Origin of the sequence: Glaciecola punicea ACAM 611 (genome assembly GCF_000252165.1) — a bacterium.
Classification (GTDB): Bacteria; Pseudomonadota; Gammaproteobacteria; order Enterobacterales; family Alteromonadaceae; genus Glaciecola; species Glaciecola punicea.
Genome location: NZ_BAET01000013.1, coordinates 1 through 115,343, shown reverse-complemented (window position 1 = coordinate 115,343; position 115,343 = coordinate 1). Strand labels below are relative to the sequence as shown.

General features: G+C 44.3%; 100 protein-coding genes and 1 pseudogene (1 of these 101 running past the window's edge). 37 read left to right on the top strand and 64 right to left on the bottom strand.

Features of this window, described 5'->3' with window-relative positions:
• The 15 genes from dnaE to rpsB all read right to left on the bottom strand — a co-directional run.
• Positions 1 to 1,419, bottom strand: the 5' portion of a protein-coding gene (dnaE, locus tag GPUN_RS06650) for a DNA polymerase III subunit alpha (RefSeq protein ID WP_006004759.1). It extends 2,082 nt beyond the left edge of the window; only the first 1,419 of its 3,501 coding nucleotides appear in the window; its start codon is at positions 1,417 to 1,419; its stop codon lies beyond the left edge, outside the window.
• Between the two features lie 54 nt (positions 1,420 to 1,473).
• The gene (gene rnhB / locus GPUN_RS06645) at positions 1,474 to 2,064 is read right to left on the bottom strand and encodes a ribonuclease HII (protein ID WP_006004757.1); all 591 of its coding nucleotides are present in this window, start codon (positions 2,062 to 2,064) and stop codon (positions 1,474 to 1,476) included.
• Between the two features lies 1 nt (position 2,065).
• Positions 2,066 to 3,280, bottom strand: coding sequence for a lipid-A-disaccharide synthase (gene lpxB, locus GPUN_RS06640; RefSeq protein ID WP_040520540.1), 1,215 nt, complete (start codon positions 3,278 to 3,280; stop codon positions 2,066 to 2,068).
• Between the two features lie 4 nt (positions 3,281 to 3,284).
• On the bottom strand, positions 3,285 to 4,058 hold the full coding sequence (lpxA, locus tag GPUN_RS06635; protein WP_006004753.1) for an acyl-ACP--UDP-N-acetylglucosamine O-acyltransferase: 774 nt from the start codon (positions 4,056 to 4,058) through the stop codon (positions 3,285 to 3,287).
• Positions 4,055 to 4,504: a 3-hydroxyacyl-ACP dehydratase FabZ gene (fabZ, locus tag GPUN_RS06630; RefSeq protein ID WP_006004752.1), complete on the bottom strand. Its 450-nt coding sequence runs from the start codon at positions 4,502 to 4,504 to the stop codon at positions 4,055 to 4,057. The genes lpxA and fabZ overlap by 4 nt, the downstream gene beginning before the upstream one ends.
• A 228-nt stretch (positions 4,505 to 4,732) precedes the next feature.
• On the bottom strand, positions 4,733 to 5,245 hold the full coding sequence (locus GPUN_RS06625; protein WP_006004750.1) for an OmpH/Skp family outer membrane protein: 513 nt from the start codon (positions 5,243 to 5,245) through the stop codon (positions 4,733 to 4,735).
• Positions 5,246 to 5,309: 64 nt separating this feature from the next.
• On the bottom strand, positions 5,310 to 7,802 hold the full coding sequence (gene bamA / locus GPUN_RS06620; RefSeq protein ID WP_006004748.1) for an outer membrane protein assembly factor BamA: 2,493 nt from the start codon (positions 7,800 to 7,802) through the stop codon (positions 5,310 to 5,312).
• Positions 7,803 to 7,880: 78 nt separating this feature from the next.
• Positions 7,881 to 9,230: an RIP metalloprotease RseP gene (gene rseP, locus GPUN_RS06615; protein ID WP_006004746.1), complete on the bottom strand. Its 1,350-nt coding sequence runs from the start codon at positions 9,228 to 9,230 to the stop codon at positions 7,881 to 7,883.
• A complete protein-coding gene (gene ispC, locus GPUN_RS06610; RefSeq protein WP_006004744.1) occupies positions 9,230 to 10,420 on the bottom strand; it encodes a 1-deoxy-D-xylulose-5-phosphate reductoisomerase in 1,191 nt (396 codons plus the stop codon). Before ispC ends, rseP begins: the two co-directional genes overlap by 1 nt.
• A 6-nt stretch (positions 10,421 to 10,426) precedes the next feature.
• Positions 10,427 to 11,290 (bottom strand): phosphatidate cytidylyltransferase, encoded by an 864-nt coding sequence (locus tag GPUN_RS06605; RefSeq protein ID WP_006004742.1) that lies wholly within the window; start codon positions 11,288 to 11,290, stop codon positions 10,427 to 10,429.
• On the bottom strand, positions 11,284 to 12,009 hold the full coding sequence (gene uppS / locus GPUN_RS06600) for a polyprenyl diphosphate synthase (RefSeq protein ID WP_051987311.1): 726 nt from the start codon (positions 12,007 to 12,009) through the stop codon (positions 11,284 to 11,286). Before uppS ends, GPUN_RS06605 begins: the two co-directional genes overlap by 7 nt.
• 79 nt (positions 12,010 to 12,088) lie before the next feature.
• A complete protein-coding gene (frr, locus tag GPUN_RS06595; RefSeq protein ID WP_006004738.1) occupies positions 12,089 to 12,646 on the bottom strand; it encodes a ribosome recycling factor in 558 nt (185 codons plus the stop codon).
• A 79-nt stretch (positions 12,647 to 12,725) separates the two neighbouring features.
• Positions 12,726 to 13,475, bottom strand: a complete 750-nt coding sequence (pyrH, locus tag GPUN_RS06590; RefSeq protein WP_006004735.1) for a UMP kinase — start codon at positions 13,473 to 13,475, stop codon at positions 12,726 to 12,728.
• A gap of 109 nt (positions 13,476 to 13,584) precedes the next feature.
• A complete protein-coding gene (gene tsf, locus GPUN_RS06585) occupies positions 13,585 to 14,460 on the bottom strand; it encodes a translation elongation factor Ts (protein ID WP_006004733.1) in 876 nt (291 codons plus the stop codon).
• 100 nt (positions 14,461 to 14,560) lie between these two features.
• Positions 14,561 to 15,286, bottom strand: a complete 726-nt coding sequence (rpsB, locus tag GPUN_RS06580) for a 30S ribosomal protein S2 (RefSeq protein ID WP_006004731.1) — start codon at positions 15,284 to 15,286, stop codon at positions 14,561 to 14,563.
• Between the two features lie 292 nt (positions 15,287 to 15,578).
• Here rpsB and map point away from each other — a divergent pair, with 292 nt between their 5' ends.
• Together map and glnD are read left to right on the top strand one after the other, a co-directional pair.
• Positions 15,579 to 16,373: a type I methionyl aminopeptidase gene (map, locus tag GPUN_RS06575; RefSeq protein ID WP_040520534.1), complete on the top strand. Its 795-nt coding sequence runs from the start codon at positions 15,579 to 15,581 to the stop codon at positions 16,371 to 16,373.
• A 53-nt stretch (positions 16,374 to 16,426) separates the two neighbouring features.
• A complete protein-coding gene (gene glnD / locus GPUN_RS06570; RefSeq protein ID WP_006004727.1) occupies positions 16,427 to 19,063 on the top strand; it encodes a [protein-PII] uridylyltransferase in 2,637 nt (878 codons plus the stop codon).
• Between the two features lie 204 nt (positions 19,064 to 19,267).
• Here glnD and GPUN_RS06565 read toward each other — a convergent pair whose 3' ends face one another.
• Complete coding sequence (locus GPUN_RS06565) at positions 19,268 to 19,717, bottom strand: flavodoxin (RefSeq protein ID WP_006004723.1); 450 nt, start codon at positions 19,715 to 19,717, stop codon at positions 19,268 to 19,270.
• Between the two features lie 375 nt (positions 19,718 to 20,092).
• Between GPUN_RS06565 and GPUN_RS06560 the strand changes: the two genes are divergently transcribed.
• Both GPUN_RS06560 and GPUN_RS06555 read left to right on the top strand, forming a co-directional pair.
• Positions 20,093 to 21,241 carry a DUF3549 family protein gene (locus tag GPUN_RS06560; protein ID WP_006004721.1) on the top strand — a complete coding sequence of 383 codons (1,149 nt, stop codon included), beginning with the start codon at positions 20,093 to 20,095 and terminating at the stop codon, positions 21,239 to 21,241.
• 28 nt (positions 21,242 to 21,269) lie between these two features.
• Positions 21,270 to 21,593 (top strand): DUF3301 domain-containing protein, encoded by a 324-nt coding sequence (locus tag GPUN_RS06555; RefSeq protein ID WP_006004719.1) that lies wholly within the window; start codon positions 21,270 to 21,272, stop codon positions 21,591 to 21,593.
• A 543-nt stretch (positions 21,594 to 22,136) separates the two neighbouring features.
• Here GPUN_RS06555 and GPUN_RS06550 read toward each other — a convergent pair.
• A complete protein-coding gene (locus GPUN_RS06550; protein ID WP_006004717.1) occupies positions 22,137 to 22,778 on the bottom strand; it encodes a GNAT family N-acetyltransferase in 642 nt (213 codons plus the stop codon).
• A 96-nt stretch (positions 22,779 to 22,874) separates the two neighbouring features.
• Complete coding sequence (locus GPUN_RS06545; protein ID WP_006004715.1) at positions 22,875 to 23,240, bottom strand: DUF3192 domain-containing protein; 366 nt, start codon at positions 23,238 to 23,240, stop codon at positions 22,875 to 22,877.
• A 235-nt stretch (positions 23,241 to 23,475) separates the two neighbouring features.
• On the opposite strand from GPUN_RS06545, the gene GPUN_RS06540 reads away from it, so the two are divergent.
• A complete protein-coding gene (locus GPUN_RS06540; RefSeq protein WP_070111980.1) occupies positions 23,476 to 23,823 on the top strand; it encodes a DNA-binding protein in 348 nt (115 codons plus the stop codon).
• Here the strand turns inward: GPUN_RS06540 and syd are convergent.
• On the bottom strand, positions 23,780 to 24,373 hold the full coding sequence (gene syd, locus GPUN_RS06535; RefSeq protein WP_006004711.1) for a SecY-interacting protein: 594 nt from the start codon (positions 24,371 to 24,373) through the stop codon (positions 23,780 to 23,782). The genes GPUN_RS06540 and syd overlap by 44 nt on opposite strands.
• 221 nt (positions 24,374 to 24,594) lie before the next feature.
• Between syd and queF the strand changes: the two genes are divergently transcribed.
• Entirely contained in the window at positions 24,595 to 25,470 is an 876-nt protein-coding gene (gene queF, locus GPUN_RS06530; RefSeq protein ID WP_051987310.1) for an NADPH-dependent 7-cyano-7-deazaguanine reductase QueF, read from the top strand.
• Positions 25,471 to 25,541: 71 nt separating this feature from the next.
• Positions 25,542 to 26,936, top strand: a complete 1,395-nt coding sequence (ppnN, locus tag GPUN_RS06525; RefSeq protein ID WP_006004707.1) for a nucleotide 5'-monophosphate nucleosidase PpnN — start codon at positions 25,542 to 25,544, stop codon at positions 26,934 to 26,936.
• A 5-nt stretch (positions 26,937 to 26,941) separates the two neighbouring features.
• On the opposite strand, the gene GPUN_RS06520 is transcribed toward ppnN, so the two are convergent.
• The gene (locus tag GPUN_RS06520; RefSeq protein ID WP_006004705.1) at positions 26,942 to 27,157 is read right to left on the bottom strand and encodes a hypothetical protein; all 216 of its coding nucleotides are present in this window, start codon (positions 27,155 to 27,157) and stop codon (positions 26,942 to 26,944) included.
• A gap of 173 nt (positions 27,158 to 27,330) precedes the next feature.
• On the opposite strand from GPUN_RS06520, the gene GPUN_RS06515 reads away from it, so the two are divergent.
• Entirely contained in the window at positions 27,331 to 27,729 is a 399-nt protein-coding gene (locus tag GPUN_RS06515) for a ComEA family DNA-binding protein (RefSeq protein WP_006004703.1), read from the top strand.
• A 78-nt stretch (positions 27,730 to 27,807) separates the two neighbouring features.
• On the opposite strand, the gene galU is transcribed toward GPUN_RS06515, so the two are convergent.
• The 6 genes from galU to GPUN_RS06495 form a co-directional block, all read right to left on the bottom strand.
• The gene (galU, locus tag GPUN_RS06510) at positions 27,808 to 28,707 is read right to left on the bottom strand and encodes a UTP--glucose-1-phosphate uridylyltransferase GalU (RefSeq protein WP_006004701.1); all 900 of its coding nucleotides are present in this window, start codon (positions 28,705 to 28,707) and stop codon (positions 27,808 to 27,810) included.
• Between the two features lie 70 nt (positions 28,708 to 28,777).
• Positions 28,778 to 30,121 (bottom strand): UDP-glucose dehydrogenase family protein, encoded by a 1,344-nt coding sequence (locus GPUN_RS06505; RefSeq protein WP_006004699.1) that lies wholly within the window; start codon positions 30,119 to 30,121, stop codon positions 28,778 to 28,780.
• 182 nt (positions 30,122 to 30,303) lie between these two features.
• Entirely contained in the window at positions 30,304 to 32,307 is a 2,004-nt protein-coding gene (locus GPUN_RS06500; protein WP_006004697.1) for a polysaccharide biosynthesis protein, read from the bottom strand.
• A 295-nt stretch (positions 32,308 to 32,602) separates the two neighbouring features.
• Positions 32,603 to 32,842 carry a hypothetical protein gene (locus GPUN_RS14180; protein ID WP_141567239.1) on the bottom strand — a complete coding sequence of 80 codons (240 nt, stop codon included), beginning with the start codon at positions 32,840 to 32,842 and terminating at the stop codon, positions 32,603 to 32,605.
• A gap of 202 nt (positions 32,843 to 33,044) precedes the next feature.
• The gene (locus tag GPUN_RS14335) at positions 33,045 to 33,203 is read right to left on the bottom strand and encodes a hypothetical protein (protein WP_006004693.1); all 159 of its coding nucleotides are present in this window, start codon (positions 33,201 to 33,203) and stop codon (positions 33,045 to 33,047) included.
• 195 nt (positions 33,204 to 33,398) lie between these two features.
• Positions 33,399 to 36,149: an SLBB domain-containing protein gene (locus tag GPUN_RS06495; protein WP_006004691.1), complete on the bottom strand. Its 2,751-nt coding sequence runs from the start codon at positions 36,147 to 36,149 to the stop codon at positions 33,399 to 33,401.
• 562 nt (positions 36,150 to 36,711) lie between these two features.
• Here GPUN_RS06495 and GPUN_RS06490 point away from each other — a divergent pair.
• Entirely contained in the window at positions 36,712 to 37,014 is a 303-nt protein-coding gene (locus tag GPUN_RS06490) for a DUF6170 family protein (RefSeq protein WP_006004689.1), read from the top strand.
• Positions 37,011 to 38,033, top strand: coding sequence for a UDP-glucose 4-epimerase GalE (galE, locus tag GPUN_RS06485; RefSeq protein ID WP_006004687.1), 1,023 nt, complete (start codon positions 37,011 to 37,013; stop codon positions 38,031 to 38,033). The genes GPUN_RS06490 and galE overlap by 4 nt, the downstream gene beginning before the upstream one ends.
• A gap of 29 nt (positions 38,034 to 38,062) precedes the next feature.
• Here galE and GPUN_RS06480 read toward each other — a convergent pair whose 3' ends face one another.
• From GPUN_RS06480 to ccmA, 10 genes and pseudogenes are all read right to left on the bottom strand, one after another.
• Positions 38,063 to 39,046 (bottom strand): MlaA family lipoprotein, encoded by a 984-nt coding sequence (locus GPUN_RS06480; RefSeq protein ID WP_006004685.1) that lies wholly within the window; start codon positions 39,044 to 39,046, stop codon positions 38,063 to 38,065.
• 61 nt (positions 39,047 to 39,107) lie between these two features.
• Positions 39,108 to 40,463 carry a c-type cytochrome biogenesis protein CcmI gene (gene ccmI / locus GPUN_RS06475; protein ID WP_006004683.1) on the bottom strand — a complete coding sequence of 452 codons (1,356 nt, stop codon included), beginning with the start codon at positions 40,461 to 40,463 and terminating at the stop codon, positions 39,108 to 39,110.
• Complete coding sequence (locus tag GPUN_RS06470; protein WP_006004681.1) at positions 40,464 to 41,078, bottom strand: cytochrome c-type biogenesis protein; 615 nt, start codon at positions 41,076 to 41,078, stop codon at positions 40,464 to 40,466.
• Entirely contained in the window at positions 41,071 to 41,721 is a 651-nt protein-coding gene (locus GPUN_RS06465) for a redoxin family protein (protein WP_006004679.1), read from the bottom strand. The genes GPUN_RS06470 and GPUN_RS06465 overlap by 8 nt, the downstream gene beginning before the upstream one ends.
• Positions 41,718 to 43,772, bottom strand: coding sequence for a heme lyase CcmF/NrfE family subunit (locus GPUN_RS06460; RefSeq protein ID WP_006004677.1), 2,055 nt, complete (start codon positions 43,770 to 43,772; stop codon positions 41,718 to 41,720). The genes GPUN_RS06465 and GPUN_RS06460 overlap by 4 nt, the downstream gene beginning before the upstream one ends.
• Positions 43,772 to 44,242: a cytochrome c maturation protein CcmE gene (ccmE, locus tag GPUN_RS06455; RefSeq protein WP_006004675.1), complete on the bottom strand. Its 471-nt coding sequence runs from the start codon at positions 44,240 to 44,242 to the stop codon at positions 43,772 to 43,774. Before ccmE ends, GPUN_RS06460 begins: the two co-directional genes overlap by 1 nt.
• Positions 44,243 to 44,278: 36 nt before the next feature.
• Positions 44,279 to 44,476 (bottom strand): heme exporter protein CcmD, encoded by a 198-nt coding sequence (gene ccmD / locus GPUN_RS14605; RefSeq protein ID WP_238528945.1) that lies wholly within the window; start codon positions 44,474 to 44,476, stop codon positions 44,279 to 44,281.
• A gap of 129 nt (positions 44,477 to 44,605) precedes the next feature.
• A pseudogene (ccmC, locus tag GPUN_RS06450) lies at positions 44,606 to 45,337 on the bottom strand (heme ABC transporter permease CcmC); the annotation flags it as partial.
• A complete protein-coding gene (gene ccmB, locus GPUN_RS06445; RefSeq protein WP_006004670.1) occupies positions 45,337 to 46,098 on the bottom strand; it encodes a heme exporter protein CcmB in 762 nt (253 codons plus the stop codon). The pseudogene ccmC and the gene ccmB, both read right to left, overlap by 1 nt.
• Complete coding sequence (ccmA, locus tag GPUN_RS06440) at positions 46,092 to 46,859, bottom strand: cytochrome c biogenesis heme-transporting ATPase CcmA (protein WP_006004669.1); 768 nt, start codon at positions 46,857 to 46,859, stop codon at positions 46,092 to 46,094. Before ccmA ends, ccmB begins: the two co-directional genes overlap by 7 nt.
• A 229-nt stretch (positions 46,860 to 47,088) precedes the next feature.
• Here ccmA and GPUN_RS13680 point away from each other — a divergent pair, with 229 nt between their 5' ends.
• Positions 47,089 to 47,724, top strand: coding sequence for a rhomboid family intramembrane serine protease (locus GPUN_RS13680; RefSeq protein ID WP_006004667.1), 636 nt, complete (start codon positions 47,089 to 47,091; stop codon positions 47,722 to 47,724).
• Positions 47,725 to 47,931: 207 nt separating this feature from the next.
• Here the strand turns inward: GPUN_RS13680 and recA are convergent, their stop codons facing one another.
• Positions 47,932 to 49,002: a recombinase RecA gene (recA, locus tag GPUN_RS06430; RefSeq protein WP_040520510.1), complete on the bottom strand. Its 1,071-nt coding sequence runs from the start codon at positions 49,000 to 49,002 to the stop codon at positions 47,932 to 47,934.
• A gap of 314 nt (positions 49,003 to 49,316) precedes the next feature.
• A complete protein-coding gene (locus tag GPUN_RS06425; protein WP_006004663.1) occupies positions 49,317 to 49,820 on the bottom strand; it encodes a CinA family protein in 504 nt (167 codons plus the stop codon).
• Positions 49,821 to 50,085: 265 nt separating this feature from the next.
• Here GPUN_RS06425 and mutS point away from each other — a divergent pair, with 265 nt between their 5' ends.
• Positions 50,086 to 52,794 carry a DNA mismatch repair protein MutS gene (mutS, locus tag GPUN_RS06420; RefSeq protein ID WP_006004659.1) on the top strand — a complete coding sequence of 903 codons (2,709 nt, stop codon included), beginning with the start codon at positions 50,086 to 50,088 and terminating at the stop codon, positions 52,792 to 52,794.
• Positions 52,795 to 52,966: 172 nt separating this feature from the next.
• Here the strand turns inward: mutS and GPUN_RS06415 are convergent, their stop codons facing one another.
• Entirely contained in the window at positions 52,967 to 53,257 is a 291-nt protein-coding gene (locus GPUN_RS06415) for a GIY-YIG nuclease family protein (RefSeq protein ID WP_006004657.1), read from the bottom strand.
• A gap of 480 nt (positions 53,258 to 53,737) precedes the next feature.
• Here GPUN_RS06415 and pyrG point away from each other — a divergent pair, with 480 nt between their 5' ends.
• The 4 genes from pyrG to GPUN_RS14600 are packed head-to-tail and all read left to right on the top strand — an operon-like array spanning position 53,738 to position 59,420.
• A complete protein-coding gene (gene pyrG, locus GPUN_RS06410; protein ID WP_006004655.1) occupies positions 53,738 to 55,369 on the top strand; it encodes a CTP synthase in 1,632 nt (543 codons plus the stop codon).
• A 26-nt stretch (positions 55,370 to 55,395) separates the two neighbouring features.
• Positions 55,396 to 56,691, top strand: a complete 1,296-nt coding sequence (gene eno / locus GPUN_RS06405) for a phosphopyruvate hydratase (RefSeq protein ID WP_006004653.1) — start codon at positions 55,396 to 55,398, stop codon at positions 56,689 to 56,691.
• Positions 56,692 to 56,697: 6 nt separating this feature from the next.
• Positions 56,698 to 57,330 (top strand): hypothetical protein, encoded by a 633-nt coding sequence (locus GPUN_RS06400; RefSeq protein ID WP_006004651.1) that lies wholly within the window; start codon positions 56,698 to 56,700, stop codon positions 57,328 to 57,330.
• A gap of 38 nt (positions 57,331 to 57,368) precedes the next feature.
• A complete protein-coding gene (locus tag GPUN_RS14600; RefSeq protein WP_006004649.1) occupies positions 57,369 to 59,420 on the top strand; it encodes an ABC transporter transmembrane domain-containing protein in 2,052 nt (683 codons plus the stop codon).
• 31 nt (positions 59,421 to 59,451) lie between these two features.
• Here GPUN_RS14600 and GPUN_RS06390 read toward each other — a convergent pair whose 3' ends face one another.
• Both GPUN_RS06390 and GPUN_RS06385 read right to left on the bottom strand, forming a co-directional pair.
• Entirely contained in the window at positions 59,452 to 60,468 is a 1,017-nt protein-coding gene (locus tag GPUN_RS06390; RefSeq protein WP_006004647.1) for an NAD-dependent epimerase, read from the bottom strand.
• Between the two features lie 386 nt (positions 60,469 to 60,854).
• Positions 60,855 to 61,481 carry a cation diffusion facilitator family transporter gene (locus GPUN_RS06385; protein ID WP_006004644.1) on the bottom strand — a complete coding sequence of 209 codons (627 nt, stop codon included), beginning with the start codon at positions 61,479 to 61,481 and terminating at the stop codon, positions 60,855 to 60,857.
• A 70-nt stretch (positions 61,482 to 61,551) separates the two neighbouring features.
• Between GPUN_RS06385 and GPUN_RS06380 the strand changes: the two genes are divergently transcribed.
• The gene (locus tag GPUN_RS06380) at positions 61,552 to 61,941 is read left to right on the top strand and encodes a MerR family transcriptional regulator (RefSeq protein ID WP_006004642.1); all 390 of its coding nucleotides are present in this window, start codon (positions 61,552 to 61,554) and stop codon (positions 61,939 to 61,941) included.
• Between the two features lie 79 nt (positions 61,942 to 62,020).
• On the opposite strand, the gene GPUN_RS06375 is transcribed toward GPUN_RS06380, so the two are convergent.
• Complete coding sequence (locus GPUN_RS06375) at positions 62,021 to 62,662, bottom strand: deoxynucleoside kinase (protein ID WP_006004639.1); 642 nt, start codon at positions 62,660 to 62,662, stop codon at positions 62,021 to 62,023.
• A gap of 174 nt (positions 62,663 to 62,836) precedes the next feature.
• Positions 62,837 to 65,227, bottom strand: coding sequence for a heavy metal translocating P-type ATPase (locus GPUN_RS06370; RefSeq protein ID WP_006004637.1), 2,391 nt, complete (start codon positions 65,225 to 65,227; stop codon positions 62,837 to 62,839).
• A gap of 178 nt (positions 65,228 to 65,405) precedes the next feature.
• On the opposite strand from GPUN_RS06370, the gene GPUN_RS06365 reads away from it, so the two are divergent.
• The gene (locus tag GPUN_RS06365) at positions 65,406 to 65,720 is read left to right on the top strand and encodes a GIY-YIG nuclease family protein (RefSeq protein ID WP_040520505.1); all 315 of its coding nucleotides are present in this window, start codon (positions 65,406 to 65,408) and stop codon (positions 65,718 to 65,720) included.
• Positions 65,721 to 65,751: 31 nt separating this feature from the next.
• On the opposite strand, the gene GPUN_RS06360 is transcribed toward GPUN_RS06365, so the two are convergent.
• Complete coding sequence (locus GPUN_RS06360) at positions 65,752 to 66,666, bottom strand: DUF350 domain-containing protein (RefSeq protein ID WP_006004632.1); 915 nt, start codon at positions 66,664 to 66,666, stop codon at positions 65,752 to 65,754.
• 97 nt (positions 66,667 to 66,763) lie between these two features.
• On the opposite strand from GPUN_RS06360, the gene glnE reads away from it, so the two are divergent.
• Positions 66,764 to 69,835, top strand: coding sequence for a bifunctional [glutamate--ammonia ligase]-adenylyl-L-tyrosine phosphorylase/[glutamate--ammonia-ligase] adenylyltransferase (gene glnE, locus GPUN_RS06355; RefSeq protein WP_006004630.1), 3,072 nt, complete (start codon positions 66,764 to 66,766; stop codon positions 69,833 to 69,835).
• A 202-nt stretch (positions 69,836 to 70,037) separates the two neighbouring features.
• On the opposite strand, the gene lpxL is transcribed toward glnE, so the two are convergent.
• Positions 70,038 to 71,024: an LpxL/LpxP family Kdo(2)-lipid IV(A) lauroyl/palmitoleoyl acyltransferase gene (gene lpxL / locus GPUN_RS06350; protein WP_006004628.1), complete on the bottom strand. Its 987-nt coding sequence runs from the start codon at positions 71,022 to 71,024 to the stop codon at positions 70,038 to 70,040.
• 127 nt (positions 71,025 to 71,151) lie between these two features.
• Positions 71,152 to 71,409, bottom strand: coding sequence for a DUF3081 family protein (locus tag GPUN_RS06345; RefSeq protein WP_040520499.1), 258 nt, complete (start codon positions 71,407 to 71,409; stop codon positions 71,152 to 71,154).
• 445 nt (positions 71,410 to 71,854) lie between these two features.
• Here GPUN_RS06345 and GPUN_RS06340 point away from each other — a divergent pair, with 445 nt between their 5' ends.
• On the top strand, positions 71,855 to 74,128 hold the full coding sequence (locus GPUN_RS06340; RefSeq protein ID WP_006004621.1) for an acyl-CoA dehydrogenase: 2,274 nt from the start codon (positions 71,855 to 71,857) through the stop codon (positions 74,126 to 74,128).
• Between the two features lie 100 nt (positions 74,129 to 74,228).
• On the opposite strand, the gene GPUN_RS06335 is transcribed toward GPUN_RS06340, so the two are convergent.
• Together GPUN_RS06335 and GPUN_RS06330 are read right to left on the bottom strand one after the other, a co-directional pair.
• The gene (locus GPUN_RS06335) at positions 74,229 to 74,408 is read right to left on the bottom strand and encodes a hypothetical protein (RefSeq protein WP_006004619.1); all 180 of its coding nucleotides are present in this window, start codon (positions 74,406 to 74,408) and stop codon (positions 74,229 to 74,231) included.
• Positions 74,409 to 74,540: 132 nt separating this feature from the next.
• Positions 74,541 to 76,997, bottom strand: a complete 2,457-nt coding sequence (locus GPUN_RS06330) for a penicillin acylase family protein (RefSeq protein ID WP_006004617.1) — start codon at positions 76,995 to 76,997, stop codon at positions 74,541 to 74,543.
• A gap of 242 nt (positions 76,998 to 77,239) precedes the next feature.
• Between GPUN_RS06330 and GPUN_RS06325 the strand changes: the two genes are divergently transcribed.
• Positions 77,240 to 78,046, top strand: coding sequence for a PPK2 family polyphosphate kinase (locus GPUN_RS06325; RefSeq protein WP_006004612.1), 807 nt, complete (start codon positions 77,240 to 77,242; stop codon positions 78,044 to 78,046).
• A 217-nt stretch (positions 78,047 to 78,263) separates the two neighbouring features.
• A complete protein-coding gene (locus tag GPUN_RS06320) occupies positions 78,264 to 78,851 on the top strand; it encodes a thymidine kinase (protein WP_006004610.1) in 588 nt (195 codons plus the stop codon).
• 19 nt (positions 78,852 to 78,870) lie between these two features.
• Here the strand turns inward: GPUN_RS06320 and GPUN_RS06315 are convergent, their stop codons facing one another.
• Complete coding sequence (locus tag GPUN_RS06315) at positions 78,871 to 79,440, bottom strand: nucleoside deaminase (RefSeq protein ID WP_006004608.1); 570 nt, start codon at positions 79,438 to 79,440, stop codon at positions 78,871 to 78,873.
• A 474-nt stretch (positions 79,441 to 79,914) separates the two neighbouring features.
• Here GPUN_RS06315 and GPUN_RS06310 point away from each other — a divergent pair, with 474 nt between their 5' ends.
• From GPUN_RS06310 to GPUN_RS06290, 5 genes are all read left to right on the top strand, one after another.
• Positions 79,915 to 81,135 carry an acyl-CoA dehydrogenase family protein gene (locus GPUN_RS06310; protein WP_006004606.1) on the top strand — a complete coding sequence of 407 codons (1,221 nt, stop codon included), beginning with the start codon at positions 79,915 to 79,917 and terminating at the stop codon, positions 81,133 to 81,135.
• A gap of 6 nt (positions 81,136 to 81,141) precedes the next feature.
• Positions 81,142 to 82,242 carry a phosphotransferase family protein gene (locus GPUN_RS06305; protein WP_006004605.1) on the top strand — a complete coding sequence of 367 codons (1,101 nt, stop codon included), beginning with the start codon at positions 81,142 to 81,144 and terminating at the stop codon, positions 82,240 to 82,242.
• Positions 82,243 to 82,365: 123 nt separating this feature from the next.
• Positions 82,366 to 83,112 (top strand): SDR family oxidoreductase, encoded by a 747-nt coding sequence (locus GPUN_RS06300; protein WP_006004603.1) that lies wholly within the window; start codon positions 82,366 to 82,368, stop codon positions 83,110 to 83,112.
• 24 nt (positions 83,113 to 83,136) lie between these two features.
• Complete coding sequence (locus GPUN_RS06295) at positions 83,137 to 84,000, top strand: bile acid:sodium symporter family protein (protein ID WP_006004601.1); 864 nt, start codon at positions 83,137 to 83,139, stop codon at positions 83,998 to 84,000.
• A gap of 169 nt (positions 84,001 to 84,169) precedes the next feature.
• Positions 84,170 to 85,819: a serine hydrolase gene (locus tag GPUN_RS06290; RefSeq protein WP_006004599.1), complete on the top strand. Its 1,650-nt coding sequence runs from the start codon at positions 84,170 to 84,172 to the stop codon at positions 85,817 to 85,819.
• Here GPUN_RS06290 and GPUN_RS06285 read toward each other — a convergent pair.
• The 5 genes from GPUN_RS06285 to GPUN_RS14775 all read right to left on the bottom strand — a co-directional run bounded on the left by GPUN_RS06285 (position 85,797) and on the right by GPUN_RS14775 (position 89,696).
• Positions 85,797 to 86,708, bottom strand: coding sequence for an HvfC/BufC N-terminal domain-containing protein (locus tag GPUN_RS06285; protein WP_006004597.1), 912 nt, complete (start codon positions 86,706 to 86,708; stop codon positions 85,797 to 85,799). The two genes, GPUN_RS06290 and GPUN_RS06285, sit on opposite strands and share 23 nt — an antisense overlap.
• 1 nt (position 86,709) lies before the next feature.
• Positions 86,710 to 87,588, bottom strand: a complete 879-nt coding sequence (locus GPUN_RS06280) for an MbnB/TglH/ChrH family RiPP precursor modification enzyme (protein WP_006004596.1) — start codon at positions 87,586 to 87,588, stop codon at positions 86,710 to 86,712.
• Positions 87,589 to 87,648: 60 nt separating this feature from the next.
• Positions 87,649 to 87,963 carry a BufA1 family periplasmic bufferin-type metallophore gene (locus tag GPUN_RS06275; protein WP_006004594.1) on the bottom strand — a complete coding sequence of 105 codons (315 nt, stop codon included), beginning with the start codon at positions 87,961 to 87,963 and terminating at the stop codon, positions 87,649 to 87,651.
• 171 nt (positions 87,964 to 88,134) lie between these two features.
• Positions 88,135 to 89,457: a kynureninase gene (gene kynU, locus GPUN_RS06270; protein ID WP_006004592.1), complete on the bottom strand. Its 1,323-nt coding sequence runs from the start codon at positions 89,455 to 89,457 to the stop codon at positions 88,135 to 88,137.
• Between the two features lie 146 nt (positions 89,458 to 89,603).
• Positions 89,604 to 89,696, bottom strand: coding sequence for an SEC-C metal-binding domain-containing protein (locus GPUN_RS14775; protein ID WP_369403273.1), 93 nt, complete (start codon positions 89,694 to 89,696; stop codon positions 89,604 to 89,606).
• A gap of 369 nt (positions 89,697 to 90,065) precedes the next feature.
• Between GPUN_RS14775 and ggt the strand changes: the two genes are divergently transcribed.
• On the top strand, positions 90,066 to 91,649 hold the full coding sequence (gene ggt, locus GPUN_RS06260; protein WP_006004588.1) for a gamma-glutamyltransferase: 1,584 nt from the start codon (positions 90,066 to 90,068) through the stop codon (positions 91,647 to 91,649).
• Between the two features lie 8 nt (positions 91,650 to 91,657).
• On the opposite strand, the gene GPUN_RS06255 is transcribed toward ggt, so the two are convergent.
• Entirely contained in the window at positions 91,658 to 91,909 is a 252-nt protein-coding gene (locus GPUN_RS06255) for a hypothetical protein (protein ID WP_006004586.1), read from the bottom strand.
• 286 nt (positions 91,910 to 92,195) lie between these two features.
• On the opposite strand from GPUN_RS06255, the gene GPUN_RS06250 reads away from it, so the two are divergent.
• The 4 genes from GPUN_RS06250 to GPUN_RS06235 all read left to right on the top strand — a co-directional run bounded on the left by GPUN_RS06250 (position 92,196) and on the right by GPUN_RS06235 (position 97,067).
• A complete protein-coding gene (locus GPUN_RS06250; protein ID WP_006004584.1) occupies positions 92,196 to 94,433 on the top strand; it encodes a S9 family peptidase in 2,238 nt (745 codons plus the stop codon).
• A 2-nt stretch (positions 94,434 to 94,435) separates the two neighbouring features.
• The gene (locus GPUN_RS06245) at positions 94,436 to 94,927 is read left to right on the top strand and encodes a DUF4920 domain-containing protein (protein WP_006004582.1); all 492 of its coding nucleotides are present in this window, start codon (positions 94,436 to 94,438) and stop codon (positions 94,925 to 94,927) included.
• A 157-nt stretch (positions 94,928 to 95,084) separates the two neighbouring features.
• Positions 95,085 to 95,642: a sugar O-acetyltransferase gene (locus tag GPUN_RS06240; protein WP_006004580.1), complete on the top strand. Its 558-nt coding sequence runs from the start codon at positions 95,085 to 95,087 to the stop codon at positions 95,640 to 95,642.
• A 165-nt stretch (positions 95,643 to 95,807) separates the two neighbouring features.
• Positions 95,808 to 97,067, top strand: a complete 1,260-nt coding sequence (locus GPUN_RS06235) for an MFS transporter (protein ID WP_006004577.1) — start codon at positions 95,808 to 95,810, stop codon at positions 97,065 to 97,067.
• Positions 97,068 to 97,070: 3 nt separating this feature from the next.
• Here GPUN_RS06235 and GPUN_RS06230 read toward each other — a convergent pair whose 3' ends face one another.
• Positions 97,071 to 97,676, bottom strand: a complete 606-nt coding sequence (locus tag GPUN_RS06230) for a DedA family protein (protein ID WP_006004576.1) — start codon at positions 97,674 to 97,676, stop codon at positions 97,071 to 97,073.
• A gap of 18 nt (positions 97,677 to 97,694) precedes the next feature.
• Entirely contained in the window at positions 97,695 to 99,374 is a 1,680-nt protein-coding gene (ilvD, locus tag GPUN_RS06225; RefSeq protein ID WP_006004572.1) for a dihydroxy-acid dehydratase, read from the bottom strand.
• Positions 99,375 to 99,657: 283 nt separating this feature from the next.
• Here ilvD and GPUN_RS06220 point away from each other — a divergent pair, with 283 nt between their 5' ends.
• From GPUN_RS06220 to GPUN_RS06200, 5 genes are all read left to right on the top strand, one after another.
• A complete protein-coding gene (locus GPUN_RS06220; RefSeq protein WP_006004570.1) occupies positions 99,658 to 101,457 on the top strand; it encodes a putative bifunctional diguanylate cyclase/phosphodiesterase in 1,800 nt (599 codons plus the stop codon).
• Positions 101,458 to 101,673: 216 nt separating this feature from the next.
• Positions 101,674 to 102,786: an endonuclease/exonuclease/phosphatase family protein gene (locus GPUN_RS06215; protein WP_006004568.1), complete on the top strand. Its 1,113-nt coding sequence runs from the start codon at positions 101,674 to 101,676 to the stop codon at positions 102,784 to 102,786.
• 516 nt (positions 102,787 to 103,302) lie between these two features.
• Positions 103,303 to 104,334: a hypothetical protein gene (locus tag GPUN_RS06210; protein ID WP_006004564.1), complete on the top strand. Its 1,032-nt coding sequence runs from the start codon at positions 103,303 to 103,305 to the stop codon at positions 104,332 to 104,334.
• Positions 104,335 to 104,740: 406 nt separating this feature from the next.
• Positions 104,741 to 105,886 (top strand): efflux RND transporter periplasmic adaptor subunit, encoded by a 1,146-nt coding sequence (locus tag GPUN_RS06205; RefSeq protein WP_006004561.1) that lies wholly within the window; start codon positions 104,741 to 104,743, stop codon positions 105,884 to 105,886.
• Positions 105,886 to 109,017, top strand: coding sequence for an efflux RND transporter permease subunit (locus GPUN_RS06200; RefSeq protein WP_006004559.1), 3,132 nt, complete (start codon positions 105,886 to 105,888; stop codon positions 109,015 to 109,017). The genes GPUN_RS06205 and GPUN_RS06200 overlap by 1 nt, the downstream gene beginning before the upstream one ends.
• 25 nt (positions 109,018 to 109,042) lie before the next feature.
• Here GPUN_RS06200 and GPUN_RS06195 read toward each other — a convergent pair whose 3' ends face one another.
• The 7 genes from GPUN_RS06195 to GPUN_RS06165 all read right to left on the bottom strand — a co-directional run.
• Positions 109,043 to 109,432 (bottom strand): Na+/H+ antiporter subunit G, encoded by a 390-nt coding sequence (locus tag GPUN_RS06195; protein ID WP_006004557.1) that lies wholly within the window; start codon positions 109,430 to 109,432, stop codon positions 109,043 to 109,045.
• An 8-nt stretch (positions 109,433 to 109,440) separates the two neighbouring features.
• Complete coding sequence (locus tag GPUN_RS06190; RefSeq protein WP_006004554.1) at positions 109,441 to 109,710, bottom strand: K+/H+ antiporter subunit F; 270 nt, start codon at positions 109,708 to 109,710, stop codon at positions 109,441 to 109,443.
• A complete protein-coding gene (locus GPUN_RS06185) occupies positions 109,704 to 110,216 on the bottom strand; it encodes a Na+/H+ antiporter subunit E (protein WP_006004553.1) in 513 nt (170 codons plus the stop codon). The genes GPUN_RS06190 and GPUN_RS06185 overlap by 7 nt, the downstream gene beginning before the upstream one ends.
• A complete protein-coding gene (locus GPUN_RS06180; protein ID WP_006004551.1) occupies positions 110,213 to 111,739 on the bottom strand; it encodes a monovalent cation/H+ antiporter subunit D in 1,527 nt (508 codons plus the stop codon). Before GPUN_RS06180 ends, GPUN_RS06185 begins: the two co-directional genes overlap by 4 nt.
• Positions 111,736 to 112,101 carry a Na+/H+ antiporter subunit C gene (locus GPUN_RS06175; protein ID WP_040520480.1) on the bottom strand — a complete coding sequence of 122 codons (366 nt, stop codon included), beginning with the start codon at positions 112,099 to 112,101 and terminating at the stop codon, positions 111,736 to 111,738. Before GPUN_RS06175 ends, GPUN_RS06180 begins: the two co-directional genes overlap by 4 nt.
• Positions 112,101 to 114,890 (bottom strand): monovalent cation/H+ antiporter subunit A, encoded by a 2,790-nt coding sequence (locus GPUN_RS06170; protein ID WP_006004545.1) that lies wholly within the window; start codon positions 114,888 to 114,890, stop codon positions 112,101 to 112,103. Before GPUN_RS06170 ends, GPUN_RS06175 begins: the two co-directional genes overlap by 1 nt.
• 221 nt (positions 114,891 to 115,111) lie before the next feature.
• A partial coding sequence (locus tag GPUN_RS06165) for a GGDEF domain-containing protein (RefSeq protein ID WP_040520479.1) occupies positions 115,112 to 115,343 on the bottom strand: 232 nt, incomplete at its 5' end.

Here is a 115,343-nt window from a genome sequence, read left to right as displayed (position 1 = left end):
CATTTTTGAAATGCGGTCCACAAAACCATAGGGATGGCTCATTACGCGCCCTACGTCGCGAATAACGGCTTTTGCGGCGAGCGTGCCAAAGGTGATGATCTGCGACACCGCATCTCGACCGTAAATCTCGGCCACGTGATCTATAACTTCATCGCGACGGTCCATGCAAAAATCAATATCAAAATCGGGCATGGAAACACGCTCAGGGTTCAAAAAGCGCTCAAACAGTAAATCAAATTCTAAAGGGTCTAAGTCGGTAATATCTAGCGCGTAAGCCACCAGCGAGCCTGCACCCGAACCGCGCCCGGGACCCACAGGTATATTGTTGTCTTTACTCCACTGAATAAATTCCATCACAATTAAGAAGTAGCCGGGAAATCCCATCTGATTGATAACTTTAAGCTCGATCTTTAGTCTGTCGTCGTACTCAGGTCGTTTTTCAAGTCGTACTGCTTCGTCGGGAAACAAAAATGCCAGGCGTCGTTCAAGCCCAAGCTCTGATTCTTTTACTAAGAATTCTCCCACGGTCATATCACCGGTAGGGAAATTGGGTAAAAAATATTCTCCAAGGGTGAGTTTTACGTTGCATCGTTTAGCGATTTCAACGCTGTTTTCGATGGCTTCTGGAATATCTGAAAATAGCGAAATCATCTCTTGTGGCGTGCGCAAATACTGCTGGTTGGTGTAGCGTTTTACGCGGCGGGTGTCATCTAAGGTAAAACCTTCACTGATACACACACGCACTTCGTGGGCCTCAAAGTCGTCGCTGTTTAAAAACCGCACGTTGTTGGTGGCTACTACCGGCAAATCGTTTTTAGCGGCTAGCGCTACCGCCTCTTGAATATACGAATTTTGGCCTATGTGACCGGTTCGCTGAAGCTCAATGTAAAAACGATCGGCAAAGTGTTTTTGATAGAAACTTAACACGTCTTGCATTATCTTTTCTTTGCCGCTGGCAATAGCGATGCCCACGTCACCGTCCATTGCCCCCGACAAGACGATTACACCCTCACTATACTTGGCGAGTATGTCTTGCGTGACGACTACTTTATGTTGAATATGCCCCTGTAGGTAGGCGTCTGATATACAGTTAGTGATATTTCGGTAGCCTTTTTCATTCATGGCTAACAAACAAACTTGCACAATTTGACTGTCTTTACTGTCTGCCCGAGAGGCCGACTTATTTGTGCTTAGCGACTCATTTAATAGATAGATATCGCAGCCTACAAGAGGCTTAATGCCTTTTTCCTTGGCGGCAGAATAAAATTTCACCAAACCACACATGTTCATCAAATCGGTCAAAGCTAGCGTTTTACTGCCTGCGTTCTGGCTAGCCTCTAGAATGGGCTTCACTTTATTTAGACCATCTTGCATAGAAAAGTCGCTATGCAGGCGCAAATGTACAAAATTTGACGTCACGTGTGAGGGTGCTCCCTTTGTAAAAATTCAGCTAAGCAAATTTAGTCGTACATTCTACCTTGTTGCAGCCGCAAGCTGAACAGGTTTAAAACTAAATCGGTGTTGTTTTATAGGACCGTGTTGTTCAAGCGCTAAAATATGCTGCTTGGTGGGATAGCCCTTATGGCGTGCAAAACCATACTCTGGATAAGACTGGTCAAGTGTTACCATTTCTAAATCACGGGTAACTTTGGCTAAAATAGACGCGGCTGAAATTTCCGCATGCAACAAGTCGCCTTTCACAATCGCTTCACTTTCATAGCGCCAGTTAGGGCATCTATTGCCATCTACGCGCACAAAATCAGGTTGAATATGCAAAGCACCCACTGCTCGCTGCATGGCCAGCATAGTGGCGTGTAGTATATTAAGCTCGTCTATTTCTAAAGGGCTGGCCCTGCCAATTGACCAGCTCAGCGCGCGCTCTTTAATAATAGAAAATAGCTGTTCACGCTTTTTTTCACTTAGCTTTTTAGAATCGGTAAGACCTTCAATAGCATTTAAGGGATCTAAGATAACCGCCGCGGTCACAACATCGCCCACTAAAGGGCCCCGTCCTACTTCGTCAACTCCGGCAATTAGGCGAAACGTTAAAGGTTTATTGCCCATATTAGCTGTGTTCTTGTAAACTAGATCCAGCGTTCACAGCATACGATGTTAGCCCTAAAACAGCCTTAGCAGACTCGACGTCTGCGTTACATTTTAAGCTTTTATGTATTGACATAAATTTGTCTATCATGGCACACGTAATTGCGGGGTCTTGACGCCACACTCGGTTAAGCTCACTGGCCAAATTACTGGCATTAACATCTTCCTGTAGATACTCAGGCACCAATTGCTCATTGGCCAAAATATTCGGCAGTGCAAAATAATCTGGCTTATACATTCGTTTCATCACCATGTACGTTATGCTGGGCATTATATAAGCAACCACCATTGGACGTTTGCACAACATGGCCTCTAATGCAGCAGTACCTGAGGCTAGCAACACAACATTGGCCGCTATCATCACGTCTCGCGCGGGCTTCTTGCTAACGTAAATATGATGTTTATGTATGTTTTCACTCAGCGTTTGTTTTATTTGCTGCATGCGCGCCTCGTTAACAGCAGGGATAACAGCGCGTAGGTCCGGCTCTTTCTCCTTTAGCTTTGCAAATGTTTCCAAGAATATTGCCAACAGTGAATCTATTTCTCTGGCTCTAGATCCGGGCAACAGCGCTAAAATTGGCGTGTTATCCGTAATTTCTTGACCCAAGTCAAGTAACTTTCGCGCTTTTTTTTGATCGACAATCAAGGGCACATCGTCGGCCATTGTGTGGCCTACGAACTTAAAGGGTATATCGTGTTTATCATAAATTTGCTGCTCAAAGGGGAGAATACCCATTACTAAATTAGTCGCTTTGGCTATTTTATGAATACGCTTTTCTCGCCATGCCCATACCGTGGGACTGACATAGTGCACCGTGGGAATACCTGCTGCTTTGAGCGCTATTTCTACCCGCAAATTAAAATCGGGGGCGTCTACGCCGATAAATACATCGGGTGGGTTGTCTAAAAAATGCTTGACTATGCTTTTACGAATATGTAACAAGCGCGGCAAATGCTTAATAACTTCAACTAAACCCATGACCGAAAGCTCACTCATATCAAAGAGTGAACGCATGCCAAGCTCGTTTAATGCTGCAGATCCTATACCCTCTATTTCACAATTAGGCTGTAGCGCAAGAATTTGTTTAACCATGCCTAAAGCCAAAATGGCGCCTGAGGTTTCGCCAACAATTAAGCCTATTCTAAGGGGTCGAGTGAGCGCAGTAGAGCTTGCCATTTGATTAGCGAATAATGCCACGTACAGATTCGTTTAAAAAATCTATCAAGACCTTAAGGCTAGGCTCAGATTCGCCAAGCTTAGTAATAAGCGCAATAGCATCACTAAAGCTGTGACCTTGACGATACAATATTTTATAAGCTTTTTTAATTGTGCTAATAGCATCAGGTGAAAAGCCTCTTCGCTTTAAACCTTCACTGTTTATGCCCTGAGGAATATGTTTTGTCCCGCTTACCATGACATAAGGAGGAAGGTCGCGCAGTATAATAGCACCGCCGCCGGCAAAAGAATGCGAGCCAATGTGGCAAAACTGATGCACCGCGCAAGTACCGCCTAAAATAACAAAGTCACCAATACTGACATGTCCGGCAATAGTAACGCCGTTGGCCAACACGTTGTCGTTGCCCATAATACAATCATGCGCAAAGTGAGCGCCCGCCATGAGTAAGTTACGGTCACCAATTTTGGTCAGTAGTTTGTCTTGCACCGTGCCTCTGTGAACAGAACAATACTCACGAAATACGTTATTATCGCCAATCTCTAGATAGGTTTCTTCGCCAGCGTACTTTTTATCTTGGCAGTCTTCGCCTATAGAGCTGAATTGGAAAAATTGATTATTTTTACCAATCTTAGAATGCCCTTTCAGCACTACGTGGCTTTTAAGCACGCAGCCTTCGCCTATTTCCACATTGTCACCAATGTAGCAAAAGGGGCCTATTTCGACTCCTTGCGCAATTTTTGCGTTTGGGGAAATAACCGATGATGGGTGTATTATCATTGAAAATCCCTCATTGCACACATAAATTCGGCCACACAGGCGCTGTGACCATCGACGCTGGCAACACCTTCAAATTTCCAGATACCACGACGTTCTTTAATTAAACGCACTGAAATGTCAAGCCTATCGCCAGGCACTACGGGTGATCTAAAACGTGCTTTATCAATACCAGCATATAAATATAGCTTATCGCTATTGCCCATGGTTTTAAAGCCTAACAAACCTGCCGCCTGCGCCATAGCTTCTAAAATCAACATCCCGGGGAAAATAGGCTCACCGGGAAAGTGCCCTAAAAAGCACTCTTCATTTATAGTAATGTTCTTATATGCCTCAATTGATTTACCAAGTTGATAATCGGTCACCCTATCAATCAATAAAAACGGATAACGGTGAGGCAGCAAAGCCATAATTTCTTTTATTTCAATTGTATTTAGCGCGTGTGCCAAGGAAGTCTCCTAATTTATTATTTTGGCATATCATTGCCTATTTGGCGCTCAACTCTTTTTGTCTATGGTTGAGTAAAACTTTTATTGATTATACTTAAGCTACAAGCAGGTCAATTACGCTATAAGATAAGCCTTTATAGGCCAAAAACAAATCAGACCAACATAAGTTGGCCTGATTATTTTCATTTAACGTCTATTTTGCTTGTTAAACGTTCAACACTGACGATATTAGTTTGCTCTGCTAACTTGCTGCTGTACTTTTTCTGAGATATCAAACTTTTTATCACTAAAAGGTACTGCATTAGAATTTAGCACCATATCGTAACTTTCTTTTTCAGCAATACTGTCTATTGCTTGTTGAATAAGGGCGAATAATTTTCTACGCTCTTCTTCTGTACGACGCTCAACGTTTTGCTGAAGCGGCTGGCCTTTTTGCTGAAGCTGTTGACCAAGCGCATTTATTTGCCCTTCAAGGTCGGTAATAGCCACTTCGCTCATGGTCGCTCTTTCGCGCTGTAATTTTTCTACTAAAAAGTTACCGTCACTGCGCAGACGCTGCACTTCTTGCATTTGACTAGCAAATTCAGCCTGTATGTTCTGTTCAATAACCGCTACCTGTGGCAAAGACTGCAGTACTTGCTGTACGTCTACTACCGCCAGTTTTTGTGCGTTTGCTGCACCAGACATGCTTGATACCGTTACGAAAGCTGCAAAAGACAAGCTTTTTATAAAATTGTTCACTGTAAAACTCCTATACGCTTATGATTTATGCGCGTTTTGATTTAGTCTGTAGATTATACCCTGCTTAGAAGGTTGATCCAATATTGAAAGTGAAGAATTTTGCATCGTCACCTTCACGCTCTTTCAATGCTCTTGAGAAACTAAATACCATCGGACCCATAGGCGATATCCACTGCAGCGAGACGCCCGCTGAGCTTCTGTACTGTTTCCAATCACCAAAGTCTGGCAGTGTCTCAATAACATTGCCACGATTACTTACCTGCACTACCTCTAAATCTTTGTACTGATCATACTGGAACTCTGTGTCCCATACATTACCCACATCATAAAACAGACTAGTACGAACAGAATTATCAAACTCTGAATCTACGAAAGGGGTGGGTACAATGAGTTCTAAGCCACCAAGCGCCATGGCATTGCCGCCTAGGCTTCGGTTTGAAAGGGCAATGCTATTGGTCTCGCGGTTGCCCAAAATAGGCACTCCGCTTGGGCTGGTAATCAAGTTACTGCGAATAAGCTGGATGCCGCGCGGACCCACGGTGTTGTTTTCAAATCCGCGTAGGGTATCAGCGCCACCGGCGGTAAAATTTTCATTAAACGGCAGTATTTGTTCTAAGCCGTTTTCATCACCGTAGCCGTTTCCATAGCCTAAACGTAATCTTGCTAACACTGTCCAGCGCTGGTTGCGCGTTAATGGGAAATACCATTTAGCATCAGAGGTAAGCTTAAAAAAGTTCACTTCTGAATTTGGTGTAGTGGTACTAAAAGAGGCACGCTGCGAAGAGCCGTCACTTGGGAACAAACCTCGGTTCAAAGTGTTGCGAGTCCAAGATACTGAACCCGTTATACTGTCGTAATTAATCGGCGCATCAGGGTCGCCCGAATCGGCAAATTGTTCATAAAAACGCGTAGTTTGTACAAAAGGCTGCGTATTCGCCCCAAGCTCTACGCTTGAGTAGGTTACGCCAAAACTAATACGGTTAACTTCGTTAATAGGATAACCCAAGTTTGCGCCTATCGACCAGCGTTTACTGCTGTACTGAATAAGACCAAAATCGCCGCCATCAAACTCACTATAACCGATGTTGCCGCCTAAGCTAATGCCGTCAATAGTGAAATAAGGGTCCAAATAAGTAAGCTGCGCACTTTTTTGATATGAAACCGTGTTAAGACTTATGCCGACGCGTTTACCACTGCCTAAGAAGTTGTCTTGCTGCACCCCCGCCTGCAGGCTAAGCCCGGTGGCGTCGCCGTAGCCAATACCCGCATTAAACGACCCAGAGGCCTGCTCTTTTACCGTAAACTCTACGTCAACTTTGTCGTCTTGTCCAGGTAAGCGAATCGTCGCAAATTCAACGCTCTCCATGTAGGTAAGTCGTGAAAGCTGGGCTTTTGATGTTTCTAGCGATCGGTTAGCTAACCAACTGCCTTCCATTTGCACAACGCTTTGGCGCAGTACATCATCGGCGGTAACTTGGTTGCCCTTAAAGCTAATACGGCGCACATAAATACGTTTGCCTGGGTCAACACGCAGCGTTAATTTAACTGTTTTGTCTTCGTCGTTTATTTCAGGAATAGTGGTAACAGTTGGATAAGCATACCCAAATCGACCCAAATAATTAGCAATAAATTCTTCGGTAAAGGTGACTTCTGCTTGATTGTATAAATCACCTTCTTTCAAAGGCAACACTTTAGATATAAAGTCTTCAAAGCCTAATAAATCGCCCGACAGCTCTATTTCAGATACATTATATTGCTCGCCCTCGGTCACGTTTAGGGTCACGTAAATGCCGTCTTTTTCGGGTGTCATAGAGACTTGGGTAGACGTTATTGCAAACTGCAGATAACCACGGTCTTTATAATAGCTCTCAATGATCTCCATATCGCCGGCTAGGGTTTGCTGCTGATAGCGCGTTTCAGACAAAAAGTTCCACCATGGAGCATCAAACTTAAGCTCCATTTGCTTAAACAGTTCGTCATCTTCAAATACTTTGTTACCCACGATATTGATTTGTCGAATTTCTGCCGCGTCACCCTCTTCAAATAGTAGCTTTACATCAACACGGTTTCGAGGAAGCGGGGTAACAATCGCGGTTACTTCTGCATTGTACTTACCAATGCTGTAAAAGAAATCTTTTAAGCCAGTTTCAATAGATGAAATAACAGTGCGATCAAGTGGTTCACCTATGCGGATATTCGATGAGTCTAAGCTTTCTTGAAGCTGCTCATCTTTAATATCGTCATTACCTTCAAACACTATGTTACTGATTGTTGGGCGTTCAGCAACGCTCACAATCAGCACGTTGCCGTCGCGGTATAATTCAACTTTCTCAAAGTGAGTGGATGAATACAAGGATCGTATTAACTGAGTTGTACGAAAACGGTTTAAGGTATCGCCTCGCTGCACGGGCAAATAGGTAAGTGCAGCGCCCAGTGCAACTCGTTGCAAACCTTCAACACGGATATCTTCTACGACAAACTCATTTGATGTTTGTGACATCGAATAAGAGGAGGTGGCTACTAAAGCCGCTGCTAGCACTAGTTTATTACACTTCATCAACTATTATTTTTCCAATATATTGCTTGTCAGACGTTATTGTTTGTTTAGCATTAAATGTTTCGGTTAGAATATTCGTTATATATTGCGCAGTATATCGTTGAAAATAGCGGTAGCCATAACAGCAAACAAAATCACCGCGCCAATTCTCAACCCTACTTCTTGGATAGCCTGAGACACCGGCTTACCCGTCACCCACTCTACGGTGAAGTACAATAAATGTCCGCCATCTAGTACAGGCAGCGGCAAAAGATTGATGATACCAAGATTCACGCTAATAATCGCTAAAAATCCTAGAAATGCCACTAATCCATAGCTTGCATGAGCACCTGCACCTTGCGCAATTGAAATAGGCCCGCTTAAATTCTTCACCGAGAGGTCACCGGTAAAAAGCTTGCCTAGCATTTCAAGTGTGACTGTCATTAAACGCCATGTACTTTGCGTGCCACTCACTAAAGCATCAATTGGGCCCTGTTTCACTTCAACAATGTATTGAGGCGGCCATGGCTCTTGAAATGGACTCACGCCCAAATAACCTTGATCAGCTTTGTCAGGCTTTTGCCCTAGCATGGCCGTTATGGTCACCAGACTAGCATTGCGAAGCACTTCAAGCTCAATCGTTTGATTAGGACGCGTTTCAATATACTGGACTATTTGTCCCCAATTTGTCATTGGAGTTCCATCTAATTTCAGTATTTCATCATTTACGGCAAGACCGGCATTGCCCGCGGGCGTATTTGGGCCTATTGCCGCCAGTCTTGTGGTCAGCGCTGGCGTAAACGGGGCAAAGCCTAAGGCGCCAAATAAATCTCTAGCGTCGGGGTCAAGCTTCCACCCTTCTATGGGTAATATTCTTGTACGCTCTAAGCCATTGGCGTCTTTTACCGTAATGGGCATACTGGCATCGCCGCTGAAACGCACCATTTCAATGCTGACCTCTTGCCAATCTTTTACGTCTCTTTCACCTACTCTAATAATTTCATCGTTGCTCATTAGACCTGCTTGGGCAGCGTAAGAGTTTGGCATTATTTCGCCCACGACGGTGCGCGATGTTTGCGAACCCAACATACCAACCAGCATAAGCGCAAAAATAGCGAATAAGAAATTGACGATAGGCCCAGCGGCCACAATCGCCATGCGCTGGCCGACTGGTTTTAGGTCAAAGCATACGTTCAGATCTTGCGTACTGACTTGGTCTACTCGGCCGTCAAGCATTCGCACATAGCCACCAAGAGGAATAGCCGCTATTATAAATTCCATACCGCTTGAGGTAACGCGTTTATAAAGAGGCTTACCAAAACCAATAGAGAACTTTAATATTTTCACCTTGCACAGTTTAGCGACGTAGTAATGGCCCCATTCGTGCACCGCCACTAAAATACTCAGTGCAATGACAAACGATGCAATATTCCAAATAATGGATAGCATTAGACAAGTTCCTTAATAATTTGATGCGCAAGAATACGGCTTGAAGCATCATGTTCTATAATACTGTCAATGCAGGTTAGACTGCTGGTATTTTGTTTTTGCAAAGTCATATCGTTGACCGTGTTTATTTGCGAGAAGTTCACTTTGCCTTGTAAAAAAGCGTCAACCGCCACTTCGTTTGCTGCGTTTAGGGTAGTGGTTGCTGCTTGTCCGCTCTTACTTGCCTGTATCGCCAAAAAAAGATTCGGGAAACGCTTTTTGCAAGGAGTGGAGAAACTAAGGTTAGACAGTTGAGCAAAGTTTAATGGGCCCACGCCCGACTCAATTCTATTAGGGTAGGCTAAACCGTGCGCAATGGGCGTGCGCATGTCAGGATTACCCATTTGCGCAATTACCGAACCATCCACATATTGCACCATAGAGTGAATAGTACTTTGCGGGTGAATTACCACCTCAATATCGTCTTCGTTAAAACCAAATAGCCACTTCGCTTCTATAAACTCTAAGCCTTTATTCATCATTGAGGCTGAGTCTATGGAAATTTTCTGACCCATTGACCAATTAGGATGAGCGCAGGCTTGCGCCGGCGTGACATGACTGAATTGGGCTAAAGGAAGCTCTCTAAATGGACCACCGCTGCCCGTTAGTAGCAGGTGAGAAATACCACTTGCTTGTTTATCACCGTAAATAAAATCACTCGGCAAGCACTGAAAAATAGCGTTGTGCTCACTGTCTATAGGTATTAACTGTGCTTTGTGTTTATTCACCGCATTAATAAACAGTTCGCCCGACATGACTAAGGCTTCTTTATTTGCTAATAAAATACGCTTACCGGAGGTGACCGCGGCCAAAGTAGGCAATAGACCCGCCGCGCCCACAATAGCCGACATAACGCAGTCTACTTCTGACGCACTGGCAATATCAATAAGACCTTGTTTGGAATGCAACAGTGTTGTTTTGCCGATACTGGCACCAAGAATCTGCTTGAGTTCCTTAACCGCCGCAGCGTCCTTTACTACGGCATAGTTAGGCACGAAGGTACGGATTTGCTCAGCCAATTTAGTTAACTGATTCATACCCGATAAAGCAAACACTTTGAATTTATCAGGATGTCTTGAGATAACGTCTAAAGTAGACGTACCGATGGAGCCTGTGGCCCCTAAAATACAGATTTGTTGAGGGTATTGCATAAAAACCTAGACCATCCACACAACATAGCAAAAGGCAAATACGGGGAATGCGGCGGTTAAACTGTCAATTCTGTCCATAATACCGCCGTGTCCTGGTAATAGCCTGCCGCTGTCTTTAATGCCAGCACAGCGCTTAAACATACTCTCGTTTAAATCACCTAGCGCAGACACGCCAACGGTTAAGCCGCCAATTACCACATGTAGTAAAATACGCGCAGGCTCTACTTGGTAGTGTAAAGCGGCAAACGCAATAATGGCTAATGAGGCCGTAACACCGCCTAATAAACCTTCGAGGGTTTTCCCCGGCGACACATTCGGGCGTAGTTTGTGCTTGCCAAATTTAACCCCTACAAAAAAGGCGCCAATATCGGCGGCCCATACAATACCTAGTACATAAAAAAGTAATGAAGCGCCGTAAAATGGGTCGATATCGTATAAGCTAGTACGTAAACTTACAATGGCCACCCACGTGGGGATAAGCGTGAGTATGCCGAAGGCGCCTCTGATACTGCGGCTGTTTTTCCAAAAACTGCTGTAGCGCGGATAGGCAAGGATCATGAACAGCGAGACTAACCACCAAACAGCAGATATTTGCAATATTGCCTTATAAATCGGATTTAATTCGCCTTGTACCCAAATTTGACTAGCGTCAACGCTTACAATTAGCACCGCAAAAATGCCTGCAATGAAAATAGCAAACCAGCACTTAATTATACGCGTAGTAATCCCCGACATATTAGCCCATTCATAGGCACCCAGTAAAATAATGCCTGCGACAGCATACTTGAAGCCTTCTATTGGCAAAAACAAAATACCTGCTAAAGCCAGCGGTGCAAGCACTAAAGCGGTTAAGATCCGTTGTTTTAACATATGACGCTCTCATTATTATTATCGTTGTCGTCTTGCGTCATGATTTGTGCGCCAGTTAAGCCAAAACGGCGTTGACGACTAGCAAAATCTGCAATAGCTAGGTTGAAAACATCTTCGTTAAAATCAGGCCACAGCACGTCACTGAAATAAAATTCAGCATAAGCGCACTGCCATAATAAAAAATTACTCACGCGGTGGTCGCCACCGGTACGAATTAACAGATCGAGCTCAGGTAAGCCAGCAGTGCTAACATGGCGATTGAAAAGATCTTCGGTAATATCGCTAATACTTAAATCGTTTTGTTTTACCTGCTGCGCAATGCGGCGTGTGGCGTCAATAATATCCCAGCGACCACCAAAGTTCGCCGCAATATTTAAGCTTAACGACCTATTGCTGGCGGTAAGCGCTTCTGCTTTCTTAATTTTCTCCTGTAACTTTTGGTCGAAGGCCGAAATATCACCAATTACTTTTAGACGAATATCGTTCTTATTAAGCTTTTTAACTTCAGAGCGCAATACCAACGAAAAAAGATGCATGAGCACCCCTACCTCGTCTTTGGGTCGCTGCCAATTTTCACTGCTAAACGCAAACAGTGTGAGTGATTTAATACCGACTTTACGGGCTAAGGTGACCGCAGAGCGAACAGCGTCAACGCCTGCCTTATGCCCAAAAGTGCGTAATTTACCCTGTTGCTGGGCCCAGCGGCCATTACCATCCATAATAATAGCCACGTGACGCGGGATTTTATCAAGCGCTTGACCAGCGTCAATTGATTGACCTTCAGGCTTAGCCAACTGACTAGACTTCCATCAATTCTTTTTCTTTGTCGGCTAGTGTACCGTCAATATGTTTAATATGATCGTTGGTAAGTACCTGTATGTTTTCCTCGCACGCTCTGGCTTCATCTTCACTAATGTCTTTATCTTTTAGTAAATCTTTAATATCGCTGTTAGCGTCACGTCTTATATTACGCACGGCTACGCGGCCTTGCTCTACTTCGTTGCGCACCACTTTTATTAAGCTTTTACGGCGTTCTTCTGTTAACGGCGGCAAAGGAACACGAATTGAGGCCCCTGCGCTCATTGGGTTTAACCCCAAATCAGATTGCATAATGGCTTTTTCAACGGCTTGAATAGCGCTTTTGTCAAATACCGACAGCGCTAGGGTACGGCTGTCTTCGGCGACTATGTTGGCTAATTGCTTAAGCGGGGTGTCAGCGCCATAGTAAGAAACCATGATGCTGTCGAGTAGGCTCGGGTGGGCTCTACCGGTGCGGATTTTAGCTAGCTGTGTTTTTAGTGCCGCAACACTTTTCTCCATGCGGTCTTGCGCATCAAGTTCTATTTCATCAATCATAATTAACAACCTTTACTGACAATTTCATTTTATATTAACACTATTTTTACGTAGTTGTACGAGCGCAATGCGTCGAACTTCAGCTTAATGCCTCAGATGAATTGGTATGACAAATAAGTGTACCTTGCGATTGGCCCAACACCACCTGTTTTAAGCAACCTGGTTTGGTCATATTAAACACGCGAATTGGAATGCTATGGTCTCGCGCAAGGGTAAATGCAGCTAAATCCATTACTTTAAGTTCTTTTTCTAACACTTCGCTGTAGCTCAAATGACTATACAATACAGCCTCAGGATTTTTAGCCGGATCGCTATCGTAAACACCGTCTACTTTAGTCGCTTTTAAGACCACGTCTGCTTCAATTTCAATCCCGCGTAAACATGCAGCAGAGTCAGTGGTAAAGAAAGGGTTGCCGGTACCTGCCGCGAATATAACCACTCTGCCCGATTTAAGCATTTTGATGGCGTTGGTCCAGTTGTACGAATCGCATACGCCGTTAAGAGGAATAGCTGACATTAGCTTTGCATTTACGAACGCGCGATGCAAAGCGTCGCGCATGGCGAGACCGTTCATCACCGTGGCTAACATACCCATATGATCGCCTACCACGCGGTTCATGCCAGCTTTTGCTAGGCCTTCACCTCTAAATAAATTACCACCACCAATCACAAGGCCAACTTCAATACCTAGTTCTACTAGTTCTTTAATCTCTTCAGCCATACGATCAAGGACTTTGGGATCTATGCCAAAGCTTTCATTGCCCATAAGCGCTTCACCGCTTAATTTTAATAGGATCCGACGATAGGCGAGTTTAGGGCTTACACTCATGCGCAGTTTTTTCCTTTAGTTATAAAAAAAGCACCTCATTTGAGATGCTTAATAGTGTATATGAACAGGCTGTTTTACAAAAGAATGTTTTTTGCAAAACCACGTCATTTTAGACTTTTTTAGCCGCTGCCATTTGTGCAGCAACTTCTGCAGCAAAATCTTCGGTTTTCTTCTCAATGCCTTCGCCCACTTCAAAGCGGACAAAGTTGACCACATCTGCATTTTTGCTTTTTAAGTAGTCACCCACGCTCATTGAAGGGTCTTTCACGAAAGGCTGGCCTGTTAAGCTAACTTCACCGGTAAATTTCTGCATGCGGCCAGATACCATCTTTTCTGCAATGTCAGCAGGCTTGCCTGACTGGATAGCAATTTCAAGCTGTATTTCTTTTTCTTTAGCTACCACTTGTGCAGGCACATCACTCGGTTTAACGTACACAGGGCTAGACGCTGCAACGTGCATTGCAATGTCTTTTGCTAGGTCTTCGTCACCGCCTGTTAAGATAGCGATTACACCAATGCGACCGCTATGTACGTAGGCACCAAGGTTTTCACCTTCGATGTTAATAACACGACGTGGGGAAATGTTTTCGCCAATTTTTGCCACCAGTGTATCGCGTGCTGTTGCGATTGTTACGCCGTCTAAGTCAGCCGCATTGAGGCTGTCAATGTCATTAATGTTTTGCGCAGCGGCTACTGCTAATATTTTGTTGCCAAACGCTAGAAAGCCTTCGTCACGTGCCACAAAATCAGTTTCAGAGTTAAGTTCTAGCATCGTTGCTTTGTTGCCGACTACGTGCGTTAAAATTACGCCTTCAGCGGCAATACGGCCAGCTTTTTTAGCGGCTTTTGCTTGACCTGACTTACGCATGTTCTCAATTGCTAACTCAACGTCGCCGTCGGTCTCTACCAGTGCGTTTTTACAATCTAGCATACCTGCGCCTGTACGCTCGCGTAGTTCTTTTACCAGTGCTGCTGTCACTGCCATTGTCTTATTCCTCAAAATTTATGTTTTTCACTGCTTATGAAGGAAGGGTTTAAAAAAGGAGACTCACGTCTCCTTTCAAAATGTAAAATAAAGCCTTAACTTAACCTTCGTCAGCTACGAATTCATCGCTTGGTGCCAGTATGTCTTTGTTACGATCTTCCAACACGGCGTCTGCCACTGCGTTCGTATATAACTGCACGGCTCTTATTGCGTCGTCGTTACCCGGAATGATGTAATCAACACCGTCTGGATTTGAGTTGGTATCAACGATTGATACAACCGGAATACCTAAGTTACGCGCTTCGGTAATAGCAATATGTTCGTGGTCTGCATCGATAACAAAAATCACGTCAGGCAAGCCGCCCATGTTTTTGATGCCGCCTAAGCTGCTTTCTAGCTTAGTCATTTCACGATTAAGCAATAACACTTCTTTTTTCGTTAACTTGTCAAAAGTACCGTCAGCGCTTTGTGCTTCAAGCTCTTTTAAACGGTTGATTGACTGACGCACTGTTTTCCAGTTTGTCAACATGCCGCCCAACCAACGCTTGTTCACGTAGTATTGACCGCATCTTAATGCTGATTCTTTTACTGCATCGCTCGCCGCACGCTTGGTGCCTACGAACAAAATTTTACCTTTACGATGGGCAACACTTTGTAAAAAGCTAAGCGCATCATTGAATAAAGGAACAGTTTTTTCTAAGTTGATGATATGTACTTTGTTACGTGCGCCGAAAATGAACTGCGCCATTTTGGGATTCCAGTAACGAGTTTGGTGACCAAAGTGGACACCAGCGTTGAGCATGTCACGCATTGAAACGTTTGCCATTATAGTATTTCCTAATTGTAGGGGTTATGCCTCCACATTCCCCTATCCCCGATCGCTGTTTAAAGCGACACCCCGGACATAGTGTCGAAATGTGTGTGAATTTTTAGTTATTCACTGCCCGATTGTCAGCGTTTTTTCTTCTTTTGAAGATGTGAAACGCATAGTATTCGAAAACAGCGCGCGTTTTATATCATTTATAAGGGCTTATTACAAACTTTTTTCCCCTAACCTTGTATGCTTAGTCCTACTGTATGATAATACGCTTATACAATTAATAGAAGGCAGCAAAGCTTTGGCAGCAACCATAAAAACAGCATCCGAAATAGAGAAAATGCGCTTCGCAGGCAAACTCGCCAGTGAAGTGTTAAACATGATAGGCGAACATGTGGTGAAAGGGGCAACAACTGAGCACCTTGACAGGCTTTGCCATAACTACATTGTTGATGTGCAGGGCTGCATTCCTGCGCCGCTACATTATGGCAATCCGCCTTTTCCAAAATCGGTTTGTACGTCAGTGAATCATGTTATTTGCCATGGTATACCTAGCGATAAAAAACTCAAAGACGGCGATATTGTCAATATAGATGTTACGGTAATAAAGGATGGTTACCACGGTGACACTTCAAAAATGTTTGTGGTAGGAAAGCCCAGCATTATGGCTGAGCGTCTTATTAAAGTGACCCAAGAATGCCTCTATAAAGGCATTGCGTTAGTCAGACCCGGCGCTCGCTTAGGCGATATAGGACATGTTATTCAAACTCACGCCCAACATCATAATTACTCTGTGGTACAAGAGTACTGTGGTCATGGTATTGGCGCTACTTTCCATGAAGATCCTCAGGTGGTCCATTATGGCCAGCCTAACACCGGCGAAGAAATAGTGGCAGGCATGTGCTTTACCATTGAACCGATGATAAATGCCGGCAAGCGCCATTCTAAGATGCTGCCTGACAAATGGACTGTGGTCACAAAAGATAGAAGCTTGAGCGCGCAGTGGGAACATACCTTATTGGTGACTGAAACGGGCGTTGAAATTTTAACCCATCGTGACGACGAAACTATCCCTAGAATTATAAATCATAGTTAGCAATCGCCAGGACCAAAATAGCTGCCTCATCGACAATTAATTTAAGGAAATCCGTGTTAAATTTAAATAATATTATTGATAGGCTGCAAGACATTACGTCAGTGAGTGAAATAGCAGCCTTTAAAGGCTGCGTTACTGACAGTTTCAAATGGCTTGAACAAAACTTCTCAAACATACACGTAGACGAGCTTGTAGTAGAGCGCGCAAGGTTCACCGACGCACTGCTGTGCAAAGCGTGGCAGCTGCAAGAACTTGACCTTGTTAGCTCCTTAAGCTTGTGTGCGGTAGGCGGATACGGCCGCGGCCAAATGCAGCCCTACTCCGATATTGACCTTCTCATATTAACCGACAGAGCCCTTAGCCAAGAAGCACAAGAAAAAATATCTGTGCTTATTACGTTTTTATGGGATATAAAGTTAGAAGTTGGTCAGTCTGTTCGTACCATTAAAGAAACGCTTAAACTAGCAAAAAGCGATATTACAATTGCCACCAATCTTGTTGAAGCACGTCTTTTATGCGGCTGTAAAGACACCTTCAACGTACTAATCAAAAAAGTGAATAGTGAAAAAGTTTGGTCGAGTAAAAGCTTTTTCTTGGCTAAATTAGAAGAACAAAGTCTGCGCCATTCAAAATTTAACGGCACATCTTATAACCTTGAGCCTAACATCAAAGAAAACCCCGGGTGCTTGCGCGATATTCAAACCATTGGCTGGGTGGCTAAAAAACATTTTAAAGAATACGATGGTTTAACCCTTATCGGGCATGGATATTTTAATGAGCTTGAGCATGCCGAACTCATTGAATGCAGAAGTAACCTATGGCAAATACGCTTTGCACTTCACCTTGTAGCCAAGCGCAGCGAAAACAGACTTTTATTCGATTACCAGCCCGATGTAGCGCGCCTAATTGGCTTTGGAGACGGTAAGCCAGGCGTGGAAAAAATGATGAAGCATTTGTTTAGGATTGTGCGCCGAGTGAGTGAGCTAAACAGCATGCTGATGCTGCGTTTCAAACAAGACATTCTAAACCTAAAAGTGAAAAAGCGTGTTGTTATAAACGATGATTTTTGCGTTAACGACGGCTTTATTTCGCCTCTTAATGCCCACGTTTTCGCATCACCCCTTAAAATCTTAAGATTTTTGGATGTCATTAGTGAACATCCTACCATTGTTGGCCTAGATGCGGATTGTCTACAGCAGCTTCGTAATGCACGCAGAATGTTTCAGTCGGCGTATTATCATCAAATACCCGAATGTAGGGCGTATTTTATAAAGCTGGTGTCTAAGCCTGAATTTTTTGATTTAGCCTGGGATGTTATGTATCAGCACGGTGTACTGCAGTCTTACTTGCCTGAATGGGATAAAATTGTAGGCATGATGCAGTTTGATTTATTTCATGCCTACACGGTTGACGAACATACTCACCGACTGGTGAAACATATACGCCAATACTACACTCAGCAAGAACAGTTTCCTCGCTGCAGTCGCATTATTAACAACTTGGAAAGCCCGCAGCTTATTTTTATCGCCGCTATTTTTCATGACATCGCAAAAGGAAGAGGCGGTAATCACTCTTTGTTGGGCGAAAAAGACGTGTATGTTTTTTGCGACCAGCATGGTATTAGTAAAGAAAACACCGCAATTATTGCATGGTTAGTCAAGCACCATTTACTAATGTCGACCGTGGCGCAAAGACGGGACATTTATGATCCCGAGGTTATTCGTGATTTTGCTGGCTTAGTGAAAAGCCAAGAGCAGCTTGATTTATTGTATGTATTAACACTGGCCGACATTCGCGCCACCAACCACAGCCTTTGGAACGACTGGAAAGCGTCTTTACTGCGAGAGCTATACTTGCTCACGCAAAAAGCATTAGACAATGGTCTGCAGTGTCAAATGACCCTAAACGATAGAATTCAGGACTATAAATCAAAGGCCATAGATTTGTTAACGCAAAGCAACGCTGATCTAGACGCTTGTCACGCACTTTGGCAGCATTATAATCATGATTATTTCGCCCGCTTTAGCCCGATACAAATAGCTTGGCATACGCAACAAATAGTCGAAGCAGGCGCCTTAGGCGACGACGAATTCATGGTGGCCGCGTCTAATAAAACATCAAAAGGCGGCACAGAGCTACTCATATACTGCAAAGATCGCCCCGCCCTATTTGCCCAAATTGCATCGGTTATCGACAGCAGAAACTGTTCAATACACGCCGCTCAAATATCGGTCACATCCACCGGCTATGTGTTTGACAGCATGATAGTGCTAGATAAGGATAACAAGCGCATAAGCAGTGAGTATCAGGTTAATAATTTTGTTAAGGCTATTCAAAAACAGCTGAAACAGCCCGGGCACTCGCATTTTAACTCGCGCAAAATGTCGCGCCGCATGAAACACTTAAACGTGCAAACTAAAGTGAGATTTTATTCCAGCCAAGACGACAGCACCCTCATAGAGCTAGAAGCCTTAGATGCACCGGGCTTACTAGCACGTATTGGACACTTGTTCGTTGATGTAAACATTACTTTAAAAATGGCCAAAATTGCGACCATTGGCGAGCGTGCTGAAGATGTGTTTATTGTCTGTAACAGTGAAGGCAAAGCGCTAACGCAAGAGCAGCAGGTTTTAGTCAAAAGGCTCATTAAGAACAAGCTGGACAAGCCAGAGACGCTAACACAAGTATGAATGTCAATATGAGCGGTAATATGAAAAGTAACGGCCCCGGTACCCTCAAGCCAACGAATCGAGTCAATCTTCTCATTCGCTACAGCGAGTGTGACGTACAGCAACTTGTTTTTAACGCCCGTTACGCCGAATACGCCAATCAATCGGGCTAATCACCCTAGCATTAAGCAGACTTTGCTAGGGTTTTATCCGTAAACCAACAATTTACCTTATTAAGTGTTCAGCAATCGCTTTTACCCACGGCACGACTTCTTCTTCTGGTGCGAGCGTTTCTAAGGCGTCTACTCGAAACAATTCAGCCACTGGCTTGCCCTGCAGCTCAGTTAGCAGCTCAAAAAACTGCTTGCCCCCGCCGCAATAGCTTTCACCATAGCTGCTGTCACCAAGGGCGGCAACGGCAAAAGGTTTGTTGTTCATAAGCGGGAAACTGTCGCGCAAATCACTATAAAAAAGCTCTAAATTAGGCGGCACGTCACCTTGCCCTGTGGTGGAGGTAATAATTAGGACAGATTCAGCGTCGGTAAAATCGCTCGTTTCAGGATCGGTAAATACTTCTGAATCAATCCCTTGAGCATTCAACATATCGTTAACTTCTTCAGCTACATGCTGGGCGTTGCCATATACTGAACCGGCAAAAATACTAATACTACTCATTGTCTTGGTCATTCCTTATGTTGGGTAATCGATAATTAGTGCGCTATTGCGATAAACACTCAAGCGCCCAAAAATGTGGGTATTCACACTAAATTAAAGGTTAGGTATGTTTTATTTTTCATTTGCGATCACGTTTTGGTCAAAAATAGAGAAAGCATGTGTCAAGTCTGCATTAACACCGCTTGTAAAGGTCATTGCGTGATGAGTAATAGGATGTTCAATTACCAGTTTAAAGCGACTAGCGCTTATGCTTCTTTGTTATTGCACGCGCCAGCATTTGTTTTACGATTAAGGGGCGCGCTGCCTGTACACTAAATAGTTATTTAACATATACTACCAGCATTGTTTTTTATCCCTTAAAGGTTTCTTATTTACATGTCTGTTTCTGCTTCAATTTCGACCTTGAGTGAATTTTTATTGCAAGCACACACCCAGTTTCAGGTGTTTGATATGGGTCGTGGTATCCGAAAGGTTTCTAACAATACTTTTTTTGAGTGGGAAAACCAGCAGGCACCGTGCGCCTTTCCACGCCAAAATCAGGCTTGGTTTTGCATTGTGTTTTGGAACAAAAGCCTTAGCGCGCAGCACTATATGTGGTTTATAAAGCTGCCCCTTGATGAAAGTGGCTTAATGATAGGCGCCTCTTTGCAGCAGTTTTTAGATATTATTACACAGGCTTTAGGCAAGCACTTAGAGCATACCGGCAATAGCCAAGCACAGCTGCCAGAGAATCCTTACGTGTTTGTCCCAAGCCAGCAGCAGCTTGCAGACTGCAACGCTCATATCAGAAAAGAGCTCAAGATTGAACGCGTGGCCAATGAAAAAGCGATGGCTTACTTACAGGCGCCAAATGCTATTCACGACTCAAAAGCATGGGAGGCCTTGTCGCTGCAGGATGTCGCCGATTTTGTGATTAGCCCTGTGTTGCCCGCTATGTTGCCCGCTATGCAGCAAGACACGCAGCAAGACACGCAACAAAATATGCGTCAAGATCTGCATCAAGATACGCTTGAAACCCTGATCGCTAACAACCTGAATGCCTACCCAACGCCAGTACTTACGTGTTTGCTGGGGAGTTTAGAGTCTGTTGAAGTAGGCCCCACACTAACGCAAGCTTTGATACGCTTGCATAGCGCAAGCACTGATGCAAATTTAGCGGCCCTGTGCTTAAGAGCGATGAGCGTAAAACCACAGCCTGAGTGTTTAAGGTATGTAGAACAGCTTATTGGTTTACACAACAGCGCCAGTGACGCTATAAGCACTACTCAAAGTAACAGCTCGCCAAGTCTCGAAACCTGCGTTGTTATTGCCGGTAGATACTGGCAGATGCTTAATAACGAAAATACCTTAGGGCATTTCATGCACAAGCTTGCGCTTATCGATGACAGCCACCAGCTTTTCAAAGGTTTGTATGCAGACCTTGTAAAAATACCCGAAACACGAAACAGCATGCTGCGCTTCATGCGCCAGCCGCAGCGTACAAAAGAAGTTTCATTGGCCATAAGTGCGCTGTTTGCGCCCTAAATAAACAAGCGCTATAAAAGGATACACAGTGGATTTAGCTAATATAATAATACTATTAGTATTAGTGGTGGTAGTGGTACAGTTTTGGCGCTTGCGCTCAATTGCCGAATTTATGGTGCAATATTCAAATCAATATTGTAACAAGCATAGGCTTCAGTACATTAGCCTAGCGCGCACCAACACCAGCTTCAGGTTTTATAAAGGGCGATTAGACTGGCAGCTAAGCTATCAACTGGAGTTTAGCAGCGACGGTCAGCTAGAGTATGCGGGCACCATTGTAAGTCATGGCAAGCATGTTATTAGCGTTGAATTGCCGCCTTATAGAATTGTGTCAGACGAGGCGGGTTATTAGGGCTGAATTGCACATATAACGAAGAAAGGCAGACGCGAGCGCCTGCCTTAAAAATTTTGAGCATCCCTCTCAGCTATCCATTGCTTAAATTTCATCCCGAAAAAACCGTTACACCCCTTTCCATTTTTATCCCGCTAATCCTAAGCAGGCAACACGCCGTGTGCAGATCCCTTGTTCCCTTGTCCTTTTGCATTTTACTGCCTGAGCTTGTCCGTATTCACTCAGATTCACACTTAATGTGTTGTCCATTACCATCCGCTGGCTGTCTGTTCCATCAACTTAACGTCCTGTCTTGGTCTTTACCTTTTTTTATGAAGTATCCCCAGGACGTGCTCAGAATACCTTTTGGCCAATATTAATGGTTAACTTTTTTTAATCTACGCGTGTAAATAAATCAGCAGTTTATGGTTTAGCTGTTGATAAGTGCATGTTTATTATTGATTTTACTTATATTAGTGAACCTAGGCAGGGGCATAATAGTCAAATTGCCCACACTTACGTAAGAGATGACTTACAAACGTGTAGGCAAATATTGAAATGCCACTATGGCTTGCGGGGCCTAAACATCACCTTGCCTTTAATGTCTCCTGCAGTAATATCTTCAACAAGTTTGAATCCGCCTGCTTCAAAAAACGAAAGACACTTAGGCAAAGTGACTAGCACCCCAATGCCTTGTGACGTTTCATCATCAATCAGCAAGCCTAAAATGGCACTCATAAGCGCATGACCTAAACCCATATCTTGATAGTCAGGGTGCACGCCTATAAGCGAGAGCATGTGATAGTTTTGTGCGGGTATTTTTTCGCGCACTGTTTCTTCTTTAGCGATCATTTGCTTAGTGCCAAAATACCCAGCAGTAAGCAGCATTTTTAAACGCCAGTGCCAAAACTTACCGGCACCAAAAGTGGTGTCGGGCAGTGTTAAGCAACTTACCGCCAGTAAGCGATCGTCTTCATATATCCCAATAAGCGACTGTGAAGCATCCCAATAGGTATTAATCTCTTCTTTTATAGCGCTGCGTAAACGTGCTTCATAACCCTCTTTGTTGATCTGAAAAATTTCCATAAACAAAGGATCATCTAAATACGCCTTGTATAATAAAGAGGCTGCCACTTTAAGATCGTCAGCGCCTAAATACGCCGCTTTAATTTTCTCTAAATTGGGCATTACGTTAGCGGTTTTCATTTACCTAACCTTTTGAACAATATGAGTAGTAACTTAAGTGTAAACGATATACTGGCGCACTAACAATTGATTTACATCAAGCTTGTGAAGATAAGCTTAAATAGCATCTAAAGCCGTGCTGCCAAAACCTATCAGTTCGCCGTTAGCAAATAACACAGGCGTGCATTCATCTTTGCTAGTGATACCGTCTGCGTCGATGCGCTGAGTTCGATAAAACAGCACTCTATACTCTTTAGAGTCTTTGACAATAAGCTCATCAAAAGCAGGCACGCCCATGCTCAGTCTTACCATTGAGATAGCTGAACCGGGGCTAAGCTCGCTAATTTTTTGGCGATTTTCTTTTTCAATTTTGCTCCACGATGAATGGCTGTCGCTATCGTCTTCATAATCGTCGCCAATTTTAATGACGCAGCCCGACAGTAGTAAGCCCGTTAGTGCGATTGCAATTATAGTCTTTTTCATAATACGCCTCTTTTTTTTACTTGATATTGTGTTGTGTGAAATTGATGATATGCACACGTAAATACATGTGCTTCAAGCTTGCTGTTAACAACAATTAGACCACAATTAAAAACCCGTTTACTTTCATAGATTTAGCGATTTTAGAGCGAAATTGTGAAAATATACTTATGTAAAGTAGACTATTTAATTAACAATATGACTAATTATTCGTTTAAAAGTAACAATGACTATTAGTATGCATAACCAAGATGTAATTAAGGCCTGCGCTGAGTTAGTTAAGGCGGGCAAAAAACCGACGGTAGGACTTGTGCGGGCAACGCTGTTAAATAAGGTACCCCTAGCAGCGGTTGTAAAAGGCATTCAACAGTATCAGGTGAATCGAAAATTAGGCATAGTGATGCGTGATGACACTTCAAATGAGAACAGCAAAAAGAGTAAAGACACGCCTGCTGCACAAGCCACTCAGCACTTAAGCACCTGCGCGTGTGAAAGCAGAGTTGCGCTGCTTGAACAGCAGCTTGAAAAACTAACTCAGCAGCTTATAGCGTTACAAGCTCAGGTGCAGGACTTATCTGGGCCATAAACGCGCTTAACGACGGTGCAATTTCACGCTGGGGCTCTTTGCCAACCTGCTCTAGCACAACCGCGCCGGTGCTTAGCATTACCGATAAAATAAAGTCTTCTTCGTCGGTTAATGCAAAAAACAGCGTTTCAGCCTGTTTTAAACGTCGCTTCATTAGCACGTGAGAAATCAGATTCTTTTGCAAACGATCAAAATCTTCTTCGTTCCACACCTGCAAGATAGTGAGCTTACCGTTTGCAGCGCTAGCGTTGAGATCGTGCGAATAATAGCGGCAAAATAGCGCCTGAAGCTCACTCGGTATGCGCAAGTCAAGCGCCTCTTCTAAGTTAACTAATGAGGCTTGCTGATCACGTAAAGACGGTTTCCAAGGCACTTCGTCGCCATCGTCAGCCGCTTCAATGTTAAACGATTGAAGACAGGGGCTTAGCCACTGCTTGTCAAAATACGTAATAAGCCCCATGTTATCGTTTGTAGAATGGTCGATATATGAGTGTATGAAGGCATCGAATACTTGTGTAAATGGGGTTTTTGAGTCAATGGGTAATGACATATAGTGCTTCCTGAGAGGCTAATAAAGTGAAAGGTGCAGCTATGTATAATAAAGCCACTTTGGCGCTATTCGCGTTTTATACAGCAGTGTATAAGACATAAGCTACTTTAATAGTGCATTACACAGTGCAAAAAAGTTATTTAACTTTGCGCTAACTATGGGGCATGCATGAGTATTTTGTTATTATACCCAATTGCGACGCATTTTCTAATACCCGCGATATGTTAGTTAACGACATACGCTATTTATACACGGAGAAAAGATTGGATCATTTAGTACTTGGCAAAACCACGGCTTATGCACAGCATTACGACGCCAGCTTGCTACAGCAAGTGCCGCGTAGTTTAAGCAGAGACACCATCAACTTGCCGCTTGAGCTGCCATTTACCGGCGTAGACACGTGGAATGCCTACGAAGTGTCTTGGCTTAACACCAAAGGTAAGCCTGTGGTGGCTATTATGCAGTGCGATGTGCCCATAGATTCAGCCAACTTGATTGAATCTAAATCGTTTAAACTATACTTAAACAGCTTTAACCAAACGCGCTTTGCCAGTGAAGAAGAAGTGCTAGGGCTGATGCAAAAAGATTTGTCTGCCTGCGCGGGGCGGCCAGTTGAGCTAAGCTTAGTACCTTGTGCAGCATTTGCTAATATTCGCATTGGCGACTTGCCCAGCCATGCTAATGCAGACTTCCCCGCCTGCGTCATTGACGATTTAGACATCGCTATTGACGATTATAATTTGTCGGCGTCGTCACTTACCACGCATAATGAGGTGGTCAGCGAAACCCTTATTAGCCATTTATTAAAATCAAACTGCTTAATAACGAACCAACCGGACTGGGGCAGTGTACAAATTAGATACTCAGGCAAACAAATAGACAAAGAAAGTGTACTGCGTTATTTAATATCGTTTCGCCAGCACAATGAATTTCACGAACAGTGCGTAGAGCGAATATTTTACGACATACTCACCCACTGTAAACCAAAAAAACTCAGTGTTTATGCCCGATATACCCGCCGAGGTGGCCTAGACATAAATCCATTTCGTTCAAACTTTGAAGCGCCTTACAACAATGTTCGATTAGCCAGGCAGTAGCCTAAGGTAAATAGTGCTTTGCATCGGAATATATCGCTTATGCGATAAGATACACTAAAAAAGGATCGTAAATGACCAACACCGTAAGACTTAATCCCGTAGGGTCAATGTCGCAGCTCTCGCAGCTTGAAATGAATTTACTGGAACAATCTACCACCGACGACATGTACCAAATTTTCAGAAACTGCTGTTTAGCGGTATTAAACTCAGGCGTAGAACAAGACGATGCTGAAGCCCTGTTTGAAACCTACAAAAATTTCAACGTTAAGCTGGCACGCAAAGAGCGTGGCGTCAAAATAGAGCTGATTAATCCACCACAAAACGCGTTTGTAGACGGCAAGTTAATCGCCGGGGTGCATGAGCACCTTTTCGCGGTATTGCGCGACATGCTCTACATGAGCAGCAAACACAACGCTCAGTTCGATTCAGCCAAACACAGAATTCGCACGCCTACCCCCGCGAATATTGCCACCCACGTGGTATTTGACATGCTGCGCCATTCAGACGCCTTAGGCAGCACCGAGCCCGCCAACATGATTGTATGCTGGGGCGGTCACTCAATTCCGGTTGAAGAGTATAAATACACCAAAGCAGTAGGCTACCAAATAGGCCTGCGCGGCATGAATATTTGCACAGGCTGCGGCCCAGGCGCCATGAAAGGCCCCATGAAAGGCGCGGCCATTGGGCATGCCAAACAAAGAGTGAAAACAGGACGCTACTTAGGGATTACCGAGCCCAGCATTATTGCCGCTGAGCCGCCCAATGCCATTGTGAACGAACTCATTATAATGCCCGACATTGAGAAACGCTTAGAAGCATTCGTGCGCATTTCACACGGCATTGTGGTGTTCCCTGGCGGCGTGGGGACCGCAGAAGAGCTTTTATATTTGCTGGGTTTATTGCTAGATGAGAAAAATAAAGACCAGAAAATACCGCTCATCCTAACCGGGCCGGCAAGTCGTAAAGACTATTTTGAAGCGATTGACGACTTTGTAGGTGCAACGCTAGGTAAAGAAGCGCAAAGCATGTATCAAATTATTACGGGGGATGCCAGTAAAGTAGGCAGCGCCTTAAATATCGCCCAAGAAGAGGTGTTGGAATACCGACGCAAAGTGGGTGATTCTTATAGCTTTAATTGGACTTTGCATATACCAGAAGATTTTCAGCAAACGTTTATTCCAACGCATGAATCGATGAAAGCTTTAGATTTGAGTTTGGAGCAGCCTATTTCGTCACTTGCGGCTAATTTAAGAAAATGCTTCTCAGGTATTGTGGCAGGCAATGTAAAAGCTGAGGGAATTGAAGAGATAAAACGGCATGGGCCTTTTGAGCTGCACGGTGATGCCAGCTTGATGCGTAAAATGGATGTTCTACTGGCTTCTTTTGTGAAGCAGGGACGAATGAAGCTAAATGGGGCGCCTTACGAGCCTTGTTACGTGATTAATGTGCCTGATGCTGAGAGCTGATAAGCTCAGTATTCTGCGCCCTTGTGCGCGCTGGCTAAGTCATCTAAATCTGAACAGGTATAATCAAAGCCTTTGCCGTCAAACTCGTAGCTAACTTTTACCATGCTTGATTTTGCGAAGAGCTTTGCCTTTACGCTTTGTTTATCCCAGTGCTGTAACTCGTTTATGAAACGGCTGGCCTGGGTGTGGGATTCAAATTGATAGGTAATATCTGTGATCATGGCTACACTTTAATGGTTTGGAATAGTTTGAAATAGTTTGCTTATGAATATTTAGCAATGCTTGCGTAATTCTGTACCAAAAGCCAAGTATTAGAAAGGTATTTTCTTATGTAGTCTTTGTGATAGTGCAAATAAGCACTTAAAAACCAAATCACTATATAAGGATATACAAAATGAAATTACCAAATTGGATGATGCTGTGTGTTTTACTGCTTAACGGAGCAAGCCAGTATTCAGTGAATGCTGCCGCCAGCATGCCTGCTTTTTCAGACGATTTTGAGAAATTTGCTAGTGTGGGTCAAATGTTGGCTACCAGCAGCGCAAATAACGCTAATGCCAAAAGTACCACTAATGTTGCAAGTACCTTAGGCACTGCAATGGCGCCAATTGATATTAACAAAGCGAATGTGCAAGAGCTTTCAATCTTGCCCGGCATAGGCGCTAAAAAAGCACAGGCCATCATTGACTACCGCAAACTAAACGGCAAGTTTTTAAGCGTAGAAGAGTTAGTTAACGTACGCGGCATAGGCCCAAAAATGCTGGCAAAATTAGGCGCCTTCGTGTTTGTTTAGCATTATTACATCAGTAAAAAGCACGTCTGTATGGACGAGCTTTTTTAGTTCGCTGGTGTGGGAACTACGATATGCAGACTACTTGTTGGCAAACATGCTAGTTAAGTATTTAGTAAACTCATCACCTAATTCAGGATGGCGCATGGCATACTCAACGTTAGCCTTCATATAGCCAAGTTTACTGCCGCAGTCGTGGCTTTTGCCTTTCATGTAATACGCGTCTACTTGCTCATGTTCCATTAATGCATCTATTGCATCGGTGAGTTGAATTTCGCCGCCGGCACCGGGTAGGGTTTTACCCAACAAATCCCATATTTTTTCAGACAACACGTAACGTCCTACTACCGCTAGATCAGACGGCGCATCTTCTAACGCGGGCTTCTCAACCATTTTGTGGATCTTTGCAGACTCGCCCGGTGCTAATGACTTACCTTCCAGATCAACAATACCAAACTTCGACACGTCTTGCTGAGCAACCTGCTCAACCATAACCTGACTTACACGGCTAGTATTGAACTTGGCAACCATGTCAGCCAAGTTGTCCTTTTTAGGATTACTGGTAGAGTCATCAATAATAACGTCGGGCAATACCACCGCAAAGGGACTGTCACCCACTAATGGCAAGGCACACATAATAGCGTGGCCTAAACCATTAGCTACGCCTTGGCGCACATGCATAATAGTGACGTCTTTAGGGCAAATTTGCTTCACTGCTTCAAGGAGCTGGCGCTTAACACGCTTTTCAAGCGTCGCTTCGAGTTCAAACGAGGTATCGAAATGATTTTCTATGCTGTTTTTACTGGCATGAGTTACCAAAATAATTTCTTTTAAACCCGCCTTCACACACTCATTTACTACATACTGAATAAGGGGCTTATCGACCACGGGCAGCATTTCTTTGGGGATAGCTTTGGTTGCAGGCAACATTCTGGTACCCAGACCGGCTACGGGGATAACTGCTTTTCTTACCTGGCTCATTTTACGCTTCCTACTTATTAAATTATTACGTCCATGAAACTTTGAATACTAGGCCGTGTTCATGAGCATTTTATATGACAGGTACCACCGACATACCACGTCCAATTGCGTAGTACTGCAATCCGTGTTCCGATACTATTGAAGGTTCGTATAAATTACGACCGTCGAAAATAACGTCATCGCTAATTGCCCTTTTAATCAGGTCAAAATCTGGCGCTCTGAAGGCCTGCCACTCGGTGCAAATAGCCAAACAGCTCGCGTTATTTAAACTCGCTTCTTTGGTGCCCATTAGGGACAGGTCGGGTCGCGAACCATATATGCGTTGGGTCTCTTGCATGGCTTCAGGGTCATAAGCTTGTACCTTTGCGCCCTGTTCCCATAATTTTTCCATGAGTACGCGAGAAGAGGCTTCGCGCATGTCGTCGGTATTAGGTTTGAACGATAGACCCCACAGTGCGATTGTTTTGCCTTTTACGTCGTTATTGTAATGACGCATTATATAGTCGAATAGTTTTTCTTTTTGGCGATAGTTTACTGCCTCTACTGCTTGCAATACTTTGGCGTCGTAGCCAACGGCTGTTGCACTGCGAATAAGCGCCTGCACATCTTTGGGAAAGCATGAGCCGCCGTAACCGCAGCCTGGGTAAATGAATTGATAACCTATTCTTGGATCGCTGCCAATGCCTTTACGCACATTTTCAATGTCGGCACCAAATTTTTCGGCAAGGTTTGCCATTTCGTTCATGAAACTAATTTTGGTGGCCAGCATGCAGTTTGCGGCGTATTTAGTCAGCTCAGCGCTGCGTACGTCCATTATAATTATTTTGTCGTGATTTCTGTTGAAGGGTGCGTAAAGCTCGCGAAGCTTCTTTTCGGAGCGCTCGCTTGTGGTGCCTAGTATAATTCGATCAGGACGCATACAGTCGTTAACAGCAGCGCCTTCTTTGAGGAATTCGGGGTTTGAGACCACGTCAAATGACACATCTTTGCCATTTTTTTTCAATACTTCAGTAATTTTAGCCGTAACCTTGTCGGCGGTGCCTACGGGAACAGTGGACTTATTTATAATAATTTTATGAGACTGCATGTTAGCAGCAACAGAACTGGCCACGGCTAATACATATTTTAAATCAGCTGAACCGTCTTCATCAGATGGCGTGCCTACGGCTATGAAAATGATACCACCATGTTTTACACCTTTTGCAGCGTCTGTGGTGAAAATAATTCTTCCGGCTTCAAAATTACTGTTTACTAGTAGCGTTAAGCCCGGCTCATAAATAGGAATAATACCGTTTTTCAAGTTGTCGACTTTGTTTTGGTCTACGTCTACGCAGACAACATCGTGACCTACTTCGGCTAAAACGGCTGCTTGTACTAGGCCGACATAGCCTATGCCGAAAACGGTTACTTGCATTTATGGATCCTTTATAAAACGACTTGTTACTGCTAATTTAGCTTGAGTAGCAGTTAAATTTACTTAACGGTTTTGCAAAATAATAGCATAAAAAATTTACTAGCTCTATTAGAGAAACGTGGCTGTTTCATGCCCTTAGGTGTTTATCTATATTTATGCAACACTTTGATTATTCAATGCTATTATTTGATTATATTTAGTTTTGGCTTGTTCGCCAATTGCGCGTCTTTTTCTGGCTTTCGCTGTGACCAAACTAGGTCACAGATGCCATCTGTTGGATTAAACCCGGTAGGAGCGTCTAACAGAATTTGACGAATAACCTCGTGATCGAAGTTATGACAGGCTTTATCTAGATTGTCTAAAATGACAGATAAATCTTCCCACGTTAGCATAGCCTCATTAGCCATTAGGATCCGTTCGTGGAATGTTTCTAACACGTTGTCACCAATTAAAAGTTCTTCATAAAGTTTTTCGCCTGGGCGTAAACCGGTACATTTTATCTCTATGTCGCCGTCTGGATTATTCTCATCTTTAATATCTAAACCGGATAGCCTGACCATTTTCTCGGCTAAGTCTTTAATGCGAACAGAATCTCCCATATTTAGCACAAAAACATCTCCGCCTTTTCCCATTGCGCCTGCCTGAATAACGAGTTGAGCGGCTTCAGGAATGGTCATAAAATAGCGAGTAATATTTTCATGGGTTAGCGTTATTGGACCGCCCTCCCTAATTTGCCGTCTGAATAAAGGGACAACTGATCCCGAAGAACCTAATACATTCCCAAAGCGAACCATACAAAAACGGGTGCAGGTGTTTATCTTGGACTTGTCTAAGGCTTGAAGAACAAGTTCTGCCATACGCTTGCTTGCACCCATAGTGTTAGTTGGGCGAACCGCTTTGTCAGTTGATATAAGAACAAAAGTTTCAACATTGGCGTTGATTGCCGCACGGGCGGTATAGTAGGTTCCAAACACATTATTTCGCACGCCTTCAACCACATTTTGCTCAACCAAAGGCACGTGCTTATAAGCAGCGGCATGATAAATAGTGTGAACGTTGAATGATTTCATTACATTTTCAACGCGATTGATGCGTTGAACGGAGCCCATAATGGGGGATAGCTTGGTTTGTAAGCCATTCTTAAGAATGTATTCTGAGAGCTCTTTTTCTATTTCATAAAGGCCGAATTCAGATTGTTCAAATAGGACTAGTTTTACCGGTTTATATTTGAGGATTTGTCGACACAATTCAGAACCTATTGAGCCACCTGCGCCAGACACCATTACACTTTTACCTGTTATATGTTGTGCCATTAACTGAGGGATCGGATTTACGGGCTCTCTGCCTAATAAATCTTCAATTTCTACGTCAACAATTTCATCGCCGTTTGCTGTGCCTTCTACTACGTCTTTTATACCTGGTATCGTTTGAACTTTTACCGACATGTGTTCAAGCTGAGATATAATTTGATTGCGTCTTGAGCGGGAAGCGCTTGGGAGGGCTAACAGTATTTTATGTACTTTACCGTCTGCGATTAGACTTCTTAAGCTAGAAATATCTACAACAGGTATTCCTTGTATAATTGATTTTTGCTTAGTTATATCGTCATCAATGAATGCACTTACGAAGTACTCAGGGCCTGCTGTTAGACCATTGGCCAACTGCCGCCCAGCCGAGCCTGCGCCATAAACTACAACTGGCTTCTTATTCGTTCCTGCGAATTGGGCGATTAGTGCTCTTACTACTAGTCTTGCACCACCAACGCTTAGTAAGATAAGTGCAGCGTAAATGAGTGGCATTGTCCGAGGAATGGCTATTGTCGAGAAAAAAGCGACGAGTACTAGGGCTGAGGTAGACAATAAAGTGCCTGCAACGATTGCCCAGACTGCCTTAGAACTCATGTATCTCAAAACAGCCCGATACAAACCAAAACGAATAAAAATCAAAATGCTAATAGGCAGAACGACTAGCAATATGAGCCAATATTGGACATTGACTAGCGGTAGGGTAGAGTCTAAACGTATAAACAAAGCTGTCCAAAAAGACAAAAAGACAAAAACAGCATCAACCGACAATGCAATTAGACGTTTAGCGTTTCTAGATGAGTTTAATATCTTAATAAAGACCTTTGTAGACAAATTACTCTCGCTATTATTTGCTCTTTTATTTTTAAATTTCTTAATCATAACAAATCCTTGTCATTCGGAACTTAAGTATAGTTATTTAGTTAGCGAAAACAAGTGATAATATTCTGGCCACAATTTTATCAGGTTTACTAGGATAGAAGTTCAGATTTGCCATCTCGAAAGCTCCATCAAGGTGAACATTTAGATGCAAAAACTTGCTCACTACATATAACCTATTACCTTTTTAACATAACATCATAGTTGGAATCTTGGGAAACACAAGTTATTCGGGACGTGTGTTTAATTATTACGCCGCAGTGGTATTTGCTTAAAAGTCAGCTTCGTGCAAATATAATTATGTTAAACACGACTTTTTAATCCTATCACTCCGTCCTCTGCCGGTAATAGTCATCAAAATAAATTTAAAGTAATAAGATATTGTGAGCCTTTTCAGCACTGCTGCATCGGTTTCGGCTAATAGTTCTGGCGTAGACATGTCTCTTTCACTTACTTGCGCTAGCTCGGTTATACCGAGGCGTGCATTGAAGACACCTAACTTCTCTCTAGCATCGGGTAGCTCTTGTTGACTAATCAAGCCAAGTCTAGAGCTAACTTAACTCGTATCACCAGTTAATAAATGCACTTGCAAATTGACGATATTTTAAAATTTCAATGGCTTATTGGGTATTGTTGCTTGCTCCACCACCTAAATTTATGTCAGCTAAACTACCTAACTGCCCTGTCAGCAATCCTAATGATTGTTCTTGTTCTACAGTAGCGAGTAAAGGTTCCGAGGTCTACATATTCGGGGTACTTAACGCATAAATTATTGCTAAAACGCTGAGCAAGAATGTTACGCCTACACCAGACCACTTACCCGTCCATATACTGGCCGTTAATTCTCGTGAATCAATTTCATCGTCTAATAACTTTTGCTGTGTTAGGTGTTTAGTCATACTATCCCTTTGTGTTACTACTTCTTAGTTCATGTCTGCGCTTAATATCCATGTCTGAAAACAATATACCCATGAATAACGAGTGAATTATTATAGATTTGAAATGTTTACGTTACTTAATTTCACTTTTTAACGCATTTGACCAAAACGATTTTTGGTAAGAAAATTATTGCTCCGAACAATATAGTCCATAGGTTACAAGCGACTTATCGCACTAACAGCAATGGCACTTTGATAAATTATCTGCGTAACACCTTGCCACAAAGAAATGTTCTCATAATTAGTCACATCACGTGGAACAACGATCGTATCACCTGGATTTAAATTGTCTTTGATTTGTCCTCCAAACCAAAAATCATTCCCCGGCACAATAATCGAACCATTCGATTTAACAATATAAATATTCGATGCATCGCCGAACTCACGCACACCACCCGCCAGTTCGAGATAGTCATCAAGCGACAAATCGGGATCGTATAAATAAGTGGTAGGCACAAACACCTCACCCACTATAGAAATTGCTGGAGTAATATAAGGAATAACTAACACGTCACCATTTCTGACCGCAAAATCTGATCGCTCATTACCGGCAATTAAGGCTTCTATGTCAATAACCATTCTGCCTAGGGGCTCTACGTCAATTAAATCATCAAGCACTTGTCGCGCACTGCCATAATCTACCGCGGTTGTAAACTGATTACTGCTAAGACTCTTCGTGGCTAGCTCTTGTCTTATATCTTCAATCGCTTTTTTAATATTCACCATTTCTTTTTCTTTAAGCTCTTCGCGCGTAAATATCGCAGCGTTCGCACTGGCCATGTTGGTTAATCCACCGGCGCGTTTTATAACGTTCGATAGCTTCTCACCGTCTTTAATTTGGTAAATACCCGGAAACACAACTTCACCGCGAAGCTCTATATTATTACTTTCAAACCACTGCGGAATGCGCACTACATTCAAGATATCTTTAGAGCGTAACTTAACTTGTTGCGGTTCTGGTAACAGTAGTTGCGAAATAAGGCTAATATTTTTATGAGCAACCGTTAATGTACCGTCAGTAACGGTAAATCCTGTAATTTCTGCATTGTCTAAATGCGCCGACTCGGTTAGGCCGCCGCTGGCATTAAGCACTTTGCTAATTGAAATACCCGTTGGCATCGGATACACACCTGGATATTTAACCTCGCCACTAACTTCTATAAGTTGTAAGGCTTGTGTAGCAGACGCTTCGCTTTTAAGCCTTTCGATAATAGGGGTCAGCAACTCTTTACGTGAAAAGCTACGATTACTTTCGCGTTCAAATGCTTTTGCCGTAAAACGGTTTTTTTCTAAGTCCTGTAAGTGTTCAGCTTCTTTCTCTTTCATATCCTCTAGCAGTTTTTGAAATTCAAACTCGCTTTGCTCATTTGCAAACTCGTTATTTTGATTTTGACCTCTACCGTCAAATCTATTGTTCGATTCACCTTGCAAGCGGCTCTGTTCTCTGTTTTGTTCTCGATTCTGATTTTGCGGCTGGTTTCTTAAGAGACTGCGTTCATTACCTTTTTCAGTTTCCTCTTCTTTTTCTTGTGCAACCCTACTAAACAGCACTAGCTCATCGAATGCTTGAAGTCTTTCGTCAAACCTTCCGCGTATAACGTCTTCAGGTTTAAACTGTATAATTGTTGTATTCAACGCGAACCGCTGCTTCCTGAGTATAAGTGCATAATGCAAATCAGTGTTTGAATATAAGGTTTGTTTGCTCACTACATCAGACAAAAACACGCCTGTATCGGCAATAATGCGCGGCACATTAATAGCACCATTAACAATAATGGCGTTGCTAAACTCTAGGTTTGCCTCGGGTACTCGTAAAAAATCACCGTTTTTTAGTACCTGATTGAGCGTTGCGCTGTCTCTCATACTAACGTTGGTGATAGATAAGCCACTGCTGGGATTTTTTCTCACTAGCTGCAGTAAGTTTGCATCCGCTTTGGGCAACAAACCTCCAGCTAAGCTGAGTAGTTCTTTCACTGTGTCGGTTGTTTTGACTTCATAAATAGCGGGTCTTCTGACGGGTCCGTCAACAGACACTATATTTTGTGCAGTAGGCACAAACAAAACGTCGCCCTGCTGCAGGCGCAGATCGTTACTGGTGTCACCTTTTACAATTAGGTCGTATAAATCAAAGTTCGAAACGGTTTCACCATTTCGTTTTAACTCTATGTTGCGCAGTGAACCAATTTCGTTAACGCCACCGCTATTAATAAGCGCAGTAGTAATGGTTGCCATGCCACTAACGACCAATGGACCGGGGCGATAAACTTCACCTACTAGGAATATTTGAATTGAACGGATTTTGCCCATTGAGACAAACACCGTCACGCCAATTTTTTGCTGTTGATATTTTTCGGCTACTAAGCGCTTTAACTCTTGAAAATTGGTGCCCGCTACTTGCAGCGGGCCAAGGTCGGGTAATTCTATACTGCCTTCGTTATTCACTGAAAGCTCGTAGTTGCCGCTTTCCTTGCCAAATAGTTGAAGCTTTACCGAGTCACCCGGACCCATAATATAGTTTGAAGGCACAGGCATGTTAGCAAGGGGCTTGATAGCCTCTTCTCGATCCCCAAAAATATCGTAGCCAAATGGTTTTAGTTCCAGAGAATCGTTTTCAAGCGCACTTTGTTGTGCTCGTTTTTTTGATATGCTTCTTTTGTCCAAATCACGTTCAATAAAGTCTACGTCATCGAAAATCTCTTCATCACTTCCAAAGCTTTTGTTTGCTTGGTCTAAGATTGACATGTCAAACCCCATTTGCTGTGCTAGCTGCTCTTGCTGAGCCCTGGGTAACTGCTTAAATTGCGCGAGTTGCTGCTCTGAAGGGGCGAAAGACTGCGCGTTAGCCGGCATTGCTGCAAGGAACGGCAAAAGAAGAACTAACTGGAAATAAGGTTTAAATGTTTTCATAGATCCCGACATCGATAAGGTAATGTTGTATTGTGGCGTTAGTAAACGGGTCTCATTAAATTCCTTTTTAAAACCGAAGAAGAAGTCTACCTAAAAGCCTTTTGAAAGTCACATGTTTTACTTTTTTTTCTAAACAAGATATGCGACTCAGTCACAGAGCCTCCAATCTTATTGACCCTTGCCGTAGCTACCCCTACCCTGTGTTTGTCATGCTACTTGGTAGTTAATTTCTTTCATTATAAACAATTTTTATCAATCGATTTAGAGGGAAAATGCACAGAAAATAGAAGTGAGCGTTGATAACGCCATAGTTGGTAATTTTCCCTCCTTATTACTCGCTTTACCCAGTCATTACGTACCTGACAACACTAAGCTCGACAAACGGATGAGTGAGAACATAGGTTGCATGCCCGAACCTGCCATTTTCATATAATTGACTCAAGATGTACGAGGGAGGCATTATTTAGTGTGCTACTTAAAAAAAACCCAAAGCCTTCCTCAGAATACTATCATCCATTTTCACGCCCATAGTGTACAATACCCTAACAAACAGGAGCTAAATTTGAAAATATACACATCAACCAAAAACATTCCCCAACTCAAAGGCCTCTCGGTCACCGAGCGCATGGCTGTGTTAGAAAGCGCTGCAAAAAAAATGACTATTCCTGAGAAAACTTTGCTCAACATCATCAAGTTACTCGTCATTGTGCCGACATTTACCTTAGTACTAAGAGCGGTTGAAAGCTGGTGGTCACTGGCGTGGGCAGGCCTAATTTTGCTGCTTTATCCGCTATTTGTAAAACCACTACAATACTCGCTTAGCGCCAAATATATTAAAGTAAAAAACCCTGAGGAAGACAAATGAAAACTATCTTAGTCACAGGCGGCAGTGGTTATATTGGCAGCCACACTGTGCTGCAGTTGCTAGAACAAAACTGCAATGTAATAGTGCTTGATAACTTTTCTAATTCTTCGATTGTGAGTCTTGAACGCGTAGCGCAAATTACAGGCAAATCGGCTACCGTTATCAAAGGTGATATTCGCGACTCTGCGTGCTTAGATAACATTTTCACCGATTATAATATCGACTCTGTCATTCACTTTGCCGGCTTAAAAGCCGTGGGCGAATCGCTTGAAAAGCCCATGATGTATTACGAAAACAACGTATACGGTTCGCTTAATTTATGTCAGGCCATGGCTAAGCATAATGTAAAGAACATAGTATTTAGCTCATCTGCCACCGTTTATGGCGATCCTGTCGAACTGCCCCTACATGAAGGTTTACCTACGGGTACACCAACTAATCCTTATGGCATGTCTAAACTGATGGTTGAGCTTATGCTGGCCGACGTATTTAAATCTGATAATAGTTGGAATATCGTGTTACTAAGATACTTCAACCCAGCAGGCGCGCACCCTTCTGGCAAAATTGGGGAGGATCCAAACGGCATTCCTAATAACTTAATGCCATTTATTACCCAAGTTGCCACAGGCAAGCGTAAAGTGCTAAAGGTGTTTGGCAACGACTACGACACCCACGACGGTACCAGTGTGCGCGATTATATCCACGTTGAAGACTTGGCCAATGGCCATTTAAAAGCACTTGATAAAATTGATACTGCCTGTGGTTTATTTACCTGCAATCTTGGCACTGGGCAAGGCTATAGTGTGCTTGATATAGTAAGTGCGTTTGAAAAAGAAAGCGGGCGAACAATAAGCTATGAAATTGCGCAAAGACGCGGCGGTGATGTAGCCGCCTACTATGCAGATCCCAAACTTGCTGCACAAGAGCTTAATTGGAAAGCTGAAAAAGGCTTGGCACAAATGTGCGCAGATTCTTGGCGCTGGCAAAGCAATAATCCAGAGGGTTATCCTACTACCTGAACAACCTTAGAAAGCGGGCTTGCGTTAAGTTAAGACCCGTTTAGCAGATCTTCAAAGTCGGAAAAATCATCTTGCTCTTTTTCAATCTCCTCTTCTGTTTTCTGTTTAATCGCCCCGTCGCTTACCTTAAACGCTAAGCGCTGAAAGTATGCATCGCGAACAAACAGATACTGATCTAAGGATCTTTCCAAGATTTCTTCCTGCTCTAGCAAGGAAGCGCGGGTTTCAATAACCGAAACCGCTAATGCCGCTATTAAGTACGGATCGGCAAGAACTGTGTTCGGCCAAATGTAACCGTCTACCACACGACCGGTAAAGCTGCGTATATCACTAGGGCCTAAGGCGGGCAGCATTAGGTAGGGCCCGGTTCCTGCGCCCCAAACGCCTAGTACTTCTCCAAAATCTTCTTCTTTGCGCTCTATCCCCATAAATGAGGCAACGTCAAAAATGCCGAGAATACCAACGGTAGAATTTATCGCAAATCGCGCCGCACTGCTAGCCGAATCCTGCGCTTTACCTTGCAGTAGGTTATTAATAAAGTTGACGGGTTCTTCAATATTGTCAGACGCGTTCAGTAAGCCGTTTCGGATCGGCTGTGGGGTGATCGCGACATACGTTTTAGTTAATGGCTTAACCAAAAACCTGTCTAGTATTTCGTAGTTGAAATCCCACACTACACGGTTAATCGGCTCTAGCGGGTCCCATATTTTATTTGTTGGCGCTGTTGAACCAGTTGATGCGGTTTGAGAAGTATCGTTAATGGCGCTATCTCGCGTGCTCTCATAAGAAATATCTGATGCATCATTAGCTATAGCAGTATCGGCTTGCCCACTCGCTGCCGGGGCTGAATTGCTTAGCTTAGCGTCTGCAGGATCATTGAACGCAGCTGCCACCTCTATATTTTTATTCGACGCACACCCTGTGATAACAAATACGGCTAACATAGCCAATGTTAATACTGCTTTTTGATGTAAACCGCTTAGGTCACGATGGGTCGAAATACTAAGACTCAAACCAAATTCTCCTTGGATACTGTGTTGCTTATTATTTCATGGGTGTATATAAGCGTTTAAATTAAAGTAGTTTATCAATCACTACATTGATGCCTAAGGGATCTGTGTTGTTAACTGCGGCTAAATCAATCGACAAGGCTGAACCTTCTAACTCACCTGCACTTGGCATTACATCTTCATCAAGCGAAATTCTAGCCGTAATGTTAACCATGCTAGCCGAGCTTAAGTTCATCGCAGGGATCATAGCGTCGCTGTCTGACAAACTAAGCTGCACAGGTAACGTTGGCAATGCGAAGCGTTTTACCGCTAATGGCGCCCTACTGCGACCATCGCTGTGCTGCGCGAATACTATTAAGTACGCTGCATTGGGTAGACTAGATTGTAACTCATCGCTAATATTAACGTTAATTAATAATTCATTAGCAGACGAATCCGGCGACACGGGTATTGCTAACGCGCCTGCTGATATATCTTCCATATTAGACAGCATTGGCGGTATAAGCGCCGCCGTTGAAGGCTCACCCACAATCGCAACATCTGTTACGCCAAGTTTTCTAAGCTCTGTTACCAGTGTCTGATAAAACTGGCTAGTAGGGTTCATGTCGTCTTTTATCATCTGAAACTGACTCACCGCTAGTTCAGGGTCTTGTAGTTGAATTGCCACCGACGTTAGCAATAGTCTGTTATTGCCGTTCTCAGGCTGCTTTTGTAGCAAAAATTGGAGCTGGCGAGCAGAATTTTGCAGACTGCCCTCGGTCCCCTGCAGCATGAGAGCTTCTGCAAATCTGAAGCGCAAAGCGTCGTCTTGCGGGGTCAAATCAAGCGCCTTTTCGTATGCCGCTATGCCTTCGTCAACACGGCCAATAGACGTACTAACCATGGCCAAGTAACTCCATCCGCGGGCATCATCTGGGTTGTCGCGTAAATTACTGCGTATAGATAAAGCAAATTTAGCAAAGTCGTTGGGAGTTAAACTTTGTGGACCTTGCGCGTCTAGTTTTGCTCGTAGGTCATCTATTTGTAAGGTCGATTCTTTGTAGGCAAGCAAACCCGTAAGCTGATTTGAATGCAGATATACCCACACACCAACAGCAATGGCGGGCAGCGCCAAACCAATTAGTAAAAGAGGGTTCAATGGGCCCTGTACTCGTTTGTCTACCACTAGTGTTTCGGCCACCAGCGCAAGTTTTAAATCTCGTATTGCGTTTTCTTTTTCATCGGCGTCAATAAGGCCTTCATTGACTTCACGTTCCAACTCGGTAATGCGCTGCTTAATAACGTTAGCATTTGACAGCTCGTACGATTTACCAGCGGCTTTTGCCCCAGGTGATATCAGTTTGAGCCTAATCATGGGATAGCATACAAAAACAATCGCCACTAGCACAATGCCAACAGCGTATACGTAAAAATAAGTCACTTAGTCGTCCTTTAACATCTGGTCGGCGCGAGCAAGTTTAGATTCTATATCTTGCTCTATATCAGGCTTACGCCTAAGAATGAAAAATACTAACATTAAGACTGCAAACAGTACGGGCAGCACCCATAGCCAAATAGTCACTGCATTCACAGGCGGTTGGTAATGCACAAAGTCGCCATAGCGCACTTTCATCCATTCTATTACTTGTGACTTGTCCTTGCCTTCTTGCATCAGTTCATAGGTTTTACGGCGCATGTCGTGGGCAATAGGCGCATCTGAATCGGCTATATTTTGATTTTGGCACTTGGGGCAGCGTAGTTCAGCGGTGAGTTCTAAAAACTCTCTGCGTTTACCCGCATCAACAAAAACATAATTTTCAGCGTATTCTTGCTTAGGCCTTTCCTGCAGGCCTGCTGGCGTTTGACCTGGCTGCGGCTGCGACTGTGGGTTCAATTCAGTCTGCTGAATCAGCGCTGCTTGCCCAACATCGTCACTATTTTGCGCAAATGCTGGCGTGCAAAGCGTAAAAGCCGCTACACCGATACATACACTCATACACACACCAACACTGCGTACAAACTTACTTAAGCCTTTTAAAACAGGTTTTTTACTCACCGCTTACTCCTTCGCCGATACCTGCCTGTGCCCCTGTAATGGCATCATTCATCAGGGCAATACTCGCCTCAATACTGGGGGCAATTTCATTTAGTACAGGCGAAAACTTTTGGCGCCATACTCTAGGATTAATATCGCCTAAATGATGCACGCGAATAACTCCGTTCTCGTCCACTAAAAACGATTCGGGCGCACCCGTCACGCCTAAATCTAAAGCGGTATCGCGAAACACATCAAATATGTTAAATGCAAACGGATTACCATAGCGCGAAACCGTTTCGGCCACCTCTTGTCTGACACGCGTTAAGGTTTTGGTCCCAAAATTAGGATCAATATCTTGATCATAATACAAACCTACTACCGTTAAGCCATTTTCAGACAGCGCAGTTAAGTACGGCAGCTCTATAGCACAGGTAATACACCACACGCCCCACACGTTAACTAAGGTAACTTTTCCGTCAAATATTTCATTTGTATGCAGTATCTGAACGTCTTCTAAGTCGGGAAGTTCAAACACCGGAAATGGCTTTGACAACACTTCCGACTTTCGAATAGTGGGGTCAGCATATAAGCCTTTATACAAAAATACACACATCCCCAAAAAAACGAATAGGGGAATAAGGTATCTGGCTAAGCGGATCATGCACTGCCCTTAGTTTGCGCTGCGCTATTAAGCTGCACACGAGACTGCGCGGCAAGTTCACCCTCGTTTGCGCTTTCACTACTGCCACTACTCGTATTTTTTACTTTTGCAATCTTCTTAATGCGGTAGCGTTTGTCTGATATAGAGAATATACCGCCAATACACATAATAAAGGTACCGCCCCAAATCCACACCACAAATGGCTTGTAGTACATACGCACCGACCACGAGTCACCATCAAGAGGCTCACCCATTGCCACAAACAAATCGCGCGTAAGTGTGGTATGAATGCCGGCTTCGGTCATGCTCATTTGCTGGACAGAATAAAAGCGTTTTTCTGGCTCTAAATGACTCACCAGCTTGCCGTTTTTAAACACATCGAACACGCCCATATCTGAAATATAGTTGGGCCCTTGTATCTCTTTCATGCCCGTAAACAATACTTCATAGTCGGCAATTTGGATACGCTGCCCAGGCACCATCTTAACGTCGCGCTCCATTTCGTAGTTACTAACCAAAGTAATACCAATAAGCGTTACCGCAAAGCCAAGGTGCCCTAATACCATGCCCCAATGACTGCGGGAAAGGCGCTTTAATGAGGGCCATAATGGCTCGTCTCTAGTGTTTGACGTTACCCGCTGACGTACTTCAAGAATAGACGATATAATGATCCAGAAGCTCATGGTGAGCCCCAGCCACGCCATATAGGTGCGCTCATCGTAAGACATGTTAATTAAAAACCCTGCCGACACCGCCAAAATAAAGGCAAAGATAAGCTGATTGCGCAGCATCTCTGGCTTTTGTGATTTCCAGCGAGTAAGCGGGCCAATGCCTAAAAACAGCACAAAAGGCACAATTAGCAAGGTAAACATTTGATTAAAGAAAGGCGCGCCTATAGAAATAGTGCCTAAGCCAATCTCTTTATGTACTAGCGGGAATAAGGTGCCTAGCAACACTACAATGGTAGCGGCAATAAGTAACACGTTGTTACCCATAAGCATCATTTCACGCGAAAACATATCGTAGCGACCAGTGCTCTTTAGCTGCGATGCACGCACCGCATATAGTAATAAAGATCCACCAATGACGACCACCAACAAGCCTAGTATAAATAAGCCACGGTCAGGATCGTTGGCAAAGGAATGCACCGACACCAATACGCCCGAGCGCACTAAAAAAGTCCCTAATAAGCTTAAAGAGAAAGCTGCAATGGCAAGTAATACTGTCCACGATTGAAATATTTTACGCTTTTCGGTAACTGCTAAGCTGTGCATGAGTGCAGTACCCACTAGCCATGGCATAAACGACGCGTTTTCGACCGGATCCCAAAACCACCATCCGCCCCAGCCAAGTTCATAATAAGCCCACCAGCTGCCCAGTGAAATTCCCACAGTTAAGAAGCTCCACGCGGCAATTGTCCACGGGCGTGACCATCTTGCCCAAGTTGAGTCAAGCTTACCGCCAATGAGTGCAGCAATTGCAAAAGCAAAGGCGACTGAAAATCCTACATAGCCCATGTACAGCAAAGGCGGATGAATAATCATGCCAAAATCTTGTAGCAAGGGGTTTAAATCACGTCCGTCTACAGGGAAAAACGGCAGCATACTGTCAAAGGGGTTTGACGTAATGAGCATGAATAAGTAAAACGAAAAGCTGACCATACCCAGCACCGACAGCACGCGCGCTACCATGGCTTGGGGTATGCCTTTTGAAAACAGTGCAACTGCCAAGGTCCAGATGGAAAATATGAGTACCCACAGCAAGAATGAGCCTTCATGACTGCCCCACACCGCGGTCATTTTGTAGTACCAAGGCAGTTGGCTATTTGAATTTTGGGCCACGTTTATCACGCTGAAATTGTCAGTCATGAATGAATGCGTCAAGCAGATATACGCAATTAGGGTAAATACGAATAGGCCAACGCTTAATGGCCGCGCCATTTTCATCATGGTCATGTTGTTAGTTTGTGCGCCCCACAGCGGGTATACCGCCAATAGCATAGAGACAACTAAGGCAACAACGAGTGTGAAATTACCTATTTCGGGTATCATTAATAAGTCCCCTGTGCTGGTGGTATGTGCGTAACGCCTTTCATTTTTTCGGCCAATTCAGGCGGCATGTACTCTTCATCGTGCTTAGCTAACACTTCGTGTGCCAATATAAGCGTGGCGTTTTTCAATGTGCCATTTGCCACTATGCCCTGACCTTCTCTGAACAAGTCAGGCAATATACCTTGAAACTGCACCGTCACTGCGGGGCCAATATCGACTAAATCAAAACTAACCGCGAGTGAATGAATATCGCGCGAAACACTTCCCGGCACGACCATACCGCCAATTCGAAGACGCTGGCCGATGGTCGGTTTTTCACCGTTTCTATCTTTACCTTCAACGATTTCGCTGGGCGTATAAAACGCATCGACGTTGTCGCTTAGACTCACCAGCATGATCGTGATGGCCGCACCGACAAGGATAATAATACTGCTAACGGCGAATAGTCTTTGTTTTCTTCGTTGGTTCATGTGTTGTCTCAATCGATAAATAAGTAAATAAACGGCTTATGAACTATTTGCAACGGCCTCTTTTTTCGCGGCTTTTGCGGCACGGGCTCTCATGATACGTTCCACGCGCGTTTTTTGTTTTCTTGTTTCGCTAATAATGGTTTTTCTGTCAAGCACGCTTAACACCAGTAAAATAAACAAGGCTACAAAACTGACTACAAAGCTTAGCCATACAAAAAAGCCCCTGCCGCCCATGTCTATAAATGCGGCCAGACTGTCAAACTTCACGCCTTGCTGCACCATGAAAAATGCGCCAATGGTAAATAATACTGCGGCAACCGCCCACCACACAGGGCGAATAAATGGCTTGCCGCTTGCTTGTTCAGCGTCTAATACTTGCAAAACCCAAGGCCGGTGTGAATCACGTTTTATTAACTCGTTTTTCATGCGAATAAGCGTCACTGTGCCGATATAACCCGCCATGCCTATCATAGCAATTACCAAAGGTATTGCCATGTCGGCTGGCATAGACGGCTTGGCTAACTTACTAATTGTTGCAGGCTGATGCAGCGTGTTCCACCACTCCACCGAGTACTTAATAATAGGAATGTTAATGACCCCAACCATGGCCATTATCGCAGAGGCTTTAGCGCCTTGTTGCTTGTCATCAAATGACACATACAGCGCAATAACACCCAAATATAAAAATAGCAAAATAAGCTGAGACGTTAGCCTAGCGTCCCAAATCCAATAAGTGCCCCAGGTAGGCTTACCCCAAACGGCGCCGGTAAACAGTGAAATAAAACATACCACCGCGCCAATGGGCGCTAGGGCAAGCATGGTCGTAAAAGCACTTCGCCACTGCCATACAACGCCTACAAACGCGGCGGTTGCCATGGCCATGTACGCCGTTAAGGACAGCGATGAACTTGGCACATGAATGTAAATAATACGGTAAACGTCAAACTGTTGGTAATCGGTGGGCGCGAACACCAGACCCCACACAGTGCCTAATGGCAAGCATACCAGCAATACCACAACAAAAAACGGCATGAAAAAATTACACGCGCCGTAGGCTTTTTCAGGTTGTGCGAATGAGTTAATCCACTTCCACATTAGTTTTGGCTGACCTTTAATGAATATGCGATAACCGCTGGCGCTGTTGCCAACGTAAATAATAACATGGCCCCTATAATACCAAGGAGCGCACCAATAGGTAAGTTCATTGATGCGTATTCTATTGCCGATGTGGCAAAAATTAGTAACGGTATAAACAGCGGTATTAGCAGCAGTGCAACCAGCACGCCAGAGCGCTGTAAGCCAACGGTTAAGGCCACCCCAATAGCGCCTACTAAACTAATTATCGGCGTACCTAACAAAAGCGTAAATATGAGCGTTAGGTACATGGTATTGGTCATGTTTAAAAACAGTGCCAGCAGTGGCGATATAAGCAACAAAGGCACGATATTGACTAACCAATGCGTAATAACCTTTACCAACACCACCATGTAAAGCGGGGTTGGCGACATTATCATTTGCTCTAAACTGCCGTTTGCATAGTCGTCCCGAAAGAGACGGTCAAGCCCCATTAGCAATGACAATATAGCTGCTACCCATACCACCGCGCCGCTCACTAACTGCAGCGTTTGCGGATTAGGGCCCATCGCCAGCGGAAACAAGGTAATCACCATTATAAAGAACATTAATGGCTGCATTAGTTCCGCACGTTGACGGTAAGCAAGCGCAAAATCTCTTTTCGCTACCGCCTTTAAGGCGGATAAAACGCTCGGATTAGCTGCCGCGCGACTTTGCGTGTCTGCCGTTTTAATCTTTGCTGTAAGGTGCGAATTACTTGATGAATCTAATGCCATTACCAAGCAAACTCTAAGTCAAACAAGGTTTTGTGGTGATCTATGCTTGTGGCTTGATGTGAAGTCATAATTACTGCACCGCTGACACTGCTGTCGTCTAGTAGTTTCGTTTTTGCCTTATTTGTTTTTGCACTATTTGTTTTTGCACTATCCGTTTCTGCACTTACTTCAAGCTTATTTGTCGCACCTTGCTTTAAAAAATTTTCTATATGTCGCTCTAGTAAACTCACCGTAGCCACATCAAGCGCGGTGAAAGGCTCATCGAGCACCCATAAATTCGCGCTTTTATTAAGCCACAGTTTGGCCAAAGCTACCCTTCGCTGTTGTCCTGCTGATAAATGCTTAAGCGGTAAATCCTCTAAACCATCAAGCCCAAGTAGTGAAAGTACGTCAAATATTTCGTTGGTATCGCAACAGGGTGCGCCAATTAAGTCCATGTAAAACTGCAAATTTTCAACAGGGCTTAGCAAGCCACTTAAACCTAGCTTATGTCCTATATATACAATGTTGGCAGTCGCAATGTTAATGTCTTTTTTTATTACATGGCCATTAATTGACACATGCCCCGTGTTAGGAGAGCTTAAGCCAACCAGTATGCGAAGTAAGCTGGTTTTGCCAGCACCATTTTCACCTGTTAACAATACGAGCTCACCGCTACTAATAGAAAAATCGATATCTTGAAACAAAATTCTGTCTTGTTTCTCACAGCTTAATTGCTGAGCGGCTAAAATTGGCAATTGACTTTCTCGTATGTCTTTAAAACCCATAAATTATAGCACAAACTTAGCGGCTAAAGCATTATTTAGCGGGCGAAAACGGTGATTACATGATCGGAAATATCGTGTAAATTAATCGGTTCCGCTATAAGAATGAAACGCTGGGTATAAGATTGCGTAATACTGGTAATTAATATTGCATACTGGTGGCTTAGCTTTTATTCTGAGCGCGTCGTTTCTTGTGAGTACAACTCACTGCATTTTAAAGGATCTTTGAAACATGCCATCTTTACCCAAAGGCTGCCCGGTCACACTTACAATAATGGCAGCCAACATTTTATTTTTTGCAGGACAGTTCGCCACACAAGACATGTTAACCAATATGGGCTTACTTTACGGCCCGCTAGTACAAGACGGGCAGTACTGGCGCATGATAAGTTCAGGTTTTTTACACGGTAGTATTTTGCATATCGCGTTTAATATGTACCTGCTATATATGCTGGGTCCGCAGCTAGAATCTGCTTTGGGCAGTGTACGATTCAGCTTGATGTATTTTGGTGCACTAATAGGCGGTACACTTGCAGTACTTAGCTTTGGATTTATGCAGCCTACCTTAGGCGCATCGGGCGCTGTTCTTGGTTTAGCCGGTGCGATGTTTATAACCTTGTGGGGACGCGGTATAAGCCCTACAAAATCACCGGTATTTGGGCTGGTAGTGCTTAATTTAGGATTACCTTTATTAATACCCGGCATATCCTTTTGGGGACATTTTGGTGGTGTAGTAGCAGGCGGTGCACTGGCGTACGTAATGGTATGGTTGCCTGAACATAGCCGCACCCGCAGAGGGGGCAAGAACATTACGCAAGGAGGCGCCGTTGTGTTGGTGTTAACAGTAGCGTGCTTTGCTGTTTTGTAAGCACAAAAAACCCCGTTAAATTCATTGAATCTAACGGGGTAAAGGCCAATCACGCTAATAAAACGGAGGTGATATAGCCTAAGAGCAACTTTCAGTGACCTGCTAAGGTCTTTTTACTATCTAGGTCAACACTGCCGTGCTGCAAGACATCGAGCACCAAGGTATTAAGCGCCTTGGTGACAAGTGTCTACTTAATGAACCACTACATTAGTTTGGTGCTTTTGCCTGCTTGGCAGCTTTTGGCGCCTTTGACTCTGCGACTGCTTCAGCGTCATCTGCAGGTTTTGCCTTGGGCATTAATAGCTCAGCACGAATTTTAGCTTCAATTTCTTCTGCCATCGATACATGTTCTTTCAAGTACTTCACCACGTTAGCCTTACCTTGACCAATGCGCTCACCGTTATAGCTGTACCACGCGCCTGCTTTTTCAACCAGCTTTTGGCTAACGCCTAAATCGATTAGTTCAGCTTCTTTAGAAATGCCCGAGCCGTACATAATTTGGAACTCGGCTTGTTTAAAGGGCGGCGCCACTTTGTTTTTGACCACCTTCACTCGGGTTTCATTGCCTACTACCTCGTCACCGTCTTTAACTGCGCCAATGCGGCGGATATCTAAACGAACAGATGCATAGAACTTGAGCGCATTACCGCCGGTTGTCGTTTCAGGGTTACCAAACATTACACCAATTTTCATACGAATTTGGTTAATGAAAATAACCATGGTATTTGAACGTTTAATATTAGCGGTAAGTTTACGTAAAGCCTGCGACATTAATCGCGCCTGAAGCCCTACGTGCGACGCGCCCATGTCGCCTTCAATTTCAGCGCGCGGGGTAAGTGCAGCCACCGAGTCAATAACAACCACGTCAACCGCTGCTGATCGTACTAGCATATCGACTATTTCTAAAGCTTGCTCGCCGGTGTCGGGCTGTGACACTAACAACTCATCTATGTTTACGCCTAGCTTTTTTGCATAAATTGGGTCTAAAGCATGCTCTGCATCGACAAATGCGCAGGTTTTACCTTTTTTCTGTGCTTCGGCAATAACCTGTAGGGTTAAGGTTGTTTTACCCGACGACTCTGGTCCGTAAATTTCAACAACACGGCCGCATGGCAAACCGCCTATGCCTAAGGCGATATCGATAGTGAGTGAGCCTGTTGATATTGACTCAATATCAAGTGCTTGGTTGTCGCCTAAGCGCATAATAGCGCCCTTGCCGAACTGCTTTTCAATTTGCCCTAAAGCTGCGGTTAGCGCTTGGTTCTTTTTGTCGCTCACAATAGATATCCTTTTAACGTCTGGTTTGATCTTATGTTCGGCTTGCGTAATGTAGGGTGATTCAGCTATGTAGAATAGGCTATGTAAGCGCGATAAATATAAGCTTGTAAAACCATGCATGCAATCATTTATATCGCAAGTATACTGTATAATCATACAGTTTCAATAATTTATTTAAGTTATTTAGTAACTAACTGTTTTTTCAGCCATTAAACACAATTACAGCCCTAAAAAGGTAAAATGTATAAAAGTAGCAAACTGCTTACGTATAAGCAGCTAGTAATACCGTTATATGGTAACAGACTCAATATGGTTTAGTCTGCTAGGCATTGGACCAGTTTTTTAAGCGCAAGTACGATTGCCTGCTCTCGCACTTGAGAACGATCTCCGGTGAAGCGTCGATTAAAGCTATAGGTGGTTTTGATGCCACTGCCTGCTATTGCAAACCACACAAGACCAACGGGTTTGTCTTCACTGCCGCCGCCAGGACCCGCCACGCCGCTAATTGATATGCACAAATCAGCCTTAGCAAGCGCCGCGCCTTTCTCTGCCATTTGAATAACCACCTGCTGCGAGACAGCGCCAAATGAGTCTATTACATCTGCGTCTACGCCAACTAGCGAATGCTTAGCATCATTAGAGTAGGTTACCCACGCTTGATTGAACCACTGTGAGGAGCCCGCAATCTCGGTGATTGCGCTAGCAACCCCGCCGCCAGTGCACGATTCTACGGAAGCGACTGTGGCATTTTTGGCGAGTAATAATTCACCCAGCGTGGTCGCAAGTTCTTTTTTTTGATTTATCGTAAAGTTAATCAAGGCTACATCTTTTTAGTTGCTCATAATTCTCATAGAATACACGTAATGATCACAAAGGCCCATAATCGCGGGTACAAATTTATTATATGCTGAGTCACCAATTACCACCCTAAGTGGCAGTAATAATCAGTATTCGCTAAGAAAAGTGCTTATCTATGGTCATTAAGACTCACCATGGTTAAACTGCCAGTGGCGTTTTAAAATAAAGTAAATATCGCGTCGTCCTCTTACATTTTCGCCACACATTAAAAAGATAATAATAAATATGTCTAACAAACCTGAAAATACGCCAATGATGACCCAGTATCTTAAAATAAAAGCTGAGCACCCCGAACAGCTGCTATTTTATAGAATGGGCGATTTTTATGAGCTTTTTTTTGACGACGCGAAAAAAGCCTCTCAGCTACTGAATATTTCGCTTACCGCTAGAGGCAAAGCCAATGGCGACCCAATTCCTATGGCCGGTGTACCTTATCACGCCGCTGAAAATTACTTAGCTAAACTGGTTAAGATGGGCCTTTCGGTCGCTATTTGCGAACAAGTGGGCGATCCGGCCACCTCCAAAGGACCGGTTGATCGCAAAGTTGTGCGTATTCTGACCCCAGGCACTATTACAGATGAAGCTTTGTTAGACGAGCGTAGTGAATCGGTCTTAGCGGCGGTTTGCGCGAGCAAAAAAAAACGACACAGTGCTAATAGTGTAAACAGTGGCGAAAACAACACAAGTCATACCTTTGGCATTGCCTACATAGAGCTTGCATCTGGGCGTTTTAACTTTCTTGACTGCCAGTCTGAGCAAGCTTTACAGGCTAATTTAGCGCGTATAAAGCCCACTGAACTACTTTATCCAGAAGGTGCCAGTTTTGTGCACCTTTTAAACAACATAAATGGCAAAAGAAAAAGACCCGAGTGGGAATTTGATCACCAAACCGCTATTAGTAAACTTAATCAACAGTTTGACACCCACAACCTAGACGGTTTTGGCATAAACACCAAGGCGGTGGGAATTCGCAGCGCAGGCTGTGTTCTACAATATATTAATGAAACTCAGCGTACTTCGCTTGTGCACATAAGCGCCATTCATCAAGAGTCACTTACCGACAGTTTATTGATGGACGCTGCCACTCAGCAAAACTTAGAGCTTACGCGCACCTTGTCTGGCAGCACGCAGCATACTTTGTTAGCGGCGATTGACCATACTTCTACTAACATGGGCTCGCGTTTACTGCAGCGTTATTTACACAGGCCCACCACTAGCCACCACGAGATAGCCCATCGCCATAGCCTTATAAACAGCCTGTTAGGTGAAGATTTAGAAGAATTTCAAGACGTTTTAAAGCAGATAGGCGACGTAGAGCGAATTTTAGCAAGAGTAGCATTAAGAAGTGCAAGGCCAAGAGACTTTGCTCGCCTGTCAATTGCGCTATCGAGCCTGCCGAATCTGCAGCATTTATTACAAGGCTTAGTGACTGATTCTGTAAGTCATTTGCCAGATGGACATTCAAAAGATGATTCAGGTGAAGCATCGAATCAACACATCAAGCTATACAAAACCCACATTAGCGAATACCCCCAGCTCGCTTTGTTACTTGAACAAGCGATAATAGACAACCCGCCCGTTGTACTAAGAGACGGCGGTGTTATAAGACCTGGCTTCAACGAAGAGCTTGACCATTTACGCGATTTAGCCGACGGCGCAACCGACTACCTACACCAGTTAGAGGCCCGAGAACGAGAGCGCACGGGCATCAGTACACTCAAAGTTAACTACAATAAAGTGCATGGTTTTTATATAGAGGTAAGTCGTGCTAACAGCGCTCAGGTACCCGCTGATTATATAAGAAGACAAACGCTCAAAAACAATGAGCGCTATATTATTCCAGAACTAAAAGATCATGAAGACAAAGTCCTGACCAGCCAAAGCCGGGCCCTCGCCTTAGAAAAACGCCTATATGAAGATTTATTCGACGTTATTATTCCGCAGCTTTCAAGTTTGCTAAACAGCGCAGCCCACATTGCTAAGCTTGACGTAATGACAAACTTTGCTCACTGCGCCAACAGCCTGCATTTATATCAGCCTGAACTGGTCAAGGAAAATACTCTTTCTTACAATAACGGTCGCCATTTAGTGGTAGAAAAAGTGATGCAGGCCCCGTTTATTGCCAACCCTATTTACATGGACAATAAACGCCGCATGTTAATGGTGACGGGCCCCAACATGGGCGGGAAATCGACCTATATGCGCCAAACCGCGCTTATCGTGATCTTGGCCTACATAGGCTGCTTTGTGCCAGCGACCGAGGCCAAAATAGGCCCTATCGATCAAATATTCACCCGCATAGGCGCCGCCGACGACCTTGCCTCTGGCCGCTCTACCTTCATGGTAGAAATGACTGAAACCGCCAACATTATGCACAATGCCACATCTAACAGCCTAGTGCTTATGGATGAAATAGGCCGTGGCACTAGCACCTTCGACGGCTTATCTCTTGCCTGGGCCTGCGCCCAAGAGCTTGCTGAAAAAACCAAAAGCTTCACCTTATTCGCCACGCACTATTTTGAATTAACTGAACTTGCCGAGCTATTTTCAACCGTGGAAAACGTGCATGTTACCGCGCTTGAATACGGCGAAGATATTAAGTTTATGCATACCATTGAACAAGGCGCCGCCAGCGGTAGCTTTGGTATTCAAGTGGCGAAGCTGGCGGGTGTGCCAAAAGCGGTGATAGATTTAGCTAAGCAAAAGCTCGAGCAGCTTGAAGACAATGAGCCCTTAAGCTCACCTAAACGGCCCAAAAAGAAACAGGCAAAAAACAGTAGCGAAGCAGACGCCAATAGACAACTTAGTATTTTGCTAGACGAGCCACATTGGCTAGAAACCGCCCTTACCGCATTAGATTTAGACTCGCTTAGCCCACGCGAAAGCCAAGCGATGCTGTATCAATTGAAAGCTCGTTTGAATGAGGATAAGTAACATCCTCGCGTCATCTAGGTTTGAAACATCCACCGCATCATCCTTGCGAAGGCAAGGACCCCCCAAACATCCACCGCGTCATCTAGGTTTGAAACATCCACCGCGTCACCCTTGCGAAGGCAAGGACCCCCCAAACATCCACCGCGTCATCCTTGCGAAGGCAAGGACACCCTCAACACATCAAATCAAAATACAACTCTTTCCAACAAGGATTCATCTCATTAATAAGCCGGTTTTTCCAATCTCTTTTCCATACTTTCAACCGTTTTTCACGAGTAATGGCGCTTTCCATATCTTCAAACTGTTCAAAATATACAAGCTTGTCAACGTTATACTGCGCAGTAAAGCCCTTGAATAATTTGATTTTATGTTGATAAATACGCTGGACCAAATTACTGGTCACGCCAATGTATAGGGTTGTATTGTTGCGGTTTGTTGTGATGTAAACACATGGTTGTTTCATTATTGAATTCCTTTTCAATTGAGCAGTGAAAATATACTATTCAGAGTATATTGACAAGGATGGTTTTTAGTTTAAGTGTGGTGTTTCGGTGGTTCTTGCTGTCGCAAGAATGACGGCCTTCGTAAGGATGACGTTGTGTATGTTACAAATATGGAGGAGGATCCCTTTTTGATTTCACCTTGCTTATGGCGACTTTAGGTCGATTGCTACTTTTTTCTTCAAACAAAACTTGCTTTGATGAACTGCTAGATGCACCATTTATAAGAATACTGCCCCAAATTTTGACTTACTAAACAGTGTAAATGTAGGTATACTACTTATCCAACAAGGGCGGTATTCTAACTGTCTCAAATAAGTGTTTTGCACTGGCTTTTCAAATACATACTTTAATGGGCAATAGCTTGTAAACGCGACTATTTATACCTTTTAATATGGCCAGTAAGCCCAGCACTCTTCATAAATCTGATTGTTAGGAAGAAGATGACAAATTATATTTTCGTCACCGGTGGCGTTGTTTCATCGCTAGGTAAAGGGATTGCTGCAGCGTCTCTGGCCGCTATTTTAGAAGCGCGCGGCCTAAACGTTACCATGTTAAAACTCGACCCTTACATAAACGTTGATCCAGGCACTATGAGCCCTATTCAACACGGCGAGGTATTTGTTACCGACGACGGCGCCGAGACCGACCTTGACCTAGGTCACTACGAGCGCTTCATTCGCACCCGCATGACACGCCGCAATAACTTCACCACCGGCCGCATATATGAAGAAGTGATTAAACGCGAACGCAGAGGCGATTATTTAGGCGCCACCATTCAGGTTATTCCGCACATTACCAACGAAATTAAACGCCGTATAATAGCGGGCGCTGAAGGCTACGATATTGCCATTGTTGAAATCGGCGGCACCGTGGGTGATATTGAATCGCAGCCTTTTATTGAAGCTATACGCCAGCTTGGCGTTGAACGCGGTCGCGATCACACCCTATTTATGCATTTAACCTTGGTGCCGTATTTAGCCGCGTCGGGGGAAACCAAAACAAAGCCGACTCAACACTCAGTAAAAGAATTACGCTCGGTAGGCATTCAGCCCGACATTTTGGTGTGCCGCTCGGAGGTTCCCCTTATGAACAACGAGCGTAGCAAAATTGCACTATTTACTAATGTAGTCGAAAAGGCGGTTATTTCACTGCGCGACGCCAGCAGTATTTACCGCATCCCCGCCGCGTTAAAAGCACAAGGTATGGACGAAATTGTGGTTAAACGCTTTGGCTACGACTGCCCCGAGGCTGACTTAAGCGAATGGGAACAGGTATTATACGCTGAATCAAACCCAGTAGATGAAGTTAATATAGGCATGGTCGGCAAATACGTTGCCCTACCCGACGCCTACAAATCGGTAAACGAAGCCTTAAAGCACGCAGGTCTTAAAAACCGCCTTACCGTGAATATAAAATACATCGACTCGCAAGATCTTGAAAGCAAAGGCGCTGAAATTCTGACTAACTTAGACGCCATATTAGTACCGGGCGGATTTGGCGAACGCGGCATTGAAGGCAAAATAACCGCCGCACATTATGCGCGCACCAACAACGTGCCCTACTTAGGAATATGCTTAGGCCTGCAGGTTGCGTACATTGAATATGCGCGCAACGTGGCCGGTATGGAAGACGCTAACAGCACTGAGTTTGACCACGACACACCCTTCCCTGTTATCGGTCTAATTACCGAGTGGCTTGACGCCGACGGCAGCAGAGAGGTCAGAGATATTACCACCGATTTGGGCGGCACAATGCGTCTAGGCAGTCAGCTTTGTCATCTTGTTGAAGGTTCAAAAGTGGCAAAAGTGTATGGCGCGACCCAAATTCATGAACGCCATCGTCACCGCTATGAAGTAAACAACAACTTACGCGGCGAAATTGAAAAGGCCGGCCTTGTTGTGAGCGGTTTATCTAACGACAAAGCACTTGTAGAAGTCATTGAATTAGAAGATCATCCGTTTTACATTGCCGGTCAGTTTCACCCAGAGTTTAATTCAACACCGCGCGACGGGCACCCGCTATTCACCGGATTTGTAGCCGCCGCGGGTAAATATAAAAAAGAAAATCATTAATTAGCTAAGCTATAAAAGGAAATTCCATGGCCAAAATTAGCCGAATCGTTGGACGCGAAATATTAGACTCTAGAGGCAACCCCACCGTAGAAGCCGACGTACATTTAGACTGCGGCGCTATGGGCCGCGCCGCTGCCCCTTCTGGTGCGTCAACCGGTTCACGCGAGGCACTTGAGCTGCGCGACGGTGACAAAGCACGCTACTTGGGCAAAGGCGTACTAAAAGCAGTCAGCGCCATAAATGATAAAATTGCCAAAGCAGTTATAGGCCTAGACGCTGGCGATCAAGCCAAAGTAGATCACACTATGATTGACTTAGACGGCACTGAGAACAAAGAAGTACTGGGTGCAAATGCAATCTTAGCGGTTTCATTGGCGGTCGCAAAAGCACAAGCCATTAGCATGGGTAAGCCTTTATATGCGCACATTGCCGATATTAACGGCACGCCTGGCCAGTATTCAATGCCGGTGCCCATGATGAATATTATAAACGGCGGCGAGCATGCCGATAATAACGTAGATATTCAAGAGTTTATGGTGCAACCCGTAGGCGCTAAAAGCTTCAAAGAAGCCTTAAGAATGGGCGCCGAAATTTTCCATAGCTTGAAAAAACTGTTAAATGAAAAAGGCTTAAGCACCGCGGTTGGTGATGAAGGCGGTTTTGCACCTAACCTCACTTCTAACGCCCAAGCGCTTTCTATTATTGTGACCGCGGTTGAAAACGCTGGCTATAAAATGAATGAAGACATAACGCTAGCGCTAGACTGCGCTGCCTCTGAGTTTTATAAAGATGGCAAATATGTACTAGGCGGGGAAGGCAAATCTTTCGACTCGAACGGCTTTAGCGATTACTTAGCCGACCTCACCACAAGCTACCCCATACTCTCGATAGAAGACGGTTTAGATGAAAGTGACTGGGACGGCTGGGCATATTTAACCAAAATATTAGGCGACAAAGCACAGCTAGTAGGCGATGATTTATTCGTCACCAACACCAAAATATTAAAGCGCGGCATAGACAACGGCGTTGGCAATAGCATACTGATTAAATTCAATCAAATAGGCTCGTTAACCGAAACCTTAAACGCCATTAAAATGGCCAAAGACGCTGGTTTCACCGTAGTTATTTCACACAGAAGCGGCGAAACTGAAGACGCCACCATTGCCGATTTAGCAGTAGGTACATCGGCCGGCCAAATTAAAACAGGCTCGCTGTGTCGTTCAGACCGCGTGGCTAAATATAACCAGCTATTGCGCATTGAAGAAGAGCTAGGCGAAAAGGCCGTTTACAACGGACGCAGCGAGATTAAAGGGCAGCACTAAATATAAATGGCAGTTAACGACAGCACGCATCAAGAGACTATTTTTTCGCTATCGGCAAAGTACCCAAACTTTGCCGAGCTTAGCAATGCCTTGTATGAGCGTGAACTGCAGGTCTTGGCTAACAGCACAATAAGCGATCCTAGCTTACTAAAACGAAAGCTAAAAGGCTTAAGTCATCATATTAGAAACGCCACCATGCATTTGCTGAACGGCAAAGCCCCTATTTCGGTAGATGTGCACAACGGAAGCTGGCAGTCGAAGCAAAGTAGCAAATGCCCTTTGAGTTCACAAACACCAGATCGCACGCTAACATGGTATAGCCAAACCGCGAGGCTTGGTGACGTTGTGCCTATATTTGTAGAGTCTTTAGGTGTAACCCACATAGAGCTTGACTGCATTGATATTATGCAATCCGACAGGCTGCATTTAAATAAGTTTGGCTGGTTTTCTAAAAGTGGTGAGTACTTTGACATTGTGCCTAAACAAGCTAAGTATTTACTGCTCAAACCCACTAAAAACATCATCGTAGCTGCCTGCGCTGGTCACTGTTGGAATGTCAGAGGCAAAGGTATTCCGCGCGCGCTGTCTTTACGCGAACTCTTGCTATCAACAGAAGTTGATTGGAAAATCTTTAAGTAGCCCCCATATACCTGTACTGACCCGGCCGTTATTATTACTTGTTAGGAATTAATCACATTAGCACTTCACAAAGTAAAGCCACCGCTGCGCAATTAAACGCCGCAGCGCCGCGACAAACCAGCAGTTCAATCATAAAATGGCTGTTTGGTCATTTAAGGCCTTATAAAAAGCAGGTCGCTATAGCGCTAACCGCCTTAATACTGAGCTCACTGGCCTGGCTGTTGCTCGGTCAAGGTATAAAATATGTGGTTGATCAGGGCTTTATTGCCAGCAACAAAGACGCCCTTGAGCAAGCGCTCTTCATCGTGATAGGCGTTGTTGTATTTGGCAGCATTGCCACTTATTTTCGATTTTATTGGATGGTATGGCTAGGCGAGCGTGTATGCGCCGACATCAGAAAGTCACTTTTTTCACACTTAGTCACCCTTACCCCAAGCTTTTTTGAAAACACCCGCACGGGGGAGATTATTTCACGCTTTACCAGCGACACCACCTTGCTTCAATCAGTTGTAGGCACGGGTGTTTCCATGGCACTGCGCTCAATTGTCATGTTCGTGGGCGCGCTGGTGCTAATGTCTATTACCAGTTTCACCTTAACTATTTTAGTCTTTATTGCGGTGCCACTCATGCTTATTCCTATTCGCGTATTGGGCAATAAAGTGCGAATACACAGCAAACTCAGCCAAGACAAGGTGGCCCAAGTAGGCGGCATGATAGACGAAAGCCTGCATGAAATTCATACCTTACAGGCTTATAATCACGAACACGCCAGCAGCACTTTATTTGCCGGTAAAGTAGAAGGCGTAATGCATCAGGCCCGCAAGCGCATCCATTTTAGAGCACTGCTAATTGCCATTGTCATGGTAATTAGCATGACCGCTATTTTCATCGTCGCCTACATGGGCGCACTGATGGTTATTGATGAAAAGATTAGCGCCGGTGAGCTAACCGCCTTTGTATTTTACGCGGTGCTCGCAGGTGGTGCTATTGCCACAATCAGTGAGGTTATTGGCGAACTGCAAAAGGCCGCCGGGGCCTCAGAGCGTATTATTGAGCTTATGCAGGAAATGCCTGCTATTACAGAAGTTTCAAGGGCTGTGCTAAGCGAAATAAACCCTCAAGACAGGAGCGAAGTAGCGCTTTCAATCAGTAACATAGACTTTACTTATCCGGGGGCTAGCATCGAACTGCTTACCCCAAAAGAAGAGAAACAATCACGGTTTTCGAAAATGCGTGGCAAGAAAAATACGCCATCACAGAGTCATCAAACGCCAAGCTCATCAGCAAGCCAAAATTCACAAGTTCAATCAACGAACACGCTATCATCTTCGAAAACTGCGGCACTTGCTAAGTCGAATAACAAGGGTGAATTTGAAGAAGGAACTAACGCAAACGCTCAAAAACCAAACAGCAAAGTTATTAATAATGTAAGCTTTGACGTTGCCAGCGGCAAACGCGTTGCCATTGTTGGTCACAGCGGCGCTGGTAAATCGACCTTGTTTGAACTGCTGCTTAGATTCTACGACGTCGACAATGGTGAAATTCAGCTATTCGGCCAGCCAATTAAACAGCTTCCCCTTCACGAAGTGCGTAAACACTTTGCTTTGGTGCCGCAAGACGCGGTCATATTTGCCGGCAGCGTAAGTGAAAATATCGGCTTTTCAAATCCAAACGCCAGTGAAGACGATATTAAAGAAGCTGCCAAAATGGCCTTTGCTGACGAATTTATAGAGCAGCTCCCACAAGGCTACCACAGTGAACTGGGGGAACGCGGCGTAAAACTCAGCGGTGGACAAAAGCAGCGCATAGCCATTGCACGCGCCATCGTCGCAAACCGCCCAATTCTATTGCTCGATGAGGCCACAAGCGCACTCGATGCCAGCAGCGAACAGTTTGTGAAAAAAGCGCTTGAGCAGCTTATGCAGCAAAAAACCACGATCATTATCGCTCACAGACTATCTACGGTAGTCAATGCCGACGAAATTCTAGTATTAGACAAAGGCAATATTATCGCCCGCGGGAAGCATCATGAGCTTTATGAGGCAAGCGAAGTGTATAAAGAGTTCGTTGATTTGCAGCTTGTGGAGTAAATTCAAATGCCTCAGGGTTTACAATGTAGTCTCACACCTTATAAAAATCCTTATACCAAGCAACAAAGGCCTCAATGCCTTCATCAAGCCCAGTGCTGGGCCGATAACCTACGGCATCCACCAAAGACTCAACATCTGCGTAAGTATCTGGTACATCTCCTGGCTGCATAGGCAATAAATTCTTGACCGCGGTTTTCCCCAGCGCTTTTTCAATCGTCTCGATAAACGTTAATAAATGAACCGGTGTTTGCGCGCCAATATTGTACACTCTATAGGGCGCTTTGCTGTTGCTGGCGCTGGGTGCTTTGGCGTTCCACTGCTCATTTGGCGCGGCTATGTGCATAGTGGTTTGAATAACGCCCTGCACAATGTCGTTTATATAGGTGAAATCGCGTCTGTGCTCACCGTAGTTGTAAACGTCAATAGGCTGACCTTCGCTAATGGCTTTGGTGAATTTGAACGGGGCCATATCGGGGCGACCCCAAGGTCCGTAAACGGTGAAAAAGCGCAGGCCAGTTGTGGGTAAATTATATAAGTGGCTATAGGTATGCGCCATTAGCTCATTGGCTTTTTTGCTTGCCGCGTATAATGACACAGGATGGTCTACCGCATCTTCAACCGAGAACGGCATAGACTCATTCGCGCCATACACAGAGCTACTAGAGGCGTAGCATAAATGCTCAACCTTGTTGTGCCTGCAGCCTTCCAATATGTTTACAAAACCGACTAGGTTAGAATCTACATAGGCGTGAGGATTGGTAATTGAAAAGCGCACGCCCGCCTGCGCGGCTAAGTGAATGACATGCGTAAACAGATGCTGGGCAAACAAAGCTTCTATGGCGCTTCTATCCGCCACGTCCATTTTAATGAAGGTGAACTTAGCTGCTTTTGCATGGCTGTTAACCCAGTCGAGGCGGGCATTCTTAAGACTAGTGTCGTAATAATCGTTTATGTTGTCTATGCCAAGCACTTCAATATCCATATCTAAGAGGTGACGTGCGGTGTGGGCGCCAATAAAACCAGCGGCGCCGGTAACTAGAATCTTCATATATGCGTCTTATGTTTGTAAGTTGCGGTGAGTAATAGAACACGAAAATAACATTCAGCAAAAAAGTGCCAACAGGTATTCCCAGTGCTGACTAAATCATAAAGTAATGTTATTTTTCTTCGCCAGCGCCTTTGCAGCGGTGCTTAAGTCAAGCATAACAAATACAAACAAACGTTAGCAGATACAACACAAACCGTGTTTTTAGATAAGCATGACTTTTGCATAAATTCCTTATATACCGTGGGTAATGTAGATAACTATAGTAGCGTGTTTTAATCACTTTTGCAGGCTTACCCACCACTATTGACAAGCTAGGCACATCTTTGATAACAATCGAGCCCATAGCAACTATACCGTCATAGCCAATATTAGCGATAATTTGACAATTAATCGCAGTACGATGGCTTAGCTTTATCCTCATCTTTAAGTATTTCTCTGGATTCTCTGACAATTTTCAAAGAGGACTTTACGATCACCAAGGCAATAACGGTGCCTATCACTAAATCGGGAATAGAGGAGTTGAACCGCAGCACCAAAGCAGCCGATATGATAACGCCCACATTGGCTATCATGTCGTTACGCGAGCAAATCCAGCTGGCGCGCATGTTGATATCACCGCTTCGATAACGATACAGCAAGATAAAGCAGAACAGGTTAACTAGAAGAGCGAGTAGCGATATCCAAAACATAATTCCCGTTTGCGGCTCACTGCCTACCACAAGGCGCACAGCCACACCAATGAGGATCAAAGCGGCGAGTAACAATTGTAAGCAGCCATTAAACAATGCCGCTTTAGCTTTATACTGAATCGCTTTACCCACAGCATATAAGCTCACCATATAAACCATAGCGTCGGCTAACATATCTAATGAGTCTGCCATTAAACCGCTAGATTGACCTATCCACCCAGCGATGAACTCCACAAAGAACATAGCGCCATTCAGCGCAAGCACAGTCCACAGTAAAGTCCGCTGTTCTTTATCTTGGGCATTAACGCCGCAGCACTCACTCAATTGCTTCTCGTTACTTTGCTATAGATTGCGTGTAGAATAAAGCTTCCAGTTACAGGAAGGTCAAGCAGAAATGAAAATAAAACAATTGGCAAGTTTTACAGGGGTAAGCGCTAAAACCATTCGCTACTACGAAGATATTGGTTTACTGCCAAAGGCGAAACGTGGTGGTAATGGGTACAGGTATTATCATGAACAAGATGTAACATCGTTAAAATTCATTCGCCGTTGCAAAGAGTTACGTATTCCACTGGCTGACATAAAGCGACTGGTTGTTGTGCAGGGCAGTGGCAACGCGCCGTGCAGGCAAGTTGATACAATAATTTTTCAGCAACTTGAGAAAATACGCGTTGCCCAATATGAATTGGAGCAGCTAGAGCGAAACTTGAAAACACTGGCGAATTGTTGTGATCATGAGCAAATTAAAGATTGTGAAATACTGAAGCATTTAAGGGCGAACTAACAGCTACCTAAATAATGAGCATATGCTTTAGTGCGGCGGCGAAGCAGATCAGACCGTGGCAAAATACATAGAGTAATAGTTAAGTTATCGCGCTCACTATTCGTCTTGCTAATGACTCAGCACAACCAAAATAGGTCCAATCATGGATGATCAATGAAGTATTATACTTAGCGCATATTTGTGGCAGCATCACATCATGCATACCCGATAAAAGCGTTATGTAGTTAAGTGGTGTACCCTCTTCTTGGCTGCGCGCTCGGCTTTGCATTCTATCAAAACACACTTTCGGATCCGTGCGTAAATAAACCACAGCGGACACCAAAGGGTAATCAGTTAACCTGTCTTCAATATCATAATAGTAATCCAAATCTTTACCATCTGGTCGACAAGCCTCCATCAAATTAGCCTGACAAAATATCAAATCACTAAACAATGAACGCTCAATTATATAGTTATAATGTGTGTCTAGATCCTCACAGACCTCAGCGCGTCTTTGTGTTATGTAGCGCTGAAAGTTAATTCGCTTCTTTGGGTCTTGCGTGAAATCCAATAGCAACTTTTGGAACATTGGATCACTCTCAACCTCTTCATATAATACCTTCCACTGTTTGCCATTAGTTTGCAAATTATTCAATGAAGTCTGTAGTTTTACTAATAATGATGACTTACCAGCGCCAATGTTTCCTTCAACCGCGGCGATATGAAAATCTTGTGTGATCATGAGTATATAAGCCTTTTTTTCTTTGCCTGTATGAACGGACGTAGTCTCAATTATGGTGTCATTAGTCAACAATAAAATTGTTATGGGTAGTTTATTCCTACGAAAATCACACCGTTGGAGTGTTCATAAAAAGAAAAAATAACAGAACCCATCTTTGTCTGGTTTTGATAGTTATTAATTTATTGATTTTGTTTTTAACCGTAGTGCATTTGCAATGACAGAAACTGAGCTAAAGCTCATAGCAAGCGCTGCAATCATAGGCGATAATAGTATTCCGAAAAACGGGTATAATAATCCGGCTGCTATAGGAATACCCAGAGTATTGTAAATTAAAGCAAAAAACAGGTTCTGTTTAATGTTATACATCACGGCGTGACTTAAATTCTTAGCTTTTACAATACCCTGCAAATCTCCTTTAACCAGTGTAATCATTGCGCTCTCAATGGCAACATCAGTCCCCGTTCCCATGGCAATACCAACATCACTTTTTGCGAGTGCTGGCGCGTCGTTTATACCATCGCCAGCCATTGCCACAACCTTGCCTTGTTGCTGTAATTTTGTGACTTCTTTAAGTTTGTCTTCTGGCAACATTTCCGCTTTAAAATCAGCAAGATTGAGTTCATTGGCCACTGCCTGGGCGGTGTCGTGGTTATCGCCGGTGAGCATTATCACCGCAATGCCTTTATCTTGTAGAGCCTTAATAGCCTTAGCACTGTTTGCTTTAACTTTATCACCAATAACGACATACCCCGCTACTTCACCACTTATGGCTAAATAAGAAACGGTTTTGCCTTGTTTTTGAAAAGACTGTGCCTCGGCTTGCATGTCTGCAGAAATAGTCGCGTTTGCATACTCCATCATTTTGGCGTTTCCTAAAGCGAGTTTTTTGCCATCAACGCTTCCTTCCACTCCTTTTCCGGTTACGGCACTAAAATTTTCAGTTTTTGAAATGTCGACTTTTTGTTGCTTGCCATATTTTACGGTGGCCACAGCCAGTGGATGCTCACTGGCACTATTTAGCGATGCAATAAAATGCAGTACGTCGCTTTGGCTGAAATTTGAAGCAAATACACCTATTTTTTCAACGCTTGGTTTTCCTTGGGTAAGCGTACCTGTTTTATCGACAATAAGCATGTCTACTTTGTCTAATTTTTCAAGCGCTTCGGCATTTTTAATCAACACGCCATTTTGAGCGCCTTTACCCACACCAACCATTACCGACATAGGCGTTGCTAAGCCCAATGCGCAAGGACAGGCAATAATCAATACAGCGATAGCATTGACCAAGGCAAATACATACGCGGGCTCTGGTCCCCAAATGGCCCAAACGGCAAACGTGATGACAGAAATTATCACCACCACTGGCACGAAATATCCTGACACGGTGTCTGCTAATTTTTGAATAGGCGCGCGACTGCGACTGGCATCGTTTACCATATGTATGATTTGAGAAAGTAAGGTCTCGCTGCCCACTTTTTCGGCTTTCATTAAAAAAGATTGATTGCCATTTATAGTGCCACTGCTTACTTTATCGTCTTGTGTTTTATCGACGGGAATAGGCTCGCCTGAAATCATAGATTCATCAACGGTGGTGTTACCTTCGGTAATGACGCCGTCTACAGGAATTTTTTCACCTGGTTTAACGCGTAAAATATCGCCCTTTTGAATTTTATCGATGGCAACTTCTTCTTCAGTGCCATTGACAACACGCACGGCTTTGTTGGGTGCAATTTTCAGCAATTCTTTTACGGCTGAATTCGTTTTGCTGTGTGCTCTTGCTTCTAAAACCTGCCCCATTAATACTAAGGTAAGAATTACCGTGGCCGCTTCAAAATAGACGTGTACGGCGCCAAAGTCGGTTTTGAATTGGGCTGGGAAGAAATCTGGGAACAATATTCCGAAAACACTGAATAACCACGCCACGCTGGCGCCAATGCCAATGAGTGTGAACATGTTGAGGTTCCACGTTTTTATACTTTTATAGGCACGCTCAAAGAACATCCAAGTGGCATAAAACACAACGGGAATTGACAGTACAAACTGAACCCAATTCCACCACTTTTGTTCCATCACATCATAAAGTGGATTATTAGGGATCATCTCGCTCATCGCAATCAAGAAAATCGGTAAAGTAAACCCTAATGCTATCCAAAATTTATTTAAGAGCTTTTTATAGGTCTTCTCTTCACAAGAAGCATCTGCTTGTAAAGGCACCAAATCCATTCCGCATACCGGACAGTCGCCCTGTTTGTCATAGGTTTTATCGCCCTCACAGTGCATAGGGCAATAAAATGTGCCCGTTTCTTTTCCTTTGGGTTTTTCCTTTTTGGCTTCTGACGTTTTAGGCTCTTCTCCAAGTTTATGAATACTATACTTGCCGCCGTCCTGCTCCATCGCTTTTTGAAAGGTTTCAATGGGAATGTGAGACTTCATCTCAATAGTTGCCTGTGCTTTTTCTAAATCGACTGACGCATTGGCAACACCTCTCACTTTAGAAAGTGTTTGCGCTACGTGATCACGACAACCCTTGCAGGTCATTTTGTGTATGTGGTAGGTGTGTTTCATTTTAGTTCCTTTTTCAACAGACATATGGGGTACTTATTAGAGGCAGCAGCGATAAGTTTTATCGTAAACGGCAATGCGATTGCGTCCCTCATATTTTGCACAAATTAAGCGCGTAACCTTGCCTGACGCCGCAAATTTTGTGAGAATACCTACCCTTTATAAATGCCAGCAAACCAACATGACAGATAACAGTGAAACGCCGCCAAGCCCTTGGTTTTTATATGTGCTAGAAACCAAGCACAAACATTTATATACCGGCATTAGCCTTAACTGGCAGCGCAGGCTAGAAGAACATAGTAGCAACAGCCTCAAATGCGCTAAGGCACTCAAAGGTAAAGGGCCGCTTACGCTTAAATACTGCATTGAATTACCCGATAGACGCACCGCCATGCAGGCTGAATTATGGTTAAAAAAACAGTCCAAGGCGAGTAAAGTCGCCATTATCACTCAGCGCACTGCACTACCGTTTACGCATTCGTTAATTACCTGTTAATACAAGCTATCCGAAGCGCGCACTACGCGCACTAATAAATCCCCTGAAAAAACACATTACTAAACAATATGGCAATGCCCACTGACAGCACCGCTTCAATGCTCGCCACCCCAATATTATGCTGCAATACCACTTCGTCGCGCCGGTTAATCCCAGCCAAGACTATACGCTTAGTAATACTGGTGAGTAACATTAATAACACCGCAAAGGCTAAGCCCACTATTAACCAGCCTGTTATGTTGCTCACGTAGCCGGTAGGCGAATACACCAGCACTTTACTTGCAGTGGAAACGGCAATAGCAATGCCTATCAAATTACCGCCATGCTGTATGGCTAGCGCAATTTGACCGTCGCATAGTGTTTTCTGGAATGAGTTGTCTTGGTTGTTTTCTCTAAAGTTATACTCGTACACTCGCGTGGCAAATAATAAAACCAACAGCACTACAATGACAGCCGAAAACAGGGCAATAAAGGCGTTTATGTCAATCCCAACCGACCATTCAATAATACTTTTGGTGATAATTGCGCTGGCAATAGCAGCGCTGGCATCTACTAGGGCTACCGACACGTTTTTATCGGTGATCATCTGGCCTCTATCAAGCCGATGCAGCACTATTTTGTCATGTGCGTAGCGTCCTAGTCTAACTAGCACAATACCCGAGCCCCCAAACAGCAGCATACTGATAGCGGCAGCTTCATAGCCCATACCCACCTGGCGACCTACCACCGCCGACAGCACAATAGTGAGCGACAGCAAGCGGCCTGCTAAACTTATGCCAAAGGCAAAATTATCTCTTTCACCTAGTTCTCGCTTCACATTTACTTTAGTAAACAAGCCTGAAAGGGTGCGAATAACAAACAGCATCGCCACAGCAATGGCGATGTCTATAACAAGATAAATAGCCAAGTCGTTTTCAATCGCCACCAGTTTAATCAGCTGATCCATACTTACTACCCTATTATTATATTTATTCTCGATATTGCCTGAGGTTTTAGCTTACACTACTCACGGCGTATTAACGCATTGTAATGAGAAAGAAGCGATGGAAAAACAATTACAACAAGCCAGCACTGATTTTGGACTACTAGAGCAAAATTTTATTGAGCAAGCTTTGCCAATCGAATTACTGCTACGCTATGAAGACAAAATAGTGACCGCGTTTGCCTACAGTGACTTCATTAAAAAAGTGGCATTGCAGTATCCACATGCTTTTTCGCAAATTTTAAGCAACATAAATAGCGCGTTTGAGAGTGTAAGTACACCAGGAAACTTGATCGATATTTCTTTCTATACCAGCGCGCATCGGCAGTTAAGTGAGCAACTATCTGCGCTTTCAGATACCGCGCCCACGCCGCAAGCTTTAGAGATTGAAGCTGGCACTTTGGTGCGCCGTTTCCGCCACATTCACATGTTAGAAATTGCATTTTTTGATATTCATAAATTGCAAAGCATTGAAACTTCCTTGCTAGCGGTGTCACGACTCGCCAATAGCATTATTAACGCCGCCCATAACTGTCTATATGCTGCTTTATGCAAGCGCTATGGCGCGCCTCAAAACAATCAGCCATTGTTAATCATAGCAATGGGCAAGCTAGGCGGTAACGAGCTTAACTTTTCATCTGACATTGACCTTATTTTCACCTACCCAGAACAAGGCGAAACGCAAGGCCACACAGTCAGTAAGAAGTCGATAGAACACCAAGTGTTTTTTACCCGTTTGGCACAAAAACTGATTACCATGCTAGACCAAATAACCCAAGACGCCTTCGCCTACCGAGTAGACATGCGCCTAAGGCCAATGGGAGACAGCGGTCCACTGGTGCTGCCGTTTAGCGCACTTGAAAGCTACTACCAAGAGCAAGGCCGCCAGTGGGAGCGCTTTGCCATGCAAAAAATGCGCATTGTAAATGACACTCCTTACAACCAGAGCCTGCATGATATTATAAGACCCTTTGTTTACCGAAAATATATCGACTTCACCACCATTGAATCTATTCGCGAAATGAAAGGTTTGATAGAAAAAGAAGTGCGGCGCCGGCAAATTAACCACAATATTAAGCTCGGCGAAGGCGGCATTAGAGAGGTAGAGTTCTTTATACAAAGCCTGCAGCTAATTCATGCCGGCAGGCATCTCAATTGCCAATTAAGCTCTATATTAGCGTCGATGCAGGCGGTGCAAAGCTCGGCGCTCACCGGTGATGTAGATATGCGCCAGCTTAAGGATGACTACTTATACTTACGCCAGGTTGAACATTATTTACAAATATTCAATGACGAGCAAACGCAAACACTGCCCCATTTTAGCAGTAAAAGCGACGAAGCCAGCGTGCGCGACAATCAAGCGCGTTTACGCACACTATTAGGCGATAGCGACTATGCGCAGTCAAGGGCCAATATAAGTGGCTGTATGGCGCGCATCCATCTGGTTTTTAACAGTATTGTGAATGACGCAAATAAACTCCAAGCCCCTAGTATTCGTGCAGCCGCTGATAAACGCAACAACGCCAGTGACGCCGGTGACGAAAGTGATACCAGTAACGCGGTAAATACACACGCTCATTCATTAATAGCAGATGCGCTTGACGATATTTGGCAGCTCTCACTGCAAAAAGAAGAAGCTATTGAAGCGCTTGAAGAGCAATTAAATGAAGAAGCCGCTGTAATCTTTATTGACCATATCTTAAAATTCAAGAAAAAAACCGAACGCGCTGGGGTAAGCCCACGCGCCCTTAATTCGATCAATAAACTAATGCCGCTATTGCTGTGTGAAATGGTCCTTGTTGAAGGTGAATTTGACGACGACGTATTTACCGACCAAGCCCAAGGTGTGTTTTACATTTTACAAACGATCAGCGGGCGTGTTACGTACATCGATTTGCTACTTGAGTACCCTCAGGTGCGTCACCGTTTGCTGCACCTGTGTAAAAAAAGCCTTTGGGTAGCCCAGCAAATTGCCCAATATCCTATATTGCTTGACGAGTTGCTACACCCGCTTTATCTAGACAAAAACGCGCTTTCTTTAGCCCAATACAAAGACCAGTGCGCAGATCAACTTCGTCAATTTATGCTTAGGGTTGATGTAAAAGACGAAGAACAAATCATGGACCGGCTGCGCGAATTTAAACACACCAACCAGCTTCGTATCGCCGCGGCTGACATATCGGGCACCTTAGCGATTAATCAAGTTAGCGACAAGCTAACGCTGCTGGCCGAAGTCATTATGCAGCAGGTGATTGATTTGGCCTGGCAGCAAATTGTGAGCCTATTTGGGCACGCTATTTTGCCATCGGGCGAAACGAAACAGCTAGCCCTAATCGCCTACGGCAAGTTTGGTGGCATTGAGCTAAGCTATGACTCAGATCTTGATATTGTATTTACGCACAACGCCGACCTGTCGCTTAGTACAGACAATACCGGCACGCGTAAACAAATATCAAACCAAGAGTTTTATATCAAGCTCGTGCAGCGAATTTGCCATATATGCACCACCAAAACCTACAACGGTATTTTATACGACATAGACTTACGCTTGCGCCCTTCTGGCAATTCTGGCCTGCTGGTGAGTCATATCGACACCTTTGAACGCTATCAAGAAACAGACGCCTGGACCTGGGAGCATCAAGCTTTAGTTAGAAGCCGCGTAGTGGTTGGAAACGCGAGCCTGGCCTTAAAATTTGACCAAATTCGCCATGCAATACTGTGCAAACAGCGAGACAACCGCGAACTTAAACAACAGGTGCTAGAGATGCGTGAAAAAATGCGCAGCCACTTAGAGTCTAAAATACCTGATCTCATCGATATAAAGCAAACTAGGGGCGGCATAGTAGACGTTGAGTTTATGGTGCAATTCTGGATTTTAGCCAACGCCCATAAGCAGCCTCAAATAACAAAATGGTCAGATAACTTGCGCCTGCTTGAATCTTTGCAATCCATTGATACAATTGATGATACCCAGATGAAAAACCTAACAAACGCCTATTTAACCTTGCGCCATGCCACGCACAGAGTACAGTTGGCCAATAGAAAGCTGGTTCGCGGCGGGGATAAATTAAGTAAGAAGCTGGTACAAAGCCTTAAAGACGTACAGCACGTTTTCGATACCTTGTTTGGGTAAACTATCTTAATTTTTAGCACTGTTGCGCGACTAACTTTATAGTAATTTTCTTGCCAATTGCTCTAACGGCGCTGTTAATAAGACTGAAAGGATCCATTACTTTTTTAGCAATTATTGCGTAAATAATCCGACTAGCGCACGGTAATGACTTAAGCGCTGCCGCTACTTTACTAGCAATTACGGTAAGCTTAAGGCGTAATGATTATTTATAAAGTGATTCAGGCGCATCGCTTGGACGCGTTTTAAAACGTTTATGCATCCATAGGTAACTCTCAGGCTGCTGCTCAATGGCTTTTAAAATATCAGCATTGAGCAATGTTAACGCTTCTTCTTTACTAAGTTGTTTATCGGCAAGGTATTCAAGAGCTGAAACAAACTTAATCACATAGCCTGTATTTGTGTATTGCGAGGTAATAAGAAACGGCACTGCGTCGGTTCTACTAGCAAACATGAGGGTAGCGCCGGTAGTAGCAGTTTTACTGACCCCGCCAAAAGGCACAAACAAAGACTGCTTAGCACCATAGTCTTGATCGGGCAAATATAAGCACAGCTCGCCCGCGTTCATCGCCTGAATAAGCGCTTTAGCGTTGCGTTTATCTATAAAATATTTATTTGAGCGGGTGCGTCCTTTATATTGTAAATAATCAATTAGTGGATTGTTATGCTTGCGATAAAAGGCAATTGATTTGTGTTTGTAACCTAGGCCTCTACACGCCATTTCTAGATTTACGTTATGTAGGGCCAGTCCAAACACTCCCTTACCGCTGTCTAATACTTCTTGAACTGCCTCGTAGCCCTCTACTGTACAGTGCTTTTGCACGCGCCAGCTTGGCCACCACCAGCCCATTGCAGTTTCAAACAATGCCATGCCGGTTCTATTAATATTGGCGTTTATTACCGCTTCTACATGCGCACTTGACCAGTCTTTAAAACAAAGTTCAAGATTGCGCCTTGCCACTTTCACGCGTTTTGGCGCAACTCGCTTAATTACCTTCCCAAAGCCCAAACCTAACATTTTAATAAGACCAAAGGGTAGCCACGTCAGGCTATATAAAATGAGCACGCCAAACCAAATTAGCCAATAATTGGGCAACAAAAAGCGCCAAGAGAACTTAGGTGCAATCACTTTTTTTATGCTGGGAGACGCCGATAATGATGGAGTAAGCCGCGCTTCAGGCGATGTAGACAATATGCTTCCTTTATACGAATGTTCGTTTACGCGAACATGATAAACTATTCCTGTAGTTTACAATAATGCCTATTTGCCTACCACCTATAACTATTTACCTATAATGAGAAACGCCTCTTATTTAAGCTTAGTACTTCGCCACTATATTTTTCAGCTTCTTTTCGAACGCGTCGAAGTGACGGCTCGAGGCATAATCGAAATGATATTGATTATGAAAGCCGAAACTAAGCTTCACCAGAGCGTCTTCGATGAATAAGGTGTAGCCGTCAAAATCTGTGAATGCTATTACGCCTTCAAGCGAGTACTTTTCGTCCTCTTTTTTTCCGTTTAGTCTAATTTTTTCAAATACTGTTAGTAAAAACTTACTGTCTAGCTCATTTTTCATAATTTCCCCACTTGCATAAATATAAAAGCGTTTAGTAAGGCGATGACATATTGCCCAACCATGCTTATTCACGCTTAACCTTTGCTTAAGTCAGACTCGTTACTTGTATCAACGGCACTTGCCATAAAGAGATCACTTAAGCCAATATGCAAAATATAACATAATTAAGCCCTAAACTTAAATCGCCATCATAAGGGTTAGTCTTGCAAACAATAAAATACGCTGGGCTTGTTAAAAGTTGAAGCGCAGTCTAACTAAAACGGTTTGGTTGTCATCAAACTCGCATATTACGCTAGCCTCTTGAGCGCTTATTCGTGTGCCCTGTAAGCTTTTTTATACTGTTAAATGTTGGTGTCCTGCGCAGGCCTTGAAGATTGTTTTGACCTTGAAGCAAAATTATGTTCAACTATAATTCTAACTGGTCAGATGAGTGGATGAATAAATTATGAGTATTAGAACCAATCTTAAAAAAGTATTGCCCCCAATTTCAATTACTGAGCAAGAAGCTCTAGATGCGGGCGACGTTTGGATAGAATCTTCAATTTACCAAGGCAAGCCCGACATGGCCGCTCTTCGTGCGCTTCCACAAGCAAAATTAAGCGCACAAGAGCAAGCATTTATTGACGGACCGGTCAAAACCTTACTAGAAATGATTGACGATTTTGAATTGCAAAATGGTGAACACATTCCTGAAGATATTCTTAGCTTCTTAGGCAAGCAGAAATTCTTCTCAATGATTATTCCAAAGAAATTTGGTGGTTTAGAGTTCAGCCCGTATGCAAACTCTACTATTGTCACCATGATTGCAACGAAAAGTGGCGCAATCGCCGTTACTGTCATGGTACCTAATTCTTTAGGCCCGGGCGAATTATTAATGCATTACGGCACCGAAGCACAGCAAAACCATTGGTTGCCAAGTCTAGCAATTGGCGACGACATTCCGTGTTTCGCCCTTACTGGCCCAGAAGCAGGCTCTGACGCAGGCTCTATTCCAGACGCAGGCATAGTCACTAAAGGCATGCATAAAGGGGAAGAAGTACTTGGCTTAAACGTAACATGGGACAAGCGCTACATAACTCTTGCTCCTATTGCGACCGTCTTAGGCTTAGCCTTTAAAGTATTCGACCCTGAGCATTTGCTAGGTGACAAACTTGAACTGGGCATTACGTGCGCATTATTACCAAAGTCTCACCCTGGCGTTGAACTTGGCAACAGACACGATCCTATGGGCGTGCGTTTCTACAACGGCACCACCCGCGGTAAGGATGTATTCATTCCCATGGACTTTATTATTGGTGGCCAAAAGAACATTGGTAAAGGCTGGCAAATGCTGGTGAGCTGTTTAGGCGCCGGCCGTGGTATATCACTGCCTGCAATGGGCGTGGCAACGGCTCAGTCAGCGTTTAAGTCTACCTCTGAGTATTCCTTTATACGTGAACAGTTTGGCGTGCCAGTTGGTCGCTTTGAAGGGATTCAAGAAAAACTAGCCGATATTGCAGGCAAAACATTTTTGTTAGAATCGATGCGCGTGCTGACCACAGAAGGATTAGGCGAAGGCCTAACACCAGCTGTAGTGACCGCCATTGCAAAATATCACATGACCGAACTTGGCCGCGATGTATTAAACCAAGCTATGGACGTGCAGGCAGGTAAAGCCATTCAACGTGGACCACAAAATACTTTGGCCAACGGCTACTCAGCACTGCCTATTGCCATAACGGTTGAAGGCGCCAACATACTCACGCGTAACCTAATGATATTTGGCCAGGGCGCGATGCGCTGTCACCCGCACTTAAAAGAAATGGTTGACTTAATCCATTCTAGCGACAGCAACGCCGATGCAGAATTCAACAAGGTATTGGGCAAAACGGTTAAATTCAGCGCTAAAAATGCATTTAGAAGCTTAGGCAACAGCTACATGCCTTTCATTCGCAAGTCTGAATCTGTTTATCCTGAAGTGGTGAAATACGAAAAACGCTTAAACGCACTTTCTGCTAAACTTGCGCCATTAGCGGACTTCTCTTTATTAGTGCTAGGCGGGGAACTTAAAAAGTCTGAGTTGTTGTCTGCTCGCTTAGGTGACGTCATCAGCTATGTATATGCCGGTATGGCAGCGATTCGTTTTTACGAGCAGCGCGTTGAAAATCGCCAAGAAGCACTGCCCTACTTCCAGTATGCAATGGAGTGGTCATTACAGCAGGGCGAAAAGGCCATTGTCAATTTTGTGAATAACTTCCCTAATGTAGCCACCAAAGTGTTAATGCGTGTACTTACTAACACCTATAGCTCCTCGGTACGCGGCATAAGCGACGACTTAGTGCGCGAGCTGTCTACAGTATCTATGAACGATAGCAGCATTAAAAAGCAGCTTACACATGCGGTGCATGTAGTGAAAGGTGATGGTAACTACATAAATGAACAGGCCTTTAAAGCCAAGCATGCGGCTATGCCACTGCTTAGCAGAGTGCAAAAAGCCTTAAGAAAAGCGCCTATTGTGCCTTTCTTATCGTTTGAAAATGCGGTAAACCAGTTGCTTGCGAAGGGCGAAGTAAGCGAAGCGGAAAGAATCATTTTACTAGAATACAATGAGAAACGTAAATTATCGGTAAGAGTAGATGAATTCACCTTCGACATGGATGTTATTCCAGCTGAGATTAGAGATGACTTTACGCTAGATGGCGAGCAAAAAGAAGCTGACATAAAGGCTAATGCTGCCTAAGCATCACCTGTGTTGGCTTTTTAAACAGCAAGTTTATTGAAGATTAGAAAATGGGGCGCACTAAGCGCCCTATTTTTTTGCCTGGTTGTTTGGGTATGTCTTAATCGTCGTCCTTTGCGATGCGCCATATGCCGATGGCTAAAACAAATAGTAATAGACCAATCGGTATTAAGGCCGTTAAAAAATAGCCGGCGGCAACAAGCTTAAACGCGATGTAAATAACCAGCGTTATTGCTGTGAACAGCGCAAACGAAGCAATTAGATTAGTATACTTTTTCATAAGTACTAGATCTTTAAGAAGAATTGAGCGTAAATTCTTCTACGCAAGGTCTTAGCGTAAAGCTCATCACCGCATGCAATCATTGCCTAAACATCTGTAAATAAGGGCGCCCGTGCGCCCTTATCGTCTGCCTTACTCGCTTAGTTGGATTGGATCGCCAATTGCATCGGCGGCTATTTCTGCGGTACTAAACGGCAGTGCAATCCAATTTTTCTCTGAATAACGTCTGGTTTGATCTCGATTAAAAGGACTGGTTAAATCTGCAGATTGGGAAAATCCGAGTAAGGCTTCAGCTACCGGCCCGTTGGCGTCCCAGGTGACGGTTTGCATATAAGTGGGGCCTGCGGTGACCGGTGTATATTCACCTTGTGCGTTGGCTCTTGGCGTTGCCAGCACATTGAATATGCCTTCTTGCCCTCTGCCGCCGTGCATAGGAATACGCTCATTGTTATTACCCACATCTATGTCAAACTGCAAATTTCCAAGCTGTTCGTCTAGCGCCACATTGCGCGTAACAAAGTACACAATGGCGTCGCCTAAGGCGGTGCGAGTTCGGTTATTTACGATTAATCCACGCGGCGTGTTTACCGGGTCGGCTTCATTAAACGGCACACTAAAGGCGGTTTCAATATTTCCCTCAAAATCAACGCTGCGAGAAAACTCTCTAAACACATGCGCTCCCCTGCTGCCCACGTTATTTGCACGATCCCATCTGGCCAAAATATCGCAGGCCTGAGTGGCATCAACAGTGCCGCCATCGCTTAAGGGCATAAGCGAATTTGCACTACAGTCAGCAAGCACATCGTCTAACACCAGTTCAGCGGCGTAGTTGCGGTTGCTGAAGCCTATTTCTTGTAATTTACGCAAGCTGAATTTATTCCCGCCAAGCCCGTCTTCGCCACTTAAGCGTTCTTGTACTTGAATAACACCCATACGCGTACGCAAGAGTCGAGGAGACGCTGCAGCTACTGACACACCAGGCCTTGCGATTAAATTGCGGCGTAGTAAAGGGGAGAACTCCTGGTCTAAGGTGCTGTCTGGATTACTCATCCAATAGCTGTCGTTAGAGTTGCTTGAATAGCTTGTATTCAACAAAAACGGTAAATTACCGCCGCCAAAAATACCTGCTTGCGGTGAATCAGCATCGCTGCCCCATTCGCAGGCCGCTGTACTGCCGTCGAGCGCAGGTATTCCAACGGCCACTAAGGCTTGCAAAGCGGGATTAGCGCCCACGCAACTCGCAAATTTAGCGCTAGTCACGTGAGGCACCGTAGACAAGTCGGTGTAAAGCGCATTGCCGTCTTTGTCGACCGCTATGGTGTTTACAAACGGAAGTCCAAGGGTTGTTTTCATGCGGTCAAGTAGGTCTTGCGAGCTGGTGGCCTTATTCATTGAATGCCATTGGTTAATGGCCCGCGGGTTTTCAGAAGAAGCATCGCGTATCGCAAAGGCTAAATTAAAGGTTCCCCAAGCAGGAAGTGCGCCATTCACAAAGTTGGCCGCCAACATAGGTCCAAAGTGCGACAAATACACCGCCCCGGTGTGCGCTGCACCGCCGGGCAGGTCAATACTTACCTCTACTTTGGATATATCACGCTGCTCCGTTTCACCCGCTTCATTTAGGTACTGGTACTGCAGAGGGTTGTCGGGCATTAGCTGCAGCTGATACAGCGTAAAGCGCTTGGCGGTAGACACTGTATGACTCCACGCAACATCTTTGTTAAAGCCAATATTCACAAAGGGCTGGCCTTGTTGAGCGGCGCCCATAACGTCAATTTCACCGGGTATTGTTAAGTGAAATTCATAAAAACGCTGCACACCCAGCCAAGGTTCATGCGGGTTGCCATACAGCATACCACTGCCGTTTTCGGTCACGTCAGAGCCTAATGCATAGGCGTTACTGCCGCCTTCTAAGACATTAATTCGAGTCATATCAAAAGCAGGAACATCTCTTTTTGACGGGGCTGAATTACCACTTGGCGCTGGCGGTGCAGCTAACACAATAGGCGCAACAAAGTTTGATAATCCGCCGCGTAAATTGCCTTTATTATAGACCGCGGCTAAGTCCATCTCGTCAATTTCAGTCACCCATGTTTCGCCCGCGCAGGCTGGATCTATGTTGTCTACGCCGGTGTCGCGTAAATAGCGACTATAGCCAGCTGCATATCCTATAATAGCGTCGCGCACCTGCGGCTCTTGCATACCTAACAAGGCTTGACGCCGACTAGGCTCGTTATACCAGGTGTAAAAAACGTCTCGGTTGATATTGCCTACGCTGGCCTCGAGGTTTAAGGCACTGGTGCCATTTGCTACAACAATTTCTTGCGCAAAGGAACAAATGTTATCGCTTGCAAACGCATACCCTAAGCCATACCCTAAGCCTTTGTAGTCTTGCGCAGTAATATGCGGAATGCCAAATTGGGTGCGGGTAATTTCGGCCGCAAACACAGGCGCTGGCGGTGGTGGTACCACAATATTAATGGGTGGATCATTGTCGTCATTCAAACACCCAGTGAGTCCTAGGGTGCTTGTTAGCGTAGCGGCAATGAGCATAGGCAGCCGGTATTTACGAATTTTTTGAAATTGCATGAGTATTAGCCTTTTATATTAGTCAATGAGTACGCTACAGCTTGGCTTCGTAGGCTATACTAAAGACCATATTGTTAATAAATGCAACATTTTACCTATATATTTTTTACAATCTTTGAAAATCACAATGCCCTTTTCAATGCCTAAACTCTTTTCTAAGCAAGCTTTTTCGTTGTATAAGTAGGCGTTACTGGTGCAATGGACAAAGAAGCTACTAATGCAAGAAAAGGAGAATTTAACTGATGATTGACACTAAGGATTATCTAGTTGCCCCCGGCCATTGTGTAAGGTTGCACGATATAGCCACTAAAGACAACGGCGGACTTACCAAAAAAGAAGGCATGCAAGCAATCCGCAGCCTCTCCAAACGCTTATTTGAGCTGCAAGACTTGCTGTACGCGCAGCGCGCTAAAAGCCTATTAATCGTATTTCAAGCCATGGACGCTGGCGGCAAAGACTCCACTACCCGGCGTGTGTTTACCAGTGTAAATCCAAGCATGCTGATGGTAAGAAGTTTCAAAAAGCCTAACACAGAGGAATTATCGCACGATTTTTTATGGCGCGTTCATCAACACACGCCGCCCAAAGGCGTGATTGGTGTGTTTAATCGCTCACATTATGAAGATATAGTCACGGTGGGTGTTAATCAACTTCAGCCCTCAAAGCTTTGGCAGTCGCGCTTTGAGCATATAAATAGCTTTGAGAAAATGCTGGTAGGCGAAGGCACTATGGTGCTTAAGTTTTATCTGCATATTTCGAAAAACTATCAAAAAGAACGTTTACAGCGCAGGCTAGATCGCGCTGATAAACACTGGAAATTTGAATTTGCTGACGTAGACGCGCGTGAGCATTGGGATGAGTACTTAGCACTATACAGTGAAGCTATTGAACGCTGTTCAACAGCAACTTCGCCTTGGTATGTAGTGCCTAGCGAGCGCAGATGGTATCGCGATTTAGTGGTATTACAGAGCATTGTAAACACCCTAGATGCTCTGCAGATGGACTATCCTGAACCTGAATTTGACCCCAATAGTGTGAAAATACCTTAAGGCTTCTCACGCAGCAATGGCCATATTATTTTACGCAATTTGGTGTGGGTGAAGGCGACATTGAACGTTTAAAGGGAATAATTCCTGCTAGCGTGCAGTGAAAATTTGTAAAAACAGCTATGGCCGAGCATCATTAGCCGTTATTATTATGCCATCAAAAACCTGATAAGTCTTTCGGGTTTATCTGCACATTATATTAAGCACTAAAACAAACACTATGGCGCAATTATACTTTTACTACTCAGCAATGAACGCTGGCAAATCTACCTCTTTATTACAGTCGGCTTACAATTACCAAGAGCGCGGTATGAAAGTGCAGCTTTACACTGTTGCCTTTGACGACCGCTTTGCTCAGGGCAAAATTGCCTCGCGCATAGGCCTGGAGTCTGAAGCAGACTTATTCACCGACCAAACCAATCTTTTTGAGGATGTTGCGGTTAAACAAAAGCAGCACAAACTGTCTTGCATTTTTATTGATGAAGCTCAGTTTTTAACGCGCCAGCAGGTAAAGCAGTGCCTGCAAATTGTCGATAAACTCAATATTCCTGTTTTAGCCTATGGCTTGCGCACCGACTTCAAAGGCGAAACTTTCGAAGGCAGCCACTATTTACTCGCCTGGGCTGACAAAATGAACGAACTCAAAACCATTTGCCACTGTGGCCGCAAGGCCAACTTTGTGGCAAAGCTAGACGGCAACGGAAATGTTCTTCAAGAAGGTGCACAAATTGAAATTGGCGGCAATGAACGCTATGAGTCACTTTGCCGCAAGCATTACTGCGAAAAGACAGATTTTTACACTAATTGACGCTGTATGGCTAAGCTGACTAATTAGGCGACCGTATGCCTTGCCAATCTTCTAAATCCTGCTCGGGTTTTTCTAAGCGAAAACGTGCGTAAAGCGCAATGCCGTATTGATCTTCTAATATATCAACGTGCACCTTGTTTTCTTTTAAAAAGTCCTGCGTACCTGATGCGTTAGTCACATCACCAACAACGACGCGACTAAACCCTCTCATCTGAATAAGCGTTGCACATACGCTACAAGGACTCAAGCTAGTGTAAATGGTGGTTCGGCTAAAATCGATTCTGCCTGCATCTCTTATTGCAGACGTTTCGCCGTGATTATAAGGATGATTTTCTTGCACTAGCGTGTTGTGGCCTTTACCTACAATTGTGTTGCTTGCGTTGTTAACGATCACAGCGCCAATTGGGCAGCCACCTTCGTCATAACTTTTTTGCGCCAGTAGCACTGCAATACGCATAAAGTCTGCGTCTGTTAGGCCTTGCGTGAAATCGTTGTTCATCAGCATAGGCAAGCTTTTAGTTGGCATATGTGCAATTGCATTTAGTGCATGTTCAGTTACTGGTGTTTGTTCATGTAAAAGTGTTTTCATATAGCGTATTTTTTGTCCATTTTTAGTAGCATAGCAGAGTAATGTTCATCTCAACAAAAAATCACAAGGCTTTGAACTAGTATAAAAAACCCGCGTAAAGCGAACTTTTTTACAGCAAGGCTAGATTAAAAGAATCTAACTCTAAATTCAGTACCAACAAAGCGCTCTTCGTTAACAATACCGGTGTTGTTATTAAAGTCTAGCCATTAAGCATATGATTATCCTCATATTAATTATGTGTGTATTGCTTTAGAAACACGGCATAATCTTACGAAAAAGAACAATGACGGCTAAATTAAGACAATTAAGGCAATTATGACTTGGTGTAAGTCCACAAGGCGCTATCACACATAGCTATATAAGCTTTGTTTATAAGCTTTGTTTATAAGGTAGCGTAACTTAAAGCAATTGTCGCTTGCGCCCAACATCCACTATGCTTAACATTATTAAATACTATTACTAACAGAGCTTAGCATGGATTTTTCTCACAACCCAAAAACACTCGACTACTTAGCCCGTATACGCAGCTTTATGGACGCGCATATATTTCCCATAGAAGACAAAGTATATGGCGAAATTCATGCAGCTAACCCAGACGGAAATTGGAAAAATTGGCAAATTCATCCTGACATTACGCGTTTAAAAGCCTTAGCCAAAGAGCAAGGTTTATGGAATATGTTTTTGCCCGATGCTAAATTAGGCCAAGGCCTCACCTGCTTAGAATACGCACCTTTAGCTGAGGAAACCGGCAAAGTCATTTTCGCGCCCGAAATTTTCAACTGCAACGCACCCGACACGGGCAATATGGAAGTGCTGTACCATTTTGGCAATGAGTTTCAACAACAAAAATGGTTAACGCCCTTACTTAACGGTGAAATACGCTCTGTATTTGGCATGACCGAACCCGACGTTGCCTCATCTGACGCCACCAACATGCAGGCCACTATTGAGGCCGACGGCGACGAGCTTATTCTTAATGGTAAAAAATGGTGGACCACTGGCTTAGGTCACCCAAATGCCAAAGTCATGGTCTTTATGGGACTTTCAAACCCAGAAAACGACCGCCACAGCCAGCACTCAATGGTAATGGTGCCCTTAGATACCAAAGGCATCGAAATTACGCGTATGCTTAGCGCCTATGGCGACTTTGATGCGCCTTTTGGCCACGGTGAGGTACATTTACACAACGTACGCGTACCGAAAGAAAATTTGTTAGTGGGTTTAGGCAAAGGCTTTGCCATAGCGCAAGGTCGCTTGGGCCCGGGCCGTATACATCATTGCATGCGCGCAGTTGGTATGGCTGAAAAAGCATTAGAATTAGGCATAAGACGCGGCCTAGAACGCGTTGCTTTTGGCAAGCCCTTAATTGAATTAGGCGGTAATAAAGAGCGCATTGCGCAAGCCCGCATGCTCATTGAACAAAGCCGTTTGCTCACCCTTCAGGCCGCTTGGAAAATAGATAACTTGGGCGTTAAAAATGCTATGGTAGATATTTCAGCGATCAAAGTGGTTGTGCCTAACATGGCGCAGCAGGTAGTAGACATCGCTTTACAACTGCATGGCGGCGGCGGAATGTGTAACGACTTCCCTATTGCCCGATTTGCCGCAGGCGCACGCTCGCTTCGCTTAGCTGACGGGCCTGACGAAGTGCACATGGCCATGGTATCTAGATTAGAGCTTAAAAAATATAAATAGGCCAATATGACGACGCAAACCCCACACAAAGCTGCCTCAGTACTTGACCAAGGCAGCGCCATTCGAGCAGGTGAAGAGCTGCCCACTGGCCCCCTTCTAGAGTGGCTAAATAGCGAAATTAAACTGCCCAATGGTGAATCACTAAGCGGCGACATGAAGGTGACCCAATATTCAGGCGGTGCCTCTAACTGGACTTACTGCTTAAGTTTTGACAATCGTGATGTAATATTGCGCAGGCCGCCTGCCGGCACCAAAGCAAAAGGTGCACACGATATGGGCCGCGAATATAGCTTACAAGACGCGCTTAAACCAGTGTATAGCAAAGTGCCCGCTATGCTTGGCTACACCGATGATGAAAGCGTTATTGGCGCTGAATTTTACGTGATGGAAAAAATTAACGGGATAATTCCGCGCAAGCATTTCCCGCGCGGCGTGAATTTATCCCAAGGGCAAGCGCGCAGGCTTTGCGAAGTAGCGCTTGATGAACTCATTAACCTGCATAACGTTGACATAGAAGCTGCAAACTTATCCCATTTAGGCAAAGGTGCAGGCTATGCGCAGCGCCAAGTACTGGGCTGGAATAAGCGCTACACGAACGCGAAAACGTGGAACGTGCCCAGCGGCAAAAAAGTAATGCGCTGGCTCGAAGATAACCTGCCAGCCAAAGAAACAATTTGCATGACCCACAACGACTATCGCTTTGACAACCTGGTGCTTGATGTTAACGACCCTACCCAAATATTAGCCGTGCTTGATTGGGAGCTAGCCACCTTGGGTGATCCGCTAATGGATTTAGGCAATAGCCTAGCCTACTGGATACAGGCCGATGACGATTTCATGGCCCGCAGTACTCAACTTCAGCCAACTGATATTCCCGGCATGATGACGCGCCAGCAAGTTATTGATTATTACTGCAACAAGCAAGGCGTAGAGCCAAAAGCCTTCGCTTTTTATGAAGTGTACGGCTTGTTTAGGCTGGCCGGTATTGTGCAGCAAATCTACTATCGCTATCACCACAAACAAACTCACAATAAGGCGTATAAGAATATGTGGACCTTTGTGCATTATTTATTGTATCGCTGTAATAAAATTACTAAGCAGCAGTGAAAGATGGCTATTTAAAATAGTTTTATTCATATTGTTAAAAAACATAGCATTAGTACTACAAAGCAGCGTCATTTAATAAGCGCTGGCTTTGCACTGTAAATAGCATATTCGGACAATATAACCATGAGAAAAAACATTCTGATCACGGGCGCAAGCTCAGGCCTTGGCCGTGAAATGGCGGTGCAATTTGCGCAAAAAGGTCGCAACCTAGCCTTATGTGCTCGGCGCATAGACCGCCTTGAAATACTAAAAGCAGAGCTACTGGCTATCAATCCAAGCATAAGCGTTATCATTAAGTCTTTAGATGTCAACGACCACGACGCCGTATTCACTGTGTTCAATGAATTCAAACAAGAACTTGGACAGCTTGACCGAGTAATCGTAAACGCAGGCATGGGCAAAGGGGCTTCCATTGGCACCGGCTACTTTGAAGCCAATAAACAAACTGCCATTACAAATTTTGTATCGGCCTTGGCGCAGTGTGAAGCCGCTGTGACTATTTTCAGAGCGCAAAACGCTGGGCATTTAGTCACCATTTCATCTATTAGTGCGGTGCGCGGGTTCAGACGCGCCTTAAACGTATACGCCGCCACAAAAGCCGCCATTACCTCCTTAAGTGAAGGCCTGCGAATGGATTTAGCCAAAACACCCATTAAGGTATCCACCATTCATCCTGGCTTTATTCGCAGTGAAATTAATGAAAAAGTAAAAAAAGTACCGTTTATGGTCGACACACAAACGGGCTGCAAAGCCATGGTAGCGGCGATTGAAAAAGAAGGTGCAAATAGCTACGTACCTACTTGGCCATGGGCGATAATGCAGCTAATAATGCGAGTGGCGCCCTTGTCTTTGCTGGCAAAAATGAGCTAAGCCCCAATCGAGTGAGTTAACCACATGCAGTCTACTGTTTTCACCGCCATATTCTTACCTTTAGTGCTTGCCAGTATTATGTTTGGAATGGGCTTGAGTCTGCAGCTTAAAGACTTTGCGCGCTTAGCCAAATTGCCTAAACCAATATTTGTGGGCCTGTTTGGGCAGATGCTGCTGTTACCTGCCCTTGCCTTTGCTATTGCGCTTGCCTTTAATGCCTCAGCACAAATCGCAATAGGCATGATGCTGCTAGCGGCGTGCCCCGGCGGCAGCACCTCAAATTTACTCTCGCATTTAGCCAAAGCTAACTTAGCTCTGTCTATATCGTTAACGGCAATCACCACCGTTATTTGCGTATTTACTACGCCCTTTTTAATTGCCTTCTCTATCAACTACTTTTCTGAAGGCGAACCTGTAGAATTTTCTTTGCTCAAGACCTCTTTGGGCTTAATTGTTATTACACTTGTGCCTGTAGCGCTTGGCATGTTGACCCGTCATCGTTTTATCAATATCGCCTTAAGGCTGGAGCCTATCTTTCGTAAACTTGCCATTGTGTTCATGTTATTGCTAATTGTAAAAATTAGTTTTGACGAGCGTGAAATGCTGGTGGAAGGATTCCCCGACTTATACTTGTTCACTATTGGCCTAAACTTAAGCGCTACGCTGCTGGGGATGCTGCTGGCGAAACTATTTTTACTTAATCAAAAAGATCGCATAACCTTAGGAATAGAAGTAGGCACACAAAATGCGACGCTTGCTATTTTAATTGCAGTTAGCTTTATACAAGAGCCAGCCTATGCGCTTATTGCCGGCGGGTATGGTTTAATGATGTATTTAGGCGCTGCTGGTTTGGTTTTGTATTCGCGAAACAAAGGTGTCAAAGAATAAAATGCATCGCGTTTTATATCACCCTAAACCGATGGCTTTTTATGACAGCAATAGCGAACGTTGCCAGTATGTTTAGAAATACTTAACTTGTAATATTCGGCATTCTTCACCACACTGTTAGTAGTCTTTTCACACCTAATCATTTATTTATGCAGAGTACTATTCAACTATGAACATGCGCTTTTCTTCGAATATAAATAAGCAACATTCAAATCCTCTTATCTTTTTGTATCAACGTAAACTGGCACTAAATCTGTGCTTGGTATTGCTATGTACATTCTCCGTTTCTGCCCTCAGTAAAAGTGTCGATAAGAAGCATATTGAGCAAGCAATCGAGGAAGCGCTTAGCACATTTCAAACACCCGGCATGGCGGTTGGCATTATTCACCAAAACGAAGTGGTGCTGTCGAAAGGCTTCGGCAAAGCCAATATTGCTAACAACAAAAAGGTAGATGCGCAAACCTATTTTCGCCTAGCGTCTACCAGTAAAGCTTTTACCAGTGCGGCATTGGCAATTTTAGTGGATGAAGAAAAGTTAAACTGGAACGATAAAGTTATTACCCACCTGCCAGAATTTACGCTTTATGACCCCTATGTTACCCGCGAATTTACCATTACCGATTTACTGACGCACCGCAGCGGCCTAATTAACGGCGCAGGCGACAGCATGATTTGGCCAGAGCCTTCAGGCTTCACGCGCGCAGAAGTCATTGCTAATCTACAATATTTAACACCCGAGTATAGCTTTAGAGACCGCTATGCATATTCCAATGTCATGTACATTACGGCAGGCGAACTAGTCGCTAAAGTCAGCGGCATGAGTTTTGAAAATTTTGTGGAGCAGCGCATTTTTAAACCGCTCGCGATGAACTGTTTTGTGGGCGACATTCCCAAGGCAAGTTTAAACAACGTGGCGATGGGCTATGCTCATAACAGCGCGCGCGGTATTTATGCTATACCGCGCAATGGCATTTCACAACAGGGGCTAATGTCAGCAGCCGCAGGCGGCATGGTGTGCAATGTGCAAGATATGTTGAAATGGATAGGCGCTTTGCTTAACCGTAACAACCTGCCCTTTTCAGATAAGCAGCTTACACAAATGTGGTATCCGCAGACTATTTTATGGGTATCGCCACAGGAGCGTGAGTGGAACAAGACCCTATTTAAAAGCTATGGCTTAGGCTGGCGCTTAGCCAATATTGGTGAGCTTAACGTTATTTCACACACCGGCACACTTTCAGGCTATCAGGCCTATGTGCTAATGGTGCCTAAACTAACGCTTGGCGTGGTTATTTTAAGCAATGGCTCTAATTCAGCGGCGCGCGGCTCAGTCATGCAAACTATTGTGAAAGCTTATATGCAAAAAGCAGGATATGTTGACAAACAGCAGCAAGATTGGATAAGCACCTATGTGGATCATTTGGACGAGCGTGAACAAGCTTATTTGGCCAAATTTGAAGAGCCCGTTGCCACTGCGCCAATGAGTATTACTGATGAACAAATTTTAGGTGAATACAAAGACAAGTGGTTTGGCAGTTTCACCGTAGTGAGCACCAATCACAAAACAGCGGCTAACACCCCTATTTTGCGCATAAGCTCCAACAGGATGAAAACCCTGACGGGCACCCTAGCACCTTTTCAAGACGCTACCTATAAAATAGAATGGGATAATAAAAATGCCGCCAGCGATGCGTTCATGCATTTTACGCTCAATGTAAAGCGTGAAGTAGTTAAAGCCGAGCTGCATCCGTTTAGGGTCGACACCGTTGTGAATCATGCATATCGCGACATGACGTTTATAAAGATCGCGCCCGAATAACTATCGCACACACTTTTTTCGACGCTATGCTTTGCTGTAGCCACCTACTCATGCCACTTTGGTCGTCGCCAAAATGGCTGAGCACATCGCTAACACTATTATTGCTGAGCATACTGCGAAATGCATTGTTTGTAGCTTCATCGCAGTATTCAAATAGACCTTTGTAATGCTGCCTCCATAAAACAATAGAGCGATAAGTCGGCTTTTTTATCGCGCTACTTATCAAACCTTGCACCTTATTACTGCTTGTCTGCTTTTGCACTTGCGCGCTGTGAGAAAGACACTCATCCTCATAGGTATGCGCTAGTTCGTAAAGTTCTTGAACAGGAAATAAAGCCTCAGTGAGCTGCAAGCCAATGCCGGGCAAAAAGCGAAGTGTTTCTGGGGGCTTAGTTTGCAATAACGAAAATGACGCAGCATCAAAGGCTCTATTAGACGCCCGCTCTATTTGCATTAAGCGCCAGTCGATATCCGCAAGCTCGGGCAAAAAAGGCATGCTGGTAAGCGCGTCGATGCTAAGCATAAATTCACTTAAGCCTTGCCCGTAGTCTGCCCAATCGAAGCACGTTTTGGGATAAGCTTTTAAATACGCTAACGACAGTTTGCGAAAGTCTTCTTCATCCATTATGGCAAACACAGTGCTGTAAGTGATCGACAGCGCTCTTATGCCACTCATTATGTAGTTGTTACGATAAACACTGAGCGCGTTTTGTGTGTTTACTTGCATGGAAGAGCTGTCGGCTGATGTATTTACAGAATTGTCATTAAATGGTTTAGTAATGAGTTTGCTGGAAAGCTCATTTTCTTGTTGTGTGTTATTCAAGCTTTTTTCAGGTGAATCTTTATCTTGATTAAACACAGCCTGAATAAGCAAAGATTGATAGCGCATGTTAAAATCTGGCTTTTTGAGCTTCGCCCACTAGCACTTCCCAAGTAGGTAGTTTATTGTCCCACTCTATTAAGGTAGCCGCATTGCCAAACAGCGCTTTTGCTCGTGTGTATAATTCCCAACATTGAGGAGACACCGCACTTGCATGATCATCCACAATAAAGCCATTCACTTTGTTGTCACTAAAGCCAGCTAAATGAATTTCACCCACCAAATGAGCGGGTATTTGTTTTATATTTTCATATACATAGTCAACTACATTGGCTTGTTGTTGATTCAACGCATTTACAATAAGATTATTGAGATCAAGCAATAAACCACACCCCGCCTGCTGGCAAAGCGCAATTAAAAACGCAAATTCGCTCATTTCATCTGCTTGCATGGGATCTATATGCGATATGCTGATATAAGAAGACAGGTTTTCAATTAAAATGGGCCGCTTGAGTTTGTCCTGCACCTGAGCAATATTAGTGGCTAATACACGTAAAGAAGCTTGATTATATGCCAACGGCAGCAAATCGCCTGAATGCAGCACGTGCCCGTCAACCAAAGCCCTGTTAAAGCATAAATGTTCCGACACCCACTTTGCATTACTCACGTTAACCACGTGCGCAAATTGTGCAAGCGTATCGCATGGTAGCGCCATATTTGAGCCTAAACCTAAAGACGTGCCGTGAATGCTGATGTCGTATTTTTGTGCGGCGTCTTGCAGCACTTCAAGCGCTATGCCGCCTTTTGCAAAAAAGTTCTCAGCGTGTAGCTCAACAAAATCGATGTGCGTGTTTATAGGATTGTCAGACAGAGCTTGTGCATAGTGAGGGTGGCGTAGCCCAACACCTACAAGGCCATTGGGCTGCTCGGTAACTGAAAATGGGTTCACGCTAGCTCCTAATAGAAGAACAACTAAGCATTGAGGGTGGATTAGTTGCTTGTGTTTTTCTTAGCCCGCGTTTGTATATTGAATTGCATTTTTCTCAGCCTGCATTTCTTGAAACATTTTTTTCGCTTCATTACCGTCAAATCCGCCTAAGTCTTTGCATGTACCTGCGGGTACTAAACGCCACTCACCAATGTCGTTATCAACAGTAGACTGACCTGCGCAGCTGTGAGTGCCGGCTAAATTTCCACAGTCATTTTGACCCGCCTTTGACACGCCGTAGCATTTTTCTTTGTTTTTAGCAGCATCAACCGCATCAATTACGCCTAGAGACATTACGGCGGCTAGGGCAGCGACGACAGCAATATTCGTTTTCATAATCATTCCTTTTTAATTTTCAGTAATAGCGCATCAAATAGTCAAAAAACACGCGTTACTATAGCAAACTGGTAAAATACTTCTGCGTTTTCATCATTAGCCTATTTAGTGCAAACGTAAAGCGCTGGTAAAGATGTATTTTTCGATGTTGATATTACTACCTTGCGACCCCTATGTAACCTTATTCTTTATCAAAAACTGCGGCTGGGTATAGCGCTTAGTTCTCACAATACTAGTTAATATCAGCGCCGCGTTTAGCATGTCGGTAAAGTGAAGAAATAACGGCGAAAAACCAATGCGCAAAATATCGGGCGACCTGAAATCGCTTATTACACCTTCGCTTATTAATGCTTGGCAAATGGCATAGGCGTGTGGATGCTTGTAAGAAATTTGGCTGCCGCGCATTTGAGCCTGCTCGTTACATGCTAAGACAAGTGGCGAGTCACTGGGTGAGTAGCTAGCATTTATTTGCTCAACGCAAGATTGAAAAAAGTCGTTTAGCGCAATTGATTTAGCGCGCAAATCGCTCACGCTTATTGTTTCAAACATGTCTAGTGCGGCGTCTAAAACGCTCATAGAGATAATACTCGGGGTTCCGCATAAAAGCTGCTCAATACCTGCGGCTTTTTCGTAATCATGCTCAAAATCAAAGGGCTTTTTATGCCCCAGCCAGCCACTTAGCGGCTGTTGTAAATCGGGTAATAAACGTTCAGCTACATAGGCAAAACCTGGTGCGCCCGGGCCACCGTTTAAATATTTATAGGTGCAGCCTACGGCAAAATCTACCTCACACTCTTCAAGCGCTAAAGGCAACACGCCTGCACTGTGCGCTAAATCCCATAACACTAAAATTCCCTTAGCGTGAGCAAGCTCGGTTAGTGCCTGCAAATCGTGAATATCGCCATTTCTAAAATTCACATGCGTGAGCATAAGTACCGCTATACGATGACCATGTTCTTCAATGCTGCGGGTTATATCTTTGCTGTCAACACTCATTAACTCAAGCTTTGTTTGTGTGCCACTATTTAACAGCTGGCCCAACCCTTGCACCATGTATAAATCGGTTGGAAAATTATCCTTTTGAGATAATATTAGGGTGCGCGCATCGGTTTTGTCATCCGCGGCTTGCTTAGCGCTAAGTAATAACGCAGCGCTTAGCAATTTAAACAAGTTAACTGAAATAGAATCGCAGCAAATAACCGTATTAGGCGCCGCGCCTATCAGCTTGGCTATTTTGTTACCCACTGTTGTTGGTAAGTTAATCCAGTCATGCACATTCCAGCTGCTAATTAAACTGTTTCCCCACTGCTGCTCCACCACCTCTACCGCCCTATTTTTGGCCGCTTTACTTAGGGGGCCTAAGGAGTTTCCATCGACATAAATGACGTTTTGGGGCAGTAAAAACTCACTTTTAAACGAGGCTAAAGGGTCTTCTTGATTTAACTTTTTAGCCTTAGCTAGTAAATCGGCTGCTAATTTATGGTTAGACGGCATTTTAGGCTACTCCCATGTTTGCTTGGTTGAACGCTAATAGTCATATACAAAAGGCTCGCTAGTACAAAGCGAGCATAGGTGCCTATCGTAAAAGGTAAAGCACAATTACTTACTCAAGGCGCCAGAATATATATACCTTACAGCAATTACGCTAGGCAACAACGCTTAAATTTTTTGCCACTGCCGCATAAACAAGTGTCGTTACGAGAGGGCGTTACTGCGCCTGACTTATGCAGCATATCGCCATCTTCCATAACGCCATTTCCCGTTTATGTTACCGCGCCTACCAATGGCTAAGCTTCAAATACAAAACTTCATTACGCCAACGGTATAAAGCATTAAACACAAAGATATCGAATCAAACGCCAATGTTGTGTAAAGTGGGGAATCATCCAAGCTATCACACTGTCATTAGCCGTTTATAAAAATTTACCGTGTGCTTATCGTATAAAATCAACTGAGTAATTAATGAAATCCACTAACCAATATCGCTTAATTTTCCCCTTCTTAATGACCGCTTTTTTTATCAGCCTTGCCGGCTGTAACACACAAAACGTATCATCAACACCTCCCGAAAAACAAAAAAACAGGCCCAGCAGGCGGTCGCTATGCCCGACAGTTTTGCAGCAAGCGTAGCAATGGATGTGTTAAATAACGGCGGCAACGCGGTTGACGCTGCTATTGCAGCCCACTTCAGCTTAGCCGTCACATTGCCTGAAGCCGGTAACATTGGCGGCGGTGGCTTCATGGTTATTCATTATGAAGGAGCAAACGACTTTTTAGACTACCGCGAAGTCGCCCCACAAAACGCCCATCGCGATATGTACTTAAACAAAGACGGCGAGGTAAACACCAATCAGTCTATCTACGGTGTGTTAGCGTCGGGCGTGCCTGGCTCAGTGTCGGGCATGTGGGCCTTACATAAAAAATATGGCTCTATGCCATGGGAGCAGTTACTCGCACCGGCGGTGGCGCTTGCAAAAGACGGCTTTGTTATGCCTAAAATGCTCGCCGATAGCATTGCCCAATACATTGAATATTTACAAGAACAAAATATAAGCGTGAATTTTGCCGACTATTTTGCGTCTGCCAAAGCCGGAAAATTGTTTGTACAGCCAGAACTCGCAGCTACCTTATCGCGCATTCAAACATTAGGGGAAGACGGTTTTTACAAAGGCGAAACCGCTTTGTTAATTGAACAGTTTATGCAACAACATGGCGGCCTTATTTCACGCAGCGATTTAGTGCAGTATGAGTCTAAATGGCGTGCACCCATTATTAGTCAATGGCGTGAATATAAAGTAATAAGCGCGGCTCCTCCAAGCTCAGGCGGTATAGCGGTGGCCCAGTGGCTACAAATGTACGACGCGGTTAAAGCGCGCGTGCCGAATCAAACTATTGCCCACAATAGCCCTTTATACGTTCATATTTTAGCCGAAGCGGGTAAGCGCGTGTTTGCCGATCGCGCTGAGTATTTGGGCGATCCCGACTTTTTTGAAGTACCCAAAACCGAGCTGCTAGCACCGGAGTATATCGCCAAGCGCGCCAGTTCCATTAACATTAACGCGATTTCAGATACCAGCGCCATTCGTCCGGGCTTAGCGCAAAGCGAACAAACCACACATTTCTCAATTGTCGATAAGCACGGCAACGCGGTGTCTAATACCACCACTATTAATTTAGGCTTTGGCAGTGGCATGGTGGTAGCAGGCGCAGGCTTTTTACTCAACGATGAAATGGACGACTTTAGTGTAAAGCGCGGCGTGCCGAACTTTTTTGGTGCTGTAGGCGGCGTCGCCAATGAAATTCAACCCTTCAAAAGAATGCTCAGCAGCATGACACCAACCATTGTGCTAAAAGACGGAAATATTGCGATGGTGACAGGTTCGCCGGGCGGCACCACAATATTGTCTTCGGTGTATTTAAGTATTCTAAACGCCTTAGAGTTTTCAATGCCGGTGCAAAGCGTGGTTGATTCGCCTAGATTTCATCATCAGTTACTGCCTAAAGATGAAATTTGGTATCATGAAGCAATGCCTCAAGAGACTATGCAAGCTTTAGAAGCAATGGGATACACCAGCAAAACCAGCCAGTTTGGTGATCTACACATTATCGTGAACAGAGGTAATGGGCTTGAAGCGGCCTCAGAAGCACGCGGCCGCGGCAAAGCAATAGTTGAAAATGTGGACTGACGGTAGGTTTAAAACACCACAAAATTAAACACAATGAGTGCCACAAAAATAATTGAAAAATAAGGAATGGGCGACGACCAAATTGTTAAAGGCTGATGTGGATCTATGTTGCCCATTTGCTGTCGCCTTCGCATCAAATAGCTAAAAAAGAAAAACGGAAGAGGCACTATCCCTACATAAGCAATACCTAACCACCCAAACGCCGACCACGCCATGAACGCGACATAGGCGTAAATTAATGCTAGTACAATGTATTTCACTGCGACTTCCTTTTTTGCCCGTTGCGCACGTTTACAATTAACATATACCTAGAGTGTGCCTGTTACGCGCACATTAGTAAAATAAATAGGCAAATTGCGTAAAAGTATTACCTTGCCCAATACTCCCACGACATAAAGCAAAACCTAAGCTGTTCGTCAATAATGCCACAAGCACTTGATTATCTTGTTATGACGGCCCACTAATGGTATTTTTGATAAGATTTCTATTCTCGAGTCATGGCGTTCTGTGGCTTACATCAAGCTGTTATTGTAATAAGGAAAAACCATGCTTCACCGTTTAATGTTGCCCATAATGTCGGTGTTAAGTATTTCGATACTAACGGCTTGTTCACCTTCTCAAGAGTCTACAATGCCTGAAAAAACAATCCAAGAACCTACACTCAAAACGCTCAGCATCGTCGCCCCCGTTGCCAATAAAATTCCGTTTACAGCAACGCATCATGGCAAGACCATTAGTGATCATTACAACTGGTTAAAAGACGCAGACTATCCAGAGGTAAACGACAGCGCCATTATCGATTATTTGAATGAAGAAAACGCGTATTTCAATGCCTTTATTGCGCCTAAAACACCTTTAGTAGACACCTTGTTTGAAGAATTTAAGGGCCGTACTAACGACCAAGAAAGTTCACTACCATGGATTGAAAACGGTTACGAATACACATCATTTTTTAACGAAGGTGGAGAGTATCGCACTTATACTCGTCGTAAGTTAGACACAGCAAGTAACGACACTACTTTAAATTCTGATAATAACAGTAATAGTGACGCCAACAGCGGCGATAAAATATTCTTAAATGTAACTGAACTAGCCAAGCCCTATGATTATTTCAGCATGGGCGATTGGGAAATAAGCCCCAATAATCAATACCTCGCATATTCTTACAATACCAACGGCGATGAGCGCTACACGATAGTCATTAAAGACCTAAACACCGGTAAATTACTGGCTGACCAGTTAAGCGATACCAGCGGAGAAATAAGCTTTAGCGCCGACAGTCAGTCACTCGTATACGGTCAGCTTGACAAAGACCGCTGGTTTACAACCAGTATTAACCTGCATACATTAGGCACTAGCCAGCAAGACGATATTGCGCTGTTAAGTGAAAAAGACGACAGCTATTTCATGAATTTTAATATGACTAGCTCAAATGAGTTTTTGTTACTGGGCAGTGGGCAAAGTGAAATTAGCGAAGTATATGTCCTACCCGCTAACAACCTCAGTGCAAAGCCGGTGTTGTTAGTGTCTAGAGAACAGGCGTTTATCGCCAGTATTGATCATGCTAACGGCTATTTCTATATTGTCGCAAACGACACCCACGTCAATTCAAGACTAGCAAAAGTGGCTGACAACAACCCTGCTTATGCAAACTGGGAAACGCTTATTGCAGGCTCGGATGAACGCTACTTTATCGGCATGCAGTTGTTTAAGAACTTTATGTCTATTGTCTCTAGAGAAAACGGCATTGAGCGCTTTACTATTTCTGATTATGCAGACAACTCACACGATATTGTTTTTCCTGAATCTGTCTTTGCGGTATCTAACGGCATGAACCCAGAGTTTAATCAGGACTTTATTCGTATAAACTATGATTCAATGATTACACCAAGCACTGTTTTTGACTATTATCTAGCAGATAAAAAATTAGTCATTAAAAAGGTGCAAGAAATTCCCTCAGGTTACGATAAGTCACAGTATGTCACTGAACGACTTATGGCCCCTGCTCGCGACGGCGTGCTAGTGCCAGTTACCATCGTGTATCACAAAGACTTCAAAAAAGATGGCTATCAGCCTATGCATTTATATGGATATGGCGCCTACGGGATGACCATAAGGCCTAGTTTTTCTAGCACGCGCCTTAGTCTGCTTGATCGCGGTTTTTCATACGCCATAGCCCATGTGCGCGGCAGCGACATGTTAGGCCATCAGTGGTATTTAGATGGTAAGTTGACTCAGCGCAACAATACCTTCAACGACTTTGTAGATGTGGCTAATTACTTAGTGTCTCAAAACTATGTCCAAGCGGGAAATATCAGCATTTCTGGACGCAGTGCAGGCGGTAAACTAATGGGCGCTGTGACAATACAAGCGCCCACACTATGGCGTTCAGTCACCCTGGGTGTGCCCTTCGTTGACGTGCTAAACACGATGCTTGATGCAAATTTGCCGCTCACTCCGCCAGAGTGGAGTGAATGGGGTAACCCCATTGAAGACACAGCTGCCTTTGATCTTATTCAAGCATACTCGCCCTACGACAACATTGCCCGCGTTGATTATCCGCCCATGCTAGTCACCGGCGGTTTAAATGACCCGCGTGTAACCTACTGGGAACCCGCTAAATGGACGGCAAGAATGCGCGAATTAAAAACCGATGACAATTTATTGATTATGCGCATTAACATGGGCGCGGGTCATTTTGCGAACAGCGGTCGCTATGGGCGATTGCGTGATAATGCGGAAGAATTCGCATTTATGTTAGCGTCGCATGGCATCACACAGTAAATATGAAAAAATTAATATCCTGTAGCATTATATTAAGCGCCTTAATAAGCAGCCACAGCTTTGCTCTTAGCGATACGCTTCGCTTATCAGAGCCTGTCGTAAAAAATGCCATAAGCGAAACCTTCGGGCAAGCGCTAAACACGTCACTTGAAAAAGTTACCATCGCTGAATTAGCTAATGATTCGAGCAAGCACCTAGGCAAACCCTTTCAAGTAGAGACGAAAATTGCAAAGGTGTGTCAAAAGAAAGGCTGCTTTTTTATTGCTCAGCAAGATGAACATGTTTTACGCGTTTCGTTCAAAGACTACGGCTTTTTCATTCCCACCGACAGCAGCGGTAAAACAGTGCTGCTAGCGGGAGAATTGATTCAAAAAGAGATGAGCCAGCAACAAGCCGCGCATTTTACCGACGACCTACAAACCGAGTCAGCCGCAATAAGACCCGGTATTGTGTATGAAATTGTCGCTACAAGCGTACAAATTCCGTTAAGCTAGGCGCAAGATACTAACTTTGAGTGAAATAAGCGCTTGAATCTGAACCGTATTTTGTTCAAGCGCTGTACACTAACTTACGCCTGACACCTCGTTTGCACTGTATTTAACGGTAAAATCAAGGCATAAAAAGCAACGCTTCAGCAAAAGGTTTATGAGCATGACCTCTCTTAGTGAGAAACAAAAAATGGTTCAGGGCCTAGAGTACTTCTCTAGCGACAAACAGCTTCATCAAGATCGTGAGCGTGCCAAGCAGCTTTGTCAGCAGTTTAACGCAAGTGCCATTGACAAGCGCAAGGCTAGCCGAGCAATTATAAAGACTCTGTTTGAAGCGGGCGCGGGTGCATGGATTGAACCGCCTTTTTTTTGCGACTACGGCTACAACATATCAGTTGGCAAACAGTTTTATGCCAATCACGGCCTCGTTATTCTCGACGCAGCAAAAGTTACTTTTGGCGATAACGTGATGATTGCACCGGGGGTGCTTATATCAACCGCAACTCACCCGCTAGATCATCTTAAGCGTAATAAGGGCATTGAAACTGCGCACCCTATTAGTGTAGGAAATAATGTCTGGATTGGCATGGGCGCAAAAATTCTCGATGGCATCACCATTGGCGACAACGCCGTTATTGCCGCAGGTGCGGTTGTCAATAAAGACGTGCCCGCCAACACTGTTGTTGCAGGTGTACCGGCAGGTGTTATCAAGCATTTATAATATTGACCAACAACATAAACCTTGTCATTACTAACAATGCTAAAAATGACCCAATGCACTGGCAGTATGCTATTTAATAATAAGCCCATTGCTGCTTTCTAATTACACCATCTTTGCGTTATACTGCGCAAAATTCGTCCTAACGACTCTCTTCTAGGCTTTTTCGTGCGTTCAATACTTGTTTCTATAATGGCTTTGTTTGTAAGCATCTTTTTACTGCTACTTGGCAACAGCTTGTTAAGTACCTTGCTTATACTAAGAGGTGTCGAAGAGGGCTTCTCAGGTAAGTTTTTAGGCCTGTTAACCTCCGTTTATTTTTTGGGGGCTTTTGCGGCTACCTTAATGGCATCGACCCTTATAAAGCGAATGGGGCATATTCGGTGCTTTACATTTTGCACAGCCTTGCTCGCTTGCTCTACATTAGCGTATGTCGTGCATGTAGCGCCAATAACATGGCTATTTATTCGCTTTCTCACTGGTTTTGCCATTTTTGCTATTTATACCGTACTAGAAAGCTGGCTTAACGGCCAAACCCAAGACGAATATCGTAGCCGCGTATTTTCTTTATATACACTGGTGAACTTCGTGGCTGTGGCCGCTTCGCAGCAGCTTTTACTGCTTGATAACGCCACCGGCTATATGTTATTCATCATTGCCAGCTTACTGGTAACCGCCGCTATTATGCCTGTTTCTTGGACCCGCCTGCAGCAGCCTAATATCGCCATTGACATGCCCTCTATGAGCATTAAAAAAGTGGTTGATGCAGCGCCAGTTGCAGCATTAGGCTGTTTTGTATCAGGCTTAGTTTTAGGCCCTTTTTGGGGCTTAACGCCACTATTTATAACCGAACTTGGCTACACCAATAAAGAACTAGCGGCGTTTATATCTCTGTCAATTTTAGGCGGTGCACTCATACAGTACCCTGTGGGTTTGTGGTCTGACTATATGGATCGCAGGCGCGTCATTTTGTTTTCGTTTGTGTTTGGTGCGGTATTTGCGGTGGCAATGTCTTATAGCGCGCTGTACTTTGCCCAAGAGCGCGGATTAATAACCCTATTTTCAGCACTATTTTGCGGCTTAATTATCGCCGTTTATCCCATATCGGTTGTCCACTTGGTCGACAGAATACATAAAGATCATTTGGTGGCCGGCTCTAGCTGCCTATTGATGATTTATGGACTGGGCTCTTTTATAGGGCCTGCCATAGCCGGGTTTGCCCTTGAGTATATGGGTGCAGCTGCATTACCCATTTATTATGCGATTGTACTTGTCATATTTAGTGGTCTGCTACTTATTCACTTAATGCGCTCGAAAATTGTCGAAATACCAGAGGATCATGAAAGTGAGTTTGTAGCAATGGTGCGTACCTCACAAAATGTACTGCCAATGCACCCAGAGTCTGAGGAAATATTAGACAAACCTTAAGTATTAAGGTTTGTCTAGGGACCGTTTTTCTTTATCTAGCTCTTCGCGCGCGACCACATTGATATGCCGATAGGCAATATAAGTCAGCAAGAAAAATATTCCGAGTAAAGCGACGCTAAACACGCCCCAATTGTCGCCAACATAATAGTCAAGCGCGGCGCCAAATAAGTAGCCGGTACCTACTAGCGCAAAAGCCCAAGTAAGCGCTGAGGCAAAATTAAGTCCCGTAAACACCTGCCAAGGCATGTCGGTTAGTGCAACTGGCAAAGCGCCAATAGTGCGCATACCTTTAGGATAGCGGTATAAAAAAATGTAGGCTTTACCGTAGCGGTTAAGCAGCAGCCTTGCAGTGTGCACCGATTTTTGATAATGCTTGTTAGCCCATAGATTTTGAACACCATATTTTCGGCCAAGGTAAAAACGCAGTTCATCGCCCAAATACCCACCCATAATTACCGCAGCGCCAACAATCACTATGTCTAAAGCGCCTAAATGAGCGGCAATGCCCGCAAAAAGGGGCAGCGCGCCGCTTTTTAAAGCACAGTAAAGGAATAAAATTGCATAGCTGAGTACGCCGTAGTCACTTATTATTTGTAAAATCGTTTCCATGGCGTTTAACAGTATTCCTTAATCGGGCTTGTCGGTAACTGCGCCCGTAGAGGCTGAGCTTACCGTTCTAGCATACTTTGCAAGCAAACCACGTGTATATTTGGCGGCAGGCTGCTGCCATTTTACCTTTCTTTTTGCCATTTCTTCGTCGCTAACGTGTAAGGTCATTTCCCGCGTTTGCGCATCAATGGTAATACTGTCACCATTTTGCACAAGCCCTATTGGACCGCCCTCAAAAGCTTCAGGCGTAATGTGACCTACCACAAAGCCTCTGCTGCCGCCTGAAAAACGACCGTCGGTAATAAGCGCAACGTCGTTGCCTAAGCCTTTCCCCATGATGGCCGAGGTAGGGCTCAGCATTTCGCGCATGCCGGGTCCACCGCGTGGCCCTTCGTAGCGAATGACGACGACGTCACCTGCCACTACTTGGCCATCGATAATGGCGGCAAAGCCCTGCTCTTCTGAATCATAGACTTTCGCGTTACCCGTAAAACGTAAGCCCTCTTTTCCCGTAATTTTGGATACCGCGCCCTCGGGGGCTAAATTACCATTGAGTATGACTAAGTGGCTGTCTTTTTTAATCGCTTTATCAAAAGGTAAAATTATCTTTTGCCCTTCTGGGTAGTCAGCCACACCGGCTAAGTTTTCAGCCATGGTTTTGCCCGTTACCGTCATGCATTCGCCGTGTAACATGCCCGCGTCTAACAGACGTTTCATAAGCGGCTGAATGCCGCCAATTTCGATTAATTCAGACATTAAGTATTGACCACTAGGGCGTAGGTCGGCAATTACTGGGGTTTTATCACCAATTCGAACAAAATCATCTAAAGTAACTTCAACGCCTATTGCATCAGCCATGGCAATTAAATGCAGCACCGCGTTGGTCGACCCGCCTAGGGTAATAATGAGCGTTATGGCATTTTCAAACGCTTTTTTGGTCATAATATCAGACGGTTTAATATCGTGTTCCAACAAGTGCACAATCGCTTTACCGGCGTCTAGGCAGTCTTGCTTTTTATTTTGTGAAACGGCATTTTGCGCAGAGCTATTGGGCATGCTCATGCCTAAGGCTTCGATAGCTGAGGCCAGTGTATTAGCGGTGTACATACCCCCACATGAGCCTGCGCCAGGTATCGCCGTTTTTTCAATGTGCTCTAATTGCGTAATGGGGATATCGCCGGCGGCATAACTGCCAACGGCTTCGAAAACAGAGACTATGTCAGTGTGATTTTCGCCCGGCAAGATAGTACCGCCGTAAACAAAAATAGAAGGGCGATTTAAGCGCGCCAAGCCCATTAAACAGCCAGGCATATTCTTGTCACAGCCGCCAATAGCAATAATACCGTCGTGCCCCATGCCGGCAGAGACCGCTTCTATGGAGTCACAAATGACCTCGCGTGACACTAACGAATATTTCATGCCTTCGGTGCCCATTGAAATACCGTCAGATATGGTAATGGTGTTATAAATGACGCTCTTTGCACCGGCGCTATCAACGCCTTTGCCTACTTCTTCTGCAAGCTTGTTAATGTGCATATTGCAGGGCGTCACCATTGACCATGTGGAGGCGATACCTACCTGAGACTTTTTGAAGTCGTCATCGGTAAAGCCAACGGCTCTTAACATCGAGCGGCTGGGTGCTTGAGCAGCACCGTCTACAATTTTTTGTGAATATTTACGCGGTTTATCAATTGGCATGTCTTGTTCTTTGTATTTTGATTAGTTGCGCATACTATAGAATTGTATGGCGTAATAAACAATACTACTTAGGTCCATTTCCTTTAGCTTGCGTAAAGCAATTTGCAGATATTGTGAATAAATAGGATGTGTATAACGTTGTATATATTAACGCATAACACTAAATATTTCATATAATATAGTGTAAGAGATGCATAATGAAGGTTAGAGCATTAAAATCATGCAAGGTTATTATTTTTTATGCACTCCCTTAAATATATTGATGTAATAAGAGATTTTAAGAATGGCTAGAAACGAACATTCTGATCAAGTCAAAAAAAGGCTGCAAGAACTGGCAAATGCTAAGATGAATGAAATTCAAACCAAAGCCACCACCCAAGCAGCCTCAAACAAACACAAAAACGCAGAGGAAAAACTCCATCTTGCGGCGATCGTTTACGATTTGATAAATGAAGCCATTATGGTCTTTGATGCTCACAACATTCTCATTTTGGTTAATCGCTCCTTCACCCGAATAACAGGTTATACAAGTGAAGAAGCCTTAGGCCAACCTTATTCAATACTGCGCTCACGCGTGCATGACGATCAGTTTTATAAGGATTTGTGGCAAGACTTAAACGCCAAGGGTCAGTGGGAGGGCGAAATATGCAATTTAAATAAAAATGGTGAGCCCTATATTGGCTGGCTTACCATTTGTACTATTTACAACAGCGATAATAGTGTATCAAAGCGCGTTGGCCTACTAACCGATATTACTGAAAGAAAACGAGCCGCCGACATCAGCGCAAAACAGGCTAACTTCGATACTTTAACCGGCTTACCCAACAGACGCCTTTTTCAAGAACGCCTTTCACACTCGCTACTAAACGCTGAGACTAAGGGGGGTGAGTTTGCGCTGTTCTCCATCGATTTAGACCAGTTTAAAGATATTAACGACTCTTTGGGTCATCAAATGGGCGATAGCCTGTTAATCGAAGCGGCCAAAAGGCTACAAGCCTGTATTTGTCGCAGCGATACCGTATCGCGGCTCGGCGGCGACGAATTTACGGTTATTATAGGTGAAATTGTTAATATTGACAGTACCAAGATACTCGCACAAAGAATTCTAGATAGCTTAAGTGCACCTTTTAACCTAGGTGACAATGTGGGCCATATTTCGGCCAGCATTGGAATTGTTATTTACCCAAAAGATGGCACTGATACAGAGTCCTTAATAAAAAATGCTGACCAGGCCATGTACGCGGCTAAAACTGACGGCAGAAACTGCCTGCGCTATTTCACTAAATCGATGGAAGAGAAAGTACAAAAAAAATTAAGCTTAAATAAAGAACTCAGAAACGCCCTTGCAAAATCTGAGTTTTGGGTAGCTTATCAGCCAATTATTAACTTAGCGTCTGGGAAAGTACATAAAGCTGAATCACTGCTGCGCTGGGAGCATCCAGAATTAGGCAATATTCCCCCGATAGACTTCATTCCAATCTGTGAAGAGTATGGACTCATTGCTAGCATCGGTAATTGGGTATTTGAGCAAGCCTCGCTGCAAACAGCCGTATGGAGAAATACCCTTGACCCAAACTTTCAGACCAGCATTAATGTGTCGCCTGCACAGTTTAAAAGCGATCGAACCTACCATAAAAACTGGCTTAGCCACTTAGACAACATTAATTTAGACCCTCAAAGTATTGCCATAGAAATAACCGAAGGCTTGTTAATGGAAATGAGCAGCCATACCACAGCGCAGCTCGACGCGTTTGATGCTGCCGGCATTGAAATATCGCTGGATGATTTTGGCACAGGCTACTCTTCACTGGCCTACTTACAAAAATTTCATATCCACTATTTAAAGATTGACCAATCTTTTATTGAGAACTTAACGCTCGACTCAGACAACATGGTCCTGTGCGAAGCCATGATAGTGTTGGCGCACCGATTAGGCGTAGAAGTTATTGCCGAAGGTATAGAAACGCAAAAGCAGCGTGATTTATTACTCAGTATAAACTGCGACTATGGTCAGGGTTATTTATTTTCTAAACCCTTAACGGCGAATGAATTTGAAACCTTTGTGCTCAACAAGCATGCCTAATTTACACCGTGAGCACGTCGTAAATACTGCCAAATACAACATTACTGCCGCTACGCTAATTACATTTTCAAACAAAGCCTGTTGCACAGATAAGGCATATAGTTTATTTTTCTATTATTATTTTTTGTTAGTAAGAATTATATGAAAACGCATGCTGTGTTCTGGACTTTGGTATTAATGTTATGTCACAACTTTTCTTTTGCGAAGGCGCAAACTATGCCTATTAGAGTCGCCATTTTCAATGTAAGCATGGAGGGGACTAATTACGTCGTGCTAGAGCAAGCTGTTAAGGGGAATGAACTTTCACAACACTTACAAGCTAGAAACCATCCGCAGATTAAAAACATTGCCGAAATTATTCAACGGATCCGTCCAGACGTTATTCTGTTAAACGAGTTTGATTACTCACCGCAATCATCACTAGACATCCAGCATTTTATTAAAAACTACCTGCAAGTATCACAAAGCGAAAACCCCATTATTGATTTCCCGTATTTTTTCGCTGGTCCCGTTAATACAGGTGTCGATTCGGGTCTAGATTTAGACGGCGATGGCAATGCGTCTGGTATCAGGGGCGACGCTTTTGGTTTTGGCTTGTATCCGGGTCACTATGGCATGGCAGTGCTCAGTAAGTTCCCTATTCAAACGCAACAAATTCGGACTTTCCAATATTTTTTATGGAAAGACATGCCAAACAATTTATTAGAAACGGTGAAAAACGAAGACGGCAGCGATTATTACAGTGAACAAGCACAGCAGATCCTGCGTTTATCGTCTAAGTCTCATTGGGATGTGCCTATTAAGGTAGGTAACCAAAGCCTGCATATTCTTAGCAGCCACCCTACCCCACCGGTTTTTGATGGCTATGAGGATCGAAATGGTAAACGTAATCACGATGAAATACGTTTTTGGACTGACTATATTTCAGGCAGTGAATCTTCAGCGTATATTTATGATGACAAGGGTCAGCGAGGCGGATTGTTAGGTGAACACTTTATTGTTGCAGGGGATCTAAATGCTTCACCCGTTGAAGGTAGTGCAATGCCCAGTGGGATTTCAGGTTTAATTAATCACCCTCGCATTAACGACACAATGTCACCCAAAAGTGAAGGAGGCCGGACTCATTCACCCGACAATATCAATGGCGCAGAACATACCGCAGGGTGGAGAATGCGAGTCGACTATGTGCTGCCCTCTAGCAGCTTGAAGGTGGCGAACAGCGGTGTTTTTTGGCCTACACAAGATGATCCCCTACACCACCTAATTAAAGACAGGCAAAGCTCTTCTGATCATAAATTAGTATGGGTGGATGTTGATATGTCAAAATAGGCAATATTGCTTGGATTGACAGTATATTCTCGGTTTTAAGAGGTAAATGGTTAAAGGTGCTCATACAACCTTTAAAAATGCGCAAACTTAGCTTGAATGCCTCGTTTACTAGTCTGAAAGGTATCGATTTGGGAGTATGGCGTGCTAGAGCTTAAGTAGTTCTGATTTTCTTGGTCTTATGTGTAGACTCATTTTGTGTTTACACATACGGCCGCTACCGGTGTCTCTTTCTTCTCGCCACTTAACATTGCCAATAATCACGCCAAGCGCTAAATTAGCAGGAATATAAACCACCAAAATACTTCAGTTAAGCGAACCCAAATCATCCATACTTTATCCACCCGTTGCGGTAATAAAAAATGCTATAAAACAATATGCTAAAGCAATTAACTGCCAACATAGGTTTAGTAACTTGTTAAATATTTCTAGTGACGATATTATAAGTTGACTTCGAAGTCATTATTCAATAGTCTTTTTGTTCATTCATTTATCCGCCTTTAAAAGGACATAATTCCAATGCCTAATTATCAGTTAGAAAAACAACTAGTACTGGACATGTTCACTGCTATAGAGGGCATGGTGAACACGGTCGAAACGCCCGCGTTTACCACTGCCTTACACCCGTACATTAGCGAGCAGTACCAGTTTTATGGTTGCCATCCTTTTGGTGAAATGCACACACTAGATGAAGTGTGCAGCAGCGTGTGGACACCGTTGTTTACATCATTTAACAATATGCAACGCAGACAAGACATATTTATTGCAGGTAAAAATGCCCACGACGATCACGTATGGGTAATGAGTATGGGCCACTGGATGGGACTTTTTGACGCTGACTGGTTAGGCCTAAAGGCCACCGCGCAAACCACTATGCTGCGCTATGCAGAGTTTCACTGCGTTGAAAATGGTAAAATTATAAAGAGCAGCCTGTTTTTCGATATTATTGGTTTTATGCAGCAAATAGGCTTGCAGCCGCTACCCTTACAACCAGGCGCTTCTTTTTTAGTACCGGGCCCGCAAACCCATGACGGCCTGCACTTTGACGAGCATGCACAAAGCGAAGCACTTGCCACTTTAGACCTGGTTAATCGCATGGTGGACGATTTAACGGCCTTAAATAAATCAGGCAACGATAATTGCCCACCCGAAACTTTAGCTAAAACATGGCACAGCGATATGGCTTGGTACGGCCCCGCAGGTATTGGCAGTGTGCATACTATTGAACGTTATCAGCAGCACCATCAGTTTCCGTTTAGAAAAGGACTAAAAGATAAGGTGTTTAATGGCCATGTGAGTCGTTTTGCAGAAGGCAATTTCGCGTGTTTCTTTGGCTGGCCTAATTTGTCAAATACACCCACTGGCGGTTTTTTAGGCTTACCCGGTGGGCAAGTGAAAGCCAATATGCAGGTGGTCGATGTGTACAGGAGACAAGGTGATAAACTAGCTGAGAACTGGGTAATAATCGATATACCCTACTGGTTAATGCAGCAGGGCTTAGATATTATTAAGCGAAGCGCTGAGATTAGTAACCCAAGCTCGAAAGTTTAAAAGTATAGCTTAGGCTAACTGCGCTTTGGCTTCTTCAAATTTGTGGCTAAGCGCGTTAGCGGACGAGACCACCTTTTCAACGGCGGCGATAAGAAGTTTCGAAAACTCAGCCAATGATAACGCCATAGTGTATGTGACAAGGCGGCACAACATCCCTATGCCCCCTAAGTTTGTGTAAGCTACTAACTGTCGTGAGCTTGTCGTAATATTTATCAGTAGATGTACAGAGCAACTCAGTTAATACAAATATGTTTTTTATTACTTTCTCAGTCTTATCACTTAAATAATTAGCAATAAATCAAGCAATTTATTGCAGTTTTATAGCATATACGACTATGATTACGCTTAGCATTGACATGCACAAACCCGCTTTACAATGTTTCGCTTTTTTATAATTGAGAGAGATATGACAAACCGCAACAAAGCCAATGTTTACACTTGTAGACAGATTATACTTAAGCTAATAAAGCCGACATTAACGGTCTTGGCGATAGCTAGCTTTGCTGTTGTAGCACAAAACACGACTAATCCCATACAGGTTGATGTTATTTACCCTCAAGGGGTGCAAAACATGCAAACCTTAGTGCTAACTGGCACCGTTGAGGCCAAACAGCACGCACACTTAGCGCCTCCAGAAGCTGGGCGCGTAGCCGCTATTAATGTTGAAATTGGTGACATTGTTACACTAGGCCAAACCTTATTAAGCTTAGACAACAAGCTTGCTGAACTTGAGGTAAATGCCGCGCAGGCGAATGTAAAAGCAGCCAAAGTCAATGCCGATGAAGCAATGCGCTTATATCAAGAAGTACAAAAGCTGTCTGAACAGCAGGTGGTCGCACAAACCCTTATTGCAGAGCGCGCTGCTTTTTTAGCCAGTACGCAAGCTCAACTAGCAAGCGTAGAGGCAAGCTTTAGTTTTGTGCAAGAACGATTAAACCGGCACACTTTAAAGGCCCCTTTCAACGGCGTTATTGCCCAAAGAAACGTTGACATTGGCGAATGGGTAAGCCAGCAAACCGGTGTCATTACCTTAGTGGCGCAAGATGACTTGCGTCTTACAGTGGCCATCCCCCAGCAATACTTCAGCAGCTTAAGTAAACAAACAGATGTGGCGATTGAAATAAAGCCCGATTCAAGCGATGCTGAGGCTTTTAGAGCAACATTAAGCCGTTTAGTGCCGGTGTCTGACATGCAAACTCGCACCTTTATGGCGCAAATAGATCTGCCCAATAATACTGCCTTAGTGTCAGGCATGTCAGCGGTAGCGCGCATTTCAATTCCCAATAGTGAGCAGTCATCTATTACGCTGCCTCGCTCTGCCATTAAGCAACACCCTGATGGTGGCAGCAGTGTTTTCATTGTGCAAAATGGTGTGGCAAAACGCATCGTCACTGCTTTCACTTCATTGCCGAATAACCAAGTGACTATTAATAATCAAAACACAGACGCTGCGTTTATCATTTCAGGCGTAGCCTCACTGCAAGACGGCACCGCTATTGTACCCACAGTAGTGTCAAATACTGTTTCTAAGCTTGAAAGCGTTGCTCGCTAATGATTGAGGCAGCGGTAAAGCGCGGTATTTTAGTCAGCGTTATTGTGCTTATAGCCTGTATATTGGGTCTTGTGGCATCAGTCAATATACCCGTGCAAATGATACCCGACTTAGAAGTTCGTACCATTACCGTTCAAACAGGCTGGCCTGGTGCCACGCCCCAAGATGTAGAAAAAGAAATTTTGATTGAGCAAGAACGCTACTTGCGCAGCTTACCCAATTTAAAACGCATGATTTCATCTAGCGAGATGGGCTCGGCCAGCATAGCTTTAGAGTTTCCATTTGGGGTAGACGCTAACGAAGCTCTTATTCGCGTTAGCAACGCATTAAGCCAAGTGCCTAGCTACCCAGAAAACGTTGACCAGCCGCGTCTGTTTTCAAGCTCATTTTCAAGCAACGCTTTTATGTTCTTTGGCTTATCTCCCCTTGAAGGCAATCCTATGCAGCTAGACGTTGATATGCTGCGCGATTTCGCCGACGATTTTATTCGCCCCCGCATGGAAAGTGTGCCGGGTATATCTCAAGTGGATGTGCGTGGGGGTTCGGCGCGGCAAATTCAAATAAAGGTAGACACCACCCGTTTAGCGCAAAGAGGTATTAGCCTAAGCCAAGTGCGTGACGCCATACGAATGCGTAATGCAGACTCATCGGCTGGCGATTTAGAAAGTGGGTCCAGTCGCTATTTACTGCGCGTAGTGGGACGCTTTGAAGACCTATCCCAGCTTGAGAATTTGATTGTCGATCGCAGCAACAACGCCAACTTATATTTAAAGGACGTTGCGCAAGTTACACTTGATCATTTTGAAAGCCGCGGCGTGTCATATTCAAACGGCGAGCGAAATTTAACCATGTCGGTGCGTCGCGAAAGTGGCTCTAACGTGATTGACATTAAAGCCGCGCTACTGCCCCTGGTGGAAGAAATCAATCAAACCTTATTGGTGCAAAATGGCCTTACATTAAGACTATTCAGTGATGACGTGCAGTACGTGTCTGCCTCGCTCAAAAACGTATGGATAAACCTTGGCTTAGGCGCAATTCTGGCCACACTAGTCATGTTTTACTTTTTACGCTCAGGGCGCTCTACCTTAATAGCGGTTATTGGCATTCCTATCTGCACCATTGCCGCCTTTTTAGCGTTACTGGCCTTTGGTCGCACTATTAACGTCATTTCCCTAGCGGGCGTAGCCTTCGCCATTGGCATGACCGTTGACAACACCATCGTGGTGCTTGAATCTATTTTGCAATTCAGAAAAAAAGGGCTCAGCCGCTATCAAGCGGCAGTTGATGGCGTGCGCGAAGTGTGGCCAGCTGTTCTTGCCTCTACCGCCACTACGGTGCTGGTGTTTGCGCCTATATTGTTTATCGCCCAAGAAGCTGGTCAGTTGTATTCAGATATCGCGATTGCTATTTCAGGCGCCATTATTGCCTCTATGTTAGTGGCTATTTTTGTGGTGCCTGCGGCAATGGCTAACATTGGTAAACAAAGCAATACTAGCAGCAAAACGCTGGTGCTAAGCCATAAATGGATGCGCTTGGTCGATGTCTTTTGTAAGACCAAAAAGCGGGCACGCATTTTATCAACCGGGTTTATCGTGATTATCTTAGGCAGCGCTTACATACTTATGCCTGCGGCGGAGTATTTACCAGAAGGGGAGGAACCAAAGGCCTTTTCACTCATGTTCGCGCCGCCCGACTATAACCTATCGGAAATGGAAAAAATTGGTGATGAGTTAAGGGCGTATTTCAAAGACTACCTTAACGCCTCCCCCGACGCTTTTGAAAATGGTGAGACCAACATGCCGCCGCTGGCCTATTACAATATGTCGGTGTCTATAGGCCGCATTTGGTTTTTGAGCGCCCCCACCAACCCTCAATACATTGGCGAAATGATGGACGCCATCACTGAAAAGTTTCGAAGCTTCGAAAATATGCGCGCATTTTCTTCCAGAGGCTCTATTATTTCAAGCAACGACGGCGGCACGCGAGCCGTTGCCGTAGACTTAGCTGGCAATAACCTAAGCGATTTATACAGGGCAGCGCAAGCGGTATACTCACAGGCTGAAATTGTATTTGATAACCCGCAGTTGAACTCCGACCCCAGCTCGCTAACCCTAGAGCAGCCGCTGATAGAAATTCGCCCGCGCTGGCAGCGCTTAGCTGAATTAGGTATCAGTAATAGAGATTTTGGCTACTCTGTGGCAAGTATGAGCGACGGTGCCTACGTTGACGAATTTATTCTTAACGACGACAAAATAGACATTTTTATGTTTAGCAACGCGGGCAACAAACAAACCATTGAAGCCTTAGCGTCATCTCCTATGGTAACGCCCGATGGCAACATAATCCCATTAAATGCCATTGCTGATCTGCTTGAAAGTAAAAACAGTAACTCAGTGCGTAGAGTAGACGGTAAGCGCACCGTTAGCGTGTATATTATTCCCCCTAGAGACGTCGCTTTAGAAACAGCGCAAGCAGTAGTGCGCAATGAATTACTGCCGGTGCTGTGGCAGCAAGGCAGCATTGCACAGGGGATTAATGTGAGTATAAGCGGCGCAGCAGATCAGCTAGAAGCCACTCAAGCGTCGCTGTCGAGTAATTTTCTGATCGCAATAGTGCTTTGTTTTTTACTATTGGTGGCTATTTTTACCCACTGGCGCTACCCGCTATTTATTCTTGCTACAGTGCCTTTGGGCATGGCGGGCGGTTTACTGGGGCTAAATTTAATCAATGCGGTAAATGCTGGGTTACACACCATTGGCCTTGGTGGGGCACATCAACCTTTTGACATGATCACCATGCTAGGCTTTTTGATACTGCTTGGCACCGTGGTGAATAATCCAATTTTAATTGTAGACCAAACAAGGCGCTTTTTAGATCAAGGTGAAAGCGTTCACAAGGCAGTACGAGGAGCCGTTGAAAAACGCTTAAAACCCATCTTAATGTCTACCGCCACCACTATTTTTGGTCTTGCGCCCTTGGTGCTGCTGCCCGGAGAAGGCACAGAGCTGTATAGAGGCGTTGGCATAATTGTACTGTGTGGGATATTCGTGTCGACTTTGCTAAGCCTTACTTTCTTACCTGCACTCTTAACCAGTTTGCTGCGCGAGCAAAACAGCCAAGCGCCGCGGTGATCGTTCTTGTAGTGACACCTAGCGCTTATTTGTCTTGGTCTTGCTTTTCTCCACTAGGCTGAGGAGGCTCTTGCATACGCGCATTTTCAAGCAGATGCAGATTGCGTGTTCGCTCGATAGCAGCAACCCGATTATGCATCGCTGCTTTTGCCAAAATATGTGCAGTGACGGGCGCCGTTAGCACTAAGAATAGCGAGATGAGTAGCTCATTAATGCCAAAGTTTCCCTGCGAGAAGTACATATACAACATTGAGCCTATTAGAATGCCGCCAAGGCCAAGCGTGGTGGCTTTAGTTGGCGCGTGTAAGCGCACATAAAGGTCTTGCAGACGAATTAGTCCTATAGAGCCCACTAGCACAAATGTACCCCCTAAAAGAAGTAGCGCAGATATAATTAGTTCAGCCGTAAAACTCATAGTGTCTCCTATTCGATTATGTCGCCGCGCAGTAAATACTTACCAAACGCAACGCTGCTAACAAAACCGAGCATTGCGATTAGCAAAGCCGCTTCAAAATACAGCGGAGTTTTGTTGTAAATGCCGTAAATTAGGATTAGGGCAATACTGTTAATGTACATAGTGTCGAGCGCTAACACACGATCTACCACATGCGGACCTATTATAAGTCGCCACAGGTTTAGCACTAGCGCAATACACAACATGGCAGCCACCACTACTACGGTTATATCTAGCATCCGAAAATCTCCTTAACACGCGACTCGTAGCGATTTTTAATCAAATCAATAATCTCTTGTTCATCTTCAGGCATGTCGAGTACATGCACATACAACCACTTTTTGTCTTTTGACACATCCGCGCTTACCGTACCGGGTGTCATGGTAACCGTACTGGCAAGCACAGAAATGGGCAGGTACTCATCTAAATCTAGCGGCACGGCAACAAAACCGGGCTTAATATTGCGCAGCGGTCCTACCACTAAAATCGCTACCTCAACATTGGCGACCACTATATCTTTAAACACCACAAATATGTAGCTGAGTGCCTTTAGCGGCCGCTTCATTTTAGGCTGAGGGACTCTTAAGGGTGCACACAACAGCGGGATGACAATGCCAAGTACAGTGCCAAGTAAAATGTGACCTAAGCTAAGAGTACTGTTTAGCATTAACCACACCACTAACAACAATATAGTGTGAAAAGGCATGGGTAAAAAACGTGAGCGAAAGCCCTCAAGCAGTATCATTGTGCATCCCCTTGTAAGTTCATCACCTCCAGTAAATACGGAATATCGTGCAGTTGCTCGGCCGCATTATTGGTGTATTCAATCACGCTGGCACCAAAAAGCGCCAGCATGGGTGAAGCGATTAACAGCAAACCGGTGCCGCCAAGCTGCCACTTTGAAATACCGGGCGATTCTGCTGCATCATGGCTAGGCGTATTGCGCCAAAACAAGGTGGTGCCGGCTCTAGACAATGCCACTATAGTGGCCAAGCTAGAGATCAAAATGATAGACCACACCCAGGCTGTATAATCGGTGTTTGTTGCTGATTGCAAAACAACAAGCTTGCCTAAAAATCCTGCAAACGGCGGTAAGCCTGCCACCGCCATAGCGGCCACCACGAACATAACACCTAACAAGGCTTGCTGCTTCATTTTGCGGGCAATTACAAAGTAATCAAGCGCTTTACCGCGCTGCTGGCCCAGCATGTCGGCGATTAAAAACAGTGCACCTGTAATTATGGTGCTGTGAATAAGATACAGCAGGCCTGCGGCCGTCGCCTCTGGCGTTCTTAGAGCAAAAGCAATTAACAATGTGCCCACCGACACCACCACCAAGTTCCCCGCTAAAGTGCGCAAATTAGGGCTCGCAAGTGCACCTATGGTGCCGGCCACTATGCTGAGTATGGCCAAGGGCCAAATCCACGGCTGGATCATGTCGGCTAATTCACCCGCTTGCTCACCAAATATAACGGTGTACACGCGAAATATACAGTAAACCCCTACTTTGGTCATAATGGCGAACATCGCCGCCACTGGCGCACTAGCAACCGCGTAGGTTTGCGGTAGCCAAAAATGCAGCGGCAGCATGGCGGCCTTCAAGCCAAACACAATTAGCATTAACGAACCACCAGCCTGTGCAATAAGCTGGTTGCCGTCAGATAGTTGCGTAACCCGCATGGCCATATCGGCAATGTTAAGCGTGCCGGTTATGCCATAAAGCGTGCCTAGTGCAAACAAAAACAGGCTAGACCCGACAAGATTCAAAATTACATAGTGCAGATTAGCCGCGGTTTTTTGCTTACCGCCGCCGTGTATAAGCAAAGTGTATGAGGCGATTAGTAGCACTTCGAAAAATACAAACAGGTTAAATAAGTCGTTAGTTAAAAACGCACCACATATTCCCACCAATAAAAACTGAACCATAGGATGGAAATACTTGCCTTCGCGATCATCTCCTGCAAACGAATACAAGGTAATGGCTAAGCCCAAAAAACCGGTTAAGGCCACTAGCATGGCAGAAAGCTGATCTACATATAAAATAATACCAAATGGCGGCCGCCAGTCACCTACCGCATACATAATGGCGCCGTTTTGCACCACCACGTACATTAGGTAAACAGAGACGGCTACTTGTGTCAGCATTAAAAACAGCGCACCTGCACGCCTGTACTGATACCTCAAAGGACCCGCAAACGGCGGCAGTAGCATGAGCAAGCCGCCAATCATGGGGATTAAAATCGGCAAAATGGCCAAATGTAAGGTCATGCTTTGCCCCTGTTTGGTTTAACTAGTTTGTCGGAGTCCAGAGGCTCCGAGCCATCTACAAAGTCGTTGCCAAGATCTGCGCGAGCGCGTAAAGCTAAAATAACCACAAAGGCGATCATGGCAAAGCCAATAACAATGGCGGTTAGGGTAAGCGCTTGTGGCAGCGGGTCGGCATATTTGTCTGCCATGCCTAAAATTGCCGCACCGTCTAAACTCAAACGACCGCTTGAAAACAAAAACAAGTTAACCGCATAAGAGAGCATAGTTAAGCCCACAACGACCGAAAAAGTGCGTCCTCGCAAACACAAAAACACCCCGCAAAACGTTAATATACCAACACAAATTACGTATACAGTTTCCATTATTCCTCCGGAGTTGGGCGATGAGAAGAGGTCAACTTACCCAGACTCGCCAATATAAATAAGGTTGCACCCACTACCGTTAAGTACACACCCAAATCAAATACAAGGGCACTTGCCAGCTCTATTTCGCCAATCAATGGGATATCAAAGTAATCAAACCATGTGGTCATAAATGGACGGCCGAAGAACCAACTGGCAATCCCAGTGAAAGTCGCAATTAACACACCCAAGGAAATAAGCGTTTGATATTCAACTTTTATACGTGGTTTAACCCAATCCACACCATGCGCGATGTACTGCTGAATTAAGGCAACTGCCGTTATAAGACCGGCAATAAAGCCGCCACCAGGCATATTGTGTCCGCGCAGGAATATATAAAATGAGACTAATAGCGCTAGCGGCAATAAGGCCTGCGATATCATGGCTAGGATAGGCGGATGACGGTCTTGCGACCAAGGAATGCCGTTTTCATTAGACGATGGCATAGCCAGACGCACGCGCGCGAGCAAGTTAAATATACCCAACGCAGCAACACCCAAGACTAAAATCTCGCCTAAGGTGTCAAGGCCCCTGAAATCGACTAATATAACGTTAACCGCGTTAGTGCCACCCCCGCCTGTCTTACTGTTCGCTAAGAAAAATTCAGATATGGTGTCAATTGGCTGGGTAATGAAGGCGTAGTTAATAGTCGCCACTAAGCCGCCTATTGCTGCTGCAATACCTAGGTCTCTTACCACACGTGAAGGAGACGACTCAGAGGCCGTTTTTTGCGGCAAGAAAAACAGCGCAAGCATCAACAATATTACCGTTACCACCTCTACCGACAGCTGCGTAAGAGCTAGATCGGGCGCCGAGAAACGAGCAAACGAAATAGACACTATAAGCCCTACTACCGACAAGGTAATAAGGGCAATCATGCGCTTACGATGATAAATCACGGTAGCAATAGCGCTTAAGCATAAAATAATAGCGGCGGTAATTTCAACGCCACTGACCGGCTGGTCAGGAACACGCGTTGCCACACTATTTAGGTGTATTAGCGGAACAGCCGTTATCGCAATGGTAAACAACAGCAGCGCGGCAATGTAACGCTGCAATGAACCGTTGCTTAAGCCGTTGTGTGCTTTAACGGCATAACCCACAAGTGTCTGTATCACGCCTTCAAATATAAGCTTCTCGTCAGACTCTTGGAACTGTGCTTGAAAACGGTATAAATGACTGCGATAGGCGTACACAATCAAACCACCTACAATCGCGATAGCACTCATAAGTAAAGGTATGTTAAAGCCATGCCAAATGGCTAAGCTATAGTAAGGCAGTTCGGTCATGAGCACGCTAGATGATGCAGAAGCCAGTAGGTCGCCCACCATAAAGGTAGGGAAAATACCTACTAACAAACACAAGGCGACCAATATTTCAATTGGCACTTTCATAAAACGCGTTGGCTCATGCGGTGTTTTTGGTAAATCTTTGGGCTCGCCGTTAAAGAATACGTCGTGGATAAAGCGCATCGAATAAGCCACTGCAAAAATAGCAGCCAGCGTAGCTAACACCGGCATCATCCAAGACAAGAAGCCAAGGGACGAAGAATGCAGAGTTTCGGCAAGGAACATTTCTTTAGACAAGAAACCGTTAAGCAGCGGTACACCGGCCATAGAAGCAGCGGCAATCATCGCGAGCGTGGCAGTGTAGGGCATAAATCGCCATAAGCCGCCAAGTTTTCGCATGTCTCGTGTACCCGATTCATGGTCAATAATACCTGCAATCATAAACAACGAGGCTTTAAATACAGCATGGTTCATTATATGAAATAAAGCGGCCACAGTGGCAAGTGGTGTGTTTAGCCCTAGTAGCAAGGTGATAAGGCCAAGGTGACTTATGGTGGAATAGGCCAACAAACCCTTTAAGTCATGTTTAAATAGCGCTATATAAGCACCTAATAACATGGTTATTAAGCCTGTCATACTCACAATCAAGAACCACATTTCGGTGCCTGATAGCACCGGATACATGCGCGCAAGTAAGAAAATACCGGCTTTTACCATTGTCGCAGAATGTAAGTACGCACTGACTGGCGTAGGCGCTGCCATTGCATGAGGTAGCCAAAAATGAAAGGGGAATTGAGCAGATTTGGTGAAGGCACCGGCCAAGACCAAAATAAGTATGACGGGATACAGTGCACTTTCTCTTATTAAATCACCGCTTGCTAAAATGACTCTTAACTCGTAGCTGCCCACAATGTCTGCGATTATTAACAAACCTGCTAACAGCGCTAAGCCCCCGGCAGCCGTGACCGTAAGAGCCATTCTAGCGCCTTTACGCGATTCAGATTTTGTTGACCAAAAGCTGATCAATAGGAACGAGCTTATGCTGGTAACTTCCCACGCCATCCACATTTGCAACACGTTGTTTGACAGCACGATAGACAGCATTGCTGTCATAAATAAAATTAAATAAGCAAAGAACCGCCCAACTGCTTCTTTTTTAGACAAATAGTAACGGGCGTATACGATAATCAGCAGGCCTATACCCAAAATCAGTAAGGCGAACATGAGCGCTAGTCCGTCAAGGTGCAGTGATAAAGTGAGTCCGGCTGCCGGTATCCACTCTAAATATTCAACGACTACCTCACCGCCAAACACGGCAGGAATTAAGCTAATAATGTAGGCTAACGCGATTGCGGGAGCCACCATGGTGCAAATCGTATTTATTGTGCGCCCAAACCTTTCGGTTACTACTGGCACTAAAACACCAATCAATAAGATTGCGGTTATCCAGAATAAGCTCATCGTTTCGTTGTGCTCCTTTTTTATTATTCTTCGCTTATTAAGCACTTCGAGAGGAAGCGAGGATAAGTAAAATAAACTATAAGCAAGATCTATGCAATAGACTTTGATTTTGTTGATTTATTGGTGCGTGGACCAAGTTTGTGGTTATGGTATACGAAGGGATAAAAGGTTCGGGTTATATTTTTATTGAGTTTTGAATGTAAATGTTTAAATTATCGACTTTACGCTTCGGGTGGATTTGGGCGTTTATTTACCATCTCATTTTGTTGAGACACCACACACATATTTCTGCCATTAGATTTGGCAAAGTATAAGGCCTCGTCAGCCCTGTGGAGCCAGTCGTAACTTGTTTCGTTATTAATATACTGGGCAATGCCAATAGAGGTAGTAATACGAAGCTGCGGCACGTCCCACTGATTATATTCAACTTCAAGGGCCAATTTCTCTGCTAGC

Coding starts and splice junctions, on each gene's coding strand:
- GPUN_RS06290 (WP_006004599.1), top strand. CDS start 84,170: ATGAACATGCGCTTTTCTTCGAATATAAATAAGCAACATTCAAATCCT.
- frr (WP_006004738.1), bottom strand. CDS start 12,646: ATGATTGATGAAATAGAACTTGATGCGCAAGACCGCATGGAGAAAAGT.
- GPUN_RS14335 (WP_006004693.1), bottom strand. CDS start 33,203: ATGACTAAACACCTAACACAGCAAAAGTTATTAGACGATGAAATTGAT.
- GPUN_RS06345 (WP_040520499.1), bottom strand. CDS start 71,409: ATGAAAAATGAGCTAGACAGTAAGTTTTTACTAACAGTATTTGAAAAA.
- ccmE (WP_006004675.1), bottom strand. CDS start 44,242: ATGAACCAACGAAGAAAACAAAGACTATTCGCCGTTAGCAGTATTATT.
- GPUN_RS06315 (WP_006004608.1), bottom strand. CDS start 79,440: ATGAAAACACTTTTACATGAACAAACACCAGTAACTGAACATGCACTA.
- GPUN_RS06220 (WP_006004570.1), top strand. CDS start 99,658: ATGGCTAGAAACGAACATTCTGATCAAGTCAAAAAAAGGCTGCAAGAA.
- bamA (WP_006004748.1), bottom strand. CDS start 7,802: ATGAAGTGTAATAAACTAGTGCTAGCAGCGGCTTTAGTAGCCACCTCC.
- tsf (WP_006004733.1), bottom strand. CDS start 14,460: ATGGCAGTGACAGCAGCACTGGTAAAAGAACTACGCGAGCGTACAGGC.
- GPUN_RS06370 (WP_006004637.1), bottom strand. CDS start 65,227: ATGAAACACACCTACCACATACACAAAATGACCTGCAAGGGTTGTCGT.
- GPUN_RS06545 (WP_006004715.1), bottom strand. CDS start 23,240: ATGAAAAAGACTATAATTGCAATCGCACTAACGGGCTTACTACTGTCG.
- rpsB (WP_006004731.1), bottom strand. CDS start 15,286: ATGGCAAACGTTTCAATGCGTGACATGCTCAACGCTGGTGTCCACTTT.
- mutS (WP_006004659.1), top strand. CDS start 50,086: ATGTCTAACAAACCTGAAAATACGCCAATGATGACCCAGTATCTTAAA.
- GPUN_RS06375 (WP_006004639.1), bottom strand. CDS start 62,662: ATGATCACACAAGATTTTCATATCGCCGCGGTTGAAGGAAACATTGGC.
- GPUN_RS06245 (WP_006004582.1), top strand. CDS start 94,436: ATGAAAAAATTAATATCCTGTAGCATTATATTAAGCGCCTTAATAAGC.
- GPUN_RS06340 (WP_006004621.1), top strand. CDS start 71,855: ATGAGTATTAGAACCAATCTTAAAAAAGTATTGCCCCCAATTTCAATT.
- GPUN_RS06515 (WP_006004703.1), top strand. CDS start 27,331: ATGAAATTACCAAATTGGATGATGCTGTGTGTTTTACTGCTTAACGGA.
- GPUN_RS06540 (WP_070111980.1), top strand. CDS start 23,476: ATGCATAACCAAGATGTAATTAAGGCCTGCGCTGAGTTAGTTAAGGCG.
- GPUN_RS06215 (WP_006004568.1), top strand. CDS start 101,674: ATGCCTATTAGAGTCGCCATTTTCAATGTAAGCATGGAGGGGACTAAT.
- pyrH (WP_006004735.1), bottom strand. CDS start 13,475: ATGAGTGTAAGCCCTAAACTCGCCTATCGTCGGATCCTATTAAAATTA.
- ccmA (WP_006004669.1), bottom strand. CDS start 46,859: ATGGGTTTTAAAGACATACGAGAAAGTCAATTGCCAATTTTAGCCGCT.
- pyrG (WP_006004655.1), top strand. CDS start 53,738: ATGACAAATTATATTTTCGTCACCGGTGGCGTTGTTTCATCGCTAGGT.
- ccmD (WP_238528945.1), bottom strand. CDS start 44,476: ATGGGCGGCAGGGGCTTTTTTGTATGGCTAAGCTTTGTAGTCAGTTTT.
- GPUN_RS06560 (WP_006004721.1), top strand. CDS start 20,093: ATGTCTGTTTCTGCTTCAATTTCGACCTTGAGTGAATTTTTATTGCAA.
- GPUN_RS06400 (WP_006004651.1), top strand. CDS start 56,698: ATGGCAGTTAACGACAGCACGCATCAAGAGACTATTTTTTCGCTATCG.
- glnE (WP_006004630.1), top strand. CDS start 66,764: ATGGAAAAACAATTACAACAAGCCAGCACTGATTTTGGACTACTAGAG.
- GPUN_RS06520 (WP_006004705.1), bottom strand. CDS start 27,157: ATGATCACAGATATTACCTATCAATTTGAATCCCACACCCAGGCCAGC.
- ggt (WP_006004588.1), top strand. CDS start 90,066: ATGCCCGACAGTTTTGCAGCAAGCGTAGCAATGGATGTGTTAAATAAC.
- GPUN_RS06460 (WP_006004677.1), bottom strand. CDS start 43,772: ATGATACCCGAAATAGGTAATTTCACACTCGTTGTTGCCTTAGTTGTC.
- GPUN_RS14775 (WP_369403273.1), bottom strand. CDS start 89,696: ATGCTGCATAAGTCAGGCGCAGTAACGCCCTCTCGTAACGACACTTGT.
- GPUN_RS06310 (WP_006004606.1), top strand. CDS start 79,915: ATGGATTTTTCTCACAACCCAAAAACACTCGACTACTTAGCCCGTATA.
- galE (WP_006004687.1), top strand. CDS start 37,011: ATGAAAACTATCTTAGTCACAGGCGGCAGTGGTTATATTGGCAGCCAC.
- GPUN_RS06250 (WP_006004584.1), top strand. CDS start 92,196: ATGCTTCACCGTTTAATGTTGCCCATAATGTCGGTGTTAAGTATTTCG.
- GPUN_RS06305 (WP_006004605.1), top strand. CDS start 81,142: ATGACGACGCAAACCCCACACAAAGCTGCCTCAGTACTTGACCAAGGC.
- GPUN_RS06505 (WP_006004699.1), bottom strand. CDS start 30,121: ATGCAAGTAACCGTTTTCGGCATAGGCTATGTCGGCCTAGTACAAGCA.
- syd (WP_006004711.1), bottom strand. CDS start 24,373: ATGTCATTACCCATTGACTCAAAAACCCCATTTACACAAGTATTCGAT.
- GPUN_RS06320 (WP_006004610.1), top strand. CDS start 78,264: ATGGCGCAATTATACTTTTACTACTCAGCAATGAACGCTGGCAAATCT.
- GPUN_RS06300 (WP_006004603.1), top strand. CDS start 82,366: ATGAGAAAAAACATTCTGATCACGGGCGCAAGCTCAGGCCTTGGCCGT.
- GPUN_RS06210 (WP_006004564.1), top strand. CDS start 103,303: ATGCCTAATTATCAGTTAGAAAAACAACTAGTACTGGACATGTTCACT.
- GPUN_RS06335 (WP_006004619.1), bottom strand. CDS start 74,408: ATGAAAAAGTATACTAATCTAATTGCTTCGTTTGCGCTGTTCACAGCA.
- GPUN_RS06295 (WP_006004601.1), top strand. CDS start 83,137: ATGCAGTCTACTGTTTTCACCGCCATATTCTTACCTTTAGTGCTTGCC.
- GPUN_RS06325 (WP_006004612.1), top strand. CDS start 77,240: ATGATTGACACTAAGGATTATCTAGTTGCCCCCGGCCATTGTGTAAGG.
- GPUN_RS06230 (WP_006004576.1), bottom strand. CDS start 97,676: ATGGAAACGATTTTACAAATAATAAGTGACTACGGCGTACTCAGCTAT.
- GPUN_RS06185 (WP_006004553.1), bottom strand. CDS start 110,216: ATGATACTGCTTGAGGGCTTTCGCTCACGTTTTTTACCCATGCCTTTT.
- GPUN_RS06365 (WP_040520505.1), top strand. CDS start 65,406: ATGACAGATAACAGTGAAACGCCGCCAAGCCCTTGGTTTTTATATGTG.
- GPUN_RS06180 (WP_006004551.1), bottom strand. CDS start 111,739: ATGACCTTACATTTGGCCATTTTGCCGATTTTAATCCCCATGATTGGC.
- GPUN_RS06275 (WP_006004594.1), bottom strand. CDS start 87,963: ATGAAAACGAATATTGCTGTCGTCGCTGCCCTAGCCGCCGTAATGTCT.
- galU (WP_006004701.1), bottom strand. CDS start 28,707: ATGAGCCAGGTAAGAAAAGCAGTTATCCCCGTAGCCGGTCTGGGTACC.
- uppS (WP_051987311.1), bottom strand. CDS start 12,009: ATGGATGGTAATGGCCGCTGGGCCCAGCAACAGGGTAAATTACGCACT.
- GPUN_RS13680 (WP_006004667.1), top strand. CDS start 47,089: ATGCCATCTTTACCCAAAGGCTGCCCGGTCACACTTACAATAATGGCA.
- GPUN_RS06205 (WP_006004561.1), top strand. CDS start 104,741: ATGACAAACCGCAACAAAGCCAATGTTTACACTTGTAGACAGATTATA.
- GPUN_RS06500 (WP_006004697.1), bottom strand. CDS start 32,307: ATGATTAAGAAATTTAAAAATAAAAGAGCAAATAATAGCGAGAGTAAT.
- GPUN_RS06415 (WP_006004657.1), bottom strand. CDS start 53,257: ATGAAACAACCATGTGTTTACATCACAACAAACCGCAACAATACAACC.
- GPUN_RS06550 (WP_006004717.1), bottom strand. CDS start 22,778: ATGAAAACCGCTAACGTAATGCCCAATTTAGAGAAAATTAAAGCGGCG.
- GPUN_RS06465 (WP_006004679.1), bottom strand. CDS start 41,721: ATGATCCGCTTAGCCAGATACCTTATTCCCCTATTCGTTTTTTTGGGG.
- GPUN_RS06390 (WP_006004647.1), bottom strand. CDS start 60,468: ATGAAGATTCTAGTTACCGGCGCCGCTGGTTTTATTGGCGCCCACACC.
- GPUN_RS06380 (WP_006004642.1), top strand. CDS start 61,552: ATGAAAATAAAACAATTGGCAAGTTTTACAGGGGTAAGCGCTAAAACC.
- GPUN_RS06240 (WP_006004580.1), top strand. CDS start 95,085: ATGACCTCTCTTAGTGAGAAACAAAAAATGGTTCAGGGCCTAGAGTAC.
- ilvD (WP_006004572.1), bottom strand. CDS start 99,374: ATGCCAATTGATAAACCGCGTAAATATTCACAAAAAATTGTAGACGGT.
- lpxB (WP_040520540.1), bottom strand. CDS start 3,280: ATGGCAAGCTCTACTGCGCTCACTCGACCCCTTAGAATAGGCTTAATT.
- kynU (WP_006004592.1), bottom strand. CDS start 89,457: ATGCCGTCTAACCATAAATTAGCAGCCGATTTACTAGCTAAGGCTAAA.
- queF (WP_051987310.1), top strand. CDS start 24,595: ATGTTAGTTAACGACATACGCTATTTATACACGGAGAAAAGATTGGAT.
- ppnN (WP_006004707.1), top strand. CDS start 25,542: ATGACCAACACCGTAAGACTTAATCCCGTAGGGTCAATGTCGCAGCTC.
- GPUN_RS06495 (WP_006004691.1), bottom strand. CDS start 36,149: ATGAAAACATTTAAACCTTATTTCCAGTTAGTTCTTCTTTTGCCGTTC.
- GPUN_RS06190 (WP_006004554.1), bottom strand. CDS start 109,710: ATGCTAGATATAACCGTAGTAGTGGTGGCTGCCATGTTGTGTATTGCG.
- rnhB (WP_006004757.1), bottom strand. CDS start 2,064: ATGGGCAATAAACCTTTAACGTTTCGCCTAATTGCCGGAGTTGACGAA.
- GPUN_RS06360 (WP_006004632.1), bottom strand. CDS start 66,666: ATGGATCAGCTGATTAAACTGGTGGCGATTGAAAACGACTTGGCTATT.
- GPUN_RS06285 (WP_006004597.1), bottom strand. CDS start 86,708: ATGCGCTATCAATCTTTGCTTATTCAGGCTGTGTTTAATCAAGATAAA.
- GPUN_RS06605 (WP_006004742.1), bottom strand. CDS start 11,290: ATGTTAAAACAACGGATCTTAACCGCTTTAGTGCTTGCACCGCTGGCT.
- GPUN_RS06200 (WP_006004559.1), top strand. CDS start 105,886: ATGATTGAGGCAGCGGTAAAGCGCGGTATTTTAGTCAGCGTTATTGTG.
- GPUN_RS06175 (WP_040520480.1), bottom strand. CDS start 112,101: ATGGAAACTGTATACGTAATTTGTGTTGGTATATTAACGTTTTGCGGG.
- ispC (WP_006004744.1), bottom strand. CDS start 10,420: ATGCAATACCCTCAACAAATCTGTATTTTAGGGGCCACAGGCTCCATC.
- GPUN_RS06170 (WP_006004545.1), bottom strand. CDS start 114,890: ATGAGCTTATTCTGGATAACCGCAATCTTATTGATTGGTGTTTTAGTG.
- GPUN_RS06565 (WP_006004723.1), bottom strand. CDS start 19,717: ATGAGTAGTATTAGTATTTTTGCCGGTTCAGTATATGGCAACGCCCAG.
- eno (WP_006004653.1), top strand. CDS start 55,396: ATGGCCAAAATTAGCCGAATCGTTGGACGCGAAATATTAGACTCTAGA.
- GPUN_RS06330 (WP_006004617.1), bottom strand. CDS start 76,997: ATGCAATTTCAAAAAATTCGTAAATACCGGCTGCCTATGCTCATTGCC.
- lpxA (WP_006004753.1), bottom strand. CDS start 4,058: ATGATAATACACCCATCATCGGTTATTTCCCCAAACGCAAAAATTGCG.
- rseP (WP_006004746.1), bottom strand. CDS start 9,230: ATGCTATCCATTATTTGGAATATTGCATCGTTTGTCATTGCACTGAGT.
- GPUN_RS06195 (WP_006004557.1), bottom strand. CDS start 109,432: ATGAGTTTTACGGCTGAACTAATTATATCTGCGCTACTTCTTTTAGGG.